General features: G+C 45.0%; 98 protein-coding genes, 1 rRNA gene and 1 other RNA gene (2 of these 100 only partly in view). 31 read left to right on the forward strand and 69 right to left on the reverse strand.

Annotated elements, in window-relative coordinates:
- The 14 genes from BMW45_RS05530 to tadA all read right to left on the reverse strand — a co-directional run.
- Positions 1-233 (reverse strand): 16S ribosomal RNA (locus BMW45_RS05530); it reaches 1299 nt to the left of the window's first position.
- 532 nt (positions 234-765) lie between these two features.
- Positions 766-1500: a CvpA family protein gene (locus tag BMW45_RS05535; RefSeq protein WP_025230835.1), complete on the reverse strand. Its 735-nt coding sequence runs from the start codon at positions 1498-1500 to the stop codon at positions 766-768.
- A gap of 80 nt (positions 1501-1580) precedes the next feature.
- Positions 1581-2411, reverse strand: coding sequence for a Cof-type HAD-IIB family hydrolase (locus BMW45_RS05540; RefSeq protein ID WP_092241208.1), 831 nt, complete (start codon positions 2409-2411; stop codon positions 1581-1583).
- Positions 2412-2426: 15 nt separating this feature from the next.
- Positions 2427-4754, reverse strand: a complete 2328-nt coding sequence (locus BMW45_RS05545) for a tetratricopeptide repeat protein (protein WP_092241210.1) — start codon at positions 4752-4754, stop codon at positions 2427-2429.
- Between the two features lie 136 nt (positions 4755-4890).
- A complete protein-coding gene (gene recR, locus BMW45_RS05550; protein WP_092241212.1) occupies positions 4891-5487 on the reverse strand; it encodes a recombination mediator RecR in 597 nt (198 codons plus the stop codon).
- Positions 5488-5575: 88 nt separating this feature from the next.
- Complete coding sequence (locus BMW45_RS05555) at positions 5576-5929, reverse strand: YbaB/EbfC family nucleoid-associated protein (RefSeq protein ID WP_025230831.1); 354 nt, start codon at positions 5927-5929, stop codon at positions 5576-5578.
- A 40-nt stretch (positions 5930-5969) separates the two neighbouring features.
- On the reverse strand, positions 5970-7565 hold the full coding sequence (dnaX, locus tag BMW45_RS05560; protein ID WP_092241214.1) for a DNA polymerase III subunit gamma/tau: 1596 nt from the start codon (positions 7563-7565) through the stop codon (positions 5970-5972).
- A 13-nt stretch (positions 7566-7578) separates the two neighbouring features.
- Positions 7579-8658 carry a 6-phosphofructokinase gene (locus tag BMW45_RS05565; protein ID WP_092241216.1) on the reverse strand — a complete coding sequence of 360 codons (1080 nt, stop codon included), beginning with the start codon at positions 8656-8658 and terminating at the stop codon, positions 7579-7581.
- 217 nt (positions 8659-8875) lie between these two features.
- An RNA gene (gene ffs / locus BMW45_RS05570) (signal recognition particle sRNA large type) lies at positions 8876-9137 on the reverse strand.
- 340 nt (positions 9138-9477) lie between these two features.
- Positions 9478-9897 carry a hypothetical protein gene (locus tag BMW45_RS05575; RefSeq protein WP_143057013.1) on the reverse strand — a complete coding sequence of 140 codons (420 nt, stop codon included), beginning with the start codon at positions 9895-9897 and terminating at the stop codon, positions 9478-9480.
- A 16-nt stretch (positions 9898-9913) separates the two neighbouring features.
- A complete protein-coding gene (locus BMW45_RS05580) occupies positions 9914-10246 on the reverse strand; it encodes a hypothetical protein (protein ID WP_092241221.1) in 333 nt (110 codons plus the stop codon).
- 42 nt (positions 10247-10288) lie between these two features.
- Positions 10289-10690, reverse strand: coding sequence for a DUF4279 domain-containing protein (locus BMW45_RS05585; protein WP_092241223.1), 402 nt, complete (start codon positions 10688-10690; stop codon positions 10289-10291).
- Positions 10691-10739: 49 nt separating this feature from the next.
- Positions 10740-20486 (reverse strand): DUF6531 domain-containing protein, encoded by a 9747-nt coding sequence (locus BMW45_RS05590; RefSeq protein ID WP_092241225.1) that lies wholly within the window; start codon positions 20484-20486, stop codon positions 10740-10742.
- Between the two features lie 362 nt (positions 20487-20848).
- On the reverse strand, positions 20849-21346 hold the full coding sequence (gene tadA / locus BMW45_RS05595) for a tRNA adenosine(34) deaminase TadA (protein WP_092241227.1): 498 nt from the start codon (positions 21344-21346) through the stop codon (positions 20849-20851).
- Between the two features lie 150 nt (positions 21347-21496).
- Here tadA and BMW45_RS05600 point away from each other — a divergent pair, with 150 nt between their 5' ends.
- Positions 21497-22192, forward strand: coding sequence for an anaerobic ribonucleoside-triphosphate reductase activating protein (locus BMW45_RS05600; RefSeq protein ID WP_092241229.1), 696 nt, complete (start codon positions 21497-21499; stop codon positions 22190-22192).
- 28 nt (positions 22193-22220) lie between these two features.
- Here BMW45_RS05600 and BMW45_RS05605 read toward each other — a convergent pair whose 3' ends face one another.
- Positions 22221-23936, reverse strand: a complete 1716-nt coding sequence (locus BMW45_RS05605) for a hypothetical protein (RefSeq protein ID WP_092241231.1) — start codon at positions 23934-23936, stop codon at positions 22221-22223.
- A 117-nt stretch (positions 23937-24053) separates the two neighbouring features.
- Between BMW45_RS05605 and nagB the strand changes: the two genes are divergently transcribed.
- Positions 24054-24788, forward strand: coding sequence for a glucosamine-6-phosphate deaminase (gene nagB / locus BMW45_RS05610; RefSeq protein WP_092241233.1), 735 nt, complete (start codon positions 24054-24056; stop codon positions 24786-24788).
- Between the two features lie 185 nt (positions 24789-24973).
- On the opposite strand, the gene BMW45_RS05615 is transcribed toward nagB, so the two are convergent.
- The 7 genes from BMW45_RS05615 to BMW45_RS05645 form a co-directional block, all read right to left on the reverse strand.
- Positions 24974-25807 carry an AraC family transcriptional regulator gene (locus tag BMW45_RS05615; protein ID WP_242883093.1) on the reverse strand — a complete coding sequence of 278 codons (834 nt, stop codon included), beginning with the start codon at positions 25805-25807 and terminating at the stop codon, positions 24974-24976.
- A 98-nt stretch (positions 25808-25905) separates the two neighbouring features.
- Positions 25906-26754 (reverse strand): carbohydrate ABC transporter permease, encoded by an 849-nt coding sequence (locus tag BMW45_RS05620; protein ID WP_092241237.1) that lies wholly within the window; start codon positions 26752-26754, stop codon positions 25906-25908.
- Between the two features lie 12 nt (positions 26755-26766).
- Entirely contained in the window at positions 26767-27666 is a 900-nt protein-coding gene (locus BMW45_RS05625; RefSeq protein WP_092246210.1) for a carbohydrate ABC transporter permease, read from the reverse strand.
- A gap of 157 nt (positions 27667-27823) precedes the next feature.
- A complete protein-coding gene (locus BMW45_RS05630) occupies positions 27824-29212 on the reverse strand; it encodes an ABC transporter substrate-binding protein (RefSeq protein WP_092241239.1) in 1389 nt (462 codons plus the stop codon).
- Between the two features lie 15 nt (positions 29213-29227).
- On the reverse strand, positions 29228-29704 hold the full coding sequence (locus BMW45_RS05635) for a heme-degrading domain-containing protein (RefSeq protein ID WP_092241241.1): 477 nt from the start codon (positions 29702-29704) through the stop codon (positions 29228-29230).
- A 78-nt stretch (positions 29705-29782) separates the two neighbouring features.
- Positions 29783-30856 carry a Gfo/Idh/MocA family protein gene (locus BMW45_RS05640; RefSeq protein WP_092241243.1) on the reverse strand — a complete coding sequence of 358 codons (1074 nt, stop codon included), beginning with the start codon at positions 30854-30856 and terminating at the stop codon, positions 29783-29785.
- Positions 30849-32006 carry a Gfo/Idh/MocA family protein gene (locus BMW45_RS05645; RefSeq protein WP_092241245.1) on the reverse strand — a complete coding sequence of 386 codons (1158 nt, stop codon included), beginning with the start codon at positions 32004-32006 and terminating at the stop codon, positions 30849-30851. The genes BMW45_RS05640 and BMW45_RS05645 overlap by 8 nt, the downstream gene beginning before the upstream one ends.
- A gap of 377 nt (positions 32007-32383) precedes the next feature.
- On the opposite strand from BMW45_RS05645, the gene BMW45_RS05655 reads away from it, so the two are divergent.
- The 3 genes from BMW45_RS05655 to BMW45_RS05665 all read left to right on the forward strand — a co-directional run bounded on the left by BMW45_RS05655 (position 32384) and on the right by BMW45_RS05665 (position 33884).
- On the forward strand, positions 32384-32788 hold the full coding sequence (locus BMW45_RS05655) for a bacteriohemerythrin (RefSeq protein ID WP_025230821.1): 405 nt from the start codon (positions 32384-32386) through the stop codon (positions 32786-32788).
- A 95-nt stretch (positions 32789-32883) separates the two neighbouring features.
- Entirely contained in the window at positions 32884-33303 is a 420-nt protein-coding gene (locus BMW45_RS05660) for an HIT family protein (RefSeq protein WP_092241249.1), read from the forward strand.
- A gap of 29 nt (positions 33304-33332) precedes the next feature.
- Positions 33333-33884, forward strand: coding sequence for a TIGR01440 family protein (locus BMW45_RS05665; protein WP_054791313.1), 552 nt, complete (start codon positions 33333-33335; stop codon positions 33882-33884).
- Between the two features lie 155 nt (positions 33885-34039).
- Here BMW45_RS05665 and BMW45_RS05670 read toward each other — a convergent pair whose 3' ends face one another.
- Together BMW45_RS05670 and BMW45_RS05675 are read right to left on the reverse strand one after the other, a co-directional pair.
- Entirely contained in the window at positions 34040-35710 is a 1671-nt protein-coding gene (locus tag BMW45_RS05670) for a peptide ABC transporter substrate-binding protein (protein ID WP_092241251.1), read from the reverse strand.
- A 193-nt stretch (positions 35711-35903) separates the two neighbouring features.
- On the reverse strand, positions 35904-37631 hold the full coding sequence (locus BMW45_RS05675; RefSeq protein WP_092241253.1) for an oleate hydratase: 1728 nt from the start codon (positions 37629-37631) through the stop codon (positions 35904-35906).
- Positions 37632-37840: 209 nt separating this feature from the next.
- Between BMW45_RS05675 and BMW45_RS05680 the strand changes: the two genes are divergently transcribed.
- Positions 37841-38074: a hypothetical protein gene (locus BMW45_RS05680; RefSeq protein ID WP_025230816.1), complete on the forward strand. Its 234-nt coding sequence runs from the start codon at positions 37841-37843 to the stop codon at positions 38072-38074.
- Here BMW45_RS05680 and dhaS read toward each other — a convergent pair.
- Both dhaS and rsmA read right to left on the reverse strand, forming a co-directional pair.
- A complete protein-coding gene (gene dhaS, locus BMW45_RS05685) occupies positions 38071-38634 on the reverse strand; it encodes a dihydroxyacetone kinase transcriptional activator DhaS (RefSeq protein ID WP_092241255.1) in 564 nt (187 codons plus the stop codon). The two genes, BMW45_RS05680 and dhaS, sit on opposite strands and share 4 nt — an antisense overlap.
- A gap of 14 nt (positions 38635-38648) precedes the next feature.
- Positions 38649-39521: a 16S rRNA (adenine(1518)-N(6)/adenine(1519)-N(6))-dimethyltransferase RsmA gene (gene rsmA / locus BMW45_RS05690; protein ID WP_092241257.1), complete on the reverse strand. Its 873-nt coding sequence runs from the start codon at positions 39519-39521 to the stop codon at positions 38649-38651.
- A 192-nt stretch (positions 39522-39713) separates the two neighbouring features.
- On the opposite strand from rsmA, the gene BMW45_RS05695 reads away from it, so the two are divergent.
- Positions 39714-41003, forward strand: a complete 1290-nt coding sequence (locus tag BMW45_RS05695; protein ID WP_092241259.1) for a LysM peptidoglycan-binding domain-containing protein — start codon at positions 39714-39716, stop codon at positions 41001-41003.
- A 246-nt stretch (positions 41004-41249) separates the two neighbouring features.
- Here the strand turns inward: BMW45_RS05695 and BMW45_RS05700 are convergent, their stop codons facing one another.
- From BMW45_RS05700 to metG, 3 genes are all read right to left on the reverse strand, one after another.
- A complete protein-coding gene (locus BMW45_RS05700) occupies positions 41250-42026 on the reverse strand; it encodes a TatD family hydrolase (protein WP_092241261.1) in 777 nt (258 codons plus the stop codon).
- Positions 42027-42051: 25 nt separating this feature from the next.
- Positions 42052-42807: a TraX family protein gene (locus BMW45_RS05705; protein ID WP_092241263.1), complete on the reverse strand. Its 756-nt coding sequence runs from the start codon at positions 42805-42807 to the stop codon at positions 42052-42054.
- Positions 42808-42895: 88 nt separating this feature from the next.
- The gene (metG, locus tag BMW45_RS05710) at positions 42896-44875 is read right to left on the reverse strand and encodes a methionine--tRNA ligase (RefSeq protein WP_092241265.1); all 1980 of its coding nucleotides are present in this window, start codon (positions 44873-44875) and stop codon (positions 42896-42898) included.
- A gap of 524 nt (positions 44876-45399) precedes the next feature.
- Between metG and BMW45_RS05715 the strand changes: the two genes are divergently transcribed.
- The gene (locus tag BMW45_RS05715; protein WP_092241267.1) at positions 45400-47220 is read left to right on the forward strand and encodes a DUF885 domain-containing protein; all 1821 of its coding nucleotides are present in this window, start codon (positions 45400-45402) and stop codon (positions 47218-47220) included.
- A gap of 52 nt (positions 47221-47272) precedes the next feature.
- On the opposite strand, the gene BMW45_RS05720 is transcribed toward BMW45_RS05715, so the two are convergent.
- From BMW45_RS05720 to BMW45_RS05730, 3 genes are all read right to left on the reverse strand, one after another.
- Positions 47273-47812 (reverse strand): GerMN domain-containing protein, encoded by a 540-nt coding sequence (locus tag BMW45_RS05720; RefSeq protein ID WP_092241269.1) that lies wholly within the window; start codon positions 47810-47812, stop codon positions 47273-47275.
- Between the two features lie 27 nt (positions 47813-47839).
- On the reverse strand, positions 47840-48289 hold the full coding sequence (locus BMW45_RS05725) for a MarR family winged helix-turn-helix transcriptional regulator (RefSeq protein WP_092241271.1): 450 nt from the start codon (positions 48287-48289) through the stop codon (positions 47840-47842).
- A gap of 103 nt (positions 48290-48392) precedes the next feature.
- Positions 48393-48920 carry a nucleoside recognition domain-containing protein gene (locus BMW45_RS05730; protein ID WP_092241273.1) on the reverse strand — a complete coding sequence of 176 codons (528 nt, stop codon included), beginning with the start codon at positions 48918-48920 and terminating at the stop codon, positions 48393-48395.
- Positions 48921-49078: 158 nt separating this feature from the next.
- Between BMW45_RS05730 and BMW45_RS05735 the strand changes: the two genes are divergently transcribed.
- Complete coding sequence (locus BMW45_RS05735; RefSeq protein ID WP_092241275.1) at positions 49079-49438, forward strand: arsenate reductase family protein; 360 nt, start codon at positions 49079-49081, stop codon at positions 49436-49438.
- A 93-nt stretch (positions 49439-49531) separates the two neighbouring features.
- Here the strand turns inward: BMW45_RS05735 and BMW45_RS28220 are convergent, their stop codons facing one another.
- Positions 49532-50020 carry a hypothetical protein gene (locus tag BMW45_RS28220; protein ID WP_207649053.1) on the reverse strand — a complete coding sequence of 163 codons (489 nt, stop codon included), beginning with the start codon at positions 50018-50020 and terminating at the stop codon, positions 49532-49534.
- A 111-nt stretch (positions 50021-50131) separates the two neighbouring features.
- Between BMW45_RS28220 and BMW45_RS05745 the strand changes: the two genes are divergently transcribed.
- Positions 50132-51193: an undecaprenyldiphospho-muramoylpentapeptide beta-N-acetylglucosaminyltransferase gene (locus tag BMW45_RS05745; RefSeq protein WP_092241277.1), complete on the forward strand. Its 1062-nt coding sequence runs from the start codon at positions 50132-50134 to the stop codon at positions 51191-51193.
- 9 nt (positions 51194-51202) lie between these two features.
- On the opposite strand, the gene BMW45_RS05750 is transcribed toward BMW45_RS05745, so the two are convergent.
- From BMW45_RS05750 to BMW45_RS05760, 3 genes are read right to left on the reverse strand one after another with little or no spacing between them, the layout of a single operon-like run.
- Positions 51203-51745, reverse strand: a complete 543-nt coding sequence (locus tag BMW45_RS05750) for an RNA polymerase sigma factor (RefSeq protein ID WP_025230801.1) — start codon at positions 51743-51745, stop codon at positions 51203-51205.
- The gene (locus BMW45_RS05755; protein WP_092241278.1) at positions 51742-52179 is read right to left on the reverse strand and encodes an HIT family protein; all 438 of its coding nucleotides are present in this window, start codon (positions 52177-52179) and stop codon (positions 51742-51744) included. The genes BMW45_RS05750 and BMW45_RS05755 overlap by 4 nt, the downstream gene beginning before the upstream one ends.
- Positions 52180-52202: 23 nt before the next feature.
- On the reverse strand, positions 52203-52823 hold the full coding sequence (locus BMW45_RS05760) for a rhomboid family intramembrane serine protease (protein ID WP_025230799.1): 621 nt from the start codon (positions 52821-52823) through the stop codon (positions 52203-52205).
- Between the two features lie 286 nt (positions 52824-53109).
- On the opposite strand from BMW45_RS05760, the gene BMW45_RS05765 reads away from it, so the two are divergent.
- The 6 genes from BMW45_RS05765 (at position 53110) to BMW45_RS05790 (ending at position 57115) form a co-directional block, all read left to right on the forward strand.
- Positions 53110-53499 (forward strand): Fur family transcriptional regulator, encoded by a 390-nt coding sequence (locus tag BMW45_RS05765; RefSeq protein ID WP_092241280.1) that lies wholly within the window; start codon positions 53110-53112, stop codon positions 53497-53499.
- Positions 53500-53532: 33 nt separating this feature from the next.
- The gene (locus BMW45_RS05770) at positions 53533-53829 is read left to right on the forward strand and encodes a hypothetical protein (protein WP_092241282.1); all 297 of its coding nucleotides are present in this window, start codon (positions 53533-53535) and stop codon (positions 53827-53829) included.
- 118 nt (positions 53830-53947) lie between these two features.
- Entirely contained in the window at positions 53948-54934 is a 987-nt protein-coding gene (locus tag BMW45_RS05775) for a metal ABC transporter substrate-binding protein (RefSeq protein WP_092241284.1), read from the forward strand.
- Positions 54935-54948: 14 nt separating this feature from the next.
- Positions 54949-55659 (forward strand): metal ABC transporter ATP-binding protein, encoded by a 711-nt coding sequence (locus tag BMW45_RS05780; protein ID WP_092241286.1) that lies wholly within the window; start codon positions 54949-54951, stop codon positions 55657-55659.
- Positions 55656-56510 carry a metal ABC transporter permease gene (locus BMW45_RS05785; protein WP_207649054.1) on the forward strand — a complete coding sequence of 285 codons (855 nt, stop codon included), beginning with the start codon at positions 55656-55658 and terminating at the stop codon, positions 56508-56510. Before BMW45_RS05780 ends, BMW45_RS05785 begins: the two co-directional genes overlap by 4 nt.
- Positions 56507-57115, forward strand: coding sequence for a hypothetical protein (locus BMW45_RS05790; protein WP_092241288.1), 609 nt, complete (start codon positions 56507-56509; stop codon positions 57113-57115). The genes BMW45_RS05785 and BMW45_RS05790 overlap by 4 nt, the downstream gene beginning before the upstream one ends.
- A 117-nt stretch (positions 57116-57232) precedes the next feature.
- Here the strand turns inward: BMW45_RS05790 and BMW45_RS05795 are convergent, their stop codons facing one another.
- The 11 genes from BMW45_RS05795 to BMW45_RS05845 all read right to left on the reverse strand — a co-directional run bounded on the left by BMW45_RS05795 (position 57233) and on the right by BMW45_RS05845 (position 67280).
- Positions 57233-58537 carry a DUF6382 domain-containing protein gene (locus BMW45_RS05795; protein ID WP_092241290.1) on the reverse strand — a complete coding sequence of 435 codons (1305 nt, stop codon included), beginning with the start codon at positions 58535-58537 and terminating at the stop codon, positions 57233-57235.
- Position 58538: 1 nt separating this feature from the next.
- A complete protein-coding gene (locus tag BMW45_RS05800) occupies positions 58539-58928 on the reverse strand; it encodes a hypothetical protein (RefSeq protein WP_025230791.1) in 390 nt (129 codons plus the stop codon).
- On the reverse strand, positions 58925-59359 hold the full coding sequence (locus BMW45_RS05805; protein ID WP_092241292.1) for a prepilin peptidase: 435 nt from the start codon (positions 59357-59359) through the stop codon (positions 58925-58927). The genes BMW45_RS05800 and BMW45_RS05805 overlap by 4 nt, the downstream gene beginning before the upstream one ends.
- A 12-nt stretch (positions 59360-59371) precedes the next feature.
- Positions 59372-60295: a hypothetical protein gene (locus BMW45_RS05810; protein ID WP_092241294.1), complete on the reverse strand. Its 924-nt coding sequence runs from the start codon at positions 60293-60295 to the stop codon at positions 59372-59374.
- A gap of 64 nt (positions 60296-60359) precedes the next feature.
- Positions 60360-62246: a DUF5702 domain-containing protein gene (locus BMW45_RS05815; RefSeq protein ID WP_092241296.1), complete on the reverse strand. Its 1887-nt coding sequence runs from the start codon at positions 62244-62246 to the stop codon at positions 60360-60362.
- The gene (locus BMW45_RS05820; protein ID WP_092241298.1) at positions 62246-62431 is read right to left on the reverse strand and encodes a Flp1 family type IVb pilin; all 186 of its coding nucleotides are present in this window, start codon (positions 62429-62431) and stop codon (positions 62246-62248) included. The genes BMW45_RS05815 and BMW45_RS05820 overlap by 1 nt, the downstream gene beginning before the upstream one ends.
- 15 nt (positions 62432-62446) lie before the next feature.
- Positions 62447-63697 carry an immunoglobulin-like domain-containing protein gene (locus tag BMW45_RS05825; RefSeq protein WP_092241300.1) on the reverse strand — a complete coding sequence of 417 codons (1251 nt, stop codon included), beginning with the start codon at positions 63695-63697 and terminating at the stop codon, positions 62447-62449.
- Positions 63694-64521, reverse strand: coding sequence for a type II secretion system F family protein (locus BMW45_RS05830; protein WP_330390691.1), 828 nt, complete (start codon positions 64519-64521; stop codon positions 63694-63696). The genes BMW45_RS05825 and BMW45_RS05830 overlap by 4 nt, the downstream gene beginning before the upstream one ends.
- A complete protein-coding gene (locus tag BMW45_RS05835; RefSeq protein WP_416388660.1) occupies positions 64421-65602 on the reverse strand; it encodes a CpaF family protein in 1182 nt (393 codons plus the stop codon). The genes BMW45_RS05830 and BMW45_RS05835 overlap by 101 nt, the downstream gene beginning before the upstream one ends.
- A 71-nt stretch (positions 65603-65673) precedes the next feature.
- On the reverse strand, positions 65674-66675 hold the full coding sequence (locus BMW45_RS05840; protein WP_242882922.1) for a P-loop NTPase family protein: 1002 nt from the start codon (positions 66673-66675) through the stop codon (positions 65674-65676).
- Between the two features lie 62 nt (positions 66676-66737).
- A complete protein-coding gene (locus BMW45_RS05845; RefSeq protein WP_242882924.1) occupies positions 66738-67280 on the reverse strand; it encodes a prepilin peptidase in 543 nt (180 codons plus the stop codon).
- 333 nt (positions 67281-67613) lie between these two features.
- On the opposite strand from BMW45_RS05845, the gene BMW45_RS05850 reads away from it, so the two are divergent.
- The 5 genes from BMW45_RS05850 (at position 67614) to BMW45_RS05870 (ending at position 72479) form a co-directional block, all read left to right on the forward strand.
- Entirely contained in the window at positions 67614-67994 is a 381-nt protein-coding gene (locus tag BMW45_RS05850; protein WP_025230781.1) for an ArsR/SmtB family transcription factor, read from the forward strand.
- 101 nt (positions 67995-68095) lie between these two features.
- Positions 68096-68314 carry a YaaL family protein gene (locus tag BMW45_RS05855; RefSeq protein WP_054739741.1) on the forward strand — a complete coding sequence of 73 codons (219 nt, stop codon included), beginning with the start codon at positions 68096-68098 and terminating at the stop codon, positions 68312-68314.
- 27 nt (positions 68315-68341) lie between these two features.
- Positions 68342-69676 carry an alpha-amylase family glycosyl hydrolase gene (locus BMW45_RS05860; protein WP_092241304.1) on the forward strand — a complete coding sequence of 445 codons (1335 nt, stop codon included), beginning with the start codon at positions 68342-68344 and terminating at the stop codon, positions 69674-69676.
- Between the two features lie 4 nt (positions 69677-69680).
- Positions 69681-71591 carry a 1,4-alpha-glucan branching protein GlgB gene (glgB, locus tag BMW45_RS05865; protein ID WP_092241306.1) on the forward strand — a complete coding sequence of 637 codons (1911 nt, stop codon included), beginning with the start codon at positions 69681-69683 and terminating at the stop codon, positions 71589-71591.
- A 138-nt stretch (positions 71592-71729) separates the two neighbouring features.
- Positions 71730-72479, forward strand: coding sequence for a phosphotransferase family protein (locus tag BMW45_RS05870; protein WP_092241309.1), 750 nt, complete (start codon positions 71730-71732; stop codon positions 72477-72479).
- 122 nt (positions 72480-72601) lie between these two features.
- On the opposite strand, the gene BMW45_RS05875 is transcribed toward BMW45_RS05870, so the two are convergent.
- The 5 genes from BMW45_RS05875 to BMW45_RS05895 all read right to left on the reverse strand — a co-directional run bounded on the left by BMW45_RS05875 (position 72602) and on the right by BMW45_RS05895 (position 76900).
- Entirely contained in the window at positions 72602-73051 is a 450-nt protein-coding gene (locus BMW45_RS05875) for a DUF3783 domain-containing protein (RefSeq protein ID WP_092241311.1), read from the reverse strand.
- Positions 73052-73074: 23 nt separating this feature from the next.
- Positions 73075-74061, reverse strand: coding sequence for a diaminopimelate dehydrogenase (locus BMW45_RS05880; RefSeq protein WP_092241313.1), 987 nt, complete (start codon positions 74059-74061; stop codon positions 73075-73077).
- 138 nt (positions 74062-74199) lie between these two features.
- Entirely contained in the window at positions 74200-74484 is a 285-nt protein-coding gene (gene spoVG / locus BMW45_RS05885) for a septation regulator SpoVG (RefSeq protein ID WP_025230774.1), read from the reverse strand.
- A 23-nt stretch (positions 74485-74507) separates the two neighbouring features.
- Entirely contained in the window at positions 74508-75629 is a 1122-nt protein-coding gene (gene glgD / locus BMW45_RS05890) for a glucose-1-phosphate adenylyltransferase subunit GlgD (RefSeq protein WP_025230773.1), read from the reverse strand.
- The gene (locus tag BMW45_RS05895) at positions 75626-76900 is read right to left on the reverse strand and encodes a glucose-1-phosphate adenylyltransferase (RefSeq protein ID WP_092241315.1); all 1275 of its coding nucleotides are present in this window, start codon (positions 76898-76900) and stop codon (positions 75626-75628) included. The genes glgD and BMW45_RS05895 overlap by 4 nt, the downstream gene beginning before the upstream one ends.
- Before the next feature lie 245 nt (positions 76901-77145).
- Here BMW45_RS05895 and asnS point away from each other — a divergent pair, with 245 nt between their 5' ends.
- The 3 genes from asnS (at position 77146) to BMW45_RS05910 (ending at position 81559) form a co-directional block, all read left to right on the forward strand.
- Complete coding sequence (gene asnS / locus BMW45_RS05900; protein WP_092241317.1) at positions 77146-78537, forward strand: asparagine--tRNA ligase; 1392 nt, start codon at positions 77146-77148, stop codon at positions 78535-78537.
- Between the two features lie 84 nt (positions 78538-78621).
- Positions 78622-79692 carry a metallophosphoesterase family protein gene (locus tag BMW45_RS05905; RefSeq protein WP_092241319.1) on the forward strand — a complete coding sequence of 357 codons (1071 nt, stop codon included), beginning with the start codon at positions 78622-78624 and terminating at the stop codon, positions 79690-79692.
- A 4-nt stretch (positions 79693-79696) separates the two neighbouring features.
- Positions 79697-81559: an ATP-binding protein gene (locus BMW45_RS05910; protein WP_092241321.1), complete on the forward strand. Its 1863-nt coding sequence runs from the start codon at positions 79697-79699 to the stop codon at positions 81557-81559.
- Positions 81560-81636: 77 nt separating this feature from the next.
- Here the strand turns inward: BMW45_RS05910 and brnQ are convergent, their stop codons facing one another.
- Both brnQ and BMW45_RS05920 read right to left on the reverse strand, forming a co-directional pair.
- Positions 81637-82947 carry a branched-chain amino acid transport system II carrier protein gene (brnQ, locus tag BMW45_RS05915; RefSeq protein WP_092241323.1) on the reverse strand — a complete coding sequence of 437 codons (1311 nt, stop codon included), beginning with the start codon at positions 82945-82947 and terminating at the stop codon, positions 81637-81639.
- 9 nt (positions 82948-82956) lie between these two features.
- Positions 82957-84135: a ribose-phosphate pyrophosphokinase gene (locus tag BMW45_RS05920; RefSeq protein ID WP_025230767.1), complete on the reverse strand. Its 1179-nt coding sequence runs from the start codon at positions 84133-84135 to the stop codon at positions 82957-82959.
- Positions 84136-84380: 245 nt separating this feature from the next.
- On the opposite strand from BMW45_RS05920, the gene BMW45_RS05925 reads away from it, so the two are divergent.
- A complete protein-coding gene (locus BMW45_RS05925; protein ID WP_092241325.1) occupies positions 84381-86054 on the forward strand; it encodes a S8 family peptidase in 1674 nt (557 codons plus the stop codon).
- A 56-nt stretch (positions 86055-86110) separates the two neighbouring features.
- On the opposite strand, the gene BMW45_RS05930 is transcribed toward BMW45_RS05925, so the two are convergent.
- From BMW45_RS05930 to BMW45_RS05950, 5 genes are all read right to left on the reverse strand, one after another.
- On the reverse strand, positions 86111-87103 hold the full coding sequence (locus BMW45_RS05930; protein ID WP_092241327.1) for an ATP-binding protein: 993 nt from the start codon (positions 87101-87103) through the stop codon (positions 86111-86113).
- Between the two features lie 36 nt (positions 87104-87139).
- Positions 87140-88183, reverse strand: coding sequence for a DnaD domain protein (locus BMW45_RS05935; protein WP_092241329.1), 1044 nt, complete (start codon positions 88181-88183; stop codon positions 87140-87142).
- Between the two features lie 409 nt (positions 88184-88592).
- Positions 88593-89972, reverse strand: coding sequence for a UDP-N-acetylmuramate--L-alanine ligase (gene murC / locus BMW45_RS05940; RefSeq protein ID WP_092246224.1), 1380 nt, complete (start codon positions 89970-89972; stop codon positions 88593-88595).
- A 168-nt stretch (positions 89973-90140) separates the two neighbouring features.
- On the reverse strand, positions 90141-91025 hold the full coding sequence (locus BMW45_RS05945; RefSeq protein WP_092241331.1) for a hypothetical protein: 885 nt from the start codon (positions 91023-91025) through the stop codon (positions 90141-90143).
- Positions 91026-91315: 290 nt separating this feature from the next.
- Positions 91316-91822, reverse strand: a complete 507-nt coding sequence (locus BMW45_RS05950) for a QueT transporter family protein (RefSeq protein WP_092241333.1) — start codon at positions 91820-91822, stop codon at positions 91316-91318.
- Between the two features lie 300 nt (positions 91823-92122).
- On the opposite strand from BMW45_RS05950, the gene BMW45_RS05955 reads away from it, so the two are divergent.
- Complete coding sequence (locus tag BMW45_RS05955) at positions 92123-92440, forward strand: ArsR/SmtB family transcription factor (RefSeq protein ID WP_092241335.1); 318 nt, start codon at positions 92123-92125, stop codon at positions 92438-92440.
- Positions 92441-92700: 260 nt separating this feature from the next.
- Positions 92701-94668, forward strand: a complete 1968-nt coding sequence (locus BMW45_RS05960; RefSeq protein ID WP_092241337.1) for a methyl-accepting chemotaxis protein — start codon at positions 92701-92703, stop codon at positions 94666-94668.
- Between the two features lie 85 nt (positions 94669-94753).
- Here the strand turns inward: BMW45_RS05960 and BMW45_RS05965 are convergent, their stop codons facing one another.
- Genes BMW45_RS05965 through BMW45_RS05975 form a run of 3 tightly spaced genes read right to left on the reverse strand, consistent with a single transcriptional unit; the run spans position 94754 to position 99989 of the window.
- A complete protein-coding gene (locus BMW45_RS05965) occupies positions 94754-96619 on the reverse strand; it encodes a hypothetical protein (protein ID WP_092241339.1) in 1866 nt (621 codons plus the stop codon).
- A gap of 3 nt (positions 96620-96622) precedes the next feature.
- The gene (locus BMW45_RS05970; protein ID WP_166433286.1) at positions 96623-98899 is read right to left on the reverse strand and encodes a glycosyltransferase family 2 protein; all 2277 of its coding nucleotides are present in this window, start codon (positions 98897-98899) and stop codon (positions 96623-96625) included.
- A 4-nt stretch (positions 98900-98903) separates the two neighbouring features.
- The gene (locus tag BMW45_RS05975) at positions 98904-99989 is read right to left on the reverse strand and encodes a bifunctional glycosyltransferase family 2/GtrA family protein (protein ID WP_092241343.1); all 1086 of its coding nucleotides are present in this window, start codon (positions 99987-99989) and stop codon (positions 98904-98906) included.
- 407 nt (positions 99990-100396) lie between these two features.
- Between BMW45_RS05975 and BMW45_RS05980 the strand changes: the two genes are divergently transcribed.
- On the forward strand, positions 100397-102076 hold the full coding sequence (locus tag BMW45_RS05980; RefSeq protein ID WP_166433287.1) for a methyl-accepting chemotaxis protein: 1680 nt from the start codon (positions 100397-100399) through the stop codon (positions 102074-102076).
- A 91-nt stretch (positions 102077-102167) separates the two neighbouring features.
- Here the strand turns inward: BMW45_RS05980 and BMW45_RS05985 are convergent, their stop codons facing one another.
- The 4 genes from BMW45_RS05985 to BMW45_RS06000 all read right to left on the reverse strand — a co-directional run bounded on the left by BMW45_RS05985 (position 102168) and on the right by BMW45_RS06000 (position 108663).
- Positions 102168-102695 (reverse strand): shikimate kinase, encoded by a 528-nt coding sequence (locus BMW45_RS05985; RefSeq protein WP_025230754.1) that lies wholly within the window; start codon positions 102693-102695, stop codon positions 102168-102170.
- On the reverse strand, positions 102692-103258 hold the full coding sequence (locus BMW45_RS05990; protein ID WP_242883096.1) for a flavin reductase family protein: 567 nt from the start codon (positions 103256-103258) through the stop codon (positions 102692-102694). The genes BMW45_RS05985 and BMW45_RS05990 overlap by 4 nt, the downstream gene beginning before the upstream one ends.
- Before the next feature lie 103 nt (positions 103259-103361).
- On the reverse strand, positions 103362-105032 hold the full coding sequence (locus BMW45_RS05995) for a putative manganese-dependent inorganic diphosphatase (protein WP_092241349.1): 1671 nt from the start codon (positions 105030-105032) through the stop codon (positions 103362-103364).
- A gap of 343 nt (positions 105033-105375) precedes the next feature.
- The gene (locus tag BMW45_RS06000; RefSeq protein WP_092241351.1) at positions 105376-108663 is read right to left on the reverse strand and encodes a DUF5107 domain-containing protein; all 3288 of its coding nucleotides are present in this window, start codon (positions 108661-108663) and stop codon (positions 105376-105378) included.
- 162 nt (positions 108664-108825) lie between these two features.
- Here BMW45_RS06000 and BMW45_RS06005 point away from each other — a divergent pair, with 162 nt between their 5' ends.
- Positions 108826-109674, forward strand: coding sequence for a helix-turn-helix transcriptional regulator (locus BMW45_RS06005; protein ID WP_092241353.1), 849 nt, complete (start codon positions 108826-108828; stop codon positions 109672-109674).
- 54 nt (positions 109675-109728) lie between these two features.
- Here BMW45_RS06005 and BMW45_RS06010 read toward each other — a convergent pair whose 3' ends face one another.
- From BMW45_RS06010 to BMW45_RS06020, 3 genes are all read right to left on the reverse strand, one after another.
- Positions 109729-110787, reverse strand: coding sequence for an arabinose ABC transporter substrate-binding protein (locus BMW45_RS06010; protein WP_092241355.1), 1059 nt, complete (start codon positions 110785-110787; stop codon positions 109729-109731).
- Positions 110788-110853: 66 nt separating this feature from the next.
- Positions 110854-111840, reverse strand: coding sequence for an ABC transporter permease (locus tag BMW45_RS06015; protein WP_092241357.1), 987 nt, complete (start codon positions 111838-111840; stop codon positions 110854-110856).
- A complete protein-coding gene (locus tag BMW45_RS06020; RefSeq protein WP_092241359.1) occupies positions 111840-113345 on the reverse strand; it encodes a sugar ABC transporter ATP-binding protein in 1506 nt (501 codons plus the stop codon). The genes BMW45_RS06015 and BMW45_RS06020 overlap by 1 nt, the downstream gene beginning before the upstream one ends.
- A gap of 360 nt (positions 113346-113705) precedes the next feature.
- Between BMW45_RS06020 and BMW45_RS06025 the strand changes: the two genes are divergently transcribed.
- Positions 113706-114803: an aldose epimerase family protein gene (locus BMW45_RS06025; RefSeq protein ID WP_092241361.1), complete on the forward strand. Its 1098-nt coding sequence runs from the start codon at positions 113706-113708 to the stop codon at positions 114801-114803.
- Between the two features lie 89 nt (positions 114804-114892).
- On the forward strand, positions 114893-115343 hold the 5' portion of the coding sequence (locus tag BMW45_RS06030; RefSeq protein ID WP_092241363.1) for a Crp/Fnr family transcriptional regulator. Its footprint extends 239 nt past the window's final position; only the first 451 of its 690 coding nucleotides appear in the window; the start codon lies at positions 114893-114895; the stop codon falls past the right edge of the window.

The following is a 115343-nucleotide window of genomic DNA, read 5'->3' on the forward strand; positions in this document are numbered from 1 at the left end:
ACCGGAGTTTTTCACACCGTACCATGCGGCACTGTGTGCTTATGCGGTATTAGCAGTCGTTTCCGACTGTTATCCCCCTGTATGAGGCAGGTTACCCACGCGTTACTCACCCGTCCGCCGCTAAGTCAATTCAAAATCCATCCGAAAACTTCATTTGAATCGCTTCGCTCGACTTGCATGTGTTAAGCACGCCGCCAGCGTTCATCCTGAGCCAGGATCGAACTCTCAAATTAAATGGTGTTCAATCCGGGGTCAAAATCAACTAACTAGCTAATTTTTTTCCCGTTTTACTTGTTGTTTGGTTCGTATACAATTACTTGTATTCGTTCTGAAATTTTCTCATTCAAAGCCATCAAACATGACTTGTTTTATTAGAATTTTCAGGGTTTTACATACTGTTCAATCTTCTGTTTTCAAAGTGCTGTTTGTGTTGCTTTCTTACTCAGCAGCAACTCATTTATCTTATCATGTGGCTGCTTTTTTGTCAACAACTTTTTTTATTTTTTTCAATCTGTTTTAATTGATTGCCCACGGAGTCTCTCTCGCGCTGGGTCTTTATAATATCATTTCCATATGAGATTGTCAAGAGAATTTGTTCCACTTGTTCAAACAATTTTTCCAGTGATTCTATACCTACTATATATACGTATTCTTCCTTAATTTTTCTATATTTAGTGGTTTAAATAAAGATCTGCAAGCAGAGATTATCGCATCTATGCTTGCAGATTTGTTTTAATTGAATATATGATAGGTACAATTTCTGTCTTATACAAAGCCACGCAGGACCCCTAGAACCATCAGATTCAAAAAATTATGGGTATATATAAAGGACAGCCATTTACTCGCTTCAATCTGCCGGGTCAGCATCAGGCCCCACTCGGTTCCGGAGAACGCAGTGACCAACAGACAGGCGATCCAAAGGAATACAAGTCCTTCTAAACCTCCAAGCAGAGCGCCTGCTATCTTGTTGATTCCTGATATAATAGGAAGTCTTGAGATAATATCCAGCCACCTCATGACCAGCCTTGAAAACAGATAGATTGCGGCAAACAGAAGAACGAATCCCACAGAATTAAGAATTACATCTGCAAGATAGTTACCAACATAGTCTGTAAAAGCCTGAACTCCCAACATTTGATAGACTTCACTGTTGTTATTTTCAATGAGTGCGTTCTTGACGCTTTGGGGCAGCTTAAGATTTTCAATAATCATACGCTGGGCAGATGGAGCTTCCAAGGCTTCCCCGGAAGGATTTTCTTCCTGTTCCAAACCTACGGATTTTTTCATGCTCTCTGAAATAGTCTGCTGAAGACCTGTATTTTCCTTTAAATATCCCGTTACCGAGGGTAAAGCAACCCGGACAATGGTCAACGACAGGACCACCGCCAGCATTGATACGATCAACCGGATAAATCCTCTGTGATGGCCATAAAGGACCATTCCCAAAAGATAAACTCCGGCCACTACAGATAACCAGTTTTCCATATATAGCTTCGTCATAATTTGTCTCCTAATAAATCAACTGGATATGTGAACATATCCAGTTGATTCATAAACTCAATGTTGAAGGATATTTTCTTTCAACCTTTTTCGAATACCAAACGGTTAATAGCTGATGCCACTCCGTTTTCATCATTCGTATCCGTTATATAGTCAGCAGCTGCATGGAGCTCTTTGCTTCCATTTTTCATAGCCACTCCGATTCCCGCCTTTTGGATCATGGAAAAGTCATTTTCACCATCTCCAATTGCCATTGTCTGATTTCCGCTGAGCCCTAAATGGGAAGCGAGCCTTAAGATCGCTTCACCTTTTGTCGCTCCGATCGCATTGAGCTCCAGATTGTTTGGTATGGAGGAGGTGACCAGAATATCCTCTCTTTTCTCCAATTCAGCCCTTAGTCTGGCGCGTTCTTCCATTTCAGGGAAAAACAGGTTGATTTTCTCCACTGGCTTATGGTTCTTTTCCACAAACTCTATGATATTGGGATGGACATCCCTGGTCTGAAAGACCATTTCCTGTAATTCAGGCGACAGACCGTATTCTGATAAGTGTTCATAAAAGCGGGGTTCTGTTATCCCGCGTCTGTCTATGTAGGGATCGTACATAACATAGTAGGATTCCACCAAGTGCAAAAGCTCCAACGCTAATTCCCGGGATAGCATCCGAGTGTCTATAACTGCATTTTCTTCCATGTCCTCAATGACCGCTCCATTGGTGGTAATTGCATAACGGATTCCGGAAATGCCTTTTATTTCTTCAGGTATTCCATGCACTGTTCGTCCGGTACACGGAACAACCCATATTCCTTTTTGAACACATTGGATGAGTGCCCGGCGGTTGACATCGGAAAGTCGCTTTTTACTGTCTAACAGGGTTCCATCCAAATCAATTGCAATGAGTTTAATATCCACGTTTCATACTCCAATTTAATAAATGAAATGTTCTTCTTTTAAAACAAGAAGGCCGTCTTTGTCATATTTTGAGGAAAACAAACCTTTAATCCGTTTTCCAATGGAAGGCTTTTCCGCACGGTCAGCCGCCTCTTCAATCAGACTTTCTGCATTGGCTCTGTTTAAAGGAAGTCCATCCTCTTCCATGATCTCAATTCTTTCATAGAGTGCCAGCATGCTTTTTCCGGTAATGCTGCAGTCGATCTCATTGGCATAACGACAGGCATATTGGGCGAATTCGTCAATATCCATTTCTTCTCCATGAAAACCAGGGCCTTCCTCGTCCCGGACAGATGGGCGGAATTCTTCACTTTCTTCATAGAAATCATTGTCTTCATAGACACCGTCTTCATAAGCATCGTTTCCAAAGGAGCCATTTTCATAGGAGCCGTTTTCAAAGGTTCCATTATCATAGGTTCCGTTTACATAGGCTCCGGCATGCCCATATTCATTCTCCTGCAAGGTATCAGATTTATAACTATATTCCTGATCTCCATAATCTTCGTTGGATTCTTCTCTTAAGTCTTTCTCATTAAAAGCAGGAGTCAAGGGTTTAAAAGCAGGCTTCTGAACAACTCTAACCGGTCTTTCCTTCTGCACTGTTTCTCTCACACAGAAAACCGGGGCTTCTTCACCGCTTCCAATGCACTCAAATTTACTTGCCAGCGCTGGATGCTCCTGGTGAAGGGTTTCCATTTGCTTTGGGTTATCAATAAGAACCACAATCATTCCGCTTGTATCCTGGTCCATCAATTCATTTAATTCTTCCAAAGCTTCTCTGGTAAGGTCACCGGCTTCTTCAATGATCAGATCTTTTCCGGCCAGCCTGTCTGCGGATGCCAGTACTCCCCGGTTGGACAACTTGGAACCAGTGATTTTGGCCACTGGATTCTTTACGTTATTTTCATTGTGAATCTGTTTTAAGGCTTCAACTGCAATTTGAAGTCCCTTTTCAAGAGTCCTTGCCTCTATCATGAGGTGGTTTTGAACCGAGGTTTCCTCCAGGTCGTCTTCCTCTTCCTCATATAAGTCCTCGAACTCTAGATTATCTTCATCGCCGTAAGGAGCGTTTTCCTCTTCTAAGGTTGAATTTAATGATCCATCGGGCTGGTTATAATCATTTTCTTCATATCCATAATCTTCCTCCGGCTGATCACCGGATTCCTGAAAATCATCTTCTGCACCGTCGAACTGTCCTCTGGCATCATCCGGCGCTTCATATTCTGCTTCGCCGTCATAATATTCGCCAATATCAGTATCTTCCATTCCGGGGCCTTCTGGTTCCTCTTCCTCAATTACCGGCTCCGAATGATACAAAAGAGACTCATCTTCTGCAGGTACATAGATACTCCCGGGTCTTGGTATGGCAGTTACAGGGCGGCCTACTCTCCGGATGTCCTCCAGCACTCTGGTGCGTTCCATCTTGGGTTCATCCTGCATAACAGGTTCTTCATAGGAGATTTTTGACATTTCTCTTGCCAGCGTCTCCTGAACCGCGGCTTCCTGAAGCCTCGCCTCCAGATTATCCACTCCAGGATTCTCTTCAAATTCTATGACCGGTTCCTGGTAAAACTCCTGCTCTTCTTCATAGTATTCCTCTTCAGGTTCTGATTCTGGCACTGGCACTGGCTCTGAGTTCGGCCTTCTTCCGATGCTGTATTCCTGTTCAACTGCCCGCAGCTTTGCTTCGTATTTATCCCGGTTCTCCACAAGATCCATCTGGTAGTTGGTAAGCGGTGCATACTGTATTTTTAAATCCATGGCCTTGTCCACATATTTTCCAAGGCCAAACATCAGCATGATCCGGTCGCATGTATCTACACATCGGTCAGGCATGCCCGCAAGGCTATAAAGTTCAGCAAGCTCATACAGCCATTTCTCATCCAGTTCCACACTGGTATAGGATTCCAGGGAGTGAATGAGTTGCTGGGCCGGTGCTCCTTTAGCTTTTAATATCATAAAGCGCAGCAGCTGCTGTCTGGGATCATCAGAGGCCAGATCACCAAATTCTTTATAATAAGCTTCTGCCTCTTCGATATTTCCTTCCTTGATCGCCAGCTCTGCAAGCTTATACAGCAGACGTTTTCCAATGGGAGCACGTTCAAAAGCCTGAAGAAGGATCTCCTTGGCTTCCTGATAATCTTCATTCTTCTCATAAATTGTGGCTACCATGGAAAGCAGATTGGTGTTGCGGACTCTCTTCCAGTCTATTGTGTCGGCTATTTTCATAGCCGTGTCATAGTCGTTTTTGCCGACCAATTTTTTAATCTGTTCAACCTTTATATTAAACTCGTACTTATCCATTATTTGTCTCCTAATGAATCAGGCGGATATGCTTGCCTGTCCCGTTGATGCCCGGTAAAGCGGGGCATGCTATTCGTAAACGAAAGGCTAAAGGATGTTTTTCTTTCAACCTTATATCTCTAACAAGGCAAATGATCTACAGTTCGACCCGGCCTTCCAGGGCCCGTAACAATGTCACCTCATCTATGTACTCTAAGTCTCCTCCAACGGGAACCCCACTGGCTATACGGGTAACCCTGATACCTGTCGGTTTGATCAGCTTGCTGATATACATGGCTGTCGTCTCTCCCTCAAGACTGGAATTGGTGGCAATGATCACCTCTTCCACATCCCCCTGCAGTCTCTGCATCAGCTCTTTCAACTTTATGTCACCAGGTCCAATTCCCAGCATGGGAGAAATAGCCCCATGCAGGACATGATAAACGCCATCGAATTTTCCTGTTTTTTCATAAGCAGCCAAGTCCCTGGTGTCTTCCACTACCATAATCATCTTATGATTGCGTTTTTCGCTCTGGCAGATGGGACATTTTTCCTGATCCGTCAGGGTAAAGCATTCCTTGCAATAACGTACATTCCGTTTTGCTTCTGTAATGGATGAAGCAAGACCTGCCACTTGTTCCTCTGGCATATTGATGATATGAAATGCCAGGCGCTGCGCGGATTTACTGCCAATACCCGGAAGCCTGGACAGTTCTTCAATTAATCTGGTTATCTGACTGCTATAGTAATTCATAATTTGTCTCCTAATGAATCAAACGGATATATTTGCATATCCAGTTGGTTCACAAATTCATGGCTGAAAAATGCTTATTTTTCAACCTTTAGAACGGAAAGCCTCCGCCTAAACCGCCAAGACCGCCGGTCAGCTTCGCCATGGCAGAGCTGTTGTCTTCTTCCATCTGGCGGAATGCTTCATTGGTAGCAGCCATGATCAGATCCTCAAGCATCTCGATATCATCCGGATCTACAACTTCCTGGGATAATTTAACCCCAGTCACTTCCTTTTTTCCTGAAACAGTGACTGACACGGCTCCGCCGCCTGCTGCAGCTGTATATTCCTTTTCCTCCAGCGCCTTTGTTGTCTCTTCCATCTGACGCTGCATCTTCTGAGCCTGCTTCATTAAATTATTCATATTGCCAGGCATTGCGCCTGGAAAACCGCCACGTTTTGCCATGGTGTATGTCCTCCTGCTATTTTTATGATTTTATGATTTTTTAATCTTCTATTGTTATATCCATTAAAATATTTGCTTTTAATTCTTCATCGCTGACATAAACGGTATCAAGCCGTTCCCCTCCGCCCAGAAGCCTAGTCTTAAAGGTTATGGACTTTTGGTAATGGTCTTCCACATACCGCTCAATCGCTGCAACTGTTGTATCCCTGCTTCCGATCATGTAATTGCTTTGATCGGAAAAGACAACGCAAAGACAGCTCTCTCCCGCTGGTTCTACAACCGTATCCCGGAAGCTGGCCCGGATAGGTCCTCCCAGTTCCCGAATGATCTTTCCCCATTCACTTCGGATCAGATTTAAATCCTCCAACTGGCCTTTGGGAAGAGCCACCCGCTCTGCAGGGGTTAATTCTGGGACAGGGGCACTACTGCCGCCGTTTCCTTCCCCCGCGTTTAAGGTATCCGGGGAAGTATTTACTACAATACCGCTTTCCAGCTGTTTTTCTATATTGCTGATCCGTTGAAGTATGGAATCCAGATTCTGTTCCATCTGAGGGCGGGTCAGCTTGATCAAGGCTACCTCAATCAGGACTCTTTTCTGGAAAGCATAACGAAGCTGATTGGAAAGATCTGAAAACACCCGGATATACCGCAGGAGTGTTTCGTTGTCCGTAAGCTTGCTGTCCTCTTTTAACAGGTTTTGGTTCTCTGTTGACATATCGAGCAGATTTTCTGCATTATCAACGGATTTTAATATTAAAAGGTTTCTTAAGTACCAGATAAAATCAATAACAAACTGGCCCAGCTCCCTTCCCTGGATCACCAGCTCTTCAAGACTGGTTATACAGTCTTTTGTCCGGTTTTCCACGATTGCGCGGAACATCGTTCCAAACACGGTGATGTCTACGGCTCCCAGGACATCAAGGACATTGTCGTAGGTGAGAAGCTCTCCGTAATGAAATGCAATACACTGGTCCAGGAGACTTAAGGCATCACGCAACGCCCCGTCAGCTGCCTTGGCGATATAAGTAAGGGCCCGGTCTTCCACCTGGATATGTTCTGCGACAGTCAGCTCTTTTAAATGCTCTACAATGGTTTCCACCGTAATGCGCTTAAAATCATACCGCTGGCACCGTGACAGAACCGTCACCGGGATCTTCTGGACTTCCGTAGTCGCCAGAATAAATATTACATAGGATGGGGGTTCTTCCAATGTCTTTAACAGTGCATTAAATGCTCCTGTAGAAAGCATATGAACCTCATCGATGATATAAACCCGATATTTGCCTTCCGTGGGAGGATACTGGACTTCATCCCTTATCTCCCTGATGTTCTCCACGCCATTGTTTGACGCAGCATCAATTTCAACCACGTTAAGGGATGCGCCGGCTGCGATGTTCTTACAGGTCTGGCATTCCCCGCAGGGACTTCCGTCTGCAGGATGTTCGCAGTTAACCGCTTTTGCAAAGATCTTTGCAATACTGGTCTTACCGGTTCCTCTTGTTCCGCAAAACAGATACGCATGCCCGATACGCCCGGATACTATCTGGTTTTTCAATGTCTGTACGATATGGTCCTGACCCTTTACATCCAAGAAGGAAGGAGGGCGCCATTTCCGATACAATGCCGTATATGACATGCCTGTTAACTCCTTATTCGTCGCCGAAGCTAATGCCTATCATCTTGGCCTCCTTAACGATAGAGCCTTCCGGATCGACGGTTTTTAATTTTCCGGCTACATCGGCTAACGGAATCTTAACAATCTCATTGTTTTTCACCGCTACCATATATCCGTATTCTTTGTTATTTATGAGCTTTGCTGCCTCAGCCCCAAGGCGGGTGGAAAGCACTCTGTCGTAGGGGCATGGATCGCCGCCTCTCTGCATATGGCCCGGTACGGTAACCCGCACTTCCTGTCCGGTGCGCTCCGTGATCTGAGCCCCGATCTCATATGCCACAGAGGGATAAACCACTCCATTCTTCTTTTTTTCTTTTAATTCCTTTTTCGTCAGGCAGGCATCTTCCTTGGAAATTGCCCCTTCCGCCACAGCAAGAATGGAAAATTTCTTACCGTTTTGGGACCTGCTCTTTAATGCCTTTATTACGATATCTAGATCATACGGGATCTCCGGCAGAAGGATGATATCAGCCCCGCCTGCAATCCCTGCATGCAGAGTAAGCCATCCGACCTTGTGTCCCATGACCTCCACGATGAAGACTCGTCCATGGGAAGCTGCCGTTGTATGGATGCAATCAATGGCATTGGTAGCCACATTGACAGCGCTCTGGAAACCAAAGGTAATATCGGTCCCCCATAAATCATTATCAATGGTTTTGGGAAGAGATACTACATTCAGCCCCTCTTCCCGAAGGAGATTGGCTGTTTTCTGACTTCCATTGCCGCCTAATACCACCAGGCATTCCAGTTTCAGCTTTCTATAGGTGTGCTTCATAGCTTCTACTTTATTAAGACCGTTCTCATCAGGTGTCCGCATAAGTTTAAATGGCTGTCTGGAAGTACCAAGGATTGTCCCGCCCGTTGTAAGAATCCCGGAAAAATTTTCCGGCTTCATTACACGGTACTCCTCATAAATCAGCCCTTTGTAGCCATCCTCAAATCCAACAATCTCAATATCGCCGGGCATCCGGTACAGTGCCTTTGCTACGCCTCGCATGGTAGCGTTTAAGCTCTGGCAGTCGCCCCCGCTTGTAAGCATTCCAATTCTTATCATGAAAGCACACCTCTTTTTTTGATTAGATTTGTCATTAGGAAATAGGTAGTATTATACCCATTTTATAATTATAATACAAAGGGGAATATGGGGCAAGGGAAAACTTTATTTCATAAGAAATGTAAGAAAATATTAAAAATGGTAATCACACATTGCAAAAGACACCGCAAAACAGTTTCCTGCTCTCCGGCGTCTGATAATTCTTTATATTTTTAATCCGTGCGTCTCACTTTGAACCGCTATCACAGGCGTTACCCTGGCAGTTAACTCGGTCCAGGCACCCTCACGGCACACAGAAGGTTTCACTTAGTGCTGCTGCATTCCTGCCCTGACACGGTTCATGAAGATCTGTTGCGTAAGACCCAAACGTCATCGCCACTTACCAGGGGCAGCCCTGCAATAGGCAGCCCGGGGTGAGACATCACCCCTGCTAGAGCGGATTGCAGGTACAGGGCACCGCTATCTCCCCGGCTGCACGGAAACTTTATGACATGTATTGGTTTAATCGCACTTTAGTATACATGGAAACGGGCGGGTTGTCAAGGAGTTGAGGGGGATTTGCATTTTATTGGATTTTGTTTGTTGGTTACAGATAAAGCACTTCAGCTATTTCATCAAGCTTCTCATTGCGCTTATTATAGGTATAAGCAGACATTGTACCCATTGCAAAAAAGAGGATAGCTTGACGGCAATAAATTTATGCAGGCTATAGTGGACTCCCTTCTTCCACCTTTCCCCCAAATAGGTGGCTTGACGACACTTGACCTAAAACATCGCCCGGCAAAGCCGGGCGAGCATTGAATAACTACGCTAAATTTTCTAAAAATTTAATTGGATTTTGGCAATATTTAATTGCGTCAGACTCTTTATTAATTCTATCCATACTGCCATAGTCGCCGGATATACTTTATTTAAATAATATAATTCTCCGCCTGACTCATTAATAAAAGTTAATATATTTTGGATGTCCTCTCTTTTTAATGTCCGTAAATCTAATCTGCAACTAATTTCATCAATCTCCTCTTTTTCTTTTAAAAACTTTATACAAGTTTCATCATCTTTACCAAACTGTATAATATCCTTTGTCCAACTTTTCTGTGGCTCTAATATTTGATTTAAATATTGAATTGCTTTTTTGTTTAAAACAATTCCAATCCATGACGTAATATCCAAAGTATCAGTTCTGGTAAACTTATCTATTCTAGGAATAATGTTGCAGTCAAATTGCCATATTGCCATTCGTATCTTCTCCCTTCTAATCATCATAGCGGTAGGTGTAGACATAAGTTCCCTGGCGCTCTTCCTCTTCTGTGGCTTTTAAAAGCTTTCCGTCGTCGTCATACTCAAAGGTCCGCTTTGTTCCGATGATCTGGTAATTGTCCTTTGCATCCTTATCGTGCTTGTTGTTATGGGAGTCTCCGTGAGGATACTGGGCGTCATGTTTTCCATTTTCGTGCCTTCCGACATGCTTGTCGTCCCAGGCGTAGGCATATAAGGATTCTACTACATCTTCCCCTACAATAAAGCCGCGGTCATCGTAGGTATATAGGTATTCGCTTACTACCCAGCCGCAGTCATCGACACTCATACCTTTTAGGGAAACTCGAAAGTCTGAAAGTACAGCCCAAATTTAATCAATATACAGGTCAAAAGCAACTTCTGCATTAATTGAGGATAAAAATTGTATATTTCTTTTTGATAAAACCATTTCTGGCCCATCTCCTGTTTCCATTTCAATCACTACTGTCACACTCGTCTCTAATGAATATTTTCTACTAAGTTTCTTTATAATATCTACCTTGGGTAAAAGAACGCCTTGCAATTTATCCATTTGAACTGAAACAGCTTTACTTTCCTCCTTTTCTGTTTGTAACGACCAAGTATCCTGTGCTAATCCTGCTAAGATAGATGCGCGAGGCCATTCATTTTTCTTTCGTGCCTTTGTAGGTTGTAAATCAAGTTCTTCAGTTATAGCATTAATATCCACATTATCCCCTACCATATAAAAAATAACTTTGATTTTTGGTATCAATATATTCCCCTCTTTCTATCGGAATAATCCCGTATGTATTTGGATGCTACTATCTTTGATTGATACATACAACTTCTCCTGTTTCAGTATCAATCATCATATTAAATTTTGCTCCATCTCTAAATGCAAACTCCTGTTTCAATTCTTCTGCGCCTTCATACCTAAACTCTTTAGCTATCTTATTAGCCTCCTTGTTGTTTTTAACTTTCTTTAAACTATTGCCTGTTTTAGAATCCCCCTTATTATTATCCTTCTCACTTCCAGAACCAGTAACCTGCTGTATAATCAACCCGGCGCCAATATCTCCTACTGAAACTCCACTAGTACTACCAGCAATCTCTACCGTTGCATTATATTGGTATCCGTTTGCTCCTACTACCTTTACCGTGGACGTCATTGATCCCCCTGACATCCGGGTTGCCATTGCTCCTGTTAACATAGGAATCAACGCAAGGAATGATGCAGAATACCCATATTCTATTCCTTTCATAAATGCCTTAAAATTGGCATTGTAGGCCGATTCCTGTGAGGTGTCTATTTTACCATAGGCTTTTTTATTTGCTATGATATATGCGTGCCAATAATTATCCTGAAATTCCTCAGCTGTATAAAGTCTGGAATCATCTCCAAATAACGCAAACAGGTTTCCAACAGTTTTTCCTTCTATATATTTCCAGAAGTCTGGTACTCCAAATTGAAGTCCTTCTGCAAAAAAGAAGCAATTCATAACTGCTTGATTTTCTTTCGCCTTTTTTACTGCCTTTTCAAGGCGATCCTTCGCTCCATTTAGTAACTGCTGAAATCCTTCTACGTCATAATTAATCCCTTGGGGGACCTGGCGTACTGCACCATATTGCCCTTCTGCCGTCCGATCCGGTTCACCCGTTAAATAGGATGATGGCGTTTGACCGCTTGGATCTGTGTAGTTAAGCGGGCTAGACTTTACATAGTTGTACCGGTTCAGGCTTAATGGGTCTGTCAACTTGCCCAGATAGGTATCCTCTGTTAGGAAATCTCCACGTTCTACATCATAATATCTCGCCCTTAAGTACTGGAACTCCAGATTCGGGTTGTAATCCTCTGCATTATAGCTGTAAACATTATTATACTGCGGCTTTCCAAAGGAAATATCTCCGGTCGGGCCGTAGCGGTAGGACTTCCACAAGGTTCCCTCGCTGTCGGTTACTCCAGTGACACTTCCTCTGGGATCATTGGTATAATAGCCTGTCCAACCTGTGAAACGCTCTAAGGCAAGACGTTCATTTCCATAAGTATAAGCCGTATCCATTTCTCCGTCAATGTTCACTTCCATTAACACTTCCGTATATTCCCGGTTCACATCATTGACATATTCAATCAGCTCATAGTTCTTATGCTTTCCTGTGGTTTTAATGAGATCAATTAGTCCTTGCTCCACATCGGAAACCGGCTTTTTCGGCATCAGGATTCCGCTTTGATTCTGGCTTCCTCCGGTATTGTTGGTGTTTCCACTTCCATTTGCGTTATCAGATCCATTATTGGAACTTCCGGTTCCGGTATTGCCGTTTCCATTACCGCTATTCCCATTACCATTATTCTCGCTATTTCCGTTATTTCCATTATTCCCATTGTTTCCGTTATTCCCATTGGAATTATCTTTTCCGTTGCCATTCCCTTTCCCATTATTAGTAGCGTTCCCGTCGTTGCCTTTGTCCTTGTTTTTATTCCCATTGGACTTTGCTTTTGTCTCTGGCTCCGCTGCGTTTTCTCCAGCTGTTCCAGTAAAGAAATCCACAACGGAAGAAAGAGCTTCACTAATCACTCCGCTTATTCCACTGTTCCCGTTATTCCCGTTTCCAGTGTTGTCCTTGTTATTTCCGTTTCCATTGCCGGAGTTTCCTTTCCAGTCATCATCCGTATGAAGGTTGTAGTTCAACTGGAACAGGCGGTTTCCGTCTCCGTCATAGGCTGCTGCCACCAAAAGCTCATCCGCATCAAAAACGGCTTTTAAACGGTTTTCCACCGTGTAATCATAGGTCAGCTCTACCTTATCGGTTCCCTTCTTTCCTGTCTCGGAAATCAGGTTCCCATCGGCTTCATACTCGTACTTCATGGTGGTATTCTTCTTGCCGTCATAAAGCTTGGCGCTTATCTTCTGGTTGGAGGCGTTATAGGTGTATTCTGCACTTTCTAAAGCGGTGCCGTTTCGGGTCTTTGAGTAGAAGGTGCGGTTTCCCATATCGTCATAGCGGTAGGTGTAGACATAAGTTCCCTGGCGTTCTTCCTCTTCTGTTGCTTTTAAAAGCTTTCCGTCGTCATCGTACTCAAAGGTCCGCTTTGTTCCAATGATCTGGTAATTGTCCTTTGCATCCTTATCATGCTTGTTGTTATGGGTGTCTCCATGAGGATACTGGGCGTCATGCTTTCCATTTTCGTGTCTTCCGTCATGCTTGTCATCCCAGGCGTAGGCATATAAGGATTCTAACACATCTTCCCCTACAATAAAGCCGCGGTCATCATAGGTATAACGGTATTCGCTTACTACCCAGCCGCAGTCATCGCAGACATTTTTCATAGCAACAATCTGGTCTCTTGCATTGTAAGTGTTATATGTATTGATCCCGTTTGGCCGGTGGATTTCAGCCACTCGGTTAATGGCATCATAGGTGTAAGCTGTAGTCTTCCCATCTCTTCCTACTACTCCAGTGATGTTGTCATTTTTATCATATTGATAATAAACGCTTTTACCATCTGGATAGGTAATACTCTCTAACTGGTCCGCACCGTCATAAGCATAGGTTACTGCCTGACCGGAACCACTTGTTACCTTGGTAATTCTTCCAAGGGAATCGTACTCATAGGTACTCTCTCCGGTGGTGTCCATCATGGAAACTCTTTGACCTAGGGCGTCATAACCATATAATACTCCCTCTGCCTGCGATTCTCCACTAGCTCCCTCATAGGATTTTTCCACCAGATCGTTAAGCTTATCATAATCGTAGCGAATGGTGTCGCCACTGTTTGTGATATGGCTGATCATCCGGCCGCCTGCGTCATAAGCGGACTGCTCCTTCCGGCCTTCTGCATTCACCAGGGAAGTCATATTTCCTTCTAAGTCATAGGTGTAGGCCGTGGTCCGGTTCATGGTATCCGTCATTGCCGTGACATTTCCCATCACATCATAAGCATAGGTCGTTGTCAGATTGCTTGGCATGGTTACCTTTACCAGGTTATCAAGGATATCATAACTGAATCTGGTCATCAGGCCATTGGTCGCCTGGACGCTTAAGACATTGCCGTGAGGGTCGTAGGTGTAGCTTTCCGTCAGGCCCATCTTGTCCTTAAGGTCAGTGATACGATTTCCGGCATCATAAGTGATCTGTGACTTCTGGGACAGGGGATCTATCGTATCAGTCAGTCGGTTATCCTTATCATAGGTAAATTGATAAATATATCCCTTGGGGTCAATGACTGCGGTCTGATTGTAATTCTTATCATATGCAAAGCTGGTGGTTCTCTCTCCCGGCTTTGTTACCGAAGCGATCTCGCCTACTAAATTATAAACCACTTCTGTTGCCTTGCCTTCCGGGTCTACACTGGCTGTCAGTTGGTCAATTTTGTCATACCGGTAATTCCACGTATAGCCCAGAGCATCGGTGACTGCGTTCCGGTTTCCTCTGACATCATAACCATATAACGTTTCCCCACCCTTGGCATCCAAGGCTTTTGTCATACGGTGCATGATGTCATAGGTATAGGCATTGGTACGGCCTAAAGTATCCGTATCCGTCACAATGTTGTCGGCTACATCATAAGTAAAGCTGCGGGATAAGCCCAGCGGGGTCTTCACTCCAGTCAGACGATGTACGGCATCGTAGCTGTAGCTGTATGTTCCTCCGTTCTTCTCCTGTCTGGAAAGTACCTGGCGGTTTAAATCCACCTCATAGGCCGTCACGTTCCCTGCAGGGTCGGTGATACTGGTTACCTCATCGTGCTTGTCATAGGTATAAGCAGTTACTGCCCCCTTGGGTGAAATAGATTTTACAAGATTGCCCATCACGTCATACTGGTATTCTGTGATCAGGCCATTGGCATCCTTCACCTTTGTTAAGTTGCTGTCTGCATCATAGCGGTATTCCTGTTTATTTCCTTCCGCTGTGGTATAGGAGAGAAGCCTGGACAGCTCATCGTACTCATAAGCTGTGCCATTTCCTCTTCCATCAATAAATGTGGTCAAACGGTTGGTGGCATCGTAAACATAAGAGTTTTCTGCGCCTTCTCCATCAACTGTGCCGGTTAAATTTCCCTTGGCATCATACTGGAAGGTAGTGGCAGCCCCTAATGGATTCACCTTTTTCGTCAGACGGTTGATGGCGTCATAGGCATAGGTATAAACAGCCTCACCTGGCTCCCTGGTCTTAACAAGATTCCCCACCTTGTCATACTCATAGGAGGTCTGTTTTCCCTCCGGATCTGTCACCTCTGTGAGCCGGTTCAGGGCATCGTAGCCGTACCGTGTCGTAGCCAGATCCGTACCGGTTACGGATATCAAATGGTTAAATTTATCATATTCGTAAACAGCGCTTCTTCCGATGGTATCGGTTTGTTTTACCAGATTTCCGCTTTCATCGTACTCATAGGTCATGGTGTTGCCGATGTTATCCTTTGCTTCTGTGATCCGGCCCATGGAATCATAGGTATAGGAAGTGAATACATCAGCTTCATTAATACTCTTTATCATCCGGTCATTTGCGTCATAGACCATGACCACACTGTCTCCATCTGGGTAAAGAACGCGGATCACATTGCCGTTTGCATCATAAGTATATTTATACTCATGGCCCATGGCATCAGTCATCCTGGTAGTGCGGCTTAAGGCATCCATTTCCATGGAAGTCTCGCCTTTTAGAGCATCTGTCACCTTCTCCACATTGCCCAGGGAATCATATTCCATGGCAGTGATAAATCCTGCTGCATCTACCTCTGCAAGTACCTGGCCAATGACATCATAATGGTAGCTGGTGCTGTTGCCGTTCTGATCCGTGGTTTTCACGGTGTTGCCATTTAGATCATACTCCGCGGTTACTGTGCCGTTTAAGGCATCTGTTACCTCTTTTAAGCGGCCTGCAGCATCATAGGCATAGCCTGTGGCATTTGACTCGGCATCGGTTACTTTCTTCTGGTTTCCAGCACCATCGTAAGAGTAGAGAGTAATTCCACCCAAAGGATCTTCTGCCCTTACAATCCGGTTATTGCGATCATATTTAAATTGGTACACCCGGGACTCATCATCGGTAATGCGGATGATGTTTCCATTTCCGTCATAAGACAGCTTTGTTACCAGGCCGTTCTGGGCTGTGGTGGACACCATCCTTCCGGCCCGGTCATAAGTGTAGGATATGGATGCTCCATTTGGATACGTAATCTTTTTCAGATTCCCATTGCGATCATAACTGTAGTAAGTCTCATTGCCAAGAGCATCTTTTTTCAGAACAGGTAAATTTAAAATCTTATGGTATAGCGATTCCGTTATATTCCCCCGGCGGTCTGTGGTCTTTAAGATATTCCCCTTCCCGTCCAGCTCATAGGCAATTTCCTGTCCCAAAGCGTCGGTAGTCTTTATCAGACGGTTCCGGCTGTCGTAGGTGTAATGGGTTTCCCCACCTTTGGTATCTCTTTCCTTTATCTTGTTATAGTTTTCATCGTATACATAATCCAGGGTATTTCCCAAGGCATCGCGGCCTGACAGGATGTTGTACATCTTATCATAGGTAAATGCAGTCTCTTCACCCATAGCATCCGTGATGGATAAAACTGTTCCTACGGCATCAAACTCATATTTTGTGGTTCCGCCGTCTTTCTCCGTTTCAGAGGTTCTCCAGCCCTTTAAGTTATACTCATAGGACTTGGTATTTCCCAGCGGATCGGAAGCTTCCAGGACGTGATTCATATCATCATAGGCAAACGTCCAGGTATACCCCTCGCCGTCGGTCATAGAAGCCACTACGGCTCCATCATAAGTAAACTCATGTGTTCCTCCATTGGCATCTTTTATGGATACCATACGGTTTAACTCATCATAGGTATAATGGACTGTATTGTTCTCACCATCCATCATGGACAGAAGGCTTCCTGCCTCATCATACGTGAAGGTGGTCACGTTTCCTTCATAATCTGCCGCTGTCAAGGGCAGGTTCAAGTCATTGTAAGTATAAGAGGCCTGGCTTCCATCACCTCTGGTCTCTGTCAGAATGTTTCCGTTCTTATCATAGGTATAGGAGGTTGTTACACCCCGTTCATCCATCCTTCCGGCAACCCGGTTATCCTCTGTGTATGTGGTACTCTCGCTGCTTCCATCCGGATATTCGATTCTGGATATCCGCCTCTTGCTATCCATATAATATCTGGTAACATTGCCCCGGTTATCCGTTGATACCGTGCAGCCGTTCTCATAAGCAAGGCTGGTGGTATTGCCCAATTCATCCGTCTGGCTGGTAACACGTCCATCTCCATCATAAACGTTCTCCACGATACGGCTTCCGTTTTCGTCATACCATGCAGTCATATGGTGAGCGTCATCATACTCGTACCGGCGCACGCCTCCTTCCGGATCGGTTACGGAAATCAGGTTGTGACTTTCATCATACCCATAGGTGATTATGCCGCCGTTTGGCAGGGTGACAGAGGTGATGCGGTGGTACTCATCTGCTGTCAGGTCAAAGAGCTTCCCTGAGGGTGTTCTTACCTGGCGAACATCATCACTTTCATCATAGAGCAGGACGGTCCGGTATCCTTTCCGGTCTGTGACATAACGCAGAAGACCCCTGGCATCAAAGGTCATCACTGTGCCGTCTGACTTCTTAAGCTCCCAGGCCGTAGCCTCCGGAACCCTGTTATCTTCCTCTTCTCCATCTTCCTCAGTTTCTTCGGCCTCTTCCGTCATACCAGCCGGTCCATCTTCTAAGAAGGAGAAATTACGGGCATAGGTTTTGTTACTGGCTTCTGATGGTGTTCCCTCTTCCTCGTCCTCACTGGGGATATCTGCGGTTTCTAAGTCAATGGAGTCTGCTGACACGAGAACCATATCATAGCCATCGGGTGCCTGATAACTGCCATCGGACTGCTTTGCAAAATTAATGGCTCCGCCGTCATCCTTCCGGTATAAAATATCTCCGTTATATCTAACCGTCAGCCTCTGACCAAAGGGGCTGCTCCAGCCGATTCCAAACTCGGAAATGAAATGGGCCGCGATGGAATTATAGCTTCTTTGGAATGCAAAGATTCCGCCCAGCTCTTCAAGTTCTGCGTCCGTCTGCTGCATAAAGAAATCGCCGGTATTCATGTTAATTGGCTCATGACTGAATACGCAGTCTTTCCCCATACCGTTTAACAGCATGTCAATCATCATCTGTTCTGCATCAGTCAGGGGTTTTGGAGTATATGGCGCACTCTGCTCCGGATTACGGATAAACAGGATGTCTCCGGAGAAGGTCAGGCCATTGCTTAAACGGTTGTCCTTCTGGATGGTTTTCTCCTCCACCCCGTAATGATCAGCGATCCGGGTTAATAGATCCAGACTTTGCACCTCGTAGAGCAGGAATTCATCGCTGAGCTTCTCCTCGCTGGTGGCTGTTTCTACACCTGGCACCATTTCTCCGGTTTCCGGATCCTCTTCCAGTACCACGCCTTCTGCCACAGCCATTACCTGATAGATGGTATCCGTTTTTAAAATTAACCCGCTTTCCAGAGCCTGACTCTGCCAGTTTCCTGTCTTTGCCTGGCTGTTAAAGGCCTCAGTAAATGCTATTTCCTTTGAAAAATCAGGAGATGTATAGGAATCCTCTGCCGTTACTACATCTTTCGCTGCTTCATGATCCATCTCCCGGAGTTCCCATGTCACCTTTGATCCGGCCTGAGAGATTCCGTGGGCCAGAACTCCCATGGTTGTCCTGCCGCCGGATTCGCTTTCCTTAACAGCCGGATTCACTTGTGCTGTCAGGGCGTTGATATCCAATAGGGCTAAGTCTCCCAAAAGCTCTCCTTCCCAGGAGATGTCGATTCTCGGTCCCATAGCCGTATGATCCCGGTTGTAAAAGCTCTCCGCAGGCATCCGGAGAGGTGCCTGGGCTTCAGACTTAGGCTCGTTAGCCGCCTGAAGCTCTAACCCGGCTTGCAGTCTGCTTCCTGTCATCCATGACTGCATCATGGCTGTTATATCATATTCCAGGGTCTGATCCGGCCCGGGAGAATCCAGAACATCAATCAGTTCCGGAAGTGGTTCTTTTAACTGATTCCAGGTAAGGGTGGTTGCATTCCATTCCTTCCCCGGTGCGCGCAGTTCAATACGGGTCTTCCCTACCCCGTTGCCAGTCTGTGTACCGATGCGGAATGTGGCCTGGGTACAGACTGCCTGGCCCATGACCTGAGTCCAGTCTCCGTTAATGGCAATATAGGTTCTCATATTGCCAAAGCCTTCCCTGTATCCGGCATACATTGGTCCCATATTTCCCAGGAACTTTGAGGGCTGTCCGTCAGCCACGTTTACCAGCACAAATTCGCTGGGAACCATGTTGACAGCCGAAGGGTCGATCCGTACCGGGTAGCTTCGGTCTTCATCCTGAAGCCATTTTTTATCCGCTGTAACGGTGGCACGGTAACTGCCTTCCTCACCGCTCAGCTTCATTACCAGGTTTTTGCTGGTCTTCCCATCTGCATCGATCATCAGGGGGGCTTCCAGAACAAATTCCGGTTGCCTTCTGTTATCGCTGTAAAGGATGATGGTATTCTTCTCCTGGGCCGCCTTTAGGCCCCCTGTCTTTATAGAAAAAGAAAACTGATTTCTTTCTGTCTTTTCCAGCAGGATAATATCTTCCTTTAGTGTGTTCCCTACCAGGCTGTATTGGTAGTCAACGCCAGGGTATACGTCGCTGTAGCGGATGGTGTTATCCGATACGGCACTCTTCTTAAAGCTTCCCCCTGACGGGATAAGTTCGATCCGGTGTCCCTCCCTTTCGATGGAGACTCCCTGACTTGTGTTGATTTTCTCTGGAAACAAAACTCTGCTGCTTCCCGCACTGTTCCCATAGCCAGCCACGGTCTTGGTCCTGGAGCGCAAAAGAGCACTGGAGGGCGTACCAACGGTGTATTCCTCTTCTGTTTCAGTCAGGCTGTTATCAATCTGCCCGACCACTCCGTTCTCATCCCGGTACAAGCCGGAATAACCGCCTGCAACGGTCACATACTGGCCTTCTCCGGTGCGATAGGTACGGTACAACTCGTTAAACTGTACCAGCTGTCCCTCCGGCTCATCGATGTACTGATCGTAGTCGTAGTACAACTCCGGCTCTCTGGCCTCTTCCTGTTCCTCCAGAGTTATGTCAACTTTTTTGTTCTCTTCCGGAAGGGAAGTGCCGCTCTCTTCTTTGGTCCCTTCCGTTCCGGAATCTGATTTTCCGGTTTCTTCTGTACCGGTTTCCTCTGTTCCGCTTGCTTTCCCATCGGTATCTGCCAGACTGGTTTCTGCCTCATAACTCTCTTCCACTTCCGGCGTTTCTGCCGTGTTGGTTTCGTCCGAAGGATCTGTGGCAGCGGTCTCACTGGCGTCATCTTCCGCCACCGCCGCTTCTGTCTCATTCTGGTCAAACCCAAGTTCTTCCAGCGTCAATGCTTCCGGGCTTACAAAGTCTACATACCTCGGCCTGTTGTTAATGTACTCCGCACCGAATGATACAATCGGTGTCATGCCCGGCGCTACCATACTCACACAAAGCAGATAGCTAAACAATTGTTTAACAAATCGTCTTCTTTTGCCCCTCATACTCATCTTTCTCCTTAATTCATATTTTTACAGCAAAGAGCCTGCAAAAATAATATATTATAAAAAGAACAATAAATGTTGTATGATGTCAGAAACGGCCATTTTTATGGCATAAACAGTTACTTAGGCAATAATCATCGCTTCAGTATCCTGAGGTTGGGAGCAATTTTACTCATTGTTTTTACATTTTCATCTATTCTACTGATATTTTTAACTGTTGAAATCACGGTCTTAAATTACCTTATAGATATCCAGACAAAGCATCATTTTTATAACTCACTTCTTATTCCCCGAAAGAAATCCAGAAATTAAAAAAGCCTCCAAACTGAGATTTATTACTCAATTCAGAGACTTGAATGAAATCACTGTTCTGCTATAGAGGATTTGTCTTCCTGTTTTTTCTTGTTCCTTTCCCGCAGCTCTCTAAAAAAATCTTTCATCATTTGAGAACATTCTTCTCCTAAAACTCCTGTTTCCGTTTCAACCTGGTGGTTAAAGCCCTCCTCATGAAGCATATCAAGCACCGATCCAGCACAGCCGGCCTTAGCATTCATGCAGCCGATAACGACTCTGGGGATCCTGGCCTGAACAATAGCTCCGGCACACATGGGACAGGGTTCCAGGGTCACATACATGGTACAGCCCTCAAGCCTCCAATCCCCTATTTTTCTGCACGCTTTGCGGATGGCATTGATCTCCGCATGGGACAGGACATTTTTATCAATGGTGCGGCGGTTATATCCACGGGCAATGATCTTATCTTCATAGACAATAATGCAGCCGATGGGGACTTCACCAATGGCGCCTGCCTTTTCAGCCTGTTTTATTGCTGTGCGCATATATTTCTCATCTGTTGTCATATTTATTCCTCTTTGCTATTAATATAACTACCCATGCTTTCTGGGCATATTGGGACACCTCCAGGGCATTTCAATATAACTATACCCTCCGGGTGTTTAAATGTGATATACTGGGATAAGTATATCACGAAACAAAGGAATGGTGAAGGTATGAAACTATGCGGTCTTCAAAAAACAACGCTTCTGGATTTTCCCGGCCACGTGGCAGCTACGATCTTTCTCGGCGGCTGCAATTTCCGCTGCCCCTTCTGCCATAACAGCGGGCTGATCGGCAATGAGGCAGAATCTCTGTTCAGTGAAGAGGAGATTTTGGATTTTTTAAAGAAACGAAAAGGAATTTTAGAGGGTGTCTGCATTACTGGGGGAGAACCCACCCTGTCAGAGGATTTAGAACCCTTTATCCGGAAAATTCGGGATCTGGGCTATCTTATTAAACTGGATACCAACGGCTATCGGCCGGAGGTCTTAAAAAAGCTGGCTTCAAACGGACTTTTGGACTATGTGGCAATGGATATTAAAGCAGGCAGGGAAAATTATCCCAAGGCAGCGGGAATCAGGGGGCTAAGGATGAAGGACATTGAGGAAAGCGCTGCTTTTCTCCTTCAAGGAACCATTCCTTTTGAATTCCGCACAACGGCGGTAAAAGGGATCCATAGCCTCCGTGATTTTATAGATATCGGTGAATGGCTGACAGGCTGTCCTAATTACTACCTGCAAAACTATGTGGACTCGGACCAGGTCCTATGTCCTGGTTTCCAGCCTTTTTCCAGGGAAGAGCTCAATCAATTCTTAAACATCTTAAAACCCTTGATTCCCAATGCTATGCTTCGAGGCGTTGAGGATTAATCAGGGCAAGCCGATAAGGGGGCTTAAACTAGCCCCCTAATTTTACATCGGTATACCAGAATCCAAACCTGCCGTCTTCCATTGGCTGATCTTTTGACAGAACGAAATTAGGAAAGCCGAACATTGAAGCCATGTATCGCTCATTGCTGTAATAATGCCCTGGAATTCCAAGAAGGTAACGGGGCATCCCGTTTGGGTTCAATAGTTTTGCCAGAATTAAGTAACGGTAATTATAGTATCCATGCAGAAGGAAGCTGTTGTTGCCATAAACCCAGCTATCCCTTGGAAGGACACCGATATCCTGGGGCTTTATGGTCAGAATTTCACAGCCATCCTCATAATCAAATGCAAGAATCCTTGTATGTTCACGTTTCAACTTTTCCCAAATCATATGATGGGTGTTATCATCCTGGATCTCATTTTGGCGAAGTCGCTCTAGTTCATCAGGATTTCCCAGTTTTGGCCGTGCTTCCTGATTGCCCATGCTTTCTTTTATCATAGCATCTGCCCGGTAACAAGTAGTTTCACCGATTCCATCCTGGGCGCTGAAGGGATAAGGCTCACTGAATACAGCTTCTCTCTCCTGGGCATCCACTGATTTGGCGGCCTCTTGTCGCTCATCTTCCTTCTCCTGCATCTCACTCGGTATGTCTTCCTGTCCGTCATTTTTCCAATCTCCGGATACTTGCTCCGTAGACTGCATGGCATTCTTGCGGGGTTCCTGCATCGGCTCCTCTGCTTTGGCCCAGGCTTCCTGCTGCAGTGATTCCACTGATGCAAACCATTCCGGTTCTCCGGCCGCTACCGGCTCACCGGCTTTAGCTGGCTCTACGCCCGGTTCCTCCATATATTGGAGGTCTTCTTCTGATTCCTCCGTATATTGGATGTCTTCTTCTGACTCCTCCATGTACTGAAGACCTTTTTCCGATTCCTCTATGTACGAATGGTCTTCTTCCGATTCCTCTGTGTATAGTAAGCCGTCTTCTTCCGCTATCGGCTCATCAGACATGATCCATTCCTGCTCATCAGCTTTTGATTCTGCTTTTACCGGTTCCTTATCGTCTGGTATGGCAACATCCATATCTGCATCAATTATTCTCTGGTCAACTTCATCCAGGTGTTCTGCCTGCAGATCTTCCTCTTCCGGCAATTCCTGTTCTTCGGCAACCAAAACATCCTCTTCTACCGTTCGGTCATTAGAGGAGGCCTCAATTGTTTCATCTTGTAAAATCTCTGCCTGGGAAATCTCCCGGGGTTCATCAGGCTTCAGTGGGAATTCTTCCTCGATCTCACGTACCGCCCGTTTTATCTGTTCTTCTGAAATAACGGCCTGTTCCTTTTCCAAAACAACCTTGGTCGCACTCTCCAGATCGACTTCCGCCGCATGGGCAACAGCATCTTCCCAAATGGTCGTATAGGAACGCCATGTATTTTTCACATCATGGATGGTCAGTCCGTAGCACTGATCCATGTTAATTCCGGAGTGTTCTATATCGCTAGCCGATACCACAGTCCTGAATTCACCGGAACCACCGCGTATAAAAATATTTCCCAGGAATATTTCCTGGTCTGCGGCTAATAAGTATACTCCGATATCATTGCCGCCCACATATATTCTTTTGACACTGACCGTAATCTTGCACTGGATCCCTCTCGTCTCTATTTTGGCAAATCCGATGTTTTTTCCTTTGACTGCGCCTTCATAGGCATAAATATATGAGATTAGTCTTCGATAATTAGGCATGCCATCACTCCTTTATAATTATTTTATGCAAAATGCCATTGCATCTATGACACAAAAATGATATCCTTATGAAAAGAATATATAAAATTTTTTTTAAACGTATGGAGGGATAGAGAAATGAAGCTTTATCGCGCGAAGGACTACAACGATATGAGCCGTAAGGCCGCCAATATAATATCTGCCCAGATTATTATGAAACCGAGCTGTGTTCTTGGACTGGCTACCGGTTCCTCACCTATAGGCACCTACAAGCAATTGATCGAATGGTACAACAAAGGGGATTTGGATTTCTCCCAGGTAAAGACTGCGAACCTAGATGAATACAAGGGACTCACCAGGGAAAACGATCAAAGCTATTACTATTTTATGCGTGAGAATCTGTTTCGCCATGTAAACATTGACGAAGCAAATACCAACATCCCTAATGGGATGGAAGCTGACGCCAACAAAGAAGCTGCCCGCTACGAGGAAATCATCAAAGGCCTGGGCGGTGTTGATTTACAGCTCTTAGGACTTGGGCACAATGGTCACATTGGCTTCAACGAGCCATCCGACATCTTCCCAAAGGATACGCACATTGTAGACCTTCAGGAAAGCACCATCGAAGCCAACAAGCGTTTCTTCGCATCAATTGATGAAGTTCCGCGCCAAGCCTATACCATGGGTATCGGTACCATAATGAGAGCCAGAAAGATCCTGCTTATCGTCAGCGGAGCTGAGAAAGCAGACATCCTTTATGATGTAATCTACGGACCGGTTACTTCTAAAGTTCCGGCATCTATTTTACAGCTTCATCCGGATGTTACCATTGTTGCAGACGAAGCGGCTCTTTCCAGAATGGGAAATATTTAAACCCGGTTGCTTTTTCATCCGTTTCCAAATTATATGACAGTATCTGCCCGGCTGCTCCTGCGCCGGGCTTTTTTATGCCTATTTTAAGGGGGCTATTCCGAATAAAAAAGGAAGATAAGGGAATCAAAGAACACAAAAACCAGGGAGGAGATCCGCATAAATGGATATCTTGTAGATAATCCGGATTAAATCGCTTCTGGCGTCTTCCGGTACTGACTGGGACTGACCCCTTTGACCTTTTTAAATACCTCGCAAAAGTAATTGCTGTCATTGAAGCCGCACTTATTTGCAATCTTCATAACCGGGATATCCGTTTCCAGAAGCAGGACCGTGGCTTCACGGACACGGATCTGGATTAAATACTCCTTAAAGCCGATGCTGGTTACTTTTTTAAACTGCCGGGAAAAATAGGTAGGCGCCATATTGATGCTGGACGCCACCTCCTCAAGAGTTACATCCTGTGCGTAGTGGCCACAAATATATTTGGCAGCCTCGTAAAAACGTTCTTCCTTGCAGTCCAGTTCATCAACGCTCTTCTTCTGTCCGGACTGGCTGTGATACATGAACAACAGAATCTCATAAAGGTGACTTTTTTTAAGAAACTGATGGAAGCTGTCCTTGATCTTATCCTCATAGATCAGCAGATTCAGCAGATTCCCGATGTACTGTCGCTTGGCCGGGGGTACACGAATATGGGATACGGAGACGATCTCGTCCACCGCCTCAGTCCCTAATTCGGATTCCATAAGGTTTAAAAAATACGGAGTAAAATTCATAACAATCCGCTCGTTAAACCGGCTGGAATAGTCCAGTGTCCGGTGAATATCCATGTTCTTAATCAGGATTAAATCCCCCGCCTTAACATGATAAAGGGTATGACCGATAAAGGTGCTGCAGCTTCCCGCATAGAGGTAATACAGCTCGTAATAGGGATGAAAATGTGCCTCCTTCATCCGGTAATTCGCCGTAATTTTTTTCCTCTCGATCCGGAATTCCTGCGTATCCTCCATCGCACGCATCTCAAACACAGAATCCCCCCTTCCTATCTATTCTGCCCTTTCAGATCCCTGCAGACGCTTTGTTAAAATTTTTATAAGTTCAGCCTTTTTAATTTATTTTACCCCTTCAGCCCACCGGCTGCAACCCCGTCAATAAACTGATTCTGCGCGGACAGAAATACAGCGACAGACGGTAGAATCACAATGACCGAGAGCGCCAGCACCTTGTTCCACTCAAAACCGGATTCTGAGTCCATGATAAGCCGAAGACCCAGAGAGGCCGGATATTTTTTGACTGTATTGATATAGATTAAGGGTCCCATGAAGTCATTGGAGGCCCACATAAACTGAAACAGGGCGCAGGATACCATGGAGGGCTTCACCATGGGCGTCATGATCAGCCACAGACGCTGCCATGTGTTGCAGCCGTCGATCTCCGCTGCCTCCTCCAGTTCCCTGGGTATCGATCTCATAAACTGGATCAGCATATACACAAAATACGTATCTCCCGCAAAAAAGCTGGGAACTACAAGAGATAGGTAGGTGTCCAGCCAGCCGAATTTGTTGAACATCAGAAACTGCGGCACATTTAACACCACCTGCGGCAAAAGCAGGGTAGAGAGAAGGATACCGAACAGGAAGCCCTTTCCCCGGTATTGGAATCTGGAAAAGCCGTATGCCGTTATGGTAGCGGAAAGCACGGTTCCGATCACTTTGGGAATCACGAATTTGTACGTATTCAGCATATAGACTGCAAACACCGTCTCCGTTGATTTCCACCCCTTACGGTATGCCTCAAGCGTAGGGTGGGTTGGGATAAAACCAATGGAGCTGAATATCTCGTTGTTGCTGGCTTTAAAAGATGCACCTACCATCCAGATCATCGGATAAATCATGATCAGTCCCACGGCAGTCAGCAGCAGATAGCGGATACCTAAGGAAACTCTTTTTTTCCATATTATATTCATCTTTATCCGTCCCTACCTTTCCTCATCGCCGTAATAGACCCAGTACTTCTGGCTGATAAAAGCCATTGCCGTAAATGCTGCGATGATCGCAAACAGCAGCCATGCCATCGCGCTGGCCATGCCCATGGTATTTGTCTTAAACGCGTTCTGATAGACCAGCAGGGAGATCAGTGTGGTAGAACCCATAGGTCCGCCCTTTGTGATGATAAACGGTCCGTTGAACTCCTGAAATGCCTGACAAAGTTGTGTCACTAAGTTGTAAAAAATTACAGGTGTGATCATCGGAAGCGTCACACTGAAAAACTGCCTGACCTTTGTGGCCCCATCTATAGATGCCGCCTCATATAAATCAACCGGTACGCCCTTTAAGGCCGCCAGAAAGATTACCATGGAGGACCCGAACTGCCACACACGCAGCAGGCATACCACAAAGAGGGCGTATTTGGGCGTTCCCAGCCAGTTTAACCCCTCCCCTCCAAACAATCCGATGACCTGGTTTACCAGACCGTTCGTCTGAAACAGAAACTGCCATAACACAGCAATTGCCACGGAGCCTCCCAGTATGGAGGGAATATAGTAGACCGTCCGGAACAGACCGATTCCCTTAATCTTGAAGTTTAAGATATAGGCGATAAACAGGGCAAATACCAGCTTTAGCGGAACTGTCAGAAATGCGTACTGAAACGTTACTGCAAACGCCTTTACATATTTAGCCGTGTGCATAATCGTGTTATAGTTGTCCAATCCGATCCATTTTGTGTTGGTGTTAAACATGTTGTAATTAGTAAAGCTATAAAACAGTGATGATAAAAACGGGTAAAGTTTAAAAATCAGGAACCCTATAAACCAAATGGATATGTAAAGATAGCCGATATTCTGTCTTCTGGCCCTCTTTTGAGAAATCCCCCTCATATACATCGCCACTCCCCTTTCCGGTACTTTTATAAAAGCCCACATTCCTTTCGCTGAATCCAGTTATAAAACCTGCGCCCTTCCACTTAGCCTCTTCCTCTCAAATACTCCCCGGCATATCATGACCCTGACCTGGGATATACCGGGGAGTGTATTTTTAATATGAATTCGCTGCGTAGACTTCGTTGCAGGAATCAATCAAATACTGTGCCAGCTCGGAGGGGTCCCCCCCTGCGCTGAGGTTTTCAAATACCTCGTAGTAGATTCCGGTATCATCCTTTAGCGCAGAATTTTCAAAGTTAGGATCCACCGCAAATCTGGCTACCTTCATAGCCTGCTGATTTCCTTCAAAGGACAGTCCCTTCAAAAGCCCTTCATCCTCCAATACTTCATTTGCGTGATGGTTTAACAACATGCCTCTCTCGGTGGACATCAGCTTAACGCCCTCGTCCACCGAGGTAATGAATTCCAGCAGTAAGGCCGCCTCGGCGGGATGCTCTGATGTTTCCGGAATGGAAAAGGTCTGTGTGATCTTTGTAAAGCCCGCATCCTTCATTCCCTCTCCGGTGATATGGGGTCCAAGAACAAACTCCTGGCCCTCGTTCAGAGAATCGTTGAATTTGGCCTGAGCAGCATCCCATTCATAAATGCCCGCATACTTTCCGCCCATCCAGTTCTGGTTCCTTTCGAGCGTTGTGGCTCCGTCTCCCTGGAGAGTCTTAACAGACGGCATCACATGCTTTTCCTCCAGACTGTTTATAAATTCCAGGCCATCTAAAACCTCCTCCGGCGTATAGGCTACCACATTGTTCTCCGCCCAGGGCTTCTGATATTTCTCCTGCATGTAGTACAGCATCAGCAGCATTCTCTCATATTGGAACATCGCCATGGGATAGTAGTCGCCGCCAAGCTTTGTCTGGAATACGTCGCCTGCAGCATAAAGCTCGTCCCAGGTTCCGGGAATCGGAATACCGGCCTTCTCAAACGTGGTTTTATTCCAGTAGAAGCATTTGGTATTGGTTCCAAGAGGCAGTCCCTGCAGCTTTCCGCCCACCACGCAGTCGTCCAGGATCCCCTGGGGATAGTTATCCAGGGAAAGGATATCGGCGTACTGCCTAAGATCTACAAATTTGGAGCCGTCTCCAGAATATTGAAACAACCAGTTCCAGTTGCCCTGAAGCAGATCCGGCGCTGTACCGGCGCTGAGCTGGGTCGCTACCTTTTCGGTCCATCCGTCCCAGGTTCCGTACTCGCATTCCACCTTGATGTTGGGGTATTTTGCCATAAATGCGTCGACAGCAGCTTTCGTGGCTTCATGTCTCGTGTCCCCGCCCCACCAACTGAAACGGATCGTACACGGCGCACTCCCTGGCTCCGCCTTTACCTCCTGCGCCCCGGCAGAAGCCATTGCTGCTCCACTCTCCTTACCGGAAGTCAAAGCCTCCTCTGTCCCCGTAGCTGCGGCCTGTTTCGTCCCCTGACCCGTACAGGCAATTAAAGATACCGCCATACTAGCCGCTGTAAACATTGCAATCAATCGTTTCATAAGCCCTTCTCCTTTTTACTTTTCTGTTAACAGTTTTTTTAATACATCTATTATAATCCCATGGTCTTCTTGATGGGAAAAACCGGAGGCCGTTATAGTCCCCACTACTCCGCCGCAGCTTCTCACCCGGACCGGGAACGCGCCGCCTACCTCAGCATAAGTGCCGGGGTCCAAGTGCCATTTTTCATCTATGGACATCCCCATATCCGCCAGCATATAATGCGCCCATAAGGAACTGTGTCCCGTGTAGAGTGCCGTGTTTCGTTTTCTTCGGAGCATCTCGTCATTGCTGGGGGCGTTTCCATTGCTGGAAAAATGAAACAGCGTTCTTCCGAATGCGCTGATATTCACCGCAATTTTGTTTTTGCGTCTTTTGGCCTCCTCAATCAGCTCCAGGCCGATTTTCAGCGCTAAGTCCGCATCAAACTCCTCAAAGACCAGATTCTGTTCCAGCCGCTCCAGATCTTTTAACAGTTCCTCATATTCCTTCATGTCTGTGTCTCCTTTTGACCTATCCTTTGTTCCGGCCCTGCGGCAGTGGTTTACTGATCTTAATTTTAGCCTGTAGTATTATGCCTGCCCTTTGTTCCAAATCTGTGGCTGTGACTGCACCACAGTTCCGGGGATCTTTAGCGCCTCTTCCATAAGTATCGCCAGGTAGGCATCCTGAAGGGCATCCTGAAGGGGGTAACGCTCAGTTCCGTTCCGGATATATTCCTCCATTCCGTCTAACAGCACCGCCAGCGCCGTCTCGTCCTCCGGTAGGCCGCTTCCCGGAAATGGATTCCGGTAGACAGCCCTTTCCCCTAAATAAACCGCTTCAATGGAGCCCGCCTGTTTCCCTGTCTCTATCCTCAGTTCCTGTGTCACCGGCCTGCGGTTTTCATCCAGAAAGCGAACCGTAAAATCGTCAAGTTCCCCAAACGGTCCCTGGAGATTCATATGCCTGCTTCGCAGAAAGGAATGGTACTGGACGCTGCAGAAATCAAAAAATGCCGTTTTCCCGCTTTCAAACTCAAAGGTAAAACGTTCCAGAACATTCTGCGACAGTTCCCCGTCTGTGACCACGCCCCAGCGGGAATCCGTTTCCACGACGGAAACCGGGTAGGATTTTCCACATATGCGTACCGGTTCATCCCCCACCTTCAAAAACCTCCGGATCAGGCTGGCTCCATGATAGCCGTGAGCCAGGGACAGTCTGAAAAAGGCCGGTTCCCCCAGTACACCGCTTTCTGACACGGCTAAGCGGCCGGCAATGGCCGGATAATTTAAATATTGCTCCGCCACCAGTATTTTGTGTCCGTTCTCTGTTCGGAGCCGCCACAGCTCGTTAAGCTTGGGGAGCTCCAGAGAGGGCGGAGTCTCAATGAGAACCGGAAATCCGGCCTCCATCCAGAACCGGCTTACGGAGAATATGGATGGTTTACTTACCGCCACCACAACGAAATCAGGCTTCATTGCTATGCAGTCCCCGGAGGATATACTAGTTAAAACGCCATATTCCCGGCGGATATTCTCCGCCTTCTCCTTAGACCGGCAAAGCATGGCGCACACTTCAAAACGCTCCGGAAGAGCCTTTGCAATTCTTAGATAAAATAAGGACCGCCACCCGGAACCGACGATTAAATACCGCAGCTTATTCATTTCCTCCGCCTTCCCCGTGAGGCTCTATATGAAGCTTCTCCTCCTCACACACCCGTTTTTCCAGCTCCCGTTCGTAGGCTTCGGCGTCGATGGGCAGCGTCACCTTTTTACCCAGCCATGCGGAAAGGTAGGCGGCATTGGCGATCTCCAGAGCGCGTATTCCCTCCTCGCCGCAGGCGGTTAAGGGCTCATCGTTAAACACTGCAGCCGCAAAGTTTTCAAACATCTGCGGATAAGGCTCTTCCTGCCTGCCAAATTCCTCTATTCTGTATTCCTCACCCAGATCTTCTCTGGCGTTACAGGAAGCCCGCTTCCCATACTCCCTTGTATCCTCGTTGTATTTCCAGAAGTGGAGCGTATCGTCCTCCAGAAGCAGCTTTCCTCTGGTTCCCACAATCTCCAGCTTCTCCGTCCAAGTTCCTTCCCCCGTAGTCAAGATGAAGGCGGCAGTCATCTTGTCCGGATATTCCATCAGGACCGTGGCCTCGTCGTCTACCAGAAATTCATTGTACTTTCCAAATGGGATCTCGGCGTAAACAGCCGAAGGCATACCGAACAGCCATTGCCAGATATCCAGAATATGCTGCCCCTGATTGATCAGCCCTCCGCCGCCTTCCCCGCTCCAACTGCTGCGCCAGTCCGCTGACTGATGATACCGGGCGGTTCTGAAATATCTGGAGTTTTCTAACAGGACTCTGCTGACTTTTCCCAGCTCCCCGCTGTCTATCATGGTTTTGATCCTTTTATATTTCCGGTAAAGGCGCTGATGAAACATCATGGCAAATTTCTTTCCCGACGCAGCTGCAGCCTCGTTCATGGCGCAGCACTGCAGCAGTGATACCCCGGACGGCTTATCACAGAATACATGCTTCCCATGTTTAAATGCCTGAACCGCAAGCTTGGGATGCGTCCTGTGGGGGGTCACGATGAGCACCGCATCAAATCTCCAGGCTTCCCCATACATGGCTTTTGCACTGTCGAATATGACGGTTTCGCTGCTAAGATTTTCTTTCACCCACTGCTTTGACTTCAAACTTCGGCAGCATACCGCTGCCAATGTCAGAGAACCATTCCTATCCCCGTCGATCATCTTTGCATAGGTTTTTCCCATGGAACCGGCCCCTATGAGTGCTATTTTAATTTTCTCCATATGCCCCCTCCTCTCACCTATATCATAGCAGGAGCCAAACCGGCGCCACCACAATTTTTTTATGTATTTTAGATGGAATCTTTGTTTTTTTGTCTTTTCTTAAAGCTGTTTTCTCTATAAAATGAGTTGCTTTCTATCCGAAAATGTAATTTTTGGTTGGTTGTTTTCATACCTGCCCTATAAATTTTTACTGTTTTAAGGACCTTTTCCCAATAATTTATTCCGGTCGCTTTAAGGCATGAAAAAACTGCTGCCGAGGATTTAAAAGCAACTGGTTTGAAAGACATTGCCCCTTAAGGAGGTAGTAAAATAACGGTTGGAATTTATCTGGAAATAGTGTAGAATGAGTTTAAAACTTAAGATAAGGAGACAGTAATATGGCATATACATTTTCAAAAGATTTGGAAACCGGCAACCAGTTAATTGATTCCGAGCATCGCCAGCTGATCGATGCAGTCAATAACCTGCTTACTGCCTGCTCCACAGGGAAAGGACGTGCGGAACTGGCTAATACCACCAAGTTTCTGCAGGAGTATACTGCAAAGCATTTCGGCAATGAGGAAAAGCTCCAGATCCAGAATCAGTATCCGGATTATGTAAACCACAAACGTTATCACGAGGAATTTAAAAAGGTGGTGGCTGGAATCTGTGCCAAGCTGGAAAAGGAAGGCCCAACCATCATTCTTGTAGGTGAAGTCAACAGTGCCATTGCGGGCTGGCTGATCAACCACATCAAAAAAGAGGATGCCAAGGTGGCCGCTCATATTAGAAGCAGGGCCTAATCTTACAGAGTGAAGTGCATCTCATGGAACCGGTATTATGACAGAACAGGCCGGAAAACTAAAACAACGCTCCGGCAGAAGAAAGGAACATGATTATGAAAGATCCAAATTGCGCATACTGTATGAAGGGAGATCTTGTTGCAAAATTCGGCTATCCTATTTGCGAAATGGAGACAGGATTTTTATATTTATTTAAAGAGCAGAGTAAAAAGGGCAGAGTGATTCTGGCTTATAAGGATCACGTAAGCGAGCTGATTGATATTGATGATGAGGAAAGAAATGCCTTTTTTGCTGATGTAGCCAGAGTTTCTAAGGCTGTCCATAAAGTATTTAATCCGGATAAGGTAAATTACGGCGCTTACGGCGACACCGGATGTCACCTTCATATGCACATTGTTCCGAAATATAACGGCATGGACGAATGGAGAAGCACCTTTACCATGAATCCGGACAAGATATATCTGACAGATAAAGAATATGAGGAAATGGCGGCTGCCATCCGTGCAGCATTATAAAAAAAGACTTATAAGGAGGAGGCCATATCATGTTGGATGAAATCAGATCGCAGGCCGCAATGGCTGCAAAAGAGCTGCTGGAAGTGGCACACTTAAATGAGAAGGACTTGGTCGTAATCGGATGCTCCTCCAGCGAGATATCCGACCACAGGATCGGTTCCCATTCCAGCGCGGAAATCGGACAGACTGTGTTTTCTGCCATTTATGAAGTTTTTAACGAACAGGGGATTTATGTTGCAGCCCAGTGCTGCGAGCATTTAAACCGGGCTTTGATTCTGGAAAAGGAAGCAGCCATGCTCTATGGCTACGAACCGGTCAATGTAGTACCGCAGTTAAAAGCCGGCAGCTCTCTTGCCACTGCGGCTTACCAGACCCTGCAATGCCCGGTGGCGGTAGAATCCATTAAAGCCCATGCCGGGATTGATATCGGTGACACGTTGATCGGCATGCACTTAAAGGCCGTAGCCGTTCCAGTCCGCATAAAGACCAGGTATATCGGCGCCGCCCACGTGGTCACCGCCCGTACCAGGCCGAAATACATTGGCGGAGCCCGCGCCTGCTATGACGAATCCTTAGGATAAACAGGGATCATGGAACCAGGCATCCGGGACAGCAGTCTGCATTACTTTACACAACGTAAAAAGCGCATCTTGAAGCTGTTTTTACAGCCGGTCAAGACGCGCTCTTTTTACGTTTTTATTATGCTATTTTTTTACGGTTCCTTTTGTTCCAGTCATTATTCCATGGTAGCATGGGTAAAGAACCAGAAGCCGTATGGAGAGTGCCATGTACCCTTTAATTCAGGCTTCTGCAGATAGAAATCGCTGGAGTATACAAGCGGTGCAACCGCTGCGTCTTCCATGATCAGCTTTTCTGCCGCATGAAGCTTCTCATAATGCTCTGTCTTATCAGCAGTATCACGGGCCTGGTTTAATAAGCTGTCCACCTCAGGATTCGAATACTTTCCATCGTTGTTTCCGCTTTCAGTTGTGAATAAGTTCAGCATATTGGAAGGATCATCATAGTCATATACCCAGCCTCCGCGTGCAATCTGGAAGTCACCGGCACGACGGGTTGGTGCGAAGGTAGACCATTCAACAATCTTAATATCCATTCTGATACCAAGTTCGCTCCAGGCGCTCTGTAAATATTCTGCAATTGCCTTATTATAACCGGCATCATTGGTCATATATTCGATCACTGGGAAGCCTTTTCCGTCCGGATAGCCTGCTTCTGCCAGAAGCTCTTTTGCCTTATTAAGATCTTCTTCGTAATTGTTTACATTAAAGTAATCACCGCCGTTGTTCTTTCTGGTGACTTCTTCAAAGGAAGAACCGCCTTCTGCATCAGATATACCAGGGCCTACAAAGTTGTTAGCTGGTAAAACGGTTCCTGCCATTACGGTACTGGCAACATATTCCCGGTCAGTTGCAAGGGTCAACGCACGGCGTACCAGTGTATTGTCAAAAGGTGCCTTTGTGGTGTTGAAGATTGTATAGGAAGTCGCCATACGAGGTTCCAGATGATAATCAGGAGTGCCCTCAAGGCTTGGGATTTCGTCAGTAGGAACATCCTTGATCATGGAAACTTCCCCTGTCTGGTAAGCGCTGTAAGCTGCGTTGGAATCTTCCATAAGGACAAATTTTAAGGTATTTAAGGTTACAGTATCTGCAGCCCAGTAATTTTCATTCTTAGCAAAGGTGATATGGGAACCTGGTACCCACTCGATCATCTTTAACGGTCCGTTGGATATATAACTATCAGGAGTTAAGGACCACTGGTCACCCTTTGCCTCTACTACATCCTCTTTTACAGGAGCCATGCTGGCATGGGTGGCGATTTTATCAAAATAAACGCAGGGAGACGCAAGCTCCACTACAAAGGTTTTTGCATCAGGTGCGGATACAGCCAGGGCGTCAACATTTCCTGCTGTTGCCTCATCATATCCTTTTACCATGGAAAGCATGTCTGCTGCATAAGGAGCTGCTGTCGCAGGGTCTGCCAGACGCTTCCAGGAATATACGAAGTCTTCTGATGTAAGCTCAGAACCGTCGCTCCATTTCAAACCATCCCTTAAATGAAACGTATAGGTAAGTCCGTCATCACTCACATCATAGGATTCTGCCTGTCCGGGAATAATATTATTATCCTTATCAAAGGTCAAAAGTGTCTCAAATGCGTGCAGGATCATATTAGCTGCATCAATTGATGAATTTAAGGCCGGGTCAATGGTTTCCGGATCTGGACCAATCTGAACTGCCAGATCAAGACCCCCTGCAGTATTTCCTGCTGCTTCTGTTTTCTGTGTTTCATTGCCGGCCGTACCGGATTTACCGGAACCCCCGCATGCTGTCAGGATCATCCCTGAAGCAAGGACTGCCGCTAATACAAGCGCCTTTTTCTTCATATCTGTTCCTCCATATCTGCTATTTTTTGCGTCCGCCCTTCACAGACAGCGCAGGTTTTAGCATATCACAGAAAGACGGTTCTTGCAACGTGGAAATTTATGACACCCGCGTGTTAACACGGTGATTTGGTAAAGGGCCAGACATTTCCCGGAGCGGAAAGTGTCTGGCCCAAAAAGACATTTTTGTATTTTATTAACGGTATGAGGTCTGTACTGCCTTCATTAAAACCTTTGGTTCCTTCACATATGGGGTGACCGGACAAACCTTTTTATTTGATCCCATCAGGGTGTAAACAGCGATTCTGGCGGCCCTTACCGAATATTCCTCGGTAAATACCATGTCGTCCGGAATCTCCACAAACTGGCTTATCATAGCGAAGTTGGTAGAGCCGGCTGGAACTACCTTCGGGCGGTCAGTCATCTTGCGTGGCTGGAACTGGGCATCTACATAAGGCATCATGCAGGGAATGACGTTAACCACATCTGCCAGAATTTCATCCTTACGGTCTTCCATATGAAGATGGTGGAGAAGCTCGATGAGCATTTCCTCTCCGGTACAATCCTTCATCGGTTTCTTTATGAAGTCTCCTTCACGATCCGTATAAAGCCCGTATCCCCAGAAGATCGTCTGGTCCATAGGCTGATTGATAAAGTGTGGCTGGGCAGCTACAACAATGCTCATCAGCCAGTTGGAATCCTTAAAGGTCATAAGTGCTCCGCTTCCAGGTACATTGCCGGAGTAATCCTCAATCAATTTAAGAAGCTTATTTCCACGGCTTGTTACGGTAAAGCTTTCCCAATTGGTCTCATGAACATCACCAAAGAATGGGTAAGGATTACCAAGGCCAGGCTTCTTTGCAGATACCTTGGTCCATAATTCCCCGGATATTGGTCTTAAAACAGGCTCCGGTGCCGGAGTGTGGAGATCTCCCAGGGTTGCACTGTCGGTCATACAAGCATTGGTCATGATGCAGATATCGCCCTCCTGAAGCTCTAGCTGTCTTTCTATTCCATTATCTTTTAAGTGAAGCACCTTAGCCGTAATCCCGTCTCCATCTGCGAAATCAATATCAGTAACCGTACAGTTTTCCGCAAAGACAACTCCCTGCTTTCTTAAATAGTTTTCCAATGGACGGATCACACTGTCATACTGGTTTAATGGAGTTCTTGTTACCCCTTCCAAGGTATTGATCCTTGAGAATTCCAGGATCATCCGGCGCATGTAGCGGCGGAACTCAAAAAGGCTGCTCCATTTCTGGAATGCAAAGGTGGTCTGCCACATATACCAGAAATTCGTTGTAAAGAAATGAGGCATGTCAGCGAACCATTCCTCTATAGTCATATCATCCAGCTTTTCTTCCGGTGTATTCATAAGCTTTAACATAGCCATGCGTTCCTGCTGGGTAAATCCCATGCTCTTCACATCAAGGATGGTTCCATCCTTGTCCACAAGCCTGGCCTTCGCATTGGTTGGGTGGGCATGGTCAAAGCTTAAGATCTCTTCGGTCACACTCCTTGCAGGGTTATTTAAAGACGGGATGGTACGGAACAGTTCCCAGAAGTTTTCATACGTCTCTTCATTAAGCATACGTCCGCCCCGGCATACAAAGCCTTTTTCCGGGGTACCGATACCATCGTTGCTTCCTCCAAGAATATGCATTCCTTCAAAAATCGTGATCTGGTCTCCCGGCATGTTGCAGTCGCGTATGAGATAAGCCGCTCCTGCCATACTTCCCAGACCGCCACCTACAAAATACGCTTTTCCAGGGGCCTGCCCATTTTCCATATGCCTTATGTTTTCTTCATTTTTTAAATCCATCTGTTTTTTTGAATAATCATAGGCTTTTTTTGCGGCTACTCCCGCCGCAGTTGCCGCAGCTCCCCATGCAAGCACTTTTCCGAAATTATTTTTTCCTCTCATATGCAACGCTCCATTCTATGAATTGTGTTAACTGATATGCTTATATTATCATACTTCATTTTATCCGTCACCATACATGGTTTTTCAGTTGTATAAAAAAACGACATCAGGGAAATGATGTCGTAAAACCAGACAAATATTCAATTTTGTCTATAGAAGATTTTTTTACCTTATTTTAATATGAATATAATGATAAAGGAGGACTTTTTATGTCGGCCACTATACACAAACATATCCGGGAGTCCGTCCTTAAAACGGCGCTGCTCCACCAGTTAAGAAATGGACAGAAATCTCCGGAGCGAACCGCCCGGAACTTAGAAGAGCTGTTGGAAAAATTCAGCCCTATAGCTGCAGAGCTTTTTTCTTATTCTGATCTGGTTTCGCTCATTAAAAGCTGTACCAAGGAAGAATGCCTGGATATCATCATGCATAAGCTTTCTTAAAGCCCCGCCTGGCTCCGGAGATAACCAGCCCGCTCCGAAGCCTTGGCCAGGCTTTTTAAGCGTTCCGCCACGAGCTGCGGCTCTGTTCTCATTCCCTTCTCCACCCAGTCAACGATAATCCCGCAAATGCCATATGCATAAAATCCTGAGTCAAAATCCCTCTCCTCATCGGTGAGCTTCTTCTTTTCATCCAGCTTTATTATCGCTTCGGAAAACAGGGCCTTTGCCATATCAAACAGATAACTCTCAAAGGTATGTTCCTGTTCTTTGATGGTATTGATATAAAAGGCCTTTTCTTCTTTCATATTCTGAAGCAGTTCATAAATCTTCTGGTCCCAGTTCTCAAGGGTAATGTCTTCTGCTATTTTAGCAAAATTCTCATTGTAATAGATCCAGCTTAAAAGTTCATATTTATCCTGAAAATGATAATAGAAGGTCTGCCGGTTTAATCCCCATACGGATGTGATATTGGATATGGATATCTTATCAAAGGGTTTTTCCCTGCATACCTGTTTTAAGGCTTCCGCTATTGCGCGTTTTGTAATCAGCGAATCCGACATAATCCCTCCTGCTCTTATCTTTTCATTCCTGTAAAATAGTTGCTGAGAGAAGCAAACTGCTCTAGAGTCAATGCCTCACCCCGTACAGATGGCCCAAGCCCCAGGCTTTCAACCGCTTCCGTGATCTGCTCCTTTGTAAAGGGAATTTCCGGCGAATTGTTTAATCCGTTTTGAAGCGTCTTTCTTCTCTGGTTAAAGGATGCGCGGATCAGCCGGAACATAAGCCCTGAATCCTCTGCCTTTACCAGTGGTTCCTTGTGGCGGGTCAGGCGGATGACCGCAGACCCTACGTTAGGACGGGGCATGAAGCAGTTAGGTGGGACGTTTGCCACAATATAGGGCTCTGCATAATACTGAACGGCCAGAGAGAGGGCGCCGTAATCCTTGGTACCAGGCCCTACCTGCATGCGGTCCGCCACTTCCTTCTGAACCATGACCGTGATATTGTCGATTGGAACCTTGTTTTCAAAAAGACCCATAATGATAGGGGTTGTGATGTAATACGGAAGATTTGCAACTACCTTGATGGGACGTCCGCCGTTAAATTGTTCCGTTATCTGATTGATGTCAACTTTTAGAATATCCGCATGGATAACGGTCACATTCTCATAGTCCGCCAAAGTCTCGTTGAGAATGGGGATCAGGTTTGAATCGATCTCCACTGCCACGACATGTCTGGCATTTTCAGCCAGGTACTGTGTCATCGTACCGATCCCCGGCCCGATTTCCAGAACGCAATCATCCTTTGTTACGCCTGCCGCGGCTATGATCTTATCTAAAACGTGGGTATCTATTAAAAAATTCTGTCCGAATTTCTTCTGGAATGCGAATTCGTATTTCTTTATGATCTCAATTGTTTTTTGGGGATTTCCTAATTTACTTTGCATATAGTATTTTCCATTCATTTTTTATTAATTTATGGTATCTTATTATGATCTAAAAGTCAATGATTTATAGACAGGCCCAGAATTCCGGATTTATTGCGTAAGATTTTTGAGATACATTATATCTATACTATAATGTTATGAACATGTAAGATAAGCATATAATTGTATTAATAAGATCATTTGAGGGAAACCATGATCATACACGTTGTCCAACCCGGTGAAACCATAAATTCAATATCAGATTATTACAAAATCCCTGCTGACAGATTAATATTGGAAAACGGAATTATAAACCCAGGCAATTTAGCAATTGGCCAAACAATTGTGATTGTTCAACCGGAAACACTCTATGCCGTTCAGCCTGGCGATACTTTGGAGAGTATTGCGGAGCAGCATGGTACTACGCCAATGGATTTACTAAGAAATAATCCTTATCTTTCCGATAGAGAATTCTTGTATGCCGGTGAAACGATAGTTATAAGCTATCAAACTAATAAAACAAGAACGATTGCCACTAGTGGTTATACCTTTGCATATATAGATAAACCTGTTTTAATAAAAACGCTTCCTTTTTTAACATATTTGACTATATTCAATTACAGGGCTACAAGTGAAGGAGAAATTATCACCATTGCTGACGATGCTGATGTAATTCAGTTGGCTAAAAATTATGGTGTTGCGCCCATGATGTTTATTTCTACGATTACGGAAGAAGGAACAATTACTCGTGAAGTAACTCAGAATATTTTAAATAACTCTTCTGTGCAAGATCGCCTTATTGACAATATTCTTCAAATGATAAAAACAAAGGGTTATTATGGAGTGAATATGTATATCGAAGATATTACACCGGATAACATAAACAGTATTGTAGAATACATAAAAAAGGCTTCAGCTATATTTCATTCAGAAGGTTATAGAGTACTAATAACCACAACGCCAATTATGAATATTCAGGGGCCTATTGTCACCTTTGAAAAATTGGATTATTCACGATTATCTGGATATGTAGATGGAATTCTATTTGCTTCTTATGATTGGGCTAGATTTTATAGTTATCCAAGCTCAATTTTCCCAGTTAATGTTTTAAGAGAACTATTAGACTACGTAACCAGTATTATTCCACCCGAATTATTATTCTTAGGAATCACTACACTCGGTTATGATTGGACACTACCCTATGTTCCGGGTGCAACGGAAGCAACTGCTATAGCAAACAATAATGCAATACAGATTGCAGCAGATAACAATATACCAATACAATTTAACGAAGCAGCACAGTCACCTTTTTTCTATTATATGGATAGTGACGGGATTCTTCACTTAGTATGGTTTAATGATGCGAGAAGTTTTGAGGCAAGAGCCGGGCTGGTAGCAGAATATGATCTTCAAGGTTTATCTCTCTGGACTATTATGAGATTTGATACCCAAATGTGGTTTATTATTAATACTCAATATTACATCCAGAAGTTGTCCTTTTAATACCTGAAGGCTTAAAGCACCTATGCTATTGCCTTAGCGGCGTAGTGCATTGCTCATAATGCGAAAAGGCTGGCTTACCGGCAATTCAGGGGGCAAGAGGGAGTTAGATGATCTTTCAATGTGGAGGTTATACAAGGCATGTTAAAGTTTTAACGGGAAAATACATCATACATGGCAGGAATTGATATAAGAATATAAGGCATAAATACCTCTTTAATGGAGGTATTTATGCCTGTCCTCCGTTTTTTAAGGCTGTTCCTTAAGCCTGTAAAGCCTTTTGGCATTCTGATTGGTGATATCTATAACTGTTTCTTCCGGGATTCCCTTAATGGCACTGATTTCCTGCACCACATAAGGAAGGTTTAAGGAGGAATTACGCTTTCCCCTGTTGGGAGCGGGAGCCAGATAAGGGCAGTCTGTCTCAAGGACCAGCTGTTCCATTGGCATATACTCCACTACTTCTTTCAGTTTTTTTGCATTCTTAAAGGTGAGGACGCCTCCGATCCCAAGAAAATACCCCATATTTAAGTATTCCCTGGCAATCTCCTTTCCATAAGAAAAGCAGTGAATCACTCCTCCAATGTCCTTTGCCCCCTCTGCCTTCATGATATCCAGAGTATCCTTTGCCGCATCCCGGCTGTGGATGACCACAGGAAGCTTCACTTCCCTTGCCAGGCTAAGCTGGCGGATAAACCACTTCTTCTGAGTTTCATGGTCCGGCTCATCCCAGTAATAATCAAGACCAATCTCGCCGATTGCCACGATTTTCTTATGGGCAGAATACTCCTTCAGCCAGGCTAAGTCTTCCTCGTTTAGTTCTCCGGTTTCATTTGGGTGAACACCTATGGCGCCATATACATATGGATATTTCTCTGCCAGTTCAAGGGTATGTCTGGAAGATTCCATACTGGCCCCCACATTGGTAACAGCCTCAATTCCATGGTTTAAAAGGCTTGCCAGCAGTTCCTCCCTGTCTTCATCAAATGCCTCATCATCATAATGGGCGTGTGTATCAAAAATCATAGGAATCTCCTTTTAAAACAGTTTCTTACTTTATAATAATCAAACGCAGGATATATAGTAAAACTAAGTGAGCGGGATAAAACCAATAAAAAAAGTATTTTAAATTCCCTTTCCCCCTTGCCCCGCTGTACATTCGGATGGGGATGAAGGCCAAGATGGCAGCCCCAAAACAGCTAAGACTTTCAAAGGCAGCCAGGATTCCTGCAAATATGGTCTGTCTTTTCTTATCTTTATAAAACACATAAAAAAGCAGGATCATGGTAATCCCAATGATATCATAATCACATTTCAAAATAACTGCAGCACTACATCCAGCCAAAAATACCAGGGTCTGTCTGATTGGGTTACCCAAAGCCTTATCATACCAGTAAAGGACACATAGACCAATGAACAGGGTAACATATACATTCTGATAGCCTGGGTAAAACCATTTGCCAAAGAGAGCCAGATCAAACGGAATTTCGGAAATTAGGGCGAATAAAAAAAGCCTGGCACCATATTTCTTAATATCCCTGGTGTGGAAAAATCCTTCTACCAGCAGAAAACAAAAGATAGGGAATGCAATTCTTCCAATGGTGCGGAGCACCAGGTCAGCGATATTCCACACGCTTCCGCCCGAAAGGCCAAACATCTCCCAGGCCGGAAGTTCGTCCTGATATTTTAATATACCGTTTTCAATGATTGCCACTCCGATATGATCTATGAGCATGGTAACAATGGCGATCATCTTTAAGGTGTTTCCTGTTATTCCTCTCGTTCGGGCGCTCATTGATTCCTTCATGGAATCCTCCTTCTTAAAACAATAAGGCCGGATCTAATTACCCGGCCTTTCGTTGTTTCTTTTAAGCGTCTTCAGACATTCCCCTGTATTAGCAGATTTCTGCTCCTGCCGGCATTGTTTTCTCCGGTATCATAAGGGATAGATTGCCTTCTGCATCCTCCGCGCAGAGAAGCATGCCTTCAGACATGACTCCAGCCAGTTTTGCTGGTTTTAAGTTTACCACAACCATCACCTTTTTGCCAACCATTTCTTCTGGTGAATAGTGGGCTTTAATTCCGCTGACAATCTGTTTTACCTGGCTTCCGATTCTTACCTTGGAACACAGAAGCTTCTTTGACTTTGGAACCGCCTCGCAGGCAATGATCTCGCCTACCTGGAACTGCAGCTTGGCAAAATCGTCGTATTCGATCTCTGCCTTGGCTTCTATATCAATCACTGCAGAAGAATCTTCTTTGGCAGTCTCTTTCAATTCTTCCTCTTTCGAACCAAACATGGCTTCTACATTCTCCATGACTTCCTTGATATCCATACGGGCAAACAGGATCTCCGGTTTATCCGTCACCTTGTTTCCAGAGGGATATAAACCGAATTCATTCATCTGGGACAAGTCTCTTTTTTCTGTATTAAGCTGGTTAAGAATCTTTTTGGATGTATCAGGCATAAAGGAATCAAGGAGGGAGGCTCCGATGGTAATAGCTTCCGTCAGATTATAAAGAACGGTTTCCAGCCGGCTCTTTGATGCCTCATCCTTAGCAAGGGTCCATGGAGCAGTTTCATCAATGTATTTGTTGCTCCTTCTGAAAATATTAAAGATTGCAGTCATGGCATCAGCAACACGATGCTTCTCCATCTTCTCCTGGACCTTTTTCACTTCTTCCAGCACCACTGCCTTTAAATCCTCATCAACAGCCTCTGCTGCCTTTCCGTCTGACACGATTCCGCCAAAGTACTTATTGGACATGGAAATGGTACGGTTCACCAGATTGCCCAGGATGTTGGCAAGGTCAGAGTTCATGCGTTCCACCATAAGCTCCCAGGAGATAACTCCGTCATTGTCAAAGGGCATTTCATGAAGGACGAAATAGCGGACTGCATCCACGCCAAAGAAATCCACCAGAGTATCCGCATAGAGGACATTTCCCTTGGATTTGCTCATCTTTCCGTCCCCCTGAAGCAGCCAGGGATGACCAAATACCTGCTTTGGCAGGGGAACATCAAGGGCCATCAGGAAAATAGGCCAGTAGATTGTATGGAAGCGGATAATATCCTTTCCGATGAGGTGAAGGTCTGCCGGCCATAATCTGGCAAACTGCTCACTGCTATTGCCGTCACAATCGTAGCCGATGCCGGTAATATAATTGGTCAGCGCATCAAGCCAGACATAGGTGACATGCTTCGGGTCAAAGGACACCGGAATTCCCCATTTAAAAGTAGTCCTGGATACACATAGATCCTGAAGCCCCGGAAGGAGGAAATTGTTCATCATCTCATTTTTTCTGGACACAGGCTGGATAAAGTCCGGGTTCTCATTGATGTGGTTTATCAAACGGTCCGCATATTTGCTCATGCGGAAGAAATATGCCTCTTCTTTCGCCGGCTTTACCTCACGTCCGCAGTCCGGACATTTGCCGTCTACAAGCTGGGATTCCGTGAAAAATGATTCACATGGGGTACAGTATAAGCCTTCGTAATGTCCCTTATAGATATCACCCTGATCATAGAGCTTCTTAAAGATCTTCTGAACCTGTTCTTCGTGGTCTTTATCCGTGGTGCGGATGAATTTATCATAAGAGGTGTTCATTAAATCCCAGATTGTTTTAATTTCACCGGCTGCCCTGTCTACGAATTCCTTCGGTGTGATTCCTGCAGCCTCTGCCTTTTCCTCAATCTTCTGGCCGTGTTCATCGGTTCCTGTCTGGAAAAATACGTCATAGCCTTCCGCTCTTTTATAGCGGGCAATGGCATCCGCTAATACTGCCTCATAGGTATTGCCAATATGAGGCTTTCCTGATGCATAGGCAATAGCTGTGGTGATATAGTATGGTTTTTTGTTAGAATCTTTACACATTCTGTTTTCCTCCTGTTTATGAAATGGGATACGGCAAAGGGACTTTTTCCCTTCCCCCAAAGAAAAACCCGCCTTAAAAAATCCTTTCGGAAATTTAAAGACGGGGAACTGTCCCGTGTTACCACTTTAATTTATCCGTACCTTGCAGTACAGACCTTACTGGCTGCGTTTGTTCCATAAAATCTCCTTAAGATCTTACGGTTACTTAATAACAGTCTGACACGATAACGGGTGTAACCGTCGAAATTTAAAGGCGCGGTTTCGCCAATTCAATTCCGCTGCTCCAAGGCCATGTTGGGAAATACGCTCAAGCTTCCTTTTCAGCTTCCGGAAGTCTCTGCACATGAGGTTGATTTCTTACTCTTCTTTTCTCAGCATTCTTATATAAATTGATTGTTAGTAACCCTAGTTTAATAGTTTCAGTAAGGTTTGTCAAGCGGGTATGTAGGTACATCATCGCTTTTGTCATGACTTTTTTAATATCATCATATAAATAATAATAGTGAATCACGGAGGAAGCAAATATGAAAAACATCATTTTGAAACAGGGCCGCCGTTTTCTATCTTTCATCCTGGCTGTTTCCCTGCTTTGTGCTTGTGCACCCCCCGATAAATCCCCTGCCACACCTTCAGGGGCCGGGTATGAACAATTCCATGCAAAAGATTTGTCCGCACAAAACAAGTTTGATCAATTTACAAATGACCTGTTTCGTGAGGAAATCAGCGATTCCGGAATCAGTTTTCACTATAGTATCGCAGATCCTGCTTCCCGGGGGTTTGATACAGTTCCTTTGACCTTGGGGGAATTTTCTCTGGATAAAATGAAACAGGGATCGAATGATCTTAGGGAGTTAAAAAGAAAGCTTGAAGGTTTTAACCCCCGCCAGCTATCCGACGAGCAGCGGCTTACCTGGCAGATTCTCCGTTCTTACATAAATACAGAATTAGAATCTGACGGTCTGGAGCTTTACGCCCAGCCTTTAACAACCACCATAGGAATCCAGGCACAGCTTCCCATCTTGTTTTCAGAATACGCCTTTTATACCCGGGATGATGTGGACCATTATCTTGCGCTGCTTTCTACCATTGATGATTATTATGGACAGATTATGGAGTTTGAAAAGAAAAAATCAGAAGCCGGCTTATTTATGTCTGACGCTGCCGCAGATCATGTATTAAAATCCTGTGAGGCATATCTAATCCAGCCTGACCACAGCTTCCTTGCCGACACATTCAACACCCGGGTGGATGCCCTTACGGACCTAACCGCTGAAGAGAAAGCTTCTTATAAAGAGAAGAATTTAAAAGTCCTGGAAGAACATTTCATACCAGCTTATAAAAATCTAATAAATGGTATCACCGCCCTTATGGGGACCGGGACCAATGATAAAGGCTTATCCTTCTATCCAAAGGGTAAAGAATATTTTGAATACCTGGTCAAATCCAACACCGGAACCTCTTATGATTCCATCCGAAGTCTGACAAAGGCAATCGAAAAACAGTTAAATGCCGATATCCAGGCCATAGGAGCGATCACAAAGGAACATCCCGAAGTGCTGGACCACCTTGACAACTATTCCTTCCATTATACCAAGCCGGAAGATATCCTGGATTCTCTAAAATCCCAGATATCCACAGATTTTCCTGAGCTTCCGCCCTGCAGCTATACCGTAAAATACGTTCCAAGTTCTCTGGAGGCATCTTTAAGCCCAGCCTTCTACTTAGTTCCTCCTCTGGACCGTTACGAGGATAATGTCATTTACATCAACGGCAATCCACGGTTTCAAAATGATGATCTTTTCACCACCCTGGCTCATGAAGGTTATCCCGGACATTTATATCAGAACGTATATTTTTTAAGCAGGCAACCAAACGACTTAAGAAGCATCCTCTCCTTCCCCAGCTATTCGGAAGGCTGGGCCACCTATGTGGAGTTTTACTCCTACACCATGGATAACGGGCTGCCTCCTGGGCTTGGAGAGCTTCTGGCACATAACACTGCTGTTACGTTGGGCATCTATGCCTATCTGGATATCTGTATCAATTATGAGGGCTGGGATAAAGAACAGACAGCCAAATATCTTGGCACGTTTTATAATATTGAGAAAACAGATATTGTAGATTCCATTTACTCCAGCCTGATCGAAAATCCCACCAATTACATGGAATACTACGTGGGATATATGGAGATTATGGAAATGCTGGGCACAGCCAAAAGGATCTTAAAGGATGATTTTAATTTAAAGGATTTCCACGCTTTTATGCTTGATATAGGTCCTGCTCCGTTTTCAGTTATACAGCCTGCGTTCCGCACCTGGCTGTCCAAACAGTTAAGAAGCCAATAAATCAAAAAGGGCAGAAGCTTGTAATATGCAGCTTCTGCCCTACTTTTTTATCTTATTTTATTTTCTTATAATTCTTAACGTATTCCAGGTAATCACTATCTCCCTGCTTGATCTGATCATTGGAATAATTCTTACCATTAACAAGAATTTTTAATTTATCCAATTCAAAATTTTCGATAAAGGTATTGCCAACCGCGGTCAGGGTAAGTAAATCTTCTGTTGTACCTTTTTCCGGCATCTGGGATAAATCAAGAGTAGCCGTTCCATCATCTTTCTTATCAAACTGCAGAACCTTTGTACCATCCTCTAATACGCTGTATTCAATCAGCTTGTCCACCATAGCGTCAGCCGTCAGCTCAGATACTGCATCCATCGCCTGATTTAAACCGGTGGAGTCATCATTCTTACTATATACGGAAATGATCTCCATTGGTTCTGCGTTAGGATCAGGAACTTTATCACTGGCGCCTCCCGTTGAAGCCATTACCTGAGGGTCAGGCGCTGTGGTCTCCACCTTAGGCTGTGTTGGGGCACATGCCACCAGGGACATCATCATCAAAGCGCTCATTAAAAACACGATGAATTTTTTCATAATTGAGTATTGCCTCCTTAAATTCTCTTAAAGGCTCCGAAACCACTGATTTAACTTGGTCAGAGCTTTGATCAAAACTTCTATTTCATTCTCATTTAAACCTGCAACCACGCCGGCGATCATCTCCTGATGAAATCTGGCATGGTGTTCATAGGCTTCTTTCCCTTTTTCTGAAAGAGAGATGTATACAACACGCCGGTCCTCTTTTCCTCTCTGACGGGTCACATACCCCTTCTTTACAAGACTGTTCATGGCTATGGTCAACGTACCGACCGTAACAGACAATTCCCTGGCTATGGCCGACATGTTTTTGGGTTCTCCAATGCCAATGGCCTCGATCACATGCATATCATTATTTGTAATATTAGTAAATTCCTGTGTAATGATAGCCTGTTGCTCTATATCCATAATATCTCGAAACAGTCTTACCAAAACTTCGTTAAGAGTCCCGAAAGTATCCACGTTTATCCCCTTCACTTATGACAATAAAAGCTTCTTCGTAATTATACATGATTATGTATCCCAAGACAACCACCTGAATTCTTATGAAATTCTTAAAATCAGATCAAATAAATACCTTTTATACCAGAAAACGGGATATGGCGACACTTGCGGCTACGCCCGCCGCCGTGGCAGCCAATGCACCGCCCAGGGTATACCGTGTTTTTTTAATTTTTACGGTTCCAAAATAAATGCTCAGGCAATAGAAAACGGTTTCCGTACAGCTCATGATCACTGACGTCAGCATACCGATATAGGAATCTGTTCCATATTTCTTAAAAATATCGAGCACAAGTCCTGTGGCAGCTGAGTTTGAAATCAGACGCACTAAAATCACCGGCACGACCGGTGCGGGAAGAAACAGGAGGGCAGCCGGCTTTGTCAGGCATTTTGCCAGAAAGTCTAAAAAACCGGAAGCACGGAGCACCCCCACTGCGGTCATAAGTCCGATGAGCGTAGGCATGATCCCTGCCACGGTTTTCATCCCTTCCTTGGCCCCGTCTATAAAATCGTCAAAAACCGGACGTTTGGACAATATGCCAAAGCCTACCATGTAAAAAATGATAAGCGGCACTGCCGCCTCAGACAGAAATAATAGAAATTTCATACCTTCACCTAAAAAACCTTAATTGTTATAGTTTATTCCAATTCTTCCCTTTTCATTCAAGGCGTTTTGAGGTAAACTATCCACGAAAGCAATGAGCACTGCGGACTCACCCGCTGCGATGCGGACTTACGTGATTAACCGAAAGGAGATGTACCGATATGAGTATTTTATTTTTACAGTATCCCCCCTGCAGTACCTGCAAAAATGCAAAAAAGTGGCTAGATGCCCATAATGTAGCATATGACACCAGAAATATTAAAGAAGAAAACCCAAACTCCGTAGAGCTTGCAGACTGGATCCAAAAAAGCGGCCTTCCCATAAAGCGTTTTTTTAATACCAGCGGAATTATCTACAAGGAAAAAAATTTAAAAGAGCTTTTGCCCGGCATGAGCGAAAAAGAACAGATCGATCTCCTGGCGACCGATGGAATGTTAGTTAAGCGTCCCTTAATCATTGGCGATGATTTCGTCCTGGTTGGCTTTAAGGAGAAGGAATGGGAGTCGTCCCTGCTCCGGTAAATTCTTATCTAAAAAACAACGCTTTTCCATAGAAATACCCGGCGGACTTAAGTTTGTATCTTCTCCCTTCCGCCGGGTATTCTGCCATAAACTTTACTGCTCTATTTTATGGGGTATGCTGTTAATCATTAACAGTTCGATCCCCAGATGCTCTTTTATTTCTTCATACGCATTGGACACCTTGTCCGCTTTGAGTACTTCATTTCTGCTCTTACCGGCCCCCTGCTCTTTCAAACGATAAGCATGAGCCTTCTTTGCCGATGCCCCGATTGCTGAAGCAGCCAGTATAATCAGGACCACCATTACGATTAGGAACGGCTTTTGTATGGAATTTACTATTCTGTGGCCGTAATACAATACCCTCAGCTGCTTTCCTATTACGGTTTCTGTCCCTCTCCGGTTAAGCTCCGCCATAATCGCTTGAAATTCGCCGGGAGGAGGGGATGGGGGTTCAGGTGTTAATTCCGGATGCTCCTGCATATAATCAAGCAGATGGGCTTCCAATTTTTCCTGAGACGACAAATGATATTTTATCCGTTTTAAAATTGAATATTTTTTTCCATGGTTTCTCTCCTTCTCCACGTACACACCTCTTAAATACAAGTTATCCTTAAGTTCCCACAAGCTTTGGGGTTGACTTTTTATCGCTAACGTTTACTATAATAGTATATCGAATTTGGGAGGCAACACTTTATGAAAAAAATCATCTTAACCGGCGGTGGTACTGCCGGTCATGTTACCCCGAACCTGGCTTTAGTTCCCTCGTTAAAAGAGAGGAATTACGATATTCACTATATAGGATCATACCAGGGAATCGAACGCAAGCTCATCGAGGGAGCCGGCATCCCCTATGACGGCATTTCTTCCGGTAAATTCCGTCGGTATTTTGACTTTAAAAACTTCTCTGATCCCTTCCGGGTATTAAAAGGATATTGGGAAGCATTGAGATTGATAAAAAATTATAAGCCGGATGTGGTTTTCTCAAAAGGAGGCTTTGTAGCCGTTCCCGTTGTGTTGGCTGCAAAACACTGCAAGGTGCCTGTTATCATTCACGAATCAGATATGACTCCAGGGCTTGCCAACAGGCTTAGTATTACTTCTGCAACAAAAATCTGCTGCAATTTTCCGGAAACCCTTCCTTATCTACCAAAGGAAAAAGCCGTACTCACTGGCTCTCCTATAAGGAAAGAGCTTTTAATGGGAGATCGGCAGACAGGTTTAAAATATGCACGTTTGTCTGCAAACCGGCCTGTTATCCTGATCATCGGCGGAAGTCTTGGTTCCGTAACAGTAAATACCGCCTTACGGGGCATTCTCCCAAAACTGCTTAAAAATTACCAGGTGATACATATCTGTGGAAAAGGCAATCTGGACGAAAGCCTGATCGGAATGGAAGGATATGTACAATACGAATATGTTGACGCCCCTCTAAAACATCTATTTGCTGCTGCAGACCTAATGATCTCAAGAGCCGGGGCAAATTCCATCTGTGAAATTCTCGCACTTAGAAAGCCGAATATCCTGATTCCTCTTTCCGCTGCCGCCAGCAGGGGGGATCAGATTTTAAATGCAAGATCCTTTGCAAAGCAAGGCTTCAGCTCTCTTCTGGAAGAAGAAAACCTAACCGGAGATTCCCTTTTGCAGGCAATCAGCGAAACATTTGCCAACCGTCAGACTTTTATCTCTAAAATGGAGAAAAGTGAACTACACAATGCGGTTGATACCATTATTGATATGATTGAATCTCTGGTTTAAAATTAATTTTTATATATGAAAATTAGGACCGAGGATCTTTTTTAAGCAAACTCTAGTACGATATATCCGGGAGCGGCATACCGTTCCCGGAATTTTTAGGATTTCGCAAATTTCAGGAATAGTAAGCTGTTCCAGAAAATAAAGAATGGCCATTTCCTTCCATTCCTCTCTCATATTGGAAATCTCCCAGGTTATCTTTAAAAGAGCTTCCTCTCCAAGGATCACATCCAGGGGATCAGTGACTACATATCTCGTAAGCATCGCCACCTCATTAACTGCGTCTCCCTCATCCAGGCTCACCTTCTCATAATGGCCGTTCTTACGGAGACAGTCAATGGATTTACGTTTCAGGATCTTAATCAACATGCCTTTCTTTCGTGTATCTGACCATGATAATGAATAATTCTCAAAATATGCAATAAAAGTTTCCTGCACTACATCATCCAGTTCCATGTCCGGCACATTGAGTGTTTTCGCTATCCTGCGGAGCAATCCCTGATATTCCCCATATATAGACTGCAGTAACAGATTTTCATCTTCATGTATGCTCATTGATTGTGTCCCTCTGATAGTAGGGCGCTCCTTATAGCGTCTCCTGTCTGTGTTAATTCTCCTGGATCTGCCTCGCCCGGCACCCATGAAACCATTCCAGGGCCTTCCTCATAACGAGGAATCAAATGCACATGAAAATGAAAAACCGTCTGGCCTGCTTCTTTCCCATTATTCTGCACAACATTAAATCCGGCACAGCCTAATGAGTTTTTCATGGCATTTCCTATTTTAGCCGCTAACGGGAGAACCTTTTTTGCTGTTTCCTCTTCCAGCTCACAGATATCTTTGTAATGCTGTTTAGGAAGTATCAGGGCATGCCCCCTGGAAGCTGGTCCTAAATCCAGGATCACACGAAACATGTCATCCTCGTAGATCGTTTCAGAAGGTATCACGCCATTTGCAATTTTGCAGAAAATGCAATTATCGTCCCTCACTTACTCACCTCCTTCCAAATAGATTATCCCCATATCTCCATATCCTGGCGCCTTCTTGGCTTGCGGTACATGAGAATCCCCATAACTACGCCAACAATGAGCCCACCAATATGGGCAGCATTATCTACGCCTGTGCTGGTAAAGCCAAAATACAGGGAACACGCAATCACAACTGCCAGCTGTCTGACACTTAAGTCCTCCAACCGGCCGCGGTTGACTAATACCGCATATAAAAGGCCTCCGATCACGCCAAAAATTGCGCCTGACGCCCCTGCCGAGACTACGGTTCTGTATTCTCCAAGATTCACTACCATAGACACCACATTGGCGCCTACTCCGCAAAGCAAATAGAAGAGCAGGTATTTTATATGGCCCAGAGCCCTCTCCAAATTATCTCCCAATATAAATAAAATGAGCATGTTATTCATAATATGGTTAATACCAAAATGCATAAAAACAGAAGTGAGCAGCCGGTAATACTCTCCTCCCTCCAATACAAGCGGAGCGTACATTGCTCCATGTGCCACCATAAACTGCGTATTTTCCGTGGAGCCTGTCACCTCCAGATATAGGAAATAGATGACATTTATTGCGATCAAACCAACGTTTACAAATGCCTTCTTACGCCTGTATAAGTCCTTCATTACAGCTCTCCTTGCTAAATATTATGCCTATTTTAACACAAGTTGACATATTATGTAAATATGAACGCGAAATTTGCGGTAAAAACTTAACCATTTTAGCCAAAACTGCAACCTCAGCCTATCTAAATCCGGCCGGCTGTTTTAAAAGGCATCCGGGGAACTCTTCCTGCCCGGCAAGGGGCCTGAAGGATATAATTTGCGAAACATTCGCAAATTACCTTGACAACATATCAATTCCGCAGTACACTTATTTGCGAACAAATCGCAAATTAGGAAGTGAACCCTTTTGGCCAATTATATGACAGCACAAAGAAAACAGCTTTTTGCCTTTTTGCAGGAAAACCCTGACAGACAATTTTCCGCAAAACAAATTGCAGACAGCCTTTCCGATTCTTCCGTCAGTTTAAGTGCAGTGTATCGTAATCTCACTTATCTGGAGGAAAAAGGGCTGATTAACCGCTTCACGAAAGAAGGAAGCCGGGAGCTTTTTTATCAGTATATTCATTCAGAGGATTGTCGTAATTGTATTCATATGAACTGCATAAAATGCGGAAGGGCTTATCATATGGATGCCCACATTGCCGACAGGATGCTGGAGGACATTTTAAAAGTGGACGGTTTTCAGATCAAAAAAGAGAAATCCGTACTTTACGGGATCTGCAAAAACTGTATCTGATGTGTCCATTGTTTTTAAAAAGGAGGAAGAGATATGGCAAAAAACAAAAAACTGCTTGCCGGGTTTATCACCCTGGCGATTCTTTTTATGCTGCTCTTTTCCATATTTTATATCACTGCAGAGGCCCGCCATCAATGCATAGGCGAAAACTGCCCCATCTGTCTTGAAGTTCAGGCCTGTGTCCAGGCACTGAATACTCTTGGAACAGGCCTTGCGCCTGCCGTTGCCATATTCGCGGCCGCCTACTTTTTTGTAATCTGCGTGATTCCGGTCTTTCACCGCAACCCTTCACATACTTTGGTTTCTCTTAAGGTAAAGCTTACGAATTGAATATTGATTTTAACAGGGGAGAATTCTGCCCATTTTAGGCAGAAACCGATATCTGTCGATGCTCCCTTATATTCTTATGCCCATTTTTAATGATCTATATTTATTCGGAGGTTCTAAAATGAAAAAATTAATTTCCTGCCTGTTAGCAGGACTTATGATTATAGGAGCACTTACTGCTTGCTCCAATACAAATGCAACGACAACGGCCAGCAATAACAATAAACTAAGCGTGGTATGCACGATTTTTCCGGAGTACGATTGGGTCAGAGAAATCCTTGGCAGTCATGGGGACAATGGAGAGGTCACCATGCTTCTGGATAACGGTGTGGATCTGCACAGCTATCAGCCGACAGCGGATGATATCATCAAAATCTCAAACAGCGATATGTTCATCTATGTAGGTGGTGAATCCGACCTATGGGTGGAGGATGCTTTAAAGGAAGCTAAAAACAAAGATATGGTCGTGATCAATCTCCTTGAAGTTCTGGGCGACACCGTCAAAGAGGAAGAGGTCGTTGAAGGAATGGAGTCAGAGGAAGAAGCCGAGGATGGCAGTGAGGATGGCCCGGAATATGACGAGCACGTTTGGCTGTCACTGAAAAATGCCAAAACCTATTGCAATTACATTGCTTCAAAGCTTGGGGAAATCGACAGTGCAAATGCCGCGGACTATTCTGCAAACGCAGATGCCTATGGAAAAAAGCTGGATCAATTGGATGAAAGCTACCAGCAGACAGTTGACTCTGCAAAACAGAATACCGTGCTGTTTGGGGACCGCTTTCCCTTCCGCTACTTAGCAGATGATTACGGCCTTACCTATTATGCCGCATTTGTGGGCTGCTCTGCAGAAACGGAGGCCAGCTTTGAAACCATTGCCTTTCTTTCAAAAAAAGTTGATGAATTGGGGCTTGGCACTGTGCTTACGATTGAAGGCGCCAAGCATAAAATCGCTGAAACCATCGTTCAAAACACGAAGGATAAAAATCAGGCAGTCCGTACCATGGATTCCATGCAGTCTACCACTTCCAAGGATGCAGAAAGTGGTACCACCTATCTTTCCATTATGCAGACGAATCTGGAAGTACTGAAAGATGCATTAAATTAAGAGGAGGAATCATAGTGGCACAGCTAACATGTAACAACCTTACCATCGGGTATGACGGCAAAACGGTCCTTAAGGGACTTAACTTTTCCGTAAACAGCGGTGATTATCTCTGTATCGTAGGAGAAAACGGTTCCGGGAAAAGTACTCTCATGAAAACTATTCTGCACCTTCTGGCGCCGCTTGAAGGAAGCATTGTTATAGAAAACAAGCAGCATCCAGAAGGAATCGGATATCTGCCTCAGCAGACAGTGGTACAAAAGGATTTTCCGGCATCTGTTCGGGAAATTGTTTTATCGGGCTGTCTGAACCGCTGTGGGCTGCGTCCCTATTACAGCCGCGAAGAAAAGCAGCTTTCCCATGAAAATATGGAGAAAATGGGGATCTCCCATTTGTCCAAACGGTGTTACAGAGAATTGTCCGGAGGCCAGCAGCAGCGAGTTCTGCTGGCACGGGCGCTGTGCGCTGCCGGAAAAATGCTTCTGCTTGACGAGCCTGTTTCAGGGCTTGACCCAAAGGCCACTGCCGAGATGTATGAGTTAATCAAAAAGCTGAATGAGGAAGGCATCACCATTATTATGATATCTCATGATATAGGCTCTGCAGTTAACTATGCAAGCCATATCCTGCACATGGGAGATCCTCTCTTTTTCGGAACAAAAGATGAGTATTTAGACAGCAGCATCGGCAAAGCTTATTCATCTCAGAATGGAGGCAAAGAAGCATGAGTATATTGATTGAAAAATTAGCCTTATATTTTGAATATCCCTTTGTACGCTATGCTCTGATTGTCGGGATATTAATTGCTCTCTGCTCCTCCCTGTTGGGTGTTACACTGGTCTTAAAGCGTTTTTCCTTTATTGGCGACGGACTGTCCCATGTTGCCTTTGGGGGTATGGCAATCGCTACGGTAATGAAGCTGTCTAATCAAATGCTGCTCATTCTGCCGGTTACCGTCATCTGCGCAATTCTTCTGCTGCGAACGGGTCAGAATGCCAAAATCAAGGGCGATGCAGCTATCGCTATGATTTCCGTGGGCGCGCTGGCCCTGGGCTACCTGCTTATGAATATATTTTCTGCCTCAGCCAATCTGGCAGGAGACGTATGCAGCACGCTGTTTGGTTCAACCTCCATTCTGACACTGACAAAGACGGAAGTATGGCTTTGTGTTGCCCTTTCGGTGGTCGTTATCGCCGTATTTTTACTCTTTTACCATAAGATATTTGCAGTCACCTTTGATGAAGACTTTGCAAGAGCAACCGGCACAAAAGCGGAACAATACAACCTGCTGATTGCGGTTATCATAGCCATTATCATCGTACTTGCCATGAATCTGGTTGGATCTCTGCTGATCTCTGCATTGGTCATTTTTCCGGCGCTCTCGGCTATGCGCATATTTAAAAACTTTAAGTCCGTGATCCTTTGTTCGGCAATCCTTTCCGTCTTCTGCGCCGTACTGGGAATTCTAACATCCATTCTGGCAGGAACTCCGGTCGGTTCAACCATTGTAGCCGTTGATATCGCTGCGTTTGCCATATGCTCACTCATTGGGTGGATCCGGGGAGGTGTCAAAGGATGAAACGTATCTTTGGGATGGTTCTGATGCTTTTCATGGTAAACCTAGCATTAACAGGCTGCGGAAAAGACGCCGTGACTGCCCCCGGTCCGTCGCTGCCGCAAGGGGACCAGGCAGACTCCGGACAATACGGGACCGCAGGCTCTGAACAATACGATCCGGAGAGTACGGAAGACTTTGACATTAATACCTATCCTTCTGATTCCTTCGAACCAACCACGGAGCAATTTCAGGATGATCCAGCGGGCTCTACGAATAACACCGGGTTTGATATTGACCTGACGAAATTAAGCAGCACCATGGTTTTTTCCGAGGTATACAATATGATGATATCTCCGGAAGAATATATGGGAAAAACAATTAAAGCCGAAGGGATATTCCAGGTTTACCAGGATTCGAATAATAACAATTTTTACGCTTTGGTCATTGCGGATGCCACTGCCTGCTGCCAGCAAGGACTGGAATTAATCTGGGACGTAGATCTTACTTATCCCGATGACTATCCGGTTGAAAATAGCGAAATAGAAATAACAGGTGTGTATCAAAGTTATATAGAAGAAGGCAACACATATTATTATGTGCAGGTAAATGATGTTAAGGCGGTATAGAATTTCATTCCCATACCGCCAGTACACCGGCCCGAAAAAGGCCGGTGTTTTTATTTTGTAATTATAAATTTATGTAAATACAACTTCATGTAAACATAACTTCATGTAAACATAACTTCATGTAAATATAAATGGGTAATTTGCAATAAAAACTTCATCTCCTATTTTCAGCGATACCGTCTCATTTGTTTCTAATACCCGCCCGTTCACAGCGGTTCCATTGGTAGAATTTAAGTCACTGATCCGGTATTCTTCTCCTTCTCTGTCTATCCTGGCGTGAATCCTGCTGATGGCTTCTCCAGTGAGGACACAATCGACCATGCCTTCCTGCTTTCCAATTAAATAAGGGACATAAGTAATTGCGATATCTTCCAAATCAGTACCAACTGCACGTAAGTACCGGATACTTTTATCGGCCGTTGTATCGTTTAACAAGGCCGTTTGAAATACTTCCTCATCTCCTGTATCAGGTTTTGGTGTCTTTTCCTTTATCTCTTCTTCAAATGTCAACTGCCAGTCATAGCCTTCCGCCGGTTGACGGCCCCGCTCTTCCTTTTTCACCATCATCTCCTTTGGCTGCCTGGACTCTTTTCTCCATACGGCTAAAACTGCGAAAGCTGAGAAACCCCCGGTGATGGGCACCCCATACCAGAATTTTCGAATCCCTTCCATACCAAAAACCAACCATAAAGCTGTAGCAATACTAAACATAGCTAAAATTGGGATAATGAAAACAACTCCATTCACCTTACCATCAAAAAGGCGACTTCTTTCTTCTATCTCCTCATTAATTGAATACAAAATGTGAGAGCTAAGATTCTCTTCCGTCTTGTTGTCTCTTTCCGTCTGAAGTACACTTTCATCACTTCCTTTTTCGCTGGAACAATTCTTTCCGGCAATTTCAAGGAGGTCCTTCATCCCGTAATTTTCCTTAAGGCTTTCCTGATACAGGCCATACGCCATAACTACACATTCCTTATCCTGGTGATTGACCTTACCCAGAAGATACCGCAGCAACCCGGTCATCTCCTCAGGAAATCCCACCTGTCTACCGGGAACAAGGCAAAGGAAAACCGTAAACTGATCCGGCTCAACGTAAATATATTCTGGCTCCAGTAGGATTAGTTTTTCCTTAAGCAGGTAAGCCTCCAGCCTGTCCAGAGTCCGCCCAATATCTTCAATTAACTTCTTAAGCTCCTCCCTGCCCAGACTATGATATTCAAGAACTCTGTTTAAGGGCTGCTTTGAGGTGATCTCATAATAATATAATTTCTGATTATCCACCTGCTTCACATGGAACTTCAGCAGTCCACCGATCCTGTTTGCCGCCATCATATATATTTCATAACTGTCATTTCCATTCTCCTCCGGCTCCATAATCAAATAATTGTGCTTCATTTCCCGCCTGTATACAGCCTTCATCTCATTCCTCCTGATTGATGAGCGTCAACATCCTAAAAAAATTCTCCGGATCAAACACGCCCTGTTCCATTTCCAGCTTCCAGGCCCCCGCACTTCCATAGGCTTCCACCCTCCTGCCTGTTACTGGGTTTCCTGCCATCTTTATCTGAAAATCATATTTTTTCCAGGAAAAAGGATTACCGGCCCTTCTGACTGCCCACAAAGCAGCTTCATCAGACGGCTCTGTTTCATTATGGCGCAGTCTTTGCACCGTCTCTCCCAATGCCATTGATCCTACAACTTCATCCCTCAACCGGTAAGCTGCTTGTACAGAAACAATCAGCGCCCATAAAACAATTGCCATAATAAAAGCCGCCTCAACGGTATAGCTTCCCTGCAGTCTATTCTTCATAACATCACCAGTCCAATCCACACAGGAACAAGAAATGGCAGAAACGGTACCGTTTTCTTCTTATAATCCCGTCCCCGAAGCCAGCCCCAGACATAAATTCCACCGCATACAATGCCATTTAAAAAAATTCCACAGATCAATAACTTCAGATTCAAACGTGCTCTTAAAAATAGGCCGCTGACTACAAAAAACCAACCATCTCCCATTCCGATTGCCTCACCTGTTAATCGGCTTAAAAGAAGGAGTCCAACTCCTATCATACAGCTTAACAGCCGTTCTCTGCCAATATCTCCCTGTAAAAGAGCCAGAATCAGTCCGGCCATGCCTGCTGCCTGAAAAAGCCATACGCTGACAGCCTTTTCTCTTCCGTCTTCCCAGGCAGCCGCCAATAAAAACACTCCAAATATAATTTTATTTACGCTTTCCACCATAGAGGTACCTCCCTATTGAGAACAGTAGGAGCACGGTCCCAGATGGCGTACCTGGGATAAGGGGACAGCCTCCACATATGCCATGATAGAGGAACAATTCCTGTCACTGTGATACCGCTCTCCTGACGGCATGATATATACGCTGCCGCTCTCCTCTGCAAATCTGCCGCATCTGCTGCAGGGTTTATATTTACCGCCGGATAAATTACGAACAGTTTCTATTTCCTTAAAAGAAATCTGTTCTATATCATTGTATAAGTAATGGCATGTCCGTTGGCGGTGATATCTTGTACTCGCCTTTCCAATGTACACAAGCTCATCCTCCGGTCCGTTCTTTCCGCTGCGGCCTCCCTCCTGGCCGATCCAGGCCCTCCGGCAGCATCTGGCGGTCATGGGTATGCTGCTTAAGCCAAAAACAGAAAAGGGAATTCTTACCCGGTAATCCATAATCAGATCAATGGTCTCTCCGTCCATTAATACGGTGGAACGTGCAAAGGATGCTGATTGAAGCCGTTCAAACCCTGCCCGTCCTTCCACCCGCTTTCTGACAAAAAGAAGGATTCCTTCCTCTGTGAGTCCTTCTAAAAACTCCTCTGAAAAACCATCGATTCCTTTGGCCTGCACCTCTTCTCCCAGTTTAAGCTGGTGCAAAATATAAGCATACTGGCTGACTTCTTCTCCTGCTGCTTCCAGAGCGGTTTGTATTCGCCTCCCTTCCTTCATAACCCCCATGGGAAGCATGAGAATCACCATAAAGAACAGGTAAAGTGGCAGGACCAGGGCAGCCTCTATGGTCAGGCTCCCCTTTTTTCGGTGGCAGGAGGCAGATGATAATACCCTTTTTACAAGGAATCCTTGTTTCATGAAGGGGATTTGTACCTGGAGAGTAACAATTTTTTTATTATTTTTTCTATGGAACTCCTTGAAAAAGGGCATGATCATCCACCTCCTTACCAATTTTTTACCACACCGGGCATAAAGGGATATCTGCAAGCAGCCATTAATATACTTTTTCTGTCCGGACTTCCACTGGATAGGAGGGATTATTTCCTCCGAAAAACATATGCCTTGATCTCACAGTTCCCCTTACTTCCACCTGATAAACGCAGTTAGCCATGCGAAAATCCTCCTGTTTCCTGCATAAATTCATCTGGATCACATCCATCAGACGGTAATGCTGCTGTCCGGATTCTCCCGGGAAAAGAAGAAGCTTTAAATAGCCGGTATAATCAATTCCGTCTTCATCCTCTTTCCCACCTTCGCATGTTCCCGTTCTTCCTAATTCCAAAAGGGCATCTAGGGACAGCTTCCATGTGTTCCTTGACTTAAGAAAGACCACCTTTTTCCCCTCTAGAAGCATTCTCACATCCACAAGCGCCTCCTCAAGCGCCCAGATGCTCATAACAAAAAATGCAACGATCCCGGATAGAGGAGCCAGACCCACGGCTCCGGTAATAAGGCCGGCAAGAGACATTGCCTCCTCTCGTTTCTGGTCGTCTGAAAGAATATGGATTAGGTTCATGCCTTCCCTGATCATGAGAACCTCTAAAACTGTCTGTTTTAAGTTTTCCTCATCTGTTTTCTTTCCTGAAACCAGATATTCCAATTCGTACATTACCTCCTTATCCTCCTCTGAAAGAACGTTTGTAAGAAAACGGCCGCAATACTCCCCAAACAGAAGCCGGTCCAAAAGGCCCGTCTCCAGCACCTGGCCATCTCCGCAGGCAACGGAAGGAAAAGAATCGTCAGACAGAATGCCTTTGGATATTTCCTTTCCATCGGGCAGAACCAGGGATAAGAGCCCTGTCTGTATGAAACCTTCTAACTGTTCCAAAAGTCTCTGCTTTTCCGGGTCTTTCACCCCATTGGAATAAGAAAGAGAGGGGATGTCAGCCTTTGCCCATAGTTCCCCTACAGACCCCCATAGTTCGGACAGATCCGGGCCGTCATCCTCTTCATCATCACTGTCCCAGTTATCAATGATCTGCTCTACTTCAGAGGAGCGCTTCCCTGCCTGTTCCATCACCTGTTTTATCTGTTCCATCTTAACTGGCAGAGCCTCAATTTCCCGCCTTCGCTCCCCATCCTGATTTACATAGGATCCATAGCAAGAGGTATCCCCGATAAAAGCCTCACGTACTTCCTGACTCAATTCAGCCTGAGCCGCAAATAAGTCATTGTTAGTTCCACTTAAGCTGTTTTTTAAATCATCTGCCTTCTTCCCATAGGCCTTTACAAGGGAAGGAATCCGGTTCATTTCCCGCTCCAAAAGATCCGCTTCTCTACGAAAACCTGAACCATCATAATCCCTGATTCTTTCATAAGCAGACCGCCAGTATTCCTTCTGCCGCTTTAAAGAATCATTGATGTCTTCCAATGCCCTTTCCAACCGGACCGCTTCCCGTTCATGGTCACGAAACGATCCGGATAACCGTTTCACTGCTTTTGCTTCCTTTAAGTTCTTAAGCAGGGCTTCTGCACCCTTTTCATCTGTCATATTTTCAAATATTCCATACTTCATATAGTCCAGAATCTCCTTCTTCAAATACTGCCCTCCCCCATCAGTGATACGGAAAAGCTGCATTGTATCCGCCTTTTCCATATCCATGGAATACCAGCCGGAGCTGTCCATATAGGGCTCCATAAATCCTTTCCATGCTTTTTCAAGTTCCTCACCATTCTCACATTCCAGAAGAAAGAGACGGTATTTATCCCAGGCTTCTCTGTGAAACCTGCTGAATACAGAGTCCATGGAAGAATCGGCCGCCAGCTTTAGATAAAACCTGGTTCCGGCAGTCCGTGCGGACTCTAAAAGTCCGCACATCAGGCTGAATATGCATAAAAGAGCTAAACTGAAAAACACTGTTACCTGCCCGCTTTTGCGCATCAATACACCTCTTTAGACTGGCTGTTGATTTCCTTGAATATGTTATCAAGAAGAGTCGTTATCTGCTTTTTAAAAATAATGACAAGTCCGATTAACACCACCAGGATCAGCACTACTTCAATCACGCCTATTCCGTCTTCTTCCTTAAAGAAATCCAGGATCTGACTGTTTACCGTTGTCAGCATCATATCACCTCCCTTCTAATAAAATGACAGGAACGCAGGCACGACGATCATGACCATGACCACCCCGAGCATCATAAACAGAGGCAGCAAAAGTTTGGTTCCTGCTTCTTCCCCCAGCTTTTTCGCCAGGTTCTTCCTTAGCTCAAAGGCTGAAGCCATCTCAAGCTCCAAAGCCGGGCGAAGCTGCCTGCTTCCGTTTTTCTGACTCTGTTCCAGGAGAGTGGAGAGCTTTATGTAGGCCTGTAAGCCGCATCGCCTTCCAAATTCACTGTAAGCCCGTCCTTCCGACAGCCCGCTGCTAATCTGACTTGCTGTCTTCACCATCTCCTCATACGCCGGACGTGCGCTTCTTTTCCCCTGCTTTACGGCCTCCTTATAGCCAGCCGCAATCCTCTCCCAGGCTCCACGGACGGTAAGGCCTGCTCCGATATAGACTACCAGCTTGGAAACCACCTCAGAATAATCAAACAGCAATTGCTGCTCACGTATCTTCGCCTGACTTTTCCTGTCAAACTCTTCTTTTACGTGCAGGAGAGCCGCCAGTAAAAACCCCAGCACCGGCAATATCCGGTAATCCGCCTCTTCAGGCTTAAAATACATCAGCCGGTTCCCCTCATAAACTGAGGGCAGTAGCAGGCGATCCTCTGTCTGCTGTTTCATATCCATCTGGCCTATCCACTGAAGAAAGCCTGCGGCTACTTTTTCGTCCTTGGTAAGGGAGGCCGGGTAAACCGTCACTTTAAACTCATATAGGTCCTCATGGTGCCCATCTGTCACTCTGGCCCTTAACCAGACCTGCTCTCCTTCTTCTGGTATTTCCTCATTGTGAACAATTCCAAAGGAATCGATCACCTGTGGATTATCAGACTCCCAGCTGATTCTAAGCCCATAATTTCCAAGGCTGTTCTTTAAATTTAAACTTTCTCTCACCTCCTCAAGAGACTCATTTTCCCCCAGCATCTGCCGGGTCAGTTCAGGCCGGATCCTTTGAAACAGCTCCTTTGCCTCTTCCGCCCCATACTGCCGCTCCCTGACAGGGATTCTCACCGGTATCTTCCTATCCCCATTCTCCCGGTCAAGCCCGGATACCTGGATATCATATGTAATCTCTCCGTGCCCCGGCCCTGCCCGTTTAAGCCCTCCCCCTTCCGTTACCATCTGCCCGCCCACTGCATAAAACAGCTCAAAAGCAACATATAAGGCAATCCCGGAAACAACGCAGGCCATCTGTATCTTTGTAAAAGGAAATCTCCATGTTCTTTTCATATCTCAATCCTCATAATCCATCTTGAAATCCCCAGGGCAGCGATGTAAATGATCATGCACAGGGTCATAAGAATCCTTCCGATTCCTGTACTGTACATGATGTTAAAAAAGCCTGGAGAAGTCAGATCAATATAAAGAACAATAAAAAAGGGGATCATGCTCATAATTTTTTGTTCAAACTGTTTTGAGGCTGTCATCGTTAAAATCTCCTGTCTTACCTGTACCTTGTCCCTTATTACATCCGCCGTGTGGCTTATGATCATAACCAGTTCACCTCCGCTTCGTTTAGCCGCGGCAAACACCTCCGCAAAGTTCTTAACATCATCAAGGCCGCTGCGGCCTGCAAAATCGGAAAGCGCCAGCTCGACCGAACGGTTCATCCGGATCTGGCTTTCAATATGCTTAAATTCCCTGGAAACCATCCCCTCCTCCCCGAAAAGCAGACCCAATTCCTTTACGGAAGCAGAAAACGCGTTCTCCACAGAATAACCGGCACTTAAGAAGGAGGCTAAAAGAAGGATGCCCTCCTTAAATTCCAGATTTAACTGCTGAAGCCGGCCTTCCTTCAGCTCCCTTTTTTTAATCATAGGAAATATAAAAACCATTGGGACAAACAACAGAAATGATAGGGCACTGCGGTAAAAAATGTAAGCGAAAAGCCCTGCAATTGCCAGGCCCTGAAGTCCATACAGGCACCACTGAACGGGTGTCAGATCATAGGTTTCATATTTCAATGCCTGCTGCTTTAAGTTTTTCGGCGTTTTGAATAATTCCCACTTTTTTAAGGCTTCCATGAACAGCCTGTCCTTCTTCCGGATTCCCATAATCTTCCTCAAACCTGTATAGCGGATTAAGCCTGATTTCTCCGTTCTCATAACCAATTACCTCCACAATGGACAAGACCCTCCTGCTTTTATCTCTAAGCCGTCCCAAATGAATTAAGATATCAATTGCTGCCGCAACCTGGCTTCTAATTGCTGCCAATGGGATATCTGCTCCCATAAGCACCATAGTCTCCAGCCTGGAAAGCATGTCTTTGGGACTGTTTCCATGGCCGGTGCTGAGGCTTCCGTCATGGCCGGTGTTCATGGCTGATATCATGTCCAAAGCCTCCTTTCCTCTCACCTCACCAACGATTATTCTGCTGGGATTCATTCTGAGTGCAGCCCGGATCAGATCACCAATGGACACTTCCCCATCACCCTCACCATTGGCCTCTCTTGTTTCAAGCCGCACCAGATTGGGAATATGAGCAATCTTCAGTTCCGCGGAATCTTCAATGGTCACAATCCGCTCATCCCTGGGGATGTAGGCAGACAGGGCATTGAGAAACGTACTTTTTCCCGAATTGGTCCCTCCGCTGATAAAAATATTGTATCCCGCCTCTACAATGCATTTTAGAAAATCCGCAGCCTCTTCTGTAACCGACCCCATCTTTAGCAACCTGGTCATGGTAATGGGCTTTGGAAACTTACGGATGGTCACGGCGGGGCCGTCTAAGGCAATGGGCGGCAGCACGACATGGACCCTGGAACCATCAGATAACCTGGCATCCGCGATGGGCCTTGATACATTTACCGTACGGTTTACTCTGCTGACGATCTGCTGAATGGTATCCTCTAGCTGCTCCTGACTGTCAAAGGCTCTGACCCACTGCTCCATACGCCCGTTTTTCTCCACAAAGACATGGTCTGCCCCATTTACCATGATCTCTGACACATCCTCATCATCTACCAGCTCCTGAAGGGCCCCAAGCCGCCGGAAAGAATCAAAAAGCCTGCCCCGAAGCTCCTTCTTATCTTTTAGGGGAAGAAAACTGACCTGCCCATACTCCAAAATTCTGCGGTCTATGATGTCATAAAGCTCATCATCAGTTACCTGCTGCCGTTCATCCAGCTCTTTCATGATTTCTTCCCGAAGCTTCCTTCTTTCCTCATCGTCCATGGCTGTTCCTCCTTGTACAATTTCTTTACCGCTTATGGCTGTTTCCTCAAAAGCTGCCTTGTATAATCTCCCAATTCTCCCCATAAGAGTTGTTCCAGATAGTTGTCTTTCCGTCCAAAGCTGCAGTGATAGGGAGGCTTTATTTTCTGAATCCGGTTTTTAAGAGACTCATGGCCGGATGACACCAGGTATTCCTCAAACTCTTCTATCTTAGCTGCAGATACGCAGTCATCCTTTACCGGCATATATACTGCATCGCATATCTCCAGCACCTCTGAAGCTTTCTTGCCGAATTGGCCTAAATCCAGAATAATGGATTCATAAACACTTTTCATGGCAATGTGGGCTACCAGCTCTGCCATCACCTGCCCGGTCACCTGGCAAAGGTCCTCAGGGTATTGCACAGGCGGCACATAATCCAGCTCCCCCCAGGTATAGACGACAGATCCAAGGCGTACCCAGCGAAAACCTTCCTGGCTGTAATAATACAAAAGATCAGACAAACCTCCCTTATACTCTTCTCCGATCAGCCGCTGAAATCCCGAGCAATCCTCAAAGTTTAGATAAAGAACCTTTAAATCCCGGGCCAGAAGCTGTCCCATGGTAAGGGCAAAAGAGGTCTTTAAGCACCGGTTGATGGGAGAATAGACTCCTATGATCCTCCCCGTCTTTGAAACCATGGAATAACCCAGATCTCCAGGATCGTCACAGTAGTAATTCATCACCTCCCGCATCAGACTGTCGGCCGCCTGATATTTATAAATGCTTGGATACTGTCCTTCCGGAGGGACTGCCTCACCGTCAGCCAGTATGATCACAACGGCAGCGGCTATTTTTTCTATATCCTCCCTGGAAACGGAGGAACTAATGAGCAAAAGCTCTATCTTATGGTCTTCCCCATATGCCTTCAGCTGTTCTAAGGTTGTAAATGCCATAACCGAGAACCCGACCTGCTCCTTTTGGTTTACAAAATCCGTGAACCTCTCCGTATACAAAGGGTCCGTATCATAAACCGCCATCACTCTCTTTGCCAAAACCAATCCTCCTTATTTTGTATACTAATAAATCAAGCGGATATGTTTTCATATCCAGTTGATCAAAAAAACACAGAACCCAATGTCCCTAAAAACAGGCATAGGCCTAAAGGTATCACCATATCATATCCATCCCGGACAGGATCGTAGTAAATTGTAAATTTCCCAGTTTGAAATACGTGCCTGATATAGGCAAGAAGACAAGAAAGGCGGGCGAAAAGGCTGCCACTCCCTGCCATTTTGATAAAGGACCAGAAAGCCCCTATAAGAAAACCAAGTCCAACGGCCAAAGCGCCTGCTCTAAACCCCAGAAAGCCGCATATGAGTGCAGTAAGCTTGATATCTCCCGCACCGATCATCCGGCACAGGAATAGTAAAAAGAATATCCCTGTTACAATTACCAGCCTCAGCAAGAACAGAAGGCCTCCAAAAGGATTCTCCGGACCAGGGATTTCAAGCAGAATGCCAAGGATGATCCCTGAAAGCACCAACCAGTTAGGGATACGGTGTTCCCGGACATCATAAAAAGCTCCTGCCCCTAAAATTAGCAGCAAAATAACATACCGAACGATACAATCCCCCCTCTTTACATAAAATTTTAACATTGGAATTCACGCTGGAAAATCAGCTATGGATTATGAAAAACTTTTGAAATGCTGTATGCGGAACGCATATAAGAATGTGCCTTTATTATGCACAAGGGAAAATAAAATGTCAACTGTTTTTTACAAGAAATATTGTATACATACTTTTATATGGTTTTCTGAGAGCAAAGGCTCCTATGTGAATTTATTGTCATATTTCAACAATTTTTTTCAAATTTTCCTATTTATCGCAGCATAAATCACAAAATTATGGCAGCAAAACATTGACGTTATCCTGCTGAGATGATAAAATAATATTAGTTTAATTTTTTAAACCAAAGGAGGAATCCAACCATGCATGCCGAGGATTTTAATGAACTTTTCCAGAATTGCATGCCGATTTTTATCGCTCTCGGAGACGAAGTGCGGCTGACCATAATTAAGGTTCTGGCCAATGCAGGTCTTTATGATGACCTGGGAAACGACGTTTCAAACACCAAAGATGACCTAAGCATAAGACCCAGGCAGGGAATGAATGTAAAGGAAATCACGGAAATGACCCGTTTGTCCCGCCCTGCCATTTCCCATCATTTAAAGATTTTAAAAAAGGCAGGTCTTGTGAATGTCCGCCAGGAAGGGACAGCTAATTATTACTATCTGACCATTGGCGACAGCACAAAAAAACTTTGTTCTCTGGGGCTGTATTTACAGGAACTAATGAACCAGGTTTCATAAATTATAAATGATATACAGGGAATATATGAATAAAGTGCCATTTTCCAGACATACTGAATTTATAGCATTCGGTAAAAATTATAAAATCTGGAGATGATAAAATGAAACATGGTCTATTAAAAAAACATCTGGTCCTGTCAGAGGAAGAGCGGAATTTAAGGCGTGAGATTGAACGTTCCAAAACCGCCATTGATTCCGCCAGAAATCACTTTGAGCAGGTGGTTGACCCAACGCTTATTGATTGTTATATCTACGAACTTAACGCGGCACAGCTGCGTTACCAGTTCCTTCTGCGACGCTTTAAAAGCCGGGAGGTATAAAACTACTATAATCTGGAGGATAAGTATATGAGCAAGTGGTATGATAGGGGAGTTTTTTATCACATATATCCCCTGGGGCTTGTGGGCGCTCCGAAAGAGAACAGGGAATTTTCTGTTGTGAACCGGTTTGGGGAACTTTGTAAGTGGATTTCCCATATCCGGTCTCTGGGGTGCAATGCGATCTACATCGGGCCACTGTTTGAATCCTCTACCCATGGGTACGATACGCGTGATTACCGGATGGTGGACCGCCGTCTTGGTGACAGAGAAGGCTTTCAGGAGTTTGTGTCCCGCTGCCATGAAGCAGGTATTAAAGTGGTTGTTGACGGCGTCTTTAACCATACGGGACGGGAGTTTTTTGCATTTCAGGATATTTTAAACCATAGGGAGAATTCTCCCTACAGGGACTGGTACCGGGGAATCAACTTTGCCGGCAGCAGTCCTCTGGGAGATTCCTTTGGTTACGAAGCGTGGCAGGGACACTTTGAGCTTCCTTGCCTTAATCTTTTTAATCCCGCAGTCAGGCAGTATTTATTTGATACCGTACAGTTTTGGATCAATAACTTTGACATTGACGGAATACGTCTTGACTGTGCCAATGTACTGGACTTTGGATTTATGAAGGAGCTGAGGCAGCACACGGCGGAAATGAAAGAAGATTTCTGGCTCATGGGGGAAGTTATCCATGGAGAATACGGCAGATGGGTCAGTCCCGGTATGCTTCATTCTGTCACGAACTACGAACTACATAAGAGCATTTATTCTGGCCATAATGACCACAACTATTTTGAAATTGCACACAATGTGAAAAGACTGGAATCCATCGGATCACGGCTTTATACCTTTGTGGACAATCATGACGAAAACCGGATCTCAAGCAAGCTATCCAATACCCAGCACCTCTATCCGGTTTACACCCTGTTATTCACCCTTCCCGGAATCCCCTCCGTCTACTATGGCAGCGAGTTTGGGATGGAGGGCAGACGAACCAATACGGATGACTCCATGCTGCGTCCCTTGGTTTCCATTTCCGAAGTAAAGAAGTTTACCTGTCCGCTTGAGGATTTTATCAGCAAGCTGGGTCATATCCATGAACAAAACCCTGAGTTTCATGGAGGCCGGTACCAGGAGCTTCTTCTCACCAACCGTCAGTATGCATTTGCACGGTTTCATGAAAGTCAGGCCATCATAACTGCAGTAAACAATGATGATTCTGACGCATTTGCCGGAATTCCCTGTCCTTGTGAGGGAAACACTGCTGTCAATCTTCTGAATGGAGAAATATTTCCAGTGATTGACCATAGAATCGGATTGACCATACCCGCAAACCGGGGTGTTATCTTAAAGATCATGGAGGGATGAGCGAATGGAAAGTGGCAGAAATGAAATCGGAATGGGTTTTATCACAGAGGTGGACCGATACCTTTATAACAATGGAAGGCATTATGAAATCTACGAAAAACTAGGCGCCCATCCGATCAACTACGAAGGAAACGATGGGATGTATTTTGCAGTCTGGGCGCCTCATGGCAGTCAGGTCAGCGTGGTAGGAGATTTTAACGGCTGGGATCCGGAAGCAAATCCAATGGAATCCCTTGCTGATTCTGGAATCTCGGAAGCTTTTGTCCCGAATTTAAGCGTTGGGGAGCTATATAAATATGCAATCACCACAAGGAGCGGCAAGATCCTTTTCAAGGCGGATCCTTACGCATTCCAGGCAGAATACCGCCCCCAGACCGCCTCTGTTACCGCAGACCTTACGGGATTTCAGTGGAAAGATCTGGCCTGGATGGAAAAGCGGGAGGCCAAAGACCCCTTAGATGAACCTCTCAGCATTTATGAGGTGCATTTAGGCTCCTGGCGGAAAAAAAGCAGGGATGAAAAGGATGGCTTTTATACTTATATCGAAGCGGCTCATGAACTGGCAGATTATATTCTGGAAATGGGTTATACCCATGTGGAGCTGATGGGAATTGCAGAACATCCCTATGACGGATCCTGGGGATATCAGGTGACAGGGTATTTTGCCCCCACTTCTCGGTTTGGGACTCCCGGAGAGTTTATGTATTTCGTAAACTACATGCACAAAAAAGGAATCGGAGTCATCCTTGACTGGGTTCCGGCCCATTTTCCAAAAGATGCTCATGGCTTGGCGGACTTTGACGGGGAGGCCTGCTATGAATATGCAGACCCCCGGAAAGGGGAACACCCTGATTGGGGAACAAAAGTCTTTGATTACAGTAAATATGAGGTGGATAATTTCCTTATTGCCAATGCCCTTTACTGGGTGGATAAATTTCATGTTGACGGGCTCCGGGTCGACGCGGTCGCTTCCATGCTTTATCTGGATTATGGAAGAAATAACGGGGACTGGGTACCAAACCAGTACGGCGGAAACGAGAATCTGGAAGCCATAGAGTTTTTTAAGCATTTAAACAGTGTCATTAAAAAACGGGGAAACGGAGCTATGGTCATTGCCGAGGAATCTACCGTCTGGCCAAAGGTTACCGGGAATCAGGAAGAGGGAGGCCTTGGTTTTACCTTTAAATGGAATATGGGCTGGATGCATGATTTTCTGGAATATATGAAGCTGGATCCTTATTTCCGCAAATACAACCATCACAAGATGACATTTGGCCTTACATATTTCACCAGTGAAAATTATATACTGGTATTATCCCATGATGAGGTGGTGCATTTGAAAAGTTCCATGATCAACAAAATGCCGGGACTTCTGGAAGATAAATTTGCAAACTTAAAATTGGGATATACGTTTATGCTTGGTCATCCCGGTAAAAAACTGCTGTTTATGGGACAGGACTTTGGACAGTTTCATGAATGGGATGAAAAAAACTCCCTTGACTGGTATCTGTCTGAAGAACCTTTAGGCAAAAGCCTTAAGGACTATGTAAGAGATCTTCTGCACCTGTACAAAAAATATCCGGCGCTTTATGAAAAGGACTATGACTGGGAAGGCTTCTTCTGGGTCAATTCCAATGACAAGGAGCGAAGCATCTTCAGTTTTATCAGATACAGCAAGGATAAAAAGCGCAGCCTGCTGTTTGTGTTAAACTTCACTCCCGTAGCCCGTCCTGATTACCGGGTAGGAGTTCCGAAACGGGGAACTTATACTCTTGTTTTAGACCAGGATCACGGACTGTATAAGCGGGGAGAGAAAGGGCCTTCTTTCCGCTCTGAAAAGATGGAATGGGATGGGCAGGAGTACTCTTTCCCTTACCAGCTTCCGGCTTATGGTGCGGCTGTTTTCCGCTTTTAAATTGCAGACATATTCAGTAAATTTATCCTGATAAATCGCAAAACAAGCTATACTTTTTATGGGTTTTGTAGTAAAATATAAGTACAGAATCACTACATAACGGTTCAGACTAATGGTTGGATGGAAGGAGAGATTCGTATGGCAGCACAATTAATTGCAACAACTGCAACAAAAAAGGTCTTTCGTGATGGAAATAAAGCAATCAAGGTTTTTAACGCTGATTTCCCAAAGGCAGATGTATTGAATGAAGCATTGATTACAGCCCGCGTGGAAGAAGTCGGAGGAATCAATGTTCCTAAGGTTTTAGAGGTTGGTGTTTTCGAAGGAAAGTGGTCCATTACCTTTGATTTCATTGAAGGCAAGACTCTCCAACAGCTCATGGATGAAAATCCTGATAGATTACCGGAATACATGGAGAATATGGTAGATCTTCATTTGAGTATTCTGTCAAAGCAGTGCCCGCTTCTTAATAAGTTAAAAGATAAGATGTCACGTCAGATCCTGGATACGGAAGAATTAGAGGATGTGACCAAATACGATATGCGGACACAGCTGGATAGTATGCCTAAACATACAAAATTATGCCATGGGGATTTTAATCCCAGCAATATTGTGGTAACAGATGAAGGAACCATGTTTGTTCTGGACTGGGTACACGCGACCCAGGGTAATGCCAGCGCGGATGTGGCAAGAACTTACCTGCTGTTCTGTCTGCAGGACCAGAATAAGGCAGATATGTATATGAACCTGTTTTGTAAGAAGACCGGTACTGCAAAGAAATATGTGCAGACCTGGCTTCCCATGGTTGCTGCTGCCCAGCTTTCAAAGAGAAGACCGGAAGAGGCGGAATTGCTTCAACAGTGGGCCACTGTTTGTGATTATCAGTAAATTTGCAGCATAAAGAGCAAAAACGCGTCTTGAGAGGGTTTTACCCCTTGATCAAGACGCGTTTTTACGTACTATTTTACTATTTTTCAACAGATCAATCTTACAACATCCTGTACGGCACCTTAAACCGTATCAGTTTCGTTCGCTTCCGCTTCCTTCGGATCTGTCTCATTCGTTCCTGACATGGTGTCATGTTCTTTCTTAAGCTCCAGATACAGGTCATAGAATTTCCATTTACAGTTGGTATCGGTGATTACTGCCTTTAGGTGGATTTTAGGAACTCCGGCCCGCCTTAAGTTTAAGAGCAGTTCGTCAATCCGGCGGTTTGAAAAATTTTTCATTACCAGGATCTCCTCTTCCACATCAGGGCAATTCTCCTGCTCCTTTTCTTCAAAGCCGTCAAAGCCTGCCAGATATCCTACGGTCTGGTTCACCTGTTCCGGGGAAATGTTTTTAATCCGTATCCCCATACGGACAAGAACTGCTTTTAGCTTCGCGGCCTTTGTATCATTTCCGCTCTGCCTGTCCTTTTCAGGCTGATAATACAGGACCATTTCTTTTCTCGCTGCCATTCTCTATTCCTCCTGCCTCTGATTTATAACAGACGTCCTCTCAGCTCTTTTCCGCTAAAGGCACTTAAATATGCCGGAGCAATATCAAGCACGGTTTTGCATCCGCTCTGCCCTTCTTGATTCAAACGATAAACGGCTCTAGCATAAGCCGTCAGCACGGAGGCCGTAAATTCCGGATTGGAATCCAGCTTTAGGCTGTATTCGATCACATGGCTGTTCTCATCCTCCCAGCCTGTCTTTCCGGTCCTTATGACAAATCCTCCATGGGGAATTCCCCTGTGGTCCCGGTTAAGTTCCTCTTCGCCGATAAAATGAACCGTAGTATCATAATCTGCAAAATAATTGGGCATTGATACGATTTCTTTCCTGATCCGGTCTAAATCTGCATTCTCTTCCGCCACTACAAAACACTCGCGGGTATGCTTCTCTCTGGTGGACAGTTCTGGATTTTTCCCGCTGCGGACCGCTTCGAGGGCTTCTTCAACCGGAATGGTATACTGTCTGGCATCCCGGACACCTTCTATCCTGCGGATCGCATCGGAATGGCCCTGGCTTACGCCCCTGCCCCAGAACGTATAATCATGGCCGCCTGGTAAAATGGACTCTCCATACAGGCGGTTTAAGGAAAACATGCCCGGGTCCCAGCCAACAGATATGATTCCAACCTTGTTTCCTTCCTTTGCAGCCCCATCCACCGCTTCAAAATGCTGGGGGATCCGTGCGTGGGTATCAAAGCTGTCCACTACATTGAAATGTCTGGCAAGAAGGGGAGTCTGTACCGGAAGATCTGCTGCGCTTCCGCCGCAGAGGATCATCACATCAATGGAATCCTTTTTTGAAATAGCTTCCTCCATGGAATACACCTTTACACCCGGAGTAAGAAGGGTTAATGATGCCGGATCTCTTCTGGTAAATACGGCAGAAAGCTCAAGATCCGGATTATGACGGATGGCACATTCCACCCCTTTTCCCAGATTCCCATAGCCTGCAATACCTATTTTTATCGTCATGTTTTCATCTACCTTTCCAAAATTATTACTTTTTATTATAACCCCAAAACGAGCCCCGTGTAAATCCTGTATTTAAGGAGAGTCACCATACAAAAATCCGCAGGCAGAGTCACCCCTGCCTGCGGATTAAAAGACTTATTAAGCAAATGCCGTCACCTCCGGCATCTCTAATGCCGTGGTCTCATACTTATCCAGAATGACCTTCTGGATCATATCACGGGTGTCGGAATTAATGGGATGTGCAATATCCCGGTATTCCCCATCAGCAGCCTTGCGGCTTGGCATAGCAATAAATAGCCCCTTCTCCCCTTCGATTACCTTGATATCATGAATTACAAATTCATTATCAAGAGTAATGGATACTATTGCTTTCATCTTTCCTTCTTTTTCGATACGTCTAACCCTCACGTCTGTAATCTGCATGTCAAGCTTTCCCCCGCATTTCCTTATAATGTGTATCTTTCGTTTTTCTCTAAGACAATTTTTATATTGTCCGGTGTTCCAATATGAGTGGTATTCGCCCGGATCGTATCCCGGCTTTCCACTATACAATTTTCAATAACCGTATTATCACCTATGTAAACGTCATTTAAAATTATAGAATTTTTAATGACACAGTTATTGCCTACATATGCCTTTTTAAACAGAACAGAATTTTCGACCACTCCATTGACAATGCTGCCGCTGGATATCAAACTGTTCTTAACTGAGGCTCCCGGATTATACTTTGCCGGTGGCAAATCATCTATTTTAGAATAAACATCCGGGTACTGGCGGAAGAAATAATCCCTCACTTCCGATTTCAGGAAATCCATGTTGGTCTTGTAGTAAGACTCAACAGAAGCGATATTCCTCCAGTAAGTGTTCATCTTGTAAGCATAAATCCTCTTAAGGTTCCGGTATCGTATCAGAATATCGTTTACAAAATCATAACGGTCTTCCATAGCGCAGCGCTCAATGAGCTCAATCAGCTGCCGTCTGCGGATGACATAAATACCGCAGGATACGACATTAGAAGATGCGACCATAGGCTTTTCCTCAAAGTCTGTGATCCTTCCGTCTTCATTGGTTCTCACCAGACCGAATCGTGTGATATCCTCTCCCTGCGGAAGCTCCGTACATACGACGGTAATATCAGCCTTCTTCTCAATATGATATTCCAGAACTTTTCCATAATCCAGCTTATAGATGCCGTCACCTGCCGCAATGACAACATAGGGTTCATGGCTGTTCTTTAAGAATGTAAGGTTCTGGAAAAGCGCATCTGCAGTTCCCCGGTACCAGTCACTGCTTTCCGCGGTAATGGTTGGAGTGAATACAAACAATCCCCCCTGCTTTCTTCCAAAATCCCACCATTTAGAAGAGCTCAAATGCAGATGAAGCGATCTGGAATTATACTGAGTTAAAACCGCTACGTTCTGAATATGGGAATTCGTCATATTGCTGAGGGCAAAATCAATGCTGCGGTAATTCCCGGCAATGGGCATGGCCGAGATCGCCCTTTTATTGGATAATTCCCGCATTCTCTTACTGTTTCCGCCTGCTAATACAATTCCTATCGCTCTCATCGTATGCCACCTGCCTTTATGATGTAGTCTCCGCCAGCCAGCTCACCGTCAGTATAATCTTCTGCTGTTGTTTCACCGACGATTGCCGTATTCTTACCTACCTTCACATTTTCCGGTATGGTTGAATTCTCACCGACTGTTACCAGATCGGACTGATAGACCTTGGGATCATATTTGCTGGAGGCAAATTCCCCGCAACCAAGCTCAGAGTTCGCTCCTATCTTTACATTTTCAGCGATAATGGCTTTCTGGATCTTGACATTCTCTCCCAGTACGCATTCCCTCATGATGATGGAATCCCTGACCACGGCTCCCTTTTTAATGGTAACACCGGCACCAATAACGGAATTGTGGATTTCTCCGCAGATTTCTGACCCTTCTCCGATGATGCTTCTGTCTATAACAGCCTCTTCCGACACATATTGAGGCGGTATGATGTCGCTCTTTGTATAGATCTTCCAGTACTCCTCGTAAAGATTAAATTCCGGAATGATATCAATCAGCTCCATGTTGGCTTCCCAGTAAGAGCTTAAAGTTCCCACATCCTTCCAATAACCATTGTATTCATAAGCAAATACCCGGTCCCCTGCTTCGAAGCAATATGGAATGATATGCTTTCCGAAATCACAGCCTGGTACTTCAGACATCTTGATAAGTGCCTCTTTTAATACTTTCCAGCTGAATATGTAGATACCCATGGATGCCAGGTTGCTTCTTGGATTTACCGGTTTTTCTTCAAACTCCGTGATACGGTTGCTCTCATCGGTTATAAGGATTCCAAAACGGCTGGCTTCCTCAATCGGCACCGGCATAGCAGCTATGGTGATATCAGCATTATTCGCTTTATGGTATTCCAGCATGACCTCATAATCCATCTTATAGATATGGTCTCCTGACAATATGAGGACATAGTCCGGATTGTAAGTTTCCATATATTCGAGGTTCTGATAGATGGCATTTGCCGTTCCAGTATACCAATCACTACCCTTGCTCTTTTCATAGGGAGGAAGGATCGTGACGCCGCCAACGTTCCGGTCCAAATCCCATGGGATGCCGATCCCGATATGGGTATTTAAGCGCAATGGCTGATACTGAGTCAGAACTCCCACTGTATCTACTCCTGAGTTGATGCAGTTACTGAGTGGGAAATCAATTATACGGTACTTGCCGCCAAATGATACTGCTGGTTTGGCCACTTTTTGCGTTAACACGCCTAACCGGCTTCCCTGGCCGCCTGCCAAAAGCATGGCAATCATTTCTTTCTTGATCACGTTATCACCTCTCGCTGTTGTAATTTTATTGTACTAGCATTATAACACATATTCAGAAAATAGTGAACAAATTTTTGAATTATTAGGATAATTTTTTGTGCATTTTCCGACATTTTTCATGCTTTTTTCGATTCTTTTACATTTTAAGCCATATCTTGCGTTTTTACACCCTTCCCCCTTGAATCAATGATCGAAATACAGTATAATCTTAGTAAGTATGCGAACATGTAAAAGGAGAAGCCACTATGGATTTAATCACTGTAAGACAAATATATAAAGACAAAGAATCACTTCTTAACACGCAGGTTACGATCGGAGGCTGGGTGAGAAGTTTACGGGATTCCAAATCATTTGGATTCATTGTTTTAAATGACGGAACTTATTTTGAAACACTTCAGGTCGTCTATCATGACACTATGGAAAATTTCTCTGAAATATCCAAACTCAATGTAGGAACCGCTGTTATCGTCACCGGTACCCTGGTACCCACTCCCGATGCAAAACAGCCATTTGAGATCCAGGCGGATAAAATTATTGTTGAAGGGACTTCTACACCGGACTATCCCCTTCAGAAAAAGCGCCATTCCTTTGAATATTTAAGAACCATTTCCCATCTGCGTCCCAGAACCAATACCTTCCAGGCTGTTTTCCGTGTGCGTTCTCTGATCGCTTATGCCATTCACCAGTTCTTCCAGGAAAGGGACTTTGTGTATGTACACACCCCCATCATTACCGGAAGCGACTGTGAGGGTGCCGGTGAGATGTTCCAGGTTACTACCATGGATTTAACAGATATTCCAAAGACTAAGGAAGGGTCTGCGGATTTCACCCAGGACTTCTTTGGAAAGCCTACCAACTTAACCGTAAGCGGCCAGCTCAATGCGGAAACTTATGCTATGGCATTCCGCAATGTTTATACCTTTGGACCTACGTTCCGTGCAGAAAACTCCAATACCACCCGCCATGCCGCAGAGTTCTGGATGATTGAGCCGGAGATGGCCTTTGCCGATTTGGATGATAATATGGAGCTGGCAGAAGCCATGCTTAAATATGTGATCCGTTTCGTCCTGGAGCATGCACCGGAAGAGATGAACTTCTTCAATCAGTTTGTGGACAAGGAGCTTCTTAACCGCTTAAACCATGTTTTAAACTCTGAATTTGCCCGTGTGACTTACACCGAGGCCATAGAGCTTCTGGAAAAGCACAATGAGGAATTTGACTATAAGGTGTTCTGGGGCTGTGACTTACAGACCGAGCATGAGCGCTATTTAACCGAGCAGCTCTATAAGAAGCCTGTATTCGTAACAGACTATCCAAAGGAGATCAAGGCCTTCTACATGAAGCTGAATCCGGATAATAAGACCGTGGCTGCCGTAGACTGTCTGGTACCCGGAATCGGCGAGATCATCGGAGGAAGCCAGAGAGAGGACAATTATGACAAGCTTGTGGCACGTATGGACGAGCTTGGCCTTGAGAAAGAGGATTACGAATTCTATCTTGACTTAAGAAAATACGGATCTACCCGCCATGCAGGCTTTGGCCTTGGCTTTGAGCGCTGCGTGATGTATCTTACCGGAATGGGCAACATCCGTGACGTGGTTCCATTCCCAAGAACTGTCAACAACTGCGAGCTTTAAGCCTGTACCGCAAATTCCCTTCCCAAAAGGCAGGGAATTTGTGGTTTCAGTTCAGCCATGCAGAGGACCAGCGAGGTAATGATAATGAAATTCATACATATTGCAGATGTTCACTGGGGCATGAGCCCGGACAGCGATAAGCCATGGAGTAAGGAACGGTATCAGGACATCAAGGACTCCTTTGCAAAGGCGGTCAGCCAGGCAAAGGCCCTGGAAGCCAACTGCCTCTTTATTTCCGGAGACTTATTTCACCGCCAGCCCCTGGCCAGAGATTTGAAAGAAGTAAATTTTCTATTTACCACCATACCGGATGTCCATGTGGTCATCATTGCCGGTAACCATGACCGCATCCGGAACAACTCTGCCCTTTTAAGCTTCACCTGGGCTCCCAATGTATCTTATCTCATGGGAAGGGAGCTGGAAAGTGTTTACTTTAAGGACATCAATACCGAGGTTTACGGTTTCAGTTACCACTCAGCAGAAATCCCGGAAAACCGCCTTGATCATTTAAAGGTGCCCAACAACGGGCGCATCCATGTCCTTCTTGGTCATGGGGGCGATGCCAACCACATCCCATTTGACAAGGGCGCCATGGCCAATCTGGACTTTTCCTACATTGCCATGGGGCACATCCACCGGCCGGAGATCTTACTGGAAAACCGTATGGCATTTGCCGGTTCCTTAGAGCCGCTTGATAAGACAGAATCCGGGCAGCACGGCATGATGGTGGGGGAGATCAATGAGGTAACCCGTATGGTGACTTCCTTAAGGTTTATTCCCCTTGCAAAGCTCCAGTACATCTCCCTGGCAGTTAATGTAACAACTGCCACTACCAATACGGAGCTTGCCATGAAAATCACCCAGGAAATCCAGAACCGGGGGTCGGAAAACATATTCCGGTTTCGAATCCGCGGCATGAGGGACCCTGACATTTCCTTTGACTTAGAGATGCTTTCCACCCGTTTTAAGATCATGGAAATCATTGACGAATCTGAACCTCAGTATGATTTTCCCGCATTGTTTGCCGAACATCCCAGCGATATGATCGGTTTCTTTATCCAGGCCCTTCAGAAACCAGAGATGAGCCCGGTGGAAAAAAAGGCCCTTCATTATGGCATCAACGCATTGCTTCGTACAACGGACGAAAGGAGCTGACCCCATGAAAATAATTGATATCTATATCAATGGCTTTGGGAAATTCCATGGCAGAAACCTTACCTTCCGGGATGGGCTAAACATTGTATATGGGAAAAATGAGGCCGGAAAATCCACCATCCATACATTCATCCGAGGAATGCTTTTCGGTATTGAACGCCAGAGAGGCCGTGCATCCCGGAATGATCTTTACACAAAATTTGAACCTTGGGAAAACAGCGGCACTTATGAGGGGCAGATACGGCTGGAGCATAAGGATCACATTTACCGGATCGAGCGCACTTTCCAGAAGAATAAAAAAGAGTTTAAGATCGTAGATGAAACCGCCGGACGGGAGATTGAGCCGACTAAGGCATTTTTAGATGACTTATTATGTGGTTTAAGCGAATCGGCATACATTAACACCGTCAGCATCGGCCAGCTTAAAAGCGCTACCGATGAGGGCATGGTTTCCGAACTTAAAAATTACATAGCCAACTTAAACACCACTGGAAACCTGGCCCTTAACATCACAAAGGCTGCCGCCTTTTTAAAGTCACAGAAAAAGGAGCTGGAATCCCAGATGGTTCCGGAAGCGGCCCGGACTTATACCTCGTTATTAAGCGAAATCCGCAACACAGAAAAGGAAATCTCATCTCCGGAGTATGAAAACCAGATTCAGGAATACCATAAGCTCCGCTCCCATATCAGGGTATCCATGGATGAACAGCAGAAGGAAAAGGAAGAACTTCTTCAAAAAGCCGCAAGGGGCAGGCAGGTACTGAACAGCAACCAGTTTTCCGACCAGGCGTCTATAAACGCCTGCCAGGCAAAGGCCCAGGAAAACTATGACGAATATATGGAAGCCAGGGCGGCCTGCAATAAAAAACCAAGAAAGATCTTTTCTGTCCTTTCCCTGGTAATCGCCACCTTGCTGTTATGCGGCACGGGAGTGCTTTATTATCTGGGAGAAGCAAATTATTTCACCGCTTACTATGGACTTGACCTCATCCTTTTGTTAGGCATTTTTATTGGAACCGCCACGATTTTCTACCTGATCGGCCTGATTCTGTTTTTACGGCTGAGGCATAGCCAAAAGGACATGGAAATGAGCGCCAAGATCCTGCAGGAGATCCTATCCAGACATTTGGGAAATACTGAGATATCTTCAGAAACGATCCGCGCATTCCAGACGAAGATGGCAGAGTTCACTCGCTTATGCTCAGCGGTAGCCAAATCGGAAGCCGTCATCGCTCAGAAAGCGAAAGATATTGAGGAGCTTTCAAAAAAGCAGGAGAACTGCGGGGAATCCATTGAAAAGCAGCAGAAAAGCCAGTGGGAGCTTGATAAAAAGCTGGAGCACTTATCAAGCTGCAAAACCCAGGCAGAAGGACTTAAGCACATCCTGGCAGAGAACGACCGGATCCGGGAAGAAATATCCGCCATTGACTTAGCACTGGAAACCATGACCAGCCTCTCCTCCTCTATCCGGGACTCCTTTGGCCTATATCTAAATAAAACAGCTTCTGACCTTATCGCCGGGATCACAGGGGGAATCTATACCAGCATGAGCGTAGATGAGAACCTGAATGTATTTCTGAATACAAAAACCAAGCTGGTTCCTTTAGAACAAGTCAGCAGCGGCACCATGGACCAGGTTTATCTGGCCCTTCGATTGGCAGCTGCCACCTTGATTCAGGAGGGCACCGAACGGATGCCATTTATATTTGATGACAGTTTTGTACTATATGATGACGACAGGCTTCGGACTGCTTTAAGATGGCTGGTGAGCACTTATTCCGACCAGGTTATTATCTTCACCTGCCATCAGAGAGAGGCCCAGATGCTGACCGCAAACCTGATCCCTTATCACCTGATAGAAATTTAACCTCATGATAATGTTCCAATAAAAAAAGACTGTTATGACGGCTTGTAAGCCTCATGACAGTCTTTTTACTATAGATCCTATGATCTATTCCTATATCCGGCTAAACCGGCTAAAACGCCAGCCAGAAGCCCTGTAATAGCCGGCCCGATCCAGCCAAGTCCCATACCATAAAGAGGAAGCATGGAAAGCCCGGGATTTAAAAAGTTAAGACCTGCCTGTTCTAAGGACAGAAGCACACTGGTGATCCCTGTGAGACTAATGGAACAGACATAAACAGACTTCCACTTCCTTCCGTCCGGGAAACCAAAGGACAGCAGAATGAGGACAATGGCTATGGGGTAAATAGCATTTAACACCGGTACAGAGACTTCTAATATCCTGGTAAGACCGATATTGGAGATTACCAGGCTCACCAATGCGAAGGTGAATGCCCATACACGGTATCCCACTTTGGGTACAATGGTGCAGAAATACCTGCTGCAGCAACTGATAAGGCCGATGCAGGTATTTAAACAGGCAATGAAGAAAATGGCGGCCAGCATCACAAGCCCCACATTCCCATACAAAAAACGTACCGCCTGGTTTAAGGTCTGAGCTCCGTTTTCTCCCAGCCCCATTGCGCTGCCGGTGACGGCTCCTACGTGGGCCAGAGCACTGTATACCATTAAAAGGACACCTCCTGCGACGAAACCGGCCTGAATGGTTTCCTTTACGACGGAAGCTTCCTGTTTGATTCCCATTGCCTGAACATTCAAAGAGATAATAATTCCAAAGTTCAGAGCAGCGATGGTATCCATGGTCAGATACCCTTCAAGAAATCCTTTTACAAATGGGTTGGACCCATAGGACTTTGACGGAATCCCGTAAGAGCCTGCCGGATGGACTACGCTGCCTGCAAATATTACCACGATCAGGGCCAAAAGGCAGGGAGTCATTATCTTACCCAGACGGTCTGTTAATTTATCCGGTTTCAATGACACGACAAAAGCAATGGTAAAGAACACGGCGGAATAAAGGAACTGGGAAAGAGCTCCCGAGCCTCCTTCTTTTAAAAAGGGGACCACCGCCATCTCAAAGGAGGTGCTGGCAGTTCTGGGAATTGCGAGACACGGCCCTATGGATAAGTAAATGAGCAGTGTAAAAATAAATGCAAATCTGGGATGAACATGGCCGGCCAGCTTATTAAGGCCGCCGGACTTAGCCACTGCAACCACACCGAGAACCGGAAACCCGATGGCTGTCACCGCAAAGCCTGCCATGGCAATCCAGATATTCGTTCCCGCGGATGCACCCAAAAAGGGCGGAAAAATAAGATTTCCCGCCCCAAAAAACATGGAGAAAAGTGTAAGGCCTACTAAGACCAGTTTCTGCTTCGGTAATCGTTCCATATGCCCTTTTTACCTGTCACCTGCGCGGTAACGCTCCAGAAGCCGGTTAATTCTTTTCGTTGGATTTAAAAGCTCGCTTAAGGATGCGTCATGGTTTAAATTATCTATGATAAGTGCAATATACTTACTCATATCAACATTGATATAGTATGGTCTGGATAAGAGATCAGGGGTCTGATAGACCAGATTGGTCGTAAGGATCCTGTCAATAAATCCATTCTCATAATATTCATCAAACTTTGCAAGACCGTTGGTAAAAAGGCCAAAAGTGGAGCAAACGAATACTTTCCTGGCTTTTCTTCTCTTAAGCTCCTTCGCTACATCAAGCATGCTTTCACCGGAAGAAATCATGTCGTCAACTATGATCACATCCTTGCCTTCTACGCTGCTTCCCAAAAATTCGTGGGCAACGATGGGATTGCGTCCATTCACGATTTGAGTATAATCCCTGCGTTTATAGAACATACCCATATCAAGGCCAAGAACATTGGCAAAGAATACAGCACGTCCCATGCCTCCCTCATCCGGGCTGATGACCATCATATGCTCGCTGTCAATATCCAGTTCTTTCTCTTCCTTCAGTAAGTACTTGATAAACTGGTAAATAGGCTGAACAGTCTCAAAGCCCTTTAAAGGAATCGCATTCTGCACTCTCGGGTCATGAGCATCAAAGGTAATGATGTTCTCAACTCCCATATTCACCAACTCCCGAAGGGCCAGCGCACAGTCTAAAGATTCTCTGCTGGATCTCTTATGCTGTCTGCTCTCGTATAAGAATGGCATGATCACATTGATGCGGCGGGCTTTTCCTGCCGATGCTGCAATGAGGCGCTTCAAATCCTGGAAGTGATCATCAGGAGACATATGATTGGTCATCCCGCACAGGGAATAAGTAAGGCTGTAATTACACACATCCACCATGAAATAAAGGTCATCACCCCGTACAGATTCATGCAGGGTACCCTTTGCTTCGCCGGATCCGAATCTTGGCGTGCTGGCTCCGATAATATAGGAATCTCTCTGATAACCTGAAAAAGCGATGGTCGACTTATGTTCGCTCTCCCGCTCCTGTCTCCATGACACCAGGTAGTCATTGACCTTATCTCCCAGCTCCTTGCAGCTTTTTAACGGTATCAGACCCAGTGGACCTACCGGTATGGTTTCTATCGTCTTTTCTTCGTAAAGCATTCTTCTCTCCTCCAACGTATCCTAATACAACGCAACGGTTCTTTTATAACATTATGTGCGGAATTAGTCAAGTTAATCGATGTATTTAGGACTCTTTATCTCTCATTGTAACCTTTGAAAGAACTTGATGCAACTGTTAATTTCTTATGTTTATAATCCAATGCAATGCTCCAGGATATCCTCATAATAGATGTTTTTCCGCATAAAATGTATTATGTACCCAATAAATACAGGGAGGATTTATCTTGTTAAAAATTTTGGATAATAATTATTATGACTTAATAATTAGTAATACCCTGGTTCCTTCCTATGATACTGGAAATAATATCACCTTTTTAGATATAAGGGATTCCCTTCTGCACGTACCTGTCACTACCGTTGATCCCTGTGATTTAGGCCGTCATCCCTATAACAGTTTTCCCTTCCTCTACACACCAACCGCTACGTCCAGCCTGGAAAAATCCGGCATTACAACCGTTCAGAGAAATCCTTTTCTGGCTCTGTTCGGCAGAGGCGTCCTGGTGGCTGTCGTTGATACCGGAATTGACTACAATCATCCTGCATTTAAATATAATGATGGAACCTCACGCATCCTCACGATATGGGACCAGACAGTGCAAACGGGTACGATTCCCGATACCTTTACATTCGGTTCCGAATACAGCAGGGATCAAATCAACGCTGCTTTAAATTCAGAGGATCCCTTGGCCCTTGTCCCCACGACGGACCCCGTCGGACACGGAACTGCAATAGCCAGTGTTTTAGCCGGTACCCCGAATGAGGCCGAATCCTTCAGCGGTGTCGTACCTCAGGCTGATCTTATAATCGTCAAATTGAAAGAAGCAAAACAAAACTTAAAAAATATCTTCTTTGTTCCGGAAAGCACCCTCTGCTATCAGGAATCCGATATCATACTTGGCATCCGTTATGCATTTTCAGTTTCAGAACGGTTAAACCGCCCTCTTGTGGTATGCGTTGCTTTAGGAAGCAGCCAGGGAGGTCATGACGGCAGGGCCTCCATTGACAGCTATATCGATTACCTCACATTGCTGCCTGGAATCGGAGTATGCGTTTCCGCCGGCAACGAAGGGAACAATCAAAGGCATTACTTTAACTCCACTACCGGAGCTCCTTATTATAATGATTTTGAACTAAGAGTGGGGGCCAATGATAAAATGCTTTCCATGGAGATCTGGTCATACGCTCCGGCAAGGCTGTCCGTAGACATCTCTTCTCCGAACCGTGAATCCACACAGCCTGTTTTTCCTACCTTCAATCAATGCAGAAGGTTCAGTTTCATATTTAACGAAACTGTCATCTATGTTAACAACTTCATATTTGAGGAAGAAAATGGAGATCAACTCATCCTGCTGCGGTTTAACAACCTCATTCCCGGAATCTGGTACCTGCGGGTACAGAATATTGAAAGTGAAGGCTTTGCCTTCCATTCCTGGCTCCCTTCCGGTGATTTGATTTCAAGAGATACATATTTTCTCAATTCAAACCCTGATACCACCATAACCTCTCCTGGAAATGGTAGGCATCAGCTGACAGTGAGCGCTTATAACGATGCGACAAACAGCATCCTGCCGGAATCCAGCAGAGGCTATACAAGAATCGGTGAAATCAAGCCTGATCTGGCCGCACCTGGCTTCGAGCTCACCTGTGCGGTTCGTGGTGGCCAATATGGATCGGTAACAGGCACCGGAGCAGCGACGGCGCATGCTGCCGGAATCGTTGCCATGGTACTTGAATGGGCCATTGTCAGAGGCAATTACCCCCGCATGACCGGAAATAATGTGAACCGTCTCTTAATTAGCGGTGCAGTACGCAGCAGCTCCTATGTTTATCCAAATAACATCTGGGGATATGGGCAGGTGGAGGTAAACAGACTTTTCGAGCGGCTTGCCAGCCTTTAAAAACCACAGGATGCATAGAAAATCCAGGAGCCCGATGAGATGGGCTTCCTGGTTTTTTATTTATTGATATGTTTCTTTCTGATTCGAATATCATCTCCATAAAGAGGAATCACCGTATAGCGGCTGATCAGCCTTGAGGTCACACGTTCCGTATACCGGTCCCTCAGCTCATTTATGGGATGGTTGGTGGATATGATCGTGGACCTGGTAGAATTAAGCCGTTCGTTGATGCAGTAAAACAATTCAGAAGATGTAAAGCTGTTATTAAGCTCTGTACCCAGATCATCAATGATCAGAAGGTCGCAGTCCAGAATATACTGGTACATCCCTTTCATATCTTCTTCATCCTGGTAATCGAACCGGTTCTTTGAAAATACCTCGAATAAGTCATTAGCCGATAAATATATAACGGAATAATACCGGTCAATCAGCTCCTTGGCGATGCAGTTTGTTAAGAACGTTTTACCGACTCCTGTAGGGCCTGTAAACAGCAGGTTTCCATGTTCCTCGGAAAATCCCTTTACAAAGCTTTTGCAAGTCTCCACAACCTGTCCCATGTACTGTCTGACGGTCCTGTTAAGAACCGGAACCACCCTGGTATCATCAAAGTATTCATAGGAAAATGTATCGAAATTTTCTACAGCGGTAATCTGTTCAATGTTTGACTGGGCGTAAAGATATTTCATTTCAGATTGGCGGAAACAGTGGCACTTGGTCCCATCTGCGTATCCGGTATCTTTACAATCCGGGCACCGGTACCGCATCTCCATATAGTCCGCAGAATAACCGGCTGCCTTTAAAAGTACACTTTTCTGCTCTCTCAAGTCTGCAATTTCATTTCTTAAGTCCTTAAGAGCTCCCTTGTCCCCTTCCAGCAGTCTGCGCGCACTGGCCACTGCACTGGTACTGATGAAATCATCAAGCTCTTTTATAACCGGAATCCTGCGGTATACTTCCGCAATCCGCTCTTCCTGTTCATGGCGGTTCTTAAACTGTTGCTGTCCATAAGCCCGCATGATAGCATCGTACTGTGAATTGCTCAGCGCCATAATTACCTCCATTCATCCTGCTGACCTTATGTAATATTACTGCCGCTCCGATAATTGCTTTAAAACAAGGGCATCATAATCAATCTCTCTTTGAGGGAAATTCTGAAACTGGTTCTGTCCTCTTTTCCCCTTAGTGCTTTGAGCCTGCTTATTATCACCGCTTTTTCCGGTTTTATGTTCTCCGCTTCTCATGCGGTCCGCATACTGTTCGTCCAGCTTTTTAATCTCTTCCATGGAGCGTACACCAGCTTTTTTCCAGCCCTCTAATATTTTGTCCGCATACTGAAAGCTGGGCGCATGAGTAGCCGCCAGTGTCCGGTTACAGGCTTCAACAACCAGCTCCCTGGCAAATCCATAGGCGCGGAACCACCTGTCTATGAAGTCCTTCTCAAGATCTCCCGGTTTCCTGTCATTTAATCCAAAGGCTTTCATAACAGCAAAGGAATCCTTGGTAAAGGTAAGGGCAAAGCTCTTGGCATCTTCCACGGTCCGAAACCCTTTTTCATGCCAGCTGATAGCCACCGTTTCAATATAACGGATGCTGCTGTGACCGCCTTGCACACAGTATTCTACCACATATTCTAAAAGCTCAGCAGGCATGTGCAGGCCGTCATATAGATAGGCGAACACCTCGCACTCCCTTTGGGTGAATACCTTATTCATGTATTTCTGGGCAATATAAAGAAGCTGAGAGAAATCCTCATCTCCGGCCAGACCGCTTATCTTTTCTGGGGAGTAGACCATACGGCGGCCGGATGGTGCTGGTTTCGGTTGTTTCTCTGCGATTATTCCGGAACAGGCTGTTTCTGATGCTGCTGGGGATACTTCCGGTTTAACTGGAACGCCTTCTTTTAGGACTCCGGCATTCTTCCAGTATGATAAAGCCCGCGCTACATCTGCTTCTGTATGGTTTAACGCATCCGCAATCATGGAAACGGTGATTTCTTCTCCTTCATGGCGCATTAAATATAAATATTCTTTTATGTATTCTCCATTGGCCGCTGCCATGTATTCGTCAATGAACTCATTGGTAATGACTGTAACGTTGATCTTGAAACTGCTTTTAATATTCAATGTCATAACCCTCACCTTTTTTATATAGCCAGTCCGCAGTGCAGCGAGAAAAGCCTGCGGCTTCTCTCGCTCACTGGCTTTCGCCCTATGAAATAGGCCATGGGAAGATTTTCTTATGTGCAAGAACAACGAAAATTTTCCCGTGCCCTATTTCGCACTGCTCATTGCTTTCTTGAATATCATACCACAGGTCGTATTAAAAGAAAATAGCCGTAGTTATCCACCATATGAATTGTGGATAATGTGGATAATGTGGAAACCAGGTATACATAATTAGGATTTCTCCACCGAATCATGTCGATTTGCTGATAAAACCGAGATTTCTTAAATTGTTAGATTATAAATTATGTAAATTAAAAGATCCACATAGCTTCTTAACATAAAATGTTGAAAACTATGTGGATAATGTGGATAACTATAAGCCTAAAAGCTTTTCTCCCACTTTTACGATATCTCCGGCCCCCATAGTTATCAACAAATCACCGTGTATACAATTTTCTAAAATAAATGTTTCAATCTCATCAAAGGATGAAAAATAGTGGGCTTTTACGCCTCTTTTCTCGATTCTCTCTTCAATATCCCTGGAACTGATTCCTAAATCGTCCGCTTCACGGGCTGCATAGATGTCCGCAAGAATCACCTCATCCGCCAGAGACAGTGCCTCTGCAAATTCATCCAGAAATGCTTTTGTCCTGGTATACGTATGAGGCTGGAATGCTACCCACAGCTTTTTATGGGGATAATGCTTTGCTGTTTCCAGAGTTGCCCTGATTTCCTGGGGATGGTGAGCATAATCATCAACGATGGTGATTCCTGACAGTTCTCCCTTTTTCTCAAAACGCCGGTTGGTGCCTGTAAAGCGCTTCAGTCCTTTTTTAATCAGCTCCAGCCCGATTCCCAGCTCTGTACAAACGGCTGCAGCTGCCAGGGAATTATACACATTATGTTCTCCCGGAACGCCAAGTGTCACGGTATCCACAATATTTCCGTCCACCTTTAAATCATAAGTAGCCCTTGCCAAATCGTCAAAACGGATGGCTTCGGCCTGATATCTGCTTCCCGGTTTCTTACCAAATGTAATCACGTTACATGGAAGCCCCTGGGTAATCTCCTCCCTGCTCTCAATGTCATTGTTTATCACCAGGGAGCCGTTTTGGGGGAGCTTTTCGGCAAACAGGCGAAAAGAGTGGCGAATATCCTTAATATCTTTAAAGAAATCCAGATGATCTGCCTCTATATTCAGGATTACCTCCATGGTAGGGAAAAATGACAGAAAGCTATTGGTATATTCGCAGGCTTCTGTTACAAACAGTCTTGGGCCTCCTACCCGGATATTTCCGCCAATGGAGTTTAAGATTCCGCCTACCGATATGGTGGGGTCTGTCTCAGCAGCCAAAAGAATCTCAGTGATCATAGATGTGGTGGTGGTCTTTCCGTGGGTTCCTGATACGGCTATGGAATTCTCATAATTTTTCATCATCTGTCCAAGTAGTTCTGCACGGCTTAGTATGGGAAGTCCTTTTTCTTTAGCCCTTGCAAATTCCGGATTATCGGGATGAACGGCAGCGGTATAGACAACTACGTCAATTCCTTCTCTAATATTCTCTGCCCGCTGGCCATATGAGATCGCTGCACCTTTTGTCTCTAAATGGCGTGTCAGCTCTGAATTCTGGGAATCTGACCCAGTAACGGTAAATCCCTCGTCAATAAGAATTTCCGCCAAACCGCTCATGCTGATTCCGCCTATTCCAATAAAATGAATTGCCTCTGGTTTATGAAAATCAATTTGATACATGCTTTTTCCATCCTTAATTTTGTTTTCTGTAATAATGAATGCCATTCTTTACTGCGTACTTTCTTATTATATAAGAAAGCACTGAGAAAATCTACAATTTAATTACAATCAAAAAATATGCACCTTACAGATTTTATGTTCTGTAAAGTGCACTTTATGACACAGTCCTTATGATCCCAGAGCAATCTTTGGCATCTCTTCCACCATGCTGCCGCTGCTTACCTGGGGCATTCCTATTGCAGATACCATCAGGTAAAGCATCTCCTTATAGCTTCGGAAAGGCTGCTCCACCCTGCCTTCCCGCCAGTAAATGATGCCCTGCCATGTAGAATGCTCACGAAACATGATTTTAATTGAAAAAGTTGCAGTTTGCCCGCCCCTTCTGCACATGGAACAGGCCTCATTAGAAATCAGACGTCCATATTTGACTCCATATTTTGGAATTTTTTCCTTTGATGCCCTAATATCCATAAAGCTTCCCAGGGTTCCCGCCAGATCAGCCAGAACATCATGCCGTTCTGTCAGGTCCGCAGGTATATTTTGATAATTTCCCATTATGCGTCCGGACTCATAAGCATCAATGGCCACATGGAAGGAATTCAATGATTCCCCTTCCTGTCCCATCAGGAAGTCTCCTCTCAGCATCTTATTCATTAAGAGAATTAATTGAAGCATGCTTTCAAATGACTCCTGCCTGTCTCCATCCTCCCAATGGATCAATCCCTGCCAGCTGGCATGGTAACGATACTGTACATATATACGGAAGGTACTTCGTTTTCCCTTTCGTTCTTTCTCTTTGCTGGTCCGCGTCACAAAATCTGGAGGATTTGTCCCAGGAAAGCGACGCATTTGAAATGTCTGTTTCGGACAACTCATGGAATCAAATATACGGTCCATATTTAAAATCATCTCCAGCATACTGCCGTATTGGATCCCCTGAGAATCATCACAATGAAACATAACCCCCTTAACGCTCCAATTGTCGCATTCATCCACTGCTACAGTGATATACCGGTCGGTACCGCGTACTACACTCACTCTTCCTTTTGTCATAATTTCCACCATCATCCTTGTGTTATGATATAATTATAAATGAAGGCGGTTACATATTGGTCACATTTTCCATTTAGGGTTAAAATTTATATAACGATTGTAACCTGCCTTTTGATCTAATGTTATGAGGGAAGAAAACACTCTCTATGAATATACATTTATGGAATACTTTTGCTATCGTATAAAGAGAAAGCTCATTCAGGATGCTTATTACAAAACACCTGAACAAGCTCAAAAGTAGCTCTTAAATGCATGAAGCTATGCTGCGGCACCGTAAAACTTTCAAGTTCTTATTTATCCGACAAGAAACGCCCGAATATTACATGCCTATAATTGTTCAGCACGCCAAGCAGTATGTTGCCAAAGATTCCTATTACAAGAATCTCTCCTATTCCCACTGTCAGCATCGCATACCAGATAATATCCTCTGAGCCGTAAGCGTACCGCAGAACCCATGGGATGATAATGGTATTTGCCAAAATCGGCGGAAGGCATACCAGCCACCTGTTTTTCCGAAGCTTATAGGAACCGATAGCTCCGATCAGGGTTGCAAGACTTCCAAAAATCACATCCAGGGTTGCTGCTCCGCATAATAAATTTGACAGGAAGCAACCAATGAACAATCCAGGAATTGCTGCCGGAGTAAAAAATGGCAGAATACAGAGGATCTCTGAAATTCTAAACTGGATGGGGCCGAAGCTGATAGGCGCGAAAACCATGGTCAACACAGTGTAGACTGCAGCAATCGCCGCTGAAAAAACCATAAAATAGGTTTTTTCTGAAGTTTTGTAATGCATATTCATTTCTCCTTTAGTTTTGTTTTAGGTGTGGAAGGTCTCGAACACACCGGTCGTTGAATGCAGATGAGCCTTGATATGTAGGAAAATCAAGGGATCTGCGACCTTATTGCATAAAAAAGTGTAGCACAAAATACGTTAAAAGGCAAGTAATGGCCCGGAATTTGTAACGGAAATAATTCATTTTACGAAGGATTTATTAAAGTACATATGGCTGAAATAGAAAAGTAAATTATATTGATATATTTTTATTTAAGGCATATGATAATACTTAGTAAATATTCTATGTGAGGTTGTACTATGGAAGAAAAATACATTCAGAATGGTAAAATTTTAAAAGCTTTGTCCGACCCGAAACGATTACGCATTGTTGATATGCTTTCTTGCGGAGAGCTTTGTGCCTGCAAGATTTTAGAAAAGTTTCATATTACCCAGCCGACCCTGTCACATGATATGAAAGTCTTAATAGACGCTGGCTTGGTAAAAGCAAGGCCGGAAGGCAAATGGATATATTATTCATTGAATGAGGAACGCCTAAAAGCTTTTTATCAGCAGTTAGGAGAGATATTCAATTCAAACCCCGATTGCATATGCCATCGGAAAGGCAGTGATATATAGTTCGTTACTGTGACCGCGGCTGTCGGTGTCATGTTCCCCAAGGGAAAATTGGCATCGACAAAAAAGTCGTCGAAACATAGAAGAAATTCTATATGACAGGAGCACGATTATATAAAATCTAAAAGGCAAACAGACATGAACTTAAGTGATTTGTCTATTGACATTTTACATCATATTGCAGAAAAGGAATTAGACATTTTTCCCAACATAAAGTATACTTAAATTCGCAGACTTAAGCGAAGTACAAAGGAGAAGTGATAATGAAAAGTATAAAAACTAAAATACTGCTTAGCATGGCTTTGACAGTATTTAGTTCCCTATGTGCAGTGGGAGGTACCAGCATTTATTTAAACTATTCCAGCATGATCGGGACCATGAACCAGACCATGACGGAACTGGCACGCACCGCCTCACAGCGGGTTTCAAAAGAACTGGATATTTATAAGAATATTGCCTATGAAGTCGGCAGCATTGACCGGCTCTCCAACCCTGGAACCAGCGTGGCTGATAAAAAAACCATCATAGACCAGAAGGCAAAAGCCCACGACTTCCAGCGTGGAAACATACTGGGGGCAGACGGAATCAGCTTGTTTGATGGAAAAGACTATTCTGACCGGGACTATTTCCAAAAGTCCCTAAATGGCGAGACAGTGGTATCCGATCCTTTAATCAGTAAGATCACAGGACAGCTTACCATTATCATATCCGCCCCATTGTGGGATAAGGGAATTCCGGATTCCAAAGTCGTGGGCGTCGTATATTTTGTCCCTACAGAGACTTTTTTAAATGACATCGTTGCCAGCATAAAGATAAGTAAGGGAAGCAATTCCTACATACTGAACAGAAGCGGCGGTATCATTGCCGATGTGGATATGGAGAAAGTAACCAATGTGACAAATACCCAGGAAATCGCAAAGACAGATCCCGGACTGGCTGCTCTTGCTGCTCTTGAGAAGGGAATGACCGAAGGAAATAGCGGATTTGGCCGTTACAACAAGGGGGGCGTAAACGAATTTCTGGCATATGCACCCATTGAAGGGACCGATGGCTGGAGCTTCGGCCTCAAAGCTCCCATGACGGACTTTATGGGAGCAACCATAACCGGAATCGTCATATCGGTAATACTGCTCATCGCAGCACTGACTGTGGCCGGAATCATATCGGTTATCCTTGCAGGAAAAATCGGAAATCCCGTAAATGCCTGTACCGAACGCTTAATAAGGCTGGTGCAGGGTGATCTGGAATCTCCGGTTCCTGTAATCAACAGCCAAGACGAAACCGGTGTGCTGGCAGAAGCTACCCGGGAACTGGTGGACGGGTTTAAAATGATCATCGGAGATGTAGATCATATTCTCAATGAGATGGCAGAAGGCAGCTTAACGGTTTCTTCCAGCTGCGAATCCGCCTATGTAGGGGGATTTGGTGGGATTCTTCAGGCCATGACCCAGCTGCAGTCCAGGCTCAGAGATACTCTCTTAAGGATCAACCAGTCCTCTGAGGAGGTAGCATCCGGTGCGGAACAGGTATCCGCAGGCGCCCAGGCGCTCTCCCAGGGAGCAACAGAGCAGGCCAGTTCCGTGGAAGAGCTGGTAGCTACCATAAGTCTTATTTCTTCTCATGTGGATTTAAATGCTAAAAACGCAGAGGAAGCCACGCTCCAGGCAAAGGAGACTTCATCCCAGCTGGAAAATGGAAAAGAACAGATGAAGAGAATGACCGATGCAATGAACGAGATCAACCATACTTCCAGTGAAATCGGTAAGATCATAAAAACCATCGAAGATATTGCCTACCAGACCAACATCCTGGCTTTAAACGCAGCGGTTGAAGCCGCCCGTGCCGGAGAAGCCGGAAAAGGCTTTGCCGTCGTCGCCGACGAAGTGCGCAATCTTGCATCAAAAAGCGCGGAGGCCTCAAAAAATACCGCTTTCCTCATAGAAAGCTCCGCCCAGTCGGTACAGAAGGGAACGGGAATCGCCGATGAAACAGCGGATTCTCTGGAACGAATCGCAGCTTCTTCCGAAAAAATGGCTTCCCTGATATATGATATCGCCGAAGCCTCCCAGGAACAGGCAAGCTCCATTGCCCATGTGGCCCTGGGAATCGACCAGATATCCGGCGTTGTGCAGACCAATTCCGCTACGGCAGAAGAGAGCGCAGCCACCAGCGAAGAACTCTCCAGTCAGGCCCAGATCTTAAATGGTCTGATGGATCAGTTCCGGTTCTAATTCATACAAAACCGCTTCATAATGAATGATTAAGGGCAATTAATAATCATCATTCATTATGAAGCGGTATTTTTTATACAGATATTCACTCTTCCAGTTCAAGGGCCAGTCCTTTATCCGAATGAAGAATTCTATAAATTCCTTCCTGTCCGGAAACGCCAAAATATTTTTTCAGCAGATGTTTTGCTTCCCCATCGCTTTCAACTATAACGAGATAATCATAGCTGCTTAACAGATTGATCAAATTATCCTCATAAAACGCACAAATTCCGTCTACATTGGAGGCGTAAAGCATGTATTTCCCAATGTATTGCAGATAATAATCCGTTACCTGGCTGTCCACATCCGATGCATAGAATAAATACCTGCTTTCATCCACTCTTCCGCCGGAATACCAGCGGTCTCCGGTCACTTGATATACCTTGTAAGGCAGGGTCGTATCATAGGAGCGCCGGATAGTCTGCATGCCATTGTATTCTGACATCAGAATGGTTATGGCTAACGCAATAAAAATGATGACACCCTTTTGATACCGATTCTTGCTTTCCACGGTTTTAAATGCCTGGTATGCCGGCAGTTCACCGATTCTATAATAAAACGAATTCTCAATATCAACGGCTGCGCACAGCACCAGCCCCCCGGCGAACAAAACTACGATACTGGATGCGTAACGTTCAAACCCCGCCAATCGGAGGGCTTCGTCAAGCGGCATGGAAAAAATGTAAAGCCCGAGGATTCCAAGATAGTAGCAGGCAAGGACAACATCTAATGCGATCAGAGCCTTCCATAGTTTCCAGCTTTTCTTTAATAGAAAGGCCGCAAATACACTGGCTATTATGGCAGCCACATGAAAGCCCAGAATTCCCATAACTGGACGGCTAGTAATATCAAAGACTGATTTAACAAACAGCGCAACGATCTGATGTACCTCTTCCGGACTTTTTCCGCCGGAAACGCTGCGGATGCTGTCTGCAGAAACTTCAAACTTATTTTCAACTCCCTGGAATTTTACTGCCATATGGATGTTCCATAACAGATATGGAAGGAACGCAGTTCCAATGGATAAAATCACGGCCAGTCCATTCTTTAAAAACGGTTTATATCTATTCTTTAACCAGATATAGATCAGAAAGAAAAATCCAATTCCCGCAAATATGATTCCGGTATTTTTAATTATCATTAGAAGCGCTGCTACGGGTATGATGCTGATACAGGCCTTTTTTATTTCCCATTGATATCTGTATGCCATCGCAAATAATACAAGGGTATATATGGGAAGAAGAAAATCAACCAACAAATTGGTGACCCTTATGGTAATGTTAAATATGGACAGCAGGGAACAACCTGCAGCCAAAAAAGCAGACAGCAGAAACCGCTTTTTTTCCGTGATCACTCCGGACATGGCATAGAAGCTGGCAAAAATAAGAAGGCCCTGGGCTGCCAGCATAATCCCCTGGGAATTTCCGGCAAAGCGGCAAATAAAATATATAAACGAGGAAGAACCCAAGGGATAATTTTTAAAGTCAATCAAAGCAGATGCAGCATCAGGAAATGCATTGGTGCTGAGCATCTGCTTAACAACGATGGCCCAGTGCGAGAAATTATCGTAGTGTATCAGCCTACTGGTCAGCAGCAGCTGAAAGAAGAACAGACTTCCAACAGCAAACCCCACCTGGAACAGGGAAAGGCGAAAACTTATATAGGACCGATTCCTGATCATACTTAATAAAAAGAAGAAAAACAGAATTATTCCTACTACAAGCACGGCTGCTGACCCCGGCAGCAAAAAGCCCGCCAGCCCGCAAAAATAAACAATACAGGCAATGGATGAGCAGACAAAAACAGGAGCAAATTCGACCTGAAGCTTAAGCTTTTCCCTCGTAAACATCATATAGCCGGTAAGGGAGCACAAAAGTGCCGCCACCATTATCATATGGATTACACCACTCATCCTTTAACCCTCTATTTTTTCTGTATTTGTTATGTCGACCAAAAATTGATCCATTTGACTTTTCCGGATAAGATCATTTAGGTTCACAACTGACAAAAGCTCCTCCGATGAATGCCGTATGTATATTCCCGTCCGTTTCATGGTCAATAAAATCCCGCTTTCTGTTTTGTAGATGAATTCATCATCCTCACTTTCATTGGCATTAAAACCAGAAACAGAAAAATAGCGGTAATTGAAATCAATCAATTTGCAGGCAGCACCGTTAGTAAAGGTAATTTGCTTGTCCAGCAAGATCCTTGGCATCTTTCTTTTGTATGAAAGCGGATGTTTTAACCGTCTTTTTATATTTCTCAACATATCGTCATAAGCGGTTACCCACAAATCCATCTGCTTTGGGAGGGAATGGGGCCTGTCATATATCACCTGCATGTACTGGCGTTTGTTTTCATCATCAACTGTACGGACGGCCGCGGAATAACGCCAGCCCATGTCCTGCTCTTTCACATAAACAATCTTGCCCTTTAGTCTGGCTTTATAAAAAGGCGTGGTGACCGCAAAATTCACAATCTTATTTTCCGGAAGATATATTGGCTTCTCCGTCCAGAAAGCTAATCCATTATCTGAAACATCTACTGTCTTCGCTTTATAGTTTAAGGACTTATATTGTATGGTAATATTTTCCTCTGCCCTGATCCGCTCGCTGCTTCTGTAAGCACGCCTTCCCAGCATAAAAAATACGGCATAGAATAACGAAACCATGTTATAGATAATCCAGAAAAAGATAATGCTGCTGTAAAATAAGGCCCAGCCATATTTCCCATGGACAAAACGTATCATGGCCGCTGCAGAAAGCGCCAGTAAAACCAGATGGGGGATCGCATACACGGCAAGCTCAATGCCAATGCCGCTCCCTTCTTTCTTTTTATTGGTAACCTTAAATTTCCTTTGATGAATGTGAAAGGTCTCAAGCAATACCGGGATAATCAAATAAGGCATAAATATGGTATCAATGATCTGGCTCCATCTCTGGTTTCTTACGTTACTTGAAAGGTAACGCATGGACATGCTGTAAAAAAAGTACGCAGGAAGCCAGAACACAATCACATCCCAGAAAAAACTGTTTACAATCCTGTAGTCAAACAGGGCGAACAGAATGGGGGACATAATGAATATGAGTCTGTTAAAAAAAGACCACCAGTATAAAAAGCTGTTCAAATAAGTAAGCCTTGCAAGCGGGGGAAGCTTAGGAGTAATAATGGCATGGGTGTTCTGAAGGCTCTGAATGATTCCTCTTGCCCAGCGCACCCTCTGCCTGATCATGCTCTTTACCGTTGTGGCCGTTAATCCTGCGGCCTGAATCTCATCCGTTGCATAGGTTATGTATCCTGCTTTTTGTATCCGTATGCTTGTCTCAAAATCCTCTGTAATGGTCTTTAAGGGAAAACCACCTATTTCCTCCATGGCCTTCCTTAAAATTATAGTGTTGCTGCCGGTATAGGCGACCGCGTTGGAGGTATTTCTCATGGTATTCACTTCTCTGGAAAAGAAATCCTGTTCATTTGGGATGTTTCCTTCCGCATATAAGTTAAACTGGAAAAGATCGGGATTATAAAAGCTCTGAGGCGTCTGAATTAGTCCAAGCTTAAACTTCTGATCAATCTCCTCTTCCTTTCTCAGCCTCCACTTCCCATCTTCTTTTATGAACCTGGAGAGCAGGAAATATGGAACTGTCTTCATAAGAAACGTATGCTGCGGTATCATATCTGCGTCAAAGGTAGCAATCAGTGGAGAGGAGGTCTTCTTTAAAGCATGATTTAAATTACCTGATTTTGCTTCCTTGTTATCAGAAAGCCCCAGGTAGCCTACTCCAAACTGTTTGGCCAGTTCTGCAATCTCTTTACGGTTTCCATCATCACAAATATAAATATGTACCTTGCTTTTATCCGGATAGGTCATGAAGGTGCAGGCATTGACTGTTTTGAACAGAATATCGGCTGGTTCGTTATGGGTCGCAATAAAAACGTCTACATCCGGATAAAATTCATCAGGTATCTCAGGACATTCCAAATGAAACTTATTCATCTGCATCTTTTGATAAAATAATTCAAAGGTAGTAAACACCGTTACGGTCTCTGCCACAAGCAGCAATATTCCAAATATCAGATTCAGTATCCCCTCATGAAACGGCAGGGTAAATATCATACGCCAGCCCAGATAAATAGTCATCAGGGCTATGCTGATGATAAAAATTATATTTTGTTTTTTCTCTTCTTTATACATGAAATCAATCCTCTGCCCGGAAAAATACCCAGCGCTGTTGTATTTGATAACCAAGGAGAAATAGACACACATCACAGAGGATCTTTGCCATCTTCTCATTGATTCCCAGGTTTACATGTAATATGTACACGCCGGCAGCTGAAAGTAGTATGTTAAATACGCATAAGCCCAGGTAACGAATAAGGCTGTGTCCAGCAGCATCCTTGTTCTTAAACACCATATTTTTATTAAATATATAATTCACAGCAATTGAAACCGATCTGGCAAACGCCGTGGCTATCATGATTCTAAGTAAGTCTTTTCCCTGCATATAAGGCTTAAACCAGTCAAGCAGCGCCCAGGCAATCCCAATGTCAATAAAAGAGCAGGCGATGGAAGAAGTAAGGAACTTCATAAAATCAGCTCCAAGGATACCCATAATTTTTAAGCTGTCCCTAACGGCATTAAAATGTGTGCCTCTGTTCTCATCTTCATAGATGGTCTGAATGGGAATTGTAAGGACTGGTATTCCAGACCGTATGTAGGTGATCAGGACCTGGGTTTCATACTCAAACCGCTCTCCTTTTATACTGAGCATCCGGCCGGCCAGCTTCGGGCCAAAGGCTCTGAGCCCTGATTGGGTATCGGGTAGATATCTTCCGTACAGAGCAGCAAATATTGCAGATGAAACACGGTTTCCAACGAAAGACTTGACAGGTATGCCGGCTTTTTTAAAATCTCTTACCCCCAGTATCAGCATATCGGGATGGCCTTCGGCTGCATTTGCCAGCTTATAAACATCCTCCGGGGCATGTTGTCCGTCAGAATCTGCGGTTACGATACACGTAAAGCCGGGCATATTCCTCCTGATATACTCATATCCAGTTTTAAGCGCAAGCCCCTTTCCCCGGTTTACACTGTGGTGGAGTAAGGTACAACCGAACTCCTCTAATTCTTTGAATATATCCTGATATTCGTTTCCAGATCCATCATCTACAATTACAATGCGGGACAGCCCGTATTCCCGCAGCTCCTTTACATAAACCGGAAGCCTTCCATCAGGTTCTAAAGAGGGAATCAATACAATCGCTTGTTTTATCGTTTGTTTCATCTCAGCTCCCGTTTACGTTATAATTAATTGCATTTAAAATAAATTTAAAGCATGTGTTTTATAATATACACTCAACTTCATTCTTTGTCCCCTAGTTAATTTTGGATGGAAAAAATATGCTAACTTTAATAGAATTTCTTCTTTCAGAAAAACTTCCTTAGAAACTTCCTCATTAACATGTTAATTTCTGTATCCTTATTGAAGTAAATTTTGCACGTAACCATCTACTATATTGACTAAAATCGGAAAGATAACTATAATTATTAGTAATTCCATATTCAGGAAATTTAAGAAAAGATATAATATTGAATCATTATGAAATATTATGTCAAATCCGACATTTATCCAAAAATTCATGGAACAAACGTAATAAGGCAAAATAAACTAAAACCATGGAGGAACATTGTATGTTAAAAAAACGAAAGGTAGGAAACCGGCTGCTTGCTGCATTTCTCATCGTTGTATTGTTTTCAGGCTTAGCCGGAACCATCGGAATTCTGCTCATTCGGACCGTTAATGAGAAATATCATACTGCATTGCAGGATTATGGATTTGCCCAGGGCGATATTGGAAGCCTGGGACAGGCGTTTCAGGCTCACCGTGCAACAATTTTATACATAATTTTTTCGGAAGACCCTGCGGAAACTGCCAATCAGAAGGAAAACCTAAGCAAACAGATCGAAATGATAAACGAGAAAATGGAACTGGTACAGGGGCAGATGAAAACAACCTCGGAAAAAGAGCTTTACAGCAAGCTTACAGAAAAGATGAAATCCTATGAGGCGGTCCGCAGCCATACCATTGAGCTTGCATCGACATCTCCCAAGGAGGCCATGACTACGTTCCGAAGCCAGGCAGCTCCCCTGGCAGCGGAGATTGCAGATACGATCAATACCATGCTGTCAGATAAGTCAACAACCGGTGATAAAAGGTCTGCCGATCTTTCCCGTCTGACATCCATATTCATTGCAATTATGGGCACCATCATCCTCATTTCTATTGTTACATCCGTTATCATCGCAATCGCCATTACAAGGGGGATCACCCGCCCCATTGACGAACTGAAAGCGGTTGCAGACCGGATGGCCCAGGGAGATTTAAAATGCATTCTGGAATATCGTTCAGAAGATGAACTAGGACATCTTGCAGACAGTATGAGGACGATGATGGGGCGTTTATCCTACTATATGGATTATATTTCTTCCACCACAAGCCAGATGGCCCAGGGAAATTTTGATATTCCTCATGACACAGAGGAATTTAAAGGGGAGTTCCGTTCCGTACAGCTCTCCATACAGAATCTTACTGATTCCTTAAATGATGTCATGGCTAAGATAACCCAGTCCTCAGACCAGGTAGCCTCAGGTGCTGAACAGGTGGCAGGCAGCGCTCAGGCTTTAAGCCAGGGTGCGACCGAACAGGCATCCTCTATTGAAGAGCTGGCTGCCACCATCAATGATATTTCCAATAACATTAACCATAATGCGGAGAATGCAAAGGAAACAAACCAGCAGGTAAGCAATACCGCATCAGAGCTGGAATTTGGTAAAACTCAGATGCAGGATCTGACAAATGCTATGGAGGATATCAGCAGTGCCTCCTCAGAAATAGGAAAAGTAATCAAAACCATAGAGGACATTGCCTTCCAGACCAATATCCTGGCCCTTAACGCAGCCGTAGAAGCAGCAAGGGCAGGAGAGGCAGGAAAAGGCTTTGCAGTTGTGGCAGACGAGGTCCGCAACCTAGCCAATAAAAGTCAGGAAGCTTCCAAAAATACTTCTGCATTAATTGAGCATACCCTGGCCTCCATTGAGGCTGGAAATCATATTGCCAAGGAGACTGCAAAATCCATGGACCGCATTGTCCAGTCTTCCAAAGCAGCAGCGGACTTAGCATACCAGATATCATCCGCATCAAAGGATCAGGCATTTGCAGTTGCCCAGGTAACTCAGGGAATTGATCAGATATCAAGCGTGATTCAAACCAATTCCGCCACATCAGAGGAAAGTGCTGCCGCGAGTCAGGAAATGGCCGGACAAGCTCAGATGCTGAAGCTATTAATTGGAAAGTTTCAGTTAAAAGTTTAAAATTAAAAGGTGTCTCAAAAGTCGTAATTTGACTTTTGAGACACCTTTTAATTTTCCCGTAAATATTCAGGGTGATAATGAAAACGGGCGATTATGTAGTCAGGCCGAACCTTTCCTCCATAATGGCTCTTAACCTGTCTACCGTCTTTCCTGCATCAAGGCCGTTTTCATCAATGGTTATGTCGGCATATTTTTCATAATAAGGCACCCGTTCCTCATATAAGTCTTTTAAGGTCATTCCGTCCTTTAAGACAACTCCCCGGTCTACCAGATTACCCAGCCGCTCTTCCACGCTTTCATAGCTAAGCTTTAAATAAACCACTGTACTGATCTCTTTTAAATGCTCCATAGCTTCTTTTCCATAGATCACGCTGCCTCCCGGGGCAATGACGCTATGGCGGACATTAAGGCCTGCATTGATCCTGTTTTCCACAGCCAGGAAGCCATCCTGGCCCTCTTTTTCAATAATTTCCTTTAAAAGGCGGCCTTCCTGCTCCTGAATTACAATGTCCACATCCACAAAAGAATATCCAAGGCGTTTTGCCAGCAAAACACCTACTGTGCTTTTACCAGAAGCCGGCATACCGATCAGCGTAATGTTATTAAGCTTACTCGTCATTTGTTTTTCCTCCTGCCCGACGGCTTTTTTCCTGCCTTTTTCACAGAATAGCCGAAACTTCCAAGCTTTTTCCCCAGTTCAAAATATTCCCCATGAGAATAGGATATAAGTCCTGCATCATTAAGGTGGAACTTCCCTTTTTCGTCCATGTACCGGCTGTTTACGGTCACTCCAACCACCTCTGCCAAAAACAGGTCATGGCTTCCCAGAGGCTTGATCTCCACAACTCTGCAGGCTAAATTCACCGGGCTTTCCTCTATTCCGGGGGCATTTACATGTTCCAGGGAACAAGGCGTCAGCCTCATTTCTGCAAATTTATCCACTTCCCTGCCGGACTTCACTCCGCAGTAATCGGTCGCCCGCACCAGATCTTTAGTCACCAGATTTACCACAAACTCTCTGGTTTCTTTTATGATTTTATGGGAATGCCGTTCCGGGCGGATGGATATAGACAGCATGGCCGGGGTGGAACATATGGTTCCTGCCCATGCCACGGTAATGATATTGGGTTTTTCCCCTTCCCTCTGGCAGCTCACCATAACCGCCGGAACAGGGTAAAGCATGTTTCCAGGCTTCCAGGAAACCCTGCTGTTTTTTACGGTCTTTATATTTTCATTCGCTTTTCTATATTCATTGGTTTCTTTCTTCTTCATTGACGACAGCCTCCTATTCCTGAACCGCCAGCATAATGCCAGGAATCAGCTGTTTCTTTCTGGATACCACGCCGGGAAGACTTACGATATGGTCTTCTGCCGTCCCTTCCTCTTCCTCTGCGCGGAAAGCTCCGAGAACCATCTGTTTTGCTCCCTGACCCTCACATAACAGAACCGTAGATTCCGTCAAAATGTTGGTAAGCATGAAAAACATCATGTCTACACCATGCTCTTTTCTTGCTTTTTTCATGTAAGAAGGCATACGGTCCTTCAGTTCCTCCAGTTCGCTGGCGTTTAAGGAGCTGATCTGTCCCACTCCAAAGGACACCTTACCAAGTGTGAATTTTTTGAAATCCTGATAAAAGATCTCCCCATCCGTCTTTCCCTTTAGGTTACTTCCTGCCGCGAACATGGAGGAAGCGTATTTCTCCACCTGGATCCCTGCGATATCCGCAAGGACAAGAGCTGCCTTTTTATCAGACTCCGTGCAGGTAGGGGAACGGAATAAAAGCGTATCAGAGATAATGGCGCTGCACAGAAGGCCCGCTATCTTCGGTTCAACTTTTATGCTATTTTCCATATACATCTGATATACGATGGTAGCGGTACAGCCTACCGGCTGATTGCGGAAAAATACAGGAGATATGGTTTCTACGGTGCCGAGTCTGTGATGATCAATGATCTCCAGAATTTCTGCACTTTCCATGCCTTCCACCGCCTGGGTTTTCTCATTATGGTCCACCAGGATCAGACGCTTTCCTTTTGCACCAAGCAAATTCCGGCGGGAAATCATTCCCATGTATTTTCCATCCTTATCAAGAATCGGGAAATCCCGGTGGCGCTTACTTGCCATGACATCTTTTATTTCATCAATATAATCGTCTTCTTCAAAGGAAATCAACCCTTCAGTAGTCATGAAGTAGCTGATAGGAATGCTCTGATTCACCAGACGGGCTGCCGTATATGTGTCGTAAGGGGTGGTCACGACCGTACAGCCACGCTCCTGAGCCAGCTTTTTGATCGTCATGGATACCGCTGCTCCTTCGCATACAATGATGCAGGCCGCTTCCATCTCAATCGCGCATAGCTGGGATTCATAACGGTTCCCCAGGATCACTAAGTCGCCTTTGGAAATGTAATATTCCATCATATCAGGATTGGCCGCTGCTATAAGGACCTTGCCATGATTGAAATATTCGCTCTTTCCACCAACTACCATGGCCCCTTCTAAGGTTTCCACAATATTTTCATACTGGGTATTTGCTTTTGATAAAATGCTGCTGTCATAAACGTTCATATAGGACTTGGCAATATCACCTACCGTGATCAGTCCTTCTAACATCCCATCCTCGGTCACCGTGGGTATGGTGACTACATTTGCTTCCTGCATCAGTTTCCAGGCCTTTTTTAAGGACAGGTTTTTCTTTACACCCTTTGTCTTACGAATATCGATATCACGGACCTGTGTCTTCACATTTTCCACAAGCTCCGGCGCTTCCACTTCAAAATAATGGAGTACGAATTGTGTCTCCTCGTTGACGTGACCAGCCCTACCTGGCTGATATTCTTCTCCGGTCAGCTTTCTTTTTAGATTTGCATAACAGATGGCAGAACAGATGGAATCTGTATCTGGATTTTTATGGCCTATTACGATAGTCTTTCTGTTCTTATAATTTTCTCCCATACTTTCCTCCTTTTTTCATAATGTGTTTACAGGTCGTTCATATTCCGTTCATATATATTTTTTATACTAAATACATAGAAAATATATGAGTCAAATTGATTTAATCGTCAAATTGCACATAGATTTTTCATAATTGCCCCGATTGCCTGTCAATCGGGGTCTCCTCATTTTATGAAGCTTTTTCTTTGTGAAGTATTCCCATTATATCATAATTTAGTAAATTGTAAATAAGAGGACGGGGCGTTATAGCCGTTGAAGAACTTAAAAACCAAAAAATAAAAGAAAGAGGGAGGAAGAGATGTTATAAAAACATCCCTCCTCCCATTACTTTTCTGTCTCCATTTTATATCATATTTATATACCTGATCGCATTTAAATGGGCATTATCCAGCTGTATGGTCTCCTTGAAAGCTTCCTTCGCCCCCTTTATATCTCCAAGCCCCATTTTACCAAGCCCTATAAGATAGTTACAATGGGCTTTGTTTTTCTTATCCAGGTCATCTTCATAAATCAGGAAATCGGGCAGGGATACGGCGAAATATTCAATCTTTATGTTATCGAACATATGCTGTTCTCCGTAATCCAGCAGCTTATAGAACCTGGCCCTGGCCTCCACCGGTTTTCCCAGCTCTTCCTTAGCCAGCCCCTGGTAATAAATCATATCCGCAGGCTGGTCATTGTAATACATCATGCCTGCCGGTTCATCCGTTCCCACACTGGCCACTTCATAACAGGCTCTTGCTGCCTCAGTCTTTCCCAGATTCTCCATGACCTCACCCAGATAATAATTGATATGATTGTCCTTTGTTCCTTCTAGCTTTCCTTCTCCCAGATTCTCCGGGTACTTCAGGGCATTTGTCAGGTATTCTTCCGCCCTGCCCCAATCCTTTGCATCCATAGCCTGCCTGGCCAGCTCCACAAGGGAGACCACATACTGGGCGGTCACTTTTCCCTCTCCGCCTTCCCATGGATGGAATTTATAGCTCATAATGAATTCATAAGCCTCTCCGTAACGTCCTAAAAGATTTAAAAGTGTTGCATACTCAATCATCAGATCGTCACGTTTCATAAATACATCTCTTACAGCTTCATATTTTTCCAGACGTTCTGCCACAGGCATATCCAGCTTTTTGTAAAGCTGATCCAATTCCAAAAAGATCCTTGCATCGTCCGGGTTTAGGACATAGGCCTTTTCCATGGCCTCTCTTGCCTTTTCCCTGTCCTTTTCTTTGTTGTAATAAGCCAGTGATAAATTTCTCCACACGGTTGGAAACACGGGATTTAACCGGGCAGACTGCTCCCAATAAGAAATAGCAGTATGGTACTGAAGCTTATCATAATATAAATTACCCAGATAATAATTGGCGTTGGCTCCTTCCGGATCCTTTTCCGCCGCAAACTTAAGCACTGAGATGTCCTCCAGCTTATTAGGGAAACAGTAATCCGTGCAGCACCTCTCCGCCTGCTCTAAAGCTTCTTTTAAAGCTTCAGATCCGTCTTTTCCCATAAGCTTCAGATAGTAGGCTTTATAATAATAGAGCATGGGCCATTTCACGGAACACTGTTCCAGGGTCTGGACGGCGGCTTCGTATGCACCGAATTCCGCATAATGCCTGGCTGCCATTAAGTAGTTTTCGTGAAAGCCTCTGGCCATCCGGCTTATCTCCATCCGGATTTCCTCCTGACGTCCTGGCTCCAGATATGCTGCTTCCAAGCGGGATATATAGTCAAAGGAGTCCACCTTCAAATTCTCCTCAATGAGAGCCCTGGCTTCTGCCGTCCTGTCCAGCCTGCGTAAGAGATAGGCGTTTAAGGCTCTGGCCTTTACATTATGTGAATTTCTCACCAGTCCCTTTTCCACAAATTCCAGAGCACTTTCATAATTTCCTCTCATGGATTCGATGCAGGAAAGATAATAAAAACTCATTTCCTGCTGCTCCCCTGACCACGTGGCCTTATAAAAGGCATCAAAGGCTTCCTCAATCTTCCCCTGATACAAAAGCGCCAGGCCCAGATTGTAGTAAGGCTCAGAGTCATAAGGGTTGGGATTTTTTCGCACAGCCCGTTTTAACGCCTTCCTGAAATGCTCCTCTGCCTCCTCAAAGCAGCCTCTACGCATGAGCAGGGAGCCATAGGCATTATTGATGCGGATATCTTCAGGATCCCTTTTTAAGCCCTCTATGTAATAAGGATCCGGTCTGTAAGTAGCATGGCGGTACTGCTCGATATGAAGCCCGGTAAGATACAACTCTTCATTTGTCATAATCTTTTCCGGATCATTGGCTGCTTTTGCAGGGCTTGGAAGCTTTGGAACCTCCTTCTTTAAGGGGGTATAGGAAACCAGCTCCCTTTCGCCGGAAAGAACTTTAAGAGTCAGCCTTGTCTCATCCTCCACGCCGGTATGCAGCGTCTTTTCATAAGTATGGACCGGAGAAAGAAGGGTGGTTTCATTAAGAAGCGTCTCCTTCCCGTATGTCAGCAGAATCCTCGCATCAGGATACTCCTGGGTTCCGTATGCAGCTATATGGATCTCATTTTCCCTTGTCTCCAGGTTTATGACGGCGTGAATGGAGGCGTTTTTCACAGGACCAACAGCCTTATAAGGCATGAAATACTGGGTAAAGGTTTTTTCCTCCATTGGCTTTAACCAGGTGAAATCCGGCTGATTATCAGTGTAAACACCGGTCATCAGCTCAATGTAAGGACCGTCCTCATCGGTCAGATTCCGGTCCCAGGCCTTTCCGAAATCCCCGCAGCCCCAGGTCCACTGCTTCTTTCCTGGCGAAATGTGATGATCTGCTACATGAAGGATTCCCGCCCCCACCTGGTAATCATAGCCACCTACAAAGTTAAACTCACTCTTTTCAGCCATGTAAGAGGTAGGTACCGGAATATTCTTATAACGGGAAATATCAATGCCTTCACTGTAATCATGCTTATAATAGACCCCTGTGGCAATGGGGAAACGAGATACATCTCTTTTTCCGTGATCCATAACGGCATGGACATCCGGCGGGAAAATGGACTGAGTGTAGTCATTGACCGGAACCGCCGGGTTTGCCCACCATAAAAAGGTCTGGGGCATTGGCGTGGGGTTGTAAAGCTGACCCTTTATCTCAATATAGGCCTTTCCGGGATGCAGGGTGAAGCTGGCCTCTCCCTTGGTTCCGTACATCTGGTCCACATCGCAGATCCGGCAGGTTTTAGAACCATCCTCATGTTCTATCAGCATATAGTCTACAGGGGAATAGGTGGTCGGCCGGTGGTGCTGGGGCCAGTTAAATTCAATCCCGCCGCTGATCCAGGGTCCGCAGAGCCCTACCAGGGCGGGCTTTATGACGTGGTTGTAATAGACGAAATCATATTGATTTGTTTTGTCAAAGGCCCGCTGGATTCTTCCGCCAAGCTCCGGAAGTATCATTACCTTTAAGTATTCATTTTCCAGCCAGACTGCCTGATAGGCTTTGTCCGTCCTGGTATCATGGATCTTCTCAATGGTAGGATAAGGGTAAATTTTTCCTGAGCTTCCCTGATAAACACGGCTTTCCAGAAACATCGGATTTTTATCCGCTTCCCCCACCTCATAAGTGGGTATGACGATGGACTCCTCCCATATTTTTACTGCTTCCATTCTTAGACCTCCTTTTAAGTTCTTGCCTATACTATATAATCTTTTATCATTGTTTTCATTAGCTTTAGTTGCTTACTAGTTTATAAAAATTGCTCTAATTTTATTGACGAATTACCGCTTATTCTCTATAATGGTTTCATAAAAAGAAAGGAGGGTCCATATATGCTGTCTACAGAACGCGGGGTCATCTCAGGGTCGGATTATTATGTTTATACGCCCAGTGCCCTGGCAAAAAGAATTTTCTTATATCCCATCAACATGGGACTTTTCCGGTACGAACCCGGATATTCCCTTCATCGGAATTCCTATGACAGCTTCCTCATCATGTTCATCCGGAGAGGAGAATGCCAGGTTGAAACAGGCGGACGAGTCTTTCCTGCAGGCGAAGGGCAGGTAGTGATACTAAACTGCTTTGAGCCTCACGCCTACTGGACGACAACGGGCTGGGAAGCGGAATGGCTCCATTTTGACGGCATAGGTGCGGCAGGATATTATGATGCAATCCTGGATGGCGGCCCTCCGGTCATTACCCTGAGGGATACCTACCGTCTGGAAAAATATCTGCACAAAATTTATCTGCAGTTTCGGGAGTGTATTTCCATCAAAGAGGCCTGGCTGAACAATTACGTTGTTAATATATTAACGGAGCTTTTGGTTAACAGGGACTTTGAGCGCTCAGAAAACGTCTCTTCCAGCATCATTGAGGACACCATTGCCTACATCAATGAACATCTGACCGATCCCCTTACCCTAAAGGATCTGGCGGATCAGGCTTCCTTAAGCCCCTTCTATTTCAGCCGGCTGTTTAAAAAGGAATCCGGATTTTCGCCTCACGAATATGTGATCGCCGCCAGGGTCAACAATGCCAAGTTCCTATTAAAGTCCCTGGACATCTCCATCAAGGACATATGCTTCAGCACAGGCTTTACCAGTGAAAGCAGCTTTTGCACCACCTTTAAAAAGGTGACGGGAATCACGCCTTCCGAATACCGTTTTTCTATCAGGAACTGAAAAAAGCGCCCCTGCATTGCAGAGGCCGCTTTTTTTCATCACCGGGCAATCGGTTTATTCCGCTGCTTTCCCCATCACTTCCTTATAATTTTCGGGGGTAACGATCACCGCATCTACGGCTGTCTCTATAGGAACTTCTTTTCCGCTGATCACATCGTATAATACATTGACCGAGCCTGCTCCTACCGAATCAGAGGAGAAATAAGCTGCTGCCTTCATGCAGGTTCCGTCGGCTCCCTTGTTGTTCCACTCATCTTTTGCCATATAAGCTCCAAGACCTACTGCAATTGCATTGGCATCTAATCCTGCGCTTTCCAAAGCACGGACTGCACCGATCGTACCTTCTTCATTGGCTCCCGTTACCAGCCACTTTTTGATTTCCGGATGGGCGGTGATGACTGATGTCGCAGCTACATTTCCCTTATCTGTAGTCCCGTCATGATCGGCTTTGAAAATCCGCTCTTTCGGAAAACCAGGGCAAACTTCCGTAAACTTGTCTAATTCTCCTTCAGCCCTGGGAACACAGGAGGAAACCGTATCCATGGTCAGAATCATCAGCCCACATTCCGGATCTTCTGCCAGTTTATTTTTATTGGCATAATCCGCCAGCCACTGGCCGTTGGCCTGTCCGATTACGTATGCATTAATGCCCACCCATGGAGCGATCTTTTCCCCTGCATCCGTCTGGAGCGCATCATCGGCTGATACAATCGGGATGCCAGCTTCCTTGCATTTATCAACCACGGCCTGTGACATGGTCTGGTCCGGGATACAGGTAACGATCCCCTTTGCCTTATTTGCAATGGCATTGTCAATGGCCTTTAAGTATTCTTCCGGATTCATTTTTGCATCCACATAGATAAATTCATCGCCCTTTTCTTCCACTGCCTTCTGAGCCGCTGCCCCTTCGTCAATGAACCATGTCTGGTCCCCGGCCTTGTAGATTCCATAAACGACACCCTTTGCCCCTGCTTCCGTCTGGGTCCCGCCTGTTGTTGTCTCTGCCGTACCTGCTGTCGTGGTTTCCGCCGGCTTTTCATCGCCAAATCCGCTGCAGGCTGTTAACCCCATTGCCATTGCTGCTGCCAAAATAATCGCTGCTGTTTTTTTCATGATTTAAACCCTCCTGTTTTAATTTTTGCTCTATCTTCAGAAAACCTGACGGTTTCCTTTGGAACGTTATAAATTCTTCATGGATGCTGCCAGTAAATCACGCTCTCTTTTCTGTTTTCTTAAATAGTCTGTTGCCAGGGCGAATAAGAGAAGCCCTCCCTTTGCCACAAACTGCCAGAAGCTGGGGACATTTACCATAGTAAGACCTGTGTTAAAGGACTGGATCAGTATGATTCCAAGAATGGTTCCTCCCATATTTCCAACTCCGCCGATGAAAGATACTCCGCCCAGAATAACCGCCGTAATTGCATCAAATTCCAGGTTCACATTAGCCGCAGGCTGACCGGAATTCATACGGGCCGCGAAGATGATTCCGCCGATGGAACAGAGGATTCCCATCATCACATAACAGGTGGTAATGATCCTTTTGGGATTTAATCCTGCAAGTCTGGCAGCTTCCATGCTGCCGCCGATGGCATATACGCTTCTTCCGAATTTCGTTTTGGAAAGTATGATGCCAAAGATTATGATACAGATCACCATGATCCATACGGAAAGGGGAATGTTTAAGATCCTTGCTTTTCCCAGGATAAGAAAGGTCCTGTTGCTGATGGAAACCGGCTTTCCGCCGCATATGATATAGGCAAAGCCTCTGATAATGGACTGGGTCACCAGGGTTGCAATAAAGGCCTCCAGATGAATCCGGTTCACCATAAAGGAATTGAAAAATCCGATGAGGATCCCGCAGCCGATGGTAAGAATCAGCGCAACCCCGAAAGGAACGCCCTTGCCTACTAAAAGAGCCGCCATAACGCCGGAAAACGCAGCTACAGAGCCAGGAGACAAGTCATTCTGACCTGCAATGATTAAATATGTATGGCCCACAGCCACCAGCCCTACAAGGGAAGCCGCCACCAGAATATTGATTAAGTTCGTAACCGAAAGAAAGTTCTTATTCAGAGAGGTAAAAAGCCCAAATACCACCACGATTGCCGCAAGCAGTACGATCTTGTCACCATCTATTTTGATTCTGCTTTTCTTATTTGTTCCCATTATTCCTGTACCTCCCCAATCATACCCAGGCTCAGAAGCTTGCTTTCGGTCGCTTCCTCCGCCGCTATTTCTCCTGTGATTCTCAGTGATTTCATAACAATGATCCGGTCCGACAGACCGATGACCTCAGGAAGCTCGGAGGATATCAGAATAATCCCCAGTCCTTCCTTGGCAAATTTACAGATCATATGATAAAACTCTGATTTGGCGCCTACGTCAATTCCCTTGGTCGGCTCATCCAGGATGAGCACCTTTGGATTCGTGCTGATCCAGCGGGCCACAATACATTTCTGCTGGTTTCCGCCGGAAAGCTCCACGATCTTTTTGTCAGGAGACGGAGTCTTGATCTTAAAATCCTGGATTCCCTTTTGTGCCAGCTCCTCTTCCTTCTCTCCGTTTACAAACCCCAGCCTGTTGGAATTGGTATCCAGCATGGCAATGTTCATATTATCGCTGACGCTCAAATTTGAAAGAATCCCCTGAAGCTTCCGGTCCTCCGGCACCAGAACAATCCCATGCTCCATGGCTTCATGAGGAGAGCGGTTGCGTATTTTCTTTCCTTCCAGATAGATCTCACCGCCCTTTACCTCGTCAGCTCCAATGATGGCCCTCATAAGTTCCGTCCTTCCCGCCCCTACAAGACCGGAAAAACCTAACACCTCTCCTTTTCGCAGTACAAAGGAATTTTCTTTTACATAGTCCGAGGATAAGTTTTTCACCTCCAGAAGTACATCTCCAATCACCTTGTTCCTGTCTAAGCTTCTGTAAATATCCCCCAGGTCACGGCCCACCATCATTCGGATCAGTTCTGCTTCCGGAACCGCTCCTGTCTCCACCGTGGCCACGTAACGTCCGTCTTTAAAAATTGCCACCTTATCCGTAATCCTCCGAAGCTCGTCCATACGGTGAGATACATAGATAATGATCTTTTCCTCTTCCTTTAACTTCCCAATGATCCTAAATAAAGATTCGATCTCCGAATCCGACAGGGAGGCCGTAGGCTCGTCAAAGCAGATCACCTTTAGATTTTCTCTGGAATAGGCCTTCATAATCTCCACCATCTGCTGATAGGCGATACTTAAATCCTTTACCTTAGTGGTTGGACTGATGGGAAGTCCAAAATCCTCTATTATTTTTGCAGTCATCTCATTTGCCTTACGGATATCGATGAATCCCAGCCTGCTCGCAGGCATTCTCCCCAGATAAATATTCTCCGCCACGGATAATTCCAATAGAATCTGCCGCTCCTGATATATGACAGAAATTCCTTCCTCAATGGCCTCATGAGGAGACTGAAAATGCTTCTCAAATCCATCAAGGAGATATTTTCCCCCGGTAGGCTGGTAATCCCCATTGAGCACCTTTAACAGGGTGGACTTGCCTGCCCCGTTTTCCCCTAAAAATGCCAGAACCTCCCCGGAATGCGCCTGAAAGGATACCTGGTCCAACGCCTTTACTCCGGGAAAATATTTGGATATATTCTGGAATTCCAATACGCTCCCCATGTCTTACCTCCTCTTTTTTATTCCAGCTTTCTGTTTTAATAAGTTCATTATATCATTGAAACAAAATTCATCATTATGTAGGTTTGCTCTATCATTGCGAAAAATTGCTCTCATTTATCACGGTCCCTCCTTCCTATATGATGAAACGTCTTGCTTCCGTTCAAAATTTTGCCATCAATCCTCTTTTTTACCACAAATTGCACCTGGGCTCTCTTTCCGCACCTGTTCTTCCAGACCGTTAATTATCTGGATCCCATTGCTTTCTCTTGCTCTGTCATTTTGAAAAATTGCTCTTCTATTTTTTTGCCCTTTCCCTTTCATGGACAAATCCTTATACTGGTTTTAATGGAGGACATCTGTATGAAAATCAAAACCAGAGAATTATGGAATCAGGCGGGAACCGCTTATACGGTTTATGATATGAGCACCAGCCTGGGCATGACGGTATCCGTAACGGCGCTTGGAGCGGCCATTCTACAGATTGCCATAAGAGACGAAAGCGGCAGGGAACAGCCAATCACCCTGGGCTTTGAGAATATGGAACCATATGAAAGCTGTATCTGCTATGCAGGAGCCACCCTTGGGCCAAATGCCGGAAGAATTGGGGAAGCCTTACTTCCTGTAGGACCGCAAATATGCAGGCTTTCAAAAAATGACGGGAAGAACCAACTCCACGGAGGGATAAATAACTTATCAGTCCAACTCTGGCAGGTAACTTCTGTGACTTCCGGTCTGGAATCGGCCTCTATCCTGCTGTCTGCAGTCCAGCCAGACGGCCTGGATGGGTATCCGGGCAACAGGATCTATCAAGTAAAATATACCCTGGAAGACACCAACTGGCTTACCATAGAATACACCGCGGTGACGGACGCTCCTACCTATATCAACATGTCCAACCACACCTACTGGAATCTATCCGGTGATTTTTCTGTCTCCGGTCTGGAACAGGAGGTCCAGATATTTGCAAATAACGTGTGCATAAATAATAAGGACCATTTGCCGGCCGATGTCATTCCTGCCCCAGATTCCGTTTTTGACTTCCGTTCTCCCAGGCAGCTTCTATCCCTAATCCGTTCTGTTAAAAGCCCTGTCTGCAAGGAGCAGCTTTCCATTGGAAGGGGATACAATAATGCCTACATCCTTAACAGAAATCAGTCGTTCCGTCCGCTGCGGTCTGCAAAACGACCTGCAGAGATTCATAAGGCCGGCATCCTGCGGGATAGGAGGACCGGACGAACCCTGAAAGTAATGACGGATGCACCCGCCCTGGTTTTGTATTCAGGGGGATTTTTGCCCGCTGGAATGGCTTTGTGCGGCGGTGCGCCCTCCTCCGCCTCTTGTGCCATTGCTCTGGAAGCACAGGATATTCCTGATGTGATGCATCTGCTGCCCGGCAATTACCGGCTCACCACCCCGGAACAGCCGTTTTTCAGGACCATCCGGTACCATATTTCATAGATAAAAGCGCCATCCCTCTTGCCATACTCTCTTTGTTTATTATAATATAATTATCCATATAATAGTCAAATACCCGAAAGGAGAATGGCATGGAACTTAAGTGTAGTTGCTGTAATAAATTGTGCACTTCAAAAATCCCTCTTTTTGAGCCCCTTTCTATTGAGGAGCAGAAGGAACTGGTATCAAGGGCCCGGCATCTGGATTTCAAAAGAGGGGAAACGGTTTTTCATGAGTATGATCCGGCAGATAAAATACTGGTCATCCGTTACGGAAAGGTTAAGGTCAGCCGCTATTCCCTGGAAGGAAAAGAATACGTTCTTGATATACTGGCAGAAGGCGATATCTATGGAGAGCAGAACATATTCGGCGGAAAAGCCTTTGAAGCAAATGCCATTGCCCTGGGAGAATGCGGAGTATGTCTTATCTCCTTGACGGATATCCAGGAACTGATATTAAAAAAACCTGAAATCGGAGTCAAACTATTAAACGTGGTAGGACAGAAGCTGTCAGCGGCAAATGAGCTGGTGCAGCTATTGTCCG

This window comes from Lacrimispora sphenoides (assembly GCF_900105215.1).
Taxonomy (GTDB): Bacteria; Bacillota; Clostridia; order Lachnospirales; family Lachnospiraceae; genus Lacrimispora; species Lacrimispora sphenoides_A.

Bases quoted from the DNA above. Each gene is read 5' to 3' on its own strand.
- BMW45_RS05535 (WP_025230835.1), bottom strand. From the start codon at position 1,500: ATGACGAAGCTATATATGGAAAACTGGTTATCTGTAGTGGCCGGAGTT.
- BMW45_RS05545 (WP_092241210.1), bottom strand. From the start codon at position 4,754: ATGGATAAGTACGAGTTTAATATAAAGGTTGAACAGATTAAAAAATTG.
- recR (WP_092241212.1), bottom strand. From the start codon at position 5,487: ATGAATTACTATAGCAGTCAGATAACCAGATTAATTGAAGAACTGTCC.
- BMW45_RS05555 (WP_025230831.1), bottom strand. From the start codon at position 5,929: ATGGCAAAACGTGGCGGTTTTCCAGGCGCAATGCCTGGCAATATGAAT.
- dnaX (WP_092241214.1), bottom strand. From the start codon at position 7,565: ATGTCATATACGGCATTGTATCGGAAATGGCGCCCTCCTTCCTTCTTG.
- BMW45_RS05565 (WP_092241216.1), bottom strand. From the start codon at position 8,658: ATGATAAGAATTGGAATGCTTACAAGCGGGGGCGACTGCCAGAGCTTA.
- BMW45_RS05575 (WP_143057013.1), bottom strand. From the start codon at position 9,897: ATGGCAATATGGCAATTTGACTGCAACATTATTCCTAGAATAGATAAG.
- BMW45_RS05580 (WP_092241221.1), bottom strand. From the start codon at position 10,246: ATGAGTGTCGATGACTGCGGCTGGGTAGTAAGCGAATACCTATATACC.
- BMW45_RS05590 (WP_092241225.1), bottom strand. From the start codon at position 20,486: ATGAGGGGCAAAAGAAGACGATTTGTTAAACAATTGTTTAGCTATCTG.
- tadA (WP_092241227.1), bottom strand. From the start codon at position 21,346: ATGACAACAGATGAGAAATATATGCGCACAGCAATAAAACAGGCTGAA.
- BMW45_RS05600 (WP_092241229.1), top strand. From the start codon at position 21,497: ATGAAACTATGCGGTCTTCAAAAAACAACGCTTCTGGATTTTCCCGGC.
- BMW45_RS05605 (WP_092241231.1), bottom strand. From the start codon at position 23,936: ATGCCTAATTATCGAAGACTAATCTCATATATTTATGCCTATGAAGGC.
- nagB (WP_092241233.1), top strand. From the start codon at position 24,054: ATGAAGCTTTATCGCGCGAAGGACTACAACGATATGAGCCGTAAGGCC.
- BMW45_RS05615 (WP_242883093.1), bottom strand. From the start codon at position 25,807: ATGCGTGCGATGGAGGATACGCAGGAATTCCGGATCGAGAGGAAAAAA.
- BMW45_RS05620 (WP_092241237.1), bottom strand. From the start codon at position 26,754: ATGAATATAATATGGAAAAAAAGAGTTTCCTTAGGTATCCGCTATCTG.
- BMW45_RS05625 (WP_092246210.1), bottom strand. From the start codon at position 27,666: ATGAGGGGGATTTCTCAAAAGAGGGCCAGAAGACAGAATATCGGCTAT.
- BMW45_RS05630 (WP_092241239.1), bottom strand. From the start codon at position 29,212: ATGAAACGATTGATTGCAATGTTTACAGCGGCTAGTATGGCGGTATCT.
- BMW45_RS05635 (WP_092241241.1), bottom strand. From the start codon at position 29,704: ATGAAGGAATATGAGGAACTGTTAAAAGATCTGGAGCGGCTGGAACAG.
- BMW45_RS05640 (WP_092241243.1), bottom strand. From the start codon at position 30,856: ATGAATAAGCTGCGGTATTTAATCGTCGGTTCCGGGTGGCGGTCCTTA.
- BMW45_RS05645 (WP_092241245.1), bottom strand. From the start codon at position 32,006: ATGGAGAAAATTAAAATAGCACTCATAGGGGCCGGTTCCATGGGAAAA.
- BMW45_RS05655 (WP_025230821.1), top strand. From the start codon at position 32,384: ATGGCATATACATTTTCAAAAGATTTGGAAACCGGCAACCAGTTAATT.
- BMW45_RS05660 (WP_092241249.1), top strand. From the start codon at position 32,884: ATGAAAGATCCAAATTGCGCATACTGTATGAAGGGAGATCTTGTTGCA.
- BMW45_RS05665 (WP_054791313.1), top strand. From the start codon at position 33,333: ATGTTGGATGAAATCAGATCGCAGGCCGCAATGGCTGCAAAAGAGCTG.
- BMW45_RS05670 (WP_092241251.1), bottom strand. From the start codon at position 35,710: ATGAAGAAAAAGGCGCTTGTATTAGCGGCAGTCCTTGCTTCAGGGATG.
- BMW45_RS05675 (WP_092241253.1), bottom strand. From the start codon at position 37,631: ATGAGAGGAAAAAATAATTTCGGAAAAGTGCTTGCATGGGGAGCTGCG.
- BMW45_RS05680 (WP_025230816.1), top strand. From the start codon at position 37,841: ATGTCGGCCACTATACACAAACATATCCGGGAGTCCGTCCTTAAAACG.
- dhaS (WP_092241255.1), bottom strand. From the start codon at position 38,634: ATGTCGGATTCGCTGATTACAAAACGCGCAATAGCGGAAGCCTTAAAA.
- rsmA (WP_092241257.1), bottom strand. From the start codon at position 39,521: ATGCAAAGTAAATTAGGAAATCCCCAAAAAACAATTGAGATCATAAAG.
- BMW45_RS05695 (WP_092241259.1), top strand. From the start codon at position 39,714: ATGATCATACACGTTGTCCAACCCGGTGAAACCATAAATTCAATATCA.
- BMW45_RS05700 (WP_092241261.1), bottom strand. From the start codon at position 42,026: ATGATTTTTGATACACACGCCCATTATGATGATGAGGCATTTGATGAA.
- BMW45_RS05705 (WP_092241263.1), bottom strand. From the start codon at position 42,807: ATGAAGGAATCAATGAGCGCCCGAACGAGAGGAATAACAGGAAACACC.
- metG (WP_092241265.1), bottom strand. From the start codon at position 44,875: ATGTGTAAAGATTCTAACAAAAAACCATACTATATCACCACAGCTATT.
- BMW45_RS05715 (WP_092241267.1), top strand. From the start codon at position 45,400: ATGAAAAACATCATTTTGAAACAGGGCCGCCGTTTTCTATCTTTCATC.
- BMW45_RS05720 (WP_092241269.1), bottom strand. From the start codon at position 47,812: ATGAAAAAATTCATCGTGTTTTTAATGAGCGCTTTGATGATGATGTCC.
- BMW45_RS05730 (WP_092241273.1), bottom strand. From the start codon at position 48,920: ATGAAATTTCTATTATTTCTGTCTGAGGCGGCAGTGCCGCTTATCATT.
- BMW45_RS05735 (WP_092241275.1), top strand. From the start codon at position 49,079: ATGAGTATTTTATTTTTACAGTATCCCCCCTGCAGTACCTGCAAAAAT.
- BMW45_RS05745 (WP_092241277.1), top strand. From the start codon at position 50,132: ATGAAAAAAATCATCTTAACCGGCGGTGGTACTGCCGGTCATGTTACC.
- BMW45_RS05750 (WP_025230801.1), bottom strand. From the start codon at position 51,745: ATGAGCATACATGAAGATGAAAATCTGTTACTGCAGTCTATATATGGG.
- BMW45_RS05760 (WP_025230799.1), bottom strand. From the start codon at position 52,823: ATGAAGGACTTATACAGGCGTAAGAAGGCATTTGTAAACGTTGGTTTG.
- BMW45_RS05770 (WP_092241282.1), top strand. From the start codon at position 53,533: ATGGCAAAAAACAAAAAACTGCTTGCCGGGTTTATCACCCTGGCGATT.
- BMW45_RS05775 (WP_092241284.1), top strand. From the start codon at position 53,948: ATGAAAAAATTAATTTCCTGCCTGTTAGCAGGACTTATGATTATAGGA.
- BMW45_RS05785 (WP_207649054.1), top strand. From the start codon at position 55,656: ATGAGTATATTGATTGAAAAATTAGCCTTATATTTTGAATATCCCTTT.
- BMW45_RS05790 (WP_092241288.1), top strand. From the start codon at position 56,507: ATGAAACGTATCTTTGGGATGGTTCTGATGCTTTTCATGGTAAACCTA.
- BMW45_RS05795 (WP_092241290.1), bottom strand. From the start codon at position 58,537: ATGAAGGCTGTATACAGGCGGGAAATGAAGCACAATTATTTGATTATG.
- BMW45_RS05800 (WP_025230791.1), bottom strand. From the start codon at position 58,928: ATGAAGAATAGACTGCAGGGAAGCTATACCGTTGAGGCGGCTTTTATT.
- BMW45_RS05805 (WP_092241292.1), bottom strand. From the start codon at position 59,359: ATGGTGGAAAGCGTAAATAAAATTATATTTGGAGTGTTTTTATTGGCG.
- BMW45_RS05810 (WP_092241294.1), bottom strand. From the start codon at position 60,295: ATGCCCTTTTTCAAGGAGTTCCATAGAAAAAATAATAAAAAAATTGTT.
- BMW45_RS05815 (WP_092241296.1), bottom strand. From the start codon at position 62,246: ATGCGCAAAAGCGGGCAGGTAACAGTGTTTTTCAGTTTAGCTCTTTTA.
- BMW45_RS05820 (WP_092241298.1), bottom strand. From the start codon at position 62,431: ATGCTGACAACGGTAAACAGTCAGATCCTGGATTTCTTTAAGGAAGAA.
- BMW45_RS05825 (WP_092241300.1), bottom strand. From the start codon at position 63,697: ATGAAAAGAACATGGAGATTTCCTTTTACAAAGATACAGATGGCCTGC.
- BMW45_RS05830 (WP_330390691.1), bottom strand. From the start codon at position 64,521: ATGGGAATCCGGAAGAAGGACAGGCTGTTCATGGAAGCCTTAAAAAAG.
- BMW45_RS05835 (WP_416388660.1), bottom strand. From the start codon at position 65,602: ATGAAAGAGCTGGATGAACGGCAGCAGGTAACTGATGATGAGCTTTAT.
- BMW45_RS05845 (WP_242882924.1), bottom strand. From the start codon at position 67,280: ATGTTAAAATTTTATGTAAAGAGGGGGGATTGTATCGTTCGGTATGTT.
- BMW45_RS05850 (WP_025230781.1), top strand. From the start codon at position 67,614: ATGCATGCCGAGGATTTTAATGAACTTTTCCAGAATTGCATGCCGATT.
- BMW45_RS05855 (WP_054739741.1), top strand. From the start codon at position 68,096: ATGAAACATGGTCTATTAAAAAAACATCTGGTCCTGTCAGAGGAAGAG.
- BMW45_RS05860 (WP_092241304.1), top strand. From the start codon at position 68,342: ATGAGCAAGTGGTATGATAGGGGAGTTTTTTATCACATATATCCCCTG.
- glgB (WP_092241306.1), top strand. From the start codon at position 69,681: ATGGAAAGTGGCAGAAATGAAATCGGAATGGGTTTTATCACAGAGGTG.
- BMW45_RS05870 (WP_092241309.1), top strand. From the start codon at position 71,730: ATGGCAGCACAATTAATTGCAACAACTGCAACAAAAAAGGTCTTTCGT.
- BMW45_RS05875 (WP_092241311.1), bottom strand. From the start codon at position 73,051: ATGGCAGCGAGAAAAGAAATGGTCCTGTATTATCAGCCTGAAAAGGAC.
- BMW45_RS05880 (WP_092241313.1), bottom strand. From the start codon at position 74,061: ATGACGATAAAAATAGGTATTGCAGGCTATGGGAATCTGGGAAAAGGG.
- spoVG (WP_025230774.1), bottom strand. From the start codon at position 74,484: ATGCAGATTACAGACGTGAGGGTTAGACGTATCGAAAAAGAAGGAAAG.
- glgD (WP_025230773.1), bottom strand. From the start codon at position 75,629: ATGAGAGCGATAGGAATTGTATTAGCAGGCGGAAACAGTAAGAGAATG.
- asnS (WP_092241317.1), top strand. From the start codon at position 77,146: ATGGATTTAATCACTGTAAGACAAATATATAAAGACAAAGAATCACTT.
- BMW45_RS05905 (WP_092241319.1), top strand. From the start codon at position 78,622: ATGAAATTCATACATATTGCAGATGTTCACTGGGGCATGAGCCCGGAC.
- BMW45_RS05910 (WP_092241321.1), top strand. From the start codon at position 79,697: ATGAAAATAATTGATATCTATATCAATGGCTTTGGGAAATTCCATGGC.
- brnQ (WP_092241323.1), bottom strand. From the start codon at position 82,947: ATGGAACGATTACCGAAGCAGAAACTGGTCTTAGTAGGCCTTACACTT.
- BMW45_RS05920 (WP_025230767.1), bottom strand. From the start codon at position 84,135: ATGCTTTACGAAGAAAAGACGATAGAAACCATACCGGTAGGTCCACTG.
- BMW45_RS05930 (WP_092241327.1), bottom strand. From the start codon at position 87,103: ATGGCGCTGAGCAATTCACAGTACGATGCTATCATGCGGGCTTATGGA.
- BMW45_RS05935 (WP_092241329.1), bottom strand. From the start codon at position 88,183: ATGACATTGAATATTAAAAGCAGTTTCAAGATCAACGTTACAGTCATT.
- murC (WP_092246224.1), bottom strand. From the start codon at position 89,972: ATGTATCAAATTGATTTTCATAAACCAGAGGCAATTCATTTTATTGGA.
- BMW45_RS05945 (WP_092241331.1), bottom strand. From the start codon at position 91,025: ATGACAAAAGGAAGAGTGAGTGTAGTACGCGGTACCGACCGGTATATC.
- BMW45_RS05950 (WP_092241333.1), bottom strand. From the start codon at position 91,822: ATGCATTACAAAACTTCAGAAAAAACCTATTTTATGGTTTTTTCAGCG.
- BMW45_RS05955 (WP_092241335.1), top strand. From the start codon at position 92,123: ATGGAAGAAAAATACATTCAGAATGGTAAAATTTTAAAAGCTTTGTCC.
- BMW45_RS05960 (WP_092241337.1), top strand. From the start codon at position 92,701: ATGAAAAGTATAAAAACTAAAATACTGCTTAGCATGGCTTTGACAGTA.
- BMW45_RS05965 (WP_092241339.1), bottom strand. From the start codon at position 96,619: ATGAGTGGTGTAATCCATATGATAATGGTGGCGGCACTTTTGTGCTCC.
- BMW45_RS05970 (WP_166433286.1), bottom strand. From the start codon at position 98,899: ATGTATAAAGAAGAGAAAAAACAAAATATAATTTTTATCATCAGCATA.
- BMW45_RS05975 (WP_092241343.1), bottom strand. From the start codon at position 99,989: ATGAAACAAACGATAAAACAAGCGATTGTATTGATTCCCTCTTTAGAA.
- BMW45_RS05980 (WP_166433287.1), top strand. From the start codon at position 100,397: ATGTTAAAAAAACGAAAGGTAGGAAACCGGCTGCTTGCTGCATTTCTC.
- BMW45_RS05985 (WP_025230754.1), bottom strand. From the start codon at position 102,695: ATGACGAGTAAGCTTAATAACATTACGCTGATCGGTATGCCGGCTTCT.
- BMW45_RS05990 (WP_242883096.1), bottom strand. From the start codon at position 103,258: ATGCTTTACCCTGTTCCGGCGGTTATGGTGAGCTGCCAGAGGGAAGGG.
- BMW45_RS05995 (WP_092241349.1), bottom strand. From the start codon at position 105,032: ATGGGAGAAAATTATAAGAACAGAAAGACTATCGTAATAGGCCATAAA.
- BMW45_RS06000 (WP_092241351.1), bottom strand. From the start codon at position 108,663: ATGGAAGCAGTAAAAATATGGGAGGAGTCCATCGTCATACCCACTTAT.
- BMW45_RS06005 (WP_092241353.1), top strand. From the start codon at position 108,826: ATGCTGTCTACAGAACGCGGGGTCATCTCAGGGTCGGATTATTATGTT.
- BMW45_RS06010 (WP_092241355.1), bottom strand. From the start codon at position 110,787: ATGAAAAAAACAGCAGCGATTATTTTGGCAGCAGCAATGGCAATGGGG.
- BMW45_RS06015 (WP_092241357.1), bottom strand. From the start codon at position 111,840: ATGGGAACAAATAAGAAAAGCAGAATCAAAATAGATGGTGACAAGATC.
- BMW45_RS06020 (WP_092241359.1), bottom strand. From the start codon at position 113,345: ATGGGGAGCGTATTGGAATTCCAGAATATATCCAAATATTTTCCCGGA.
- BMW45_RS06025 (WP_092241361.1), top strand. From the start codon at position 113,706: ATGAAAATCAAAACCAGAGAATTATGGAATCAGGCGGGAACCGCTTAT.